General features: G+C 72.1%; 97 protein-coding genes (2 of these 97 only partly in view). 68 read left to right on the forward strand and 29 right to left on the reverse strand.

Translation table 11 applies throughout. The annotated features are described in order from the left end of the window. From BU204_RS02175 to BU204_RS02235, 13 genes are all read left to right on the forward strand, one after another. Positions 1–83: the 3' portion of a class I adenylate-forming enzyme family protein gene (locus tag BU204_RS02175; RefSeq protein ID WP_075123792.1), read on the forward strand. The gene continues 1525 nt to the left of window position 1, outside the view; 83 of the gene's 1608 nt are visible here — the last part of the coding sequence; its start codon lies off the left edge, out of view; it ends in the stop codon at positions 81–83. Then, positions 80–1330, forward strand: a complete 1251-nt coding sequence (locus tag BU204_RS02180; RefSeq protein WP_198942741.1) for a beta-ketoacyl-[acyl-carrier-protein] synthase family protein — start codon at positions 80–82, stop codon at positions 1328–1330. The genes BU204_RS02175 and BU204_RS02180 overlap by 4 nt, the downstream gene beginning before the upstream one ends. A gap of 5 nt (positions 1331–1335) precedes the next feature. Beyond that, the gene (gene hppD / locus BU204_RS02185; RefSeq protein WP_075123793.1) at positions 1336–2403 is read left to right on the forward strand and encodes a 4-hydroxyphenylpyruvate dioxygenase; all 1068 of its coding nucleotides are present in this window, start codon (positions 1336–1338) and stop codon (positions 2401–2403) included. A gap of 32 nt (positions 2404–2435) precedes the next feature. Next, positions 2436–3344 carry a phytanoyl-CoA dioxygenase family protein gene (locus tag BU204_RS02190; protein ID WP_075123794.1) on the forward strand — a complete coding sequence of 303 codons (909 nt, stop codon included), beginning with the start codon at positions 2436–2438 and terminating at the stop codon, positions 3342–3344. A 27-nt stretch (positions 3345–3371) separates the two neighbouring features. After that, the gene (locus BU204_RS02195) at positions 3372–4169 is read left to right on the forward strand and encodes a DUF3050 domain-containing protein (RefSeq protein ID WP_075123795.1); all 798 of its coding nucleotides are present in this window, start codon (positions 3372–3374) and stop codon (positions 4167–4169) included. An 8-nt stretch (positions 4170–4177) separates the two neighbouring features. Beyond that, positions 4178–5203 (forward strand): methyltransferase, encoded by a 1026-nt coding sequence (locus BU204_RS02200; protein ID WP_158073384.1) that lies wholly within the window; start codon positions 4178–4180, stop codon positions 5201–5203. Positions 5204–5237: 34 nt separating this feature from the next. Beyond that, complete coding sequence (locus BU204_RS02205; RefSeq protein ID WP_075123797.1) at positions 5238–6488, forward strand: cytochrome P450; 1251 nt, start codon at positions 5238–5240, stop codon at positions 6486–6488. Then, the gene (locus BU204_RS02210; protein WP_075123798.1) at positions 6485–7744 is read left to right on the forward strand and encodes a 3-oxoacyl-[acyl-carrier-protein] synthase III C-terminal domain-containing protein; all 1260 of its coding nucleotides are present in this window, start codon (positions 6485–6487) and stop codon (positions 7742–7744) included. Before BU204_RS02205 ends, BU204_RS02210 begins: the two co-directional genes overlap by 4 nt. Further along, positions 7741–8592: a 2-hydroxy-acid oxidase gene (locus tag BU204_RS02215; RefSeq protein ID WP_143229260.1), complete on the forward strand. Its 852-nt coding sequence runs from the start codon at positions 7741–7743 to the stop codon at positions 8590–8592. The genes BU204_RS02210 and BU204_RS02215 overlap by 4 nt, the downstream gene beginning before the upstream one ends. Before the next feature lie 211 nt (positions 8593–8803). Then, positions 8804–10057, forward strand: a complete 1254-nt coding sequence (locus tag BU204_RS02220; protein WP_075123800.1) for an MFS transporter — start codon at positions 8804–8806, stop codon at positions 10055–10057. Further along, the gene (locus BU204_RS02225) at positions 10047–11447 is read left to right on the forward strand and encodes a condensation domain-containing protein (RefSeq protein ID WP_083660931.1); all 1401 of its coding nucleotides are present in this window, start codon (positions 10047–10049) and stop codon (positions 11445–11447) included. The genes BU204_RS02220 and BU204_RS02225 overlap by 11 nt, the downstream gene beginning before the upstream one ends. After that, a complete protein-coding gene (locus tag BU204_RS02230; protein WP_075123801.1) occupies positions 11444–12427 on the forward strand; it encodes a thiamine pyrophosphate-dependent dehydrogenase E1 component subunit alpha in 984 nt (327 codons plus the stop codon). Before BU204_RS02225 ends, BU204_RS02230 begins: the two co-directional genes overlap by 4 nt. Next, entirely contained in the window at positions 12427–13401 is a 975-nt protein-coding gene (locus tag BU204_RS02235) for an alpha-ketoacid dehydrogenase subunit beta (RefSeq protein WP_075123802.1), read from the forward strand. Before BU204_RS02230 ends, BU204_RS02235 begins: the two co-directional genes overlap by 1 nt. Before the next feature lie 8 nt (positions 13402–13409). Here the strand turns inward: BU204_RS02235 and BU204_RS02240 are convergent, their stop codons facing one another. Next, positions 13410–14144: an SGNH/GDSL hydrolase family protein gene (locus BU204_RS02240; RefSeq protein WP_075123803.1), complete on the reverse strand. Its 735-nt coding sequence runs from the start codon at positions 14142–14144 to the stop codon at positions 13410–13412. A gap of 271 nt (positions 14145–14415) precedes the next feature. Here BU204_RS02240 and BU204_RS02245 point away from each other — a divergent pair, with 271 nt between their 5' ends. From BU204_RS02245 to BU204_RS02260, 4 genes are all read left to right on the forward strand, one after another. After that, a complete protein-coding gene (locus BU204_RS02245; RefSeq protein WP_075123804.1) occupies positions 14416–15729 on the forward strand; it encodes a GDSL-type esterase/lipase family protein in 1314 nt (437 codons plus the stop codon). Between the two features lie 103 nt (positions 15730–15832). After that, complete coding sequence (locus BU204_RS02250) at positions 15833–16768, forward strand: alpha/beta hydrolase (protein WP_233159034.1); 936 nt, start codon at positions 15833–15835, stop codon at positions 16766–16768. Beyond that, positions 16765–17862 carry an alpha-hydroxy acid oxidase gene (locus BU204_RS02255; RefSeq protein ID WP_075123934.1) on the forward strand — a complete coding sequence of 366 codons (1098 nt, stop codon included), beginning with the start codon at positions 16765–16767 and terminating at the stop codon, positions 17860–17862. Before BU204_RS02250 ends, BU204_RS02255 begins: the two co-directional genes overlap by 4 nt. Further along, positions 17859–19280 (forward strand): aminotransferase-like domain-containing protein, encoded by a 1422-nt coding sequence (locus BU204_RS02260; RefSeq protein ID WP_083660932.1) that lies wholly within the window; start codon positions 17859–17861, stop codon positions 19278–19280. The genes BU204_RS02255 and BU204_RS02260 overlap by 4 nt, the downstream gene beginning before the upstream one ends. 353 nt (positions 19281–19633) lie before the next feature. On the opposite strand, the gene BU204_RS02265 is transcribed toward BU204_RS02260, so the two are convergent. Beyond that, positions 19634–20578, reverse strand: a complete 945-nt coding sequence (locus tag BU204_RS02265; RefSeq protein WP_075123805.1) for a 3-oxoacyl-[acyl-carrier-protein] synthase III C-terminal domain-containing protein — start codon at positions 20576–20578, stop codon at positions 19634–19636. Between the two features lie 107 nt (positions 20579–20685). Between BU204_RS02265 and BU204_RS02270 the strand changes: the two genes are divergently transcribed. Further along, positions 20686–21060 carry a PaaI family thioesterase gene (locus BU204_RS02270; protein WP_075123936.1) on the forward strand — a complete coding sequence of 125 codons (375 nt, stop codon included), beginning with the start codon at positions 20686–20688 and terminating at the stop codon, positions 21058–21060. 10 nt (positions 21061–21070) lie between these two features. Here BU204_RS02270 and BU204_RS02275 read toward each other — a convergent pair whose 3' ends face one another. Next, positions 21071–22357 carry an MFS transporter gene (locus BU204_RS02275; RefSeq protein ID WP_075123806.1) on the reverse strand — a complete coding sequence of 429 codons (1287 nt, stop codon included), beginning with the start codon at positions 22355–22357 and terminating at the stop codon, positions 21071–21073. Further along, positions 22354–23928, reverse strand: coding sequence for an AMP-binding protein (locus BU204_RS02280; RefSeq protein WP_075123937.1), 1575 nt, complete (start codon positions 23926–23928; stop codon positions 22354–22356). The genes BU204_RS02275 and BU204_RS02280 overlap by 4 nt, the downstream gene beginning before the upstream one ends. A 206-nt stretch (positions 23929–24134) precedes the next feature. On the opposite strand from BU204_RS02280, the gene BU204_RS02285 reads away from it, so the two are divergent. Continuing rightward, positions 24135–25100 carry a hypothetical protein gene (locus tag BU204_RS02285; protein WP_143229261.1) on the forward strand — a complete coding sequence of 322 codons (966 nt, stop codon included), beginning with the start codon at positions 24135–24137 and terminating at the stop codon, positions 25098–25100. On the opposite strand, the gene BU204_RS02290 is transcribed toward BU204_RS02285, so the two are convergent. Further along, the gene (locus BU204_RS02290; RefSeq protein ID WP_075123808.1) at positions 25042–26067 is read right to left on the reverse strand and encodes a LacI family DNA-binding transcriptional regulator; all 1026 of its coding nucleotides are present in this window, start codon (positions 26065–26067) and stop codon (positions 25042–25044) included. The two genes, BU204_RS02285 and BU204_RS02290, sit on opposite strands and share 59 nt — an antisense overlap. A gap of 170 nt (positions 26068–26237) precedes the next feature. Here BU204_RS02290 and BU204_RS02295 point away from each other — a divergent pair, with 170 nt between their 5' ends. From BU204_RS02295 to BU204_RS02315, 5 genes are read left to right on the forward strand one after another with little or no spacing between them, the layout of a single operon-like run. After that, entirely contained in the window at positions 26238–27872 is a 1635-nt protein-coding gene (locus tag BU204_RS02295; RefSeq protein WP_075123809.1) for a glycoside hydrolase family 13 protein, read from the forward strand. A 13-nt stretch (positions 27873–27885) separates the two neighbouring features. Continuing rightward, the gene (locus BU204_RS02300) at positions 27886–29265 is read left to right on the forward strand and encodes an ABC transporter substrate-binding protein (RefSeq protein WP_075123810.1); all 1380 of its coding nucleotides are present in this window, start codon (positions 27886–27888) and stop codon (positions 29263–29265) included. 36 nt (positions 29266–29301) lie between these two features. Continuing rightward, positions 29302–30177, forward strand: a complete 876-nt coding sequence (locus BU204_RS02305) for a carbohydrate ABC transporter permease (RefSeq protein ID WP_075123811.1) — start codon at positions 29302–29304, stop codon at positions 30175–30177. Further along, positions 30174–31037, forward strand: a complete 864-nt coding sequence (locus BU204_RS02310; RefSeq protein ID WP_198942742.1) for a carbohydrate ABC transporter permease — start codon at positions 30174–30176, stop codon at positions 31035–31037. Before BU204_RS02305 ends, BU204_RS02310 begins: the two co-directional genes overlap by 4 nt. 30 nt (positions 31038–31067) lie before the next feature. Continuing rightward, complete coding sequence (locus BU204_RS02315; RefSeq protein WP_083660934.1) at positions 31068–33983, forward strand: CBM35 domain-containing protein; 2916 nt, start codon at positions 31068–31070, stop codon at positions 33981–33983. 11 nt (positions 33984–33994) lie between these two features. Here BU204_RS02315 and BU204_RS02320 read toward each other — a convergent pair whose 3' ends face one another. Beyond that, positions 33995–34462, reverse strand: a complete 468-nt coding sequence (locus tag BU204_RS02320) for a hypothetical protein (protein WP_075123813.1) — start codon at positions 34460–34462, stop codon at positions 33995–33997. A gap of 118 nt (positions 34463–34580) precedes the next feature. Between BU204_RS02320 and BU204_RS02325 the strand changes: the two genes are divergently transcribed. The 5 genes from BU204_RS02325 to BU204_RS02345 all read left to right on the forward strand — a co-directional run bounded on the left by BU204_RS02325 (position 34581) and on the right by BU204_RS02345 (position 40890). Continuing rightward, the gene (locus BU204_RS02325; protein ID WP_075123814.1) at positions 34581–36929 is read left to right on the forward strand and encodes a WD40/YVTN/BNR-like repeat-containing protein; all 2349 of its coding nucleotides are present in this window, start codon (positions 34581–34583) and stop codon (positions 36927–36929) included. Between the two features lie 70 nt (positions 36930–36999). Next, a complete protein-coding gene (locus BU204_RS02330) occupies positions 37000–37776 on the forward strand; it encodes a carbohydrate ABC transporter permease (protein ID WP_198942743.1) in 777 nt (258 codons plus the stop codon). Further along, positions 37773–39032, forward strand: a complete 1260-nt coding sequence (locus tag BU204_RS02335; protein ID WP_075123816.1) for an ABC transporter substrate-binding protein — start codon at positions 37773–37775, stop codon at positions 39030–39032. Before BU204_RS02330 ends, BU204_RS02335 begins: the two co-directional genes overlap by 4 nt. Further along, positions 39029–40030 carry an ABC transporter ATP-binding protein gene (locus tag BU204_RS02340; RefSeq protein ID WP_075123817.1) on the forward strand — a complete coding sequence of 334 codons (1002 nt, stop codon included), beginning with the start codon at positions 39029–39031 and terminating at the stop codon, positions 40028–40030. Before BU204_RS02335 ends, BU204_RS02340 begins: the two co-directional genes overlap by 4 nt. Continuing rightward, on the forward strand, positions 40027–40890 hold the full coding sequence (locus tag BU204_RS02345; protein WP_198942744.1) for a carbohydrate ABC transporter permease: 864 nt from the start codon (positions 40027–40029) through the stop codon (positions 40888–40890). Before BU204_RS02340 ends, BU204_RS02345 begins: the two co-directional genes overlap by 4 nt. Here the strand turns inward: BU204_RS02345 and BU204_RS02350 are convergent. Further along, on the reverse strand, positions 40875–42824 hold the full coding sequence (locus BU204_RS02350) for an NPCBM/NEW2 domain-containing protein (protein ID WP_075123818.1): 1950 nt from the start codon (positions 42822–42824) through the stop codon (positions 40875–40877). The two genes, BU204_RS02345 and BU204_RS02350, sit on opposite strands and share 16 nt — an antisense overlap. Before the next feature lie 111 nt (positions 42825–42935). Between BU204_RS02350 and BU204_RS02355 the strand changes: the two genes are divergently transcribed. Beyond that, on the forward strand, positions 42936–43412 hold the full coding sequence (locus BU204_RS02355; RefSeq protein ID WP_075123819.1) for an endonuclease/exonuclease/phosphatase family protein: 477 nt from the start codon (positions 42936–42938) through the stop codon (positions 43410–43412). A 49-nt stretch (positions 43413–43461) separates the two neighbouring features. Next, on the forward strand, positions 43462–44250 hold the full coding sequence (locus BU204_RS02360) for a class I SAM-dependent DNA methyltransferase (protein ID WP_233159036.1): 789 nt from the start codon (positions 43462–43464) through the stop codon (positions 44248–44250). A gap of 67 nt (positions 44251–44317) precedes the next feature. Here the strand turns inward: BU204_RS02360 and BU204_RS02365 are convergent, their stop codons facing one another. Genes BU204_RS02365 through BU204_RS02375 form a run of 3 tightly spaced genes read right to left on the reverse strand, consistent with a single transcriptional unit; the run spans position 44318 to position 47143 of the window. Then, positions 44318–44950, reverse strand: a complete 633-nt coding sequence (locus BU204_RS02365; RefSeq protein WP_075123820.1) for a LysE family translocator — start codon at positions 44948–44950, stop codon at positions 44318–44320. Between the two features lie 4 nt (positions 44951–44954). Further along, positions 44955–45764, reverse strand: coding sequence for a maleate cis-trans isomerase family protein (locus BU204_RS02370; protein WP_143229262.1), 810 nt, complete (start codon positions 45762–45764; stop codon positions 44955–44957). Beyond that, complete coding sequence (locus BU204_RS02375; RefSeq protein ID WP_075123822.1) at positions 45761–47143, reverse strand: TrpB-like pyridoxal phosphate-dependent enzyme; 1383 nt, start codon at positions 47141–47143, stop codon at positions 45761–45763. Before BU204_RS02375 ends, BU204_RS02370 begins: the two co-directional genes overlap by 4 nt. A gap of 555 nt (positions 47144–47698) precedes the next feature. On the opposite strand from BU204_RS02375, the gene BU204_RS02380 reads away from it, so the two are divergent. Genes BU204_RS02380 through BU204_RS02400 form a run of 5 tightly spaced genes read left to right on the forward strand, consistent with a single transcriptional unit; the run spans position 47699 to position 51640 of the window. After that, on the forward strand, positions 47699–49114 hold the full coding sequence (locus BU204_RS02380; RefSeq protein WP_233159102.1) for an AMP-binding protein: 1416 nt from the start codon (positions 47699–47701) through the stop codon (positions 49112–49114). A 7-nt stretch (positions 49115–49121) separates the two neighbouring features. Then, positions 49122–49400: an acyl carrier protein gene (locus BU204_RS02385; RefSeq protein WP_408607978.1), complete on the forward strand. Its 279-nt coding sequence runs from the start codon at positions 49122–49124 to the stop codon at positions 49398–49400. After that, positions 49397–49771 (forward strand): ectoine synthase, encoded by a 375-nt coding sequence (locus BU204_RS02390; protein WP_075123824.1) that lies wholly within the window; start codon positions 49397–49399, stop codon positions 49769–49771. Before BU204_RS02385 ends, BU204_RS02390 begins: the two co-directional genes overlap by 4 nt. Before the next feature lie 17 nt (positions 49772–49788). Next, positions 49789–50943, forward strand: a complete 1155-nt coding sequence (locus tag BU204_RS02395; RefSeq protein WP_075123825.1) for an acyl-CoA dehydrogenase family protein — start codon at positions 49789–49791, stop codon at positions 50941–50943. 1 nt (position 50944) lies between these two features. After that, complete coding sequence (locus tag BU204_RS02400) at positions 50945–51640, forward strand: transglutaminase-like domain-containing protein (protein WP_075123826.1); 696 nt, start codon at positions 50945–50947, stop codon at positions 51638–51640. A 41-nt stretch (positions 51641–51681) separates the two neighbouring features. Here BU204_RS02400 and BU204_RS02405 read toward each other — a convergent pair whose 3' ends face one another. The 3 genes from BU204_RS02405 to BU204_RS02415 form a co-directional block, all read right to left on the reverse strand. Then, positions 51682–54180 carry a caspase, EACC1-associated type gene (locus BU204_RS02405; protein ID WP_075123827.1) on the reverse strand — a complete coding sequence of 833 codons (2499 nt, stop codon included), beginning with the start codon at positions 54178–54180 and terminating at the stop codon, positions 51682–51684. A 3-nt stretch (positions 54181–54183) separates the two neighbouring features. Next, positions 54184–54564, reverse strand: coding sequence for an effector-associated constant component EACC1 (locus BU204_RS02410; RefSeq protein ID WP_075123828.1), 381 nt, complete (start codon positions 54562–54564; stop codon positions 54184–54186). Positions 54565–54627: 63 nt separating this feature from the next. Next, complete coding sequence (locus BU204_RS02415) at positions 54628–55368, reverse strand: carbonic anhydrase family protein (RefSeq protein WP_083660935.1); 741 nt, start codon at positions 55366–55368, stop codon at positions 54628–54630. Between the two features lie 252 nt (positions 55369–55620). Between BU204_RS02415 and BU204_RS02420 the strand changes: the two genes are divergently transcribed. Then, positions 55621–59334, forward strand: coding sequence for a S8 family serine peptidase (locus BU204_RS02420; RefSeq protein WP_143229263.1), 3714 nt, complete (start codon positions 55621–55623; stop codon positions 59332–59334). 50 nt (positions 59335–59384) lie between these two features. Here the strand turns inward: BU204_RS02420 and BU204_RS02425 are convergent, their stop codons facing one another. The 4 genes from BU204_RS02425 to BU204_RS02440 all read right to left on the reverse strand — a co-directional run bounded on the left by BU204_RS02425 (position 59385) and on the right by BU204_RS02440 (position 62173). Beyond that, the gene (locus BU204_RS02425; protein ID WP_083660936.1) at positions 59385–60329 is read right to left on the reverse strand and encodes a GDSL-type esterase/lipase family protein; all 945 of its coding nucleotides are present in this window, start codon (positions 60327–60329) and stop codon (positions 59385–59387) included. Positions 60330–60573: 244 nt separating this feature from the next. Beyond that, complete coding sequence (locus tag BU204_RS02430) at positions 60574–61266, reverse strand: MerR family transcriptional regulator (protein ID WP_075123942.1); 693 nt, start codon at positions 61264–61266, stop codon at positions 60574–60576. A 74-nt stretch (positions 61267–61340) separates the two neighbouring features. Next, the gene (locus BU204_RS02435; RefSeq protein WP_075123832.1) at positions 61341–61826 is read right to left on the reverse strand and encodes a hypothetical protein; all 486 of its coding nucleotides are present in this window, start codon (positions 61824–61826) and stop codon (positions 61341–61343) included. Then, positions 61823–62173 carry a peptidoglycan-binding domain-containing protein gene (locus BU204_RS02440; protein ID WP_075123833.1) on the reverse strand — a complete coding sequence of 117 codons (351 nt, stop codon included), beginning with the start codon at positions 62171–62173 and terminating at the stop codon, positions 61823–61825. Before BU204_RS02440 ends, BU204_RS02435 begins: the two co-directional genes overlap by 4 nt. 135 nt (positions 62174–62308) lie before the next feature. Here BU204_RS02440 and BU204_RS02445 point away from each other — a divergent pair, with 135 nt between their 5' ends. Next, on the forward strand, positions 62309–63331 hold the full coding sequence (locus BU204_RS02445) for an LLM class flavin-dependent oxidoreductase (protein WP_075123834.1): 1023 nt from the start codon (positions 62309–62311) through the stop codon (positions 63329–63331). Here the strand turns inward: BU204_RS02445 and BU204_RS02450 are convergent. Continuing rightward, positions 63297–64340 (reverse strand): SDR family NAD(P)-dependent oxidoreductase, encoded by a 1044-nt coding sequence (locus tag BU204_RS02450; protein WP_075123835.1) that lies wholly within the window; start codon positions 64338–64340, stop codon positions 63297–63299. The genes BU204_RS02445 and BU204_RS02450 overlap by 35 nt on opposite strands. A gap of 73 nt (positions 64341–64413) precedes the next feature. On the opposite strand from BU204_RS02450, the gene BU204_RS02455 reads away from it, so the two are divergent. Both BU204_RS02455 and BU204_RS02460 read left to right on the forward strand, forming a co-directional pair. Further along, positions 64414–65337 (forward strand): AraC family transcriptional regulator, encoded by a 924-nt coding sequence (locus BU204_RS02455; protein WP_075123836.1) that lies wholly within the window; start codon positions 64414–64416, stop codon positions 65335–65337. A gap of 55 nt (positions 65338–65392) precedes the next feature. Next, a complete protein-coding gene (locus BU204_RS02460) occupies positions 65393–69148 on the forward strand; it encodes a glycoside hydrolase family 2 TIM barrel-domain containing protein (RefSeq protein WP_075123837.1) in 3756 nt (1251 codons plus the stop codon). Positions 69149–69156: 8 nt separating this feature from the next. On the opposite strand, the gene BU204_RS02465 is transcribed toward BU204_RS02460, so the two are convergent. Further along, positions 69157–69558: a hypothetical protein gene (locus tag BU204_RS02465; protein ID WP_075123943.1), complete on the reverse strand. Its 402-nt coding sequence runs from the start codon at positions 69556–69558 to the stop codon at positions 69157–69159. Positions 69559–69764: 206 nt separating this feature from the next. On the opposite strand from BU204_RS02465, the gene BU204_RS02470 reads away from it, so the two are divergent. Continuing rightward, on the forward strand, positions 69765–70580 hold the full coding sequence (locus tag BU204_RS02470; RefSeq protein ID WP_075123838.1) for a MerR family transcriptional regulator: 816 nt from the start codon (positions 69765–69767) through the stop codon (positions 70578–70580). A gap of 19 nt (positions 70581–70599) precedes the next feature. Here BU204_RS02470 and BU204_RS02475 read toward each other — a convergent pair whose 3' ends face one another. After that, positions 70600–74286, reverse strand: coding sequence for a S8 family serine peptidase (locus BU204_RS02475; RefSeq protein WP_143229264.1), 3687 nt, complete (start codon positions 74284–74286; stop codon positions 70600–70602). An 89-nt stretch (positions 74287–74375) separates the two neighbouring features. Between BU204_RS02475 and BU204_RS02480 the strand changes: the two genes are divergently transcribed. The 10 genes from BU204_RS02480 (at position 74376) to BU204_RS02520 (ending at position 85943) form a co-directional block, all read left to right on the forward strand. Next, on the forward strand, positions 74376–75059 hold the full coding sequence (locus BU204_RS02480; RefSeq protein ID WP_075123840.1) for a response regulator transcription factor: 684 nt from the start codon (positions 74376–74378) through the stop codon (positions 75057–75059). Next, a complete protein-coding gene (locus BU204_RS02485; protein WP_075123841.1) occupies positions 75056–76492 on the forward strand; it encodes a sensor histidine kinase in 1437 nt (478 codons plus the stop codon). Before BU204_RS02480 ends, BU204_RS02485 begins: the two co-directional genes overlap by 4 nt. Before the next feature lie 129 nt (positions 76493–76621). Continuing rightward, entirely contained in the window at positions 76622–79438 is a 2817-nt protein-coding gene (locus BU204_RS02490; RefSeq protein WP_075123842.1) for a PQQ-dependent sugar dehydrogenase, read from the forward strand. 11 nt (positions 79439–79449) lie between these two features. Then, the gene (locus BU204_RS02495; protein ID WP_075123843.1) at positions 79450–81150 is read left to right on the forward strand and encodes a ThuA domain-containing protein; all 1701 of its coding nucleotides are present in this window, start codon (positions 79450–79452) and stop codon (positions 81148–81150) included. 325 nt (positions 81151–81475) lie between these two features. Then, the gene (locus BU204_RS02500; RefSeq protein WP_075123844.1) at positions 81476–82036 is read left to right on the forward strand and encodes a MauE/DoxX family redox-associated membrane protein; all 561 of its coding nucleotides are present in this window, start codon (positions 81476–81478) and stop codon (positions 82034–82036) included. A 7-nt stretch (positions 82037–82043) separates the two neighbouring features. Then, positions 82044–82574, forward strand: coding sequence for a TlpA family protein disulfide reductase (locus BU204_RS02505; RefSeq protein WP_075123845.1), 531 nt, complete (start codon positions 82044–82046; stop codon positions 82572–82574). Then, positions 82571–84388 carry an ABC transporter ATP-binding protein gene (locus tag BU204_RS02510; RefSeq protein ID WP_075123846.1) on the forward strand — a complete coding sequence of 606 codons (1818 nt, stop codon included), beginning with the start codon at positions 82571–82573 and terminating at the stop codon, positions 84386–84388. Before BU204_RS02505 ends, BU204_RS02510 begins: the two co-directional genes overlap by 4 nt. Continuing rightward, on the forward strand, positions 84388–84810 hold the full coding sequence (locus tag BU204_RS02515) for a S26 family signal peptidase (protein ID WP_075123847.1): 423 nt from the start codon (positions 84388–84390) through the stop codon (positions 84808–84810). Before BU204_RS02510 ends, BU204_RS02515 begins: the two co-directional genes overlap by 1 nt. A gap of 23 nt (positions 84811–84833) precedes the next feature. Beyond that, positions 84834–85046: a DUF4175 domain-containing protein gene (locus BU204_RS38820; protein ID WP_143229265.1), complete on the forward strand. Its 213-nt coding sequence runs from the start codon at positions 84834–84836 to the stop codon at positions 85044–85046. A 30-nt stretch (positions 85047–85076) separates the two neighbouring features. After that, positions 85077–85943 carry a spermidine synthase gene (locus BU204_RS02520; protein ID WP_075123848.1) on the forward strand — a complete coding sequence of 289 codons (867 nt, stop codon included), beginning with the start codon at positions 85077–85079 and terminating at the stop codon, positions 85941–85943. On the opposite strand, the gene BU204_RS02525 is transcribed toward BU204_RS02520, so the two are convergent. Next, positions 85902–86531, reverse strand: a complete 630-nt coding sequence (locus BU204_RS02525) for a TetR/AcrR family transcriptional regulator (RefSeq protein ID WP_075123849.1) — start codon at positions 86529–86531, stop codon at positions 85902–85904. The genes BU204_RS02520 and BU204_RS02525 overlap by 42 nt on opposite strands. A gap of 74 nt (positions 86532–86605) precedes the next feature. Here BU204_RS02525 and BU204_RS02530 point away from each other — a divergent pair, with 74 nt between their 5' ends. After that, a complete protein-coding gene (locus tag BU204_RS02530) occupies positions 86606–88930 on the forward strand; it encodes an MMPL family transporter (RefSeq protein WP_075123850.1) in 2325 nt (774 codons plus the stop codon). A 24-nt stretch (positions 88931–88954) separates the two neighbouring features. Further along, the gene (locus BU204_RS02535; protein ID WP_143229266.1) at positions 88955–89197 is read left to right on the forward strand and encodes a hypothetical protein; all 243 of its coding nucleotides are present in this window, start codon (positions 88955–88957) and stop codon (positions 89195–89197) included. Positions 89198–89260: 63 nt separating this feature from the next. Here the strand turns inward: BU204_RS02535 and BU204_RS02540 are convergent, their stop codons facing one another. Next, entirely contained in the window at positions 89261–89857 is a 597-nt protein-coding gene (locus tag BU204_RS02540) for an RNA polymerase sigma factor (RefSeq protein WP_075123852.1), read from the reverse strand. Between the two features lie 143 nt (positions 89858–90000). On the opposite strand from BU204_RS02540, the gene BU204_RS02545 reads away from it, so the two are divergent. The 4 genes from BU204_RS02545 (at position 90001) to BU204_RS02560 (ending at position 95902) form a co-directional block, all read left to right on the forward strand. Beyond that, the gene (locus tag BU204_RS02545) at positions 90001–92760 is read left to right on the forward strand and encodes an AfsR/SARP family transcriptional regulator (RefSeq protein ID WP_233159047.1); all 2760 of its coding nucleotides are present in this window, start codon (positions 90001–90003) and stop codon (positions 92758–92760) included. Next, positions 92757–93089, forward strand: coding sequence for a hypothetical protein (locus BU204_RS02550; protein WP_075123854.1), 333 nt, complete (start codon positions 92757–92759; stop codon positions 93087–93089). Before BU204_RS02545 ends, BU204_RS02550 begins: the two co-directional genes overlap by 4 nt. Further along, the gene (locus BU204_RS02555) at positions 93076–94893 is read left to right on the forward strand and encodes a RiPP maturation radical SAM C-methyltransferase (protein WP_075123855.1); all 1818 of its coding nucleotides are present in this window, start codon (positions 93076–93078) and stop codon (positions 94891–94893) included. Before BU204_RS02550 ends, BU204_RS02555 begins: the two co-directional genes overlap by 14 nt. A 112-nt stretch (positions 94894–95005) precedes the next feature. Next, positions 95006–95902 (forward strand): alpha/beta fold hydrolase, encoded by an 897-nt coding sequence (locus BU204_RS02560; protein ID WP_075123856.1) that lies wholly within the window; start codon positions 95006–95008, stop codon positions 95900–95902. Here the strand turns inward: BU204_RS02560 and BU204_RS02565 are convergent. From BU204_RS02565 to BU204_RS02585, 5 genes are all read right to left on the reverse strand, one after another. Beyond that, positions 95895–96545 carry a response regulator gene (locus tag BU204_RS02565; RefSeq protein WP_075123857.1) on the reverse strand — a complete coding sequence of 217 codons (651 nt, stop codon included), beginning with the start codon at positions 96543–96545 and terminating at the stop codon, positions 95895–95897. The two genes, BU204_RS02560 and BU204_RS02565, sit on opposite strands and share 8 nt — an antisense overlap. Next, complete coding sequence (locus tag BU204_RS02570) at positions 96542–97663, reverse strand: sensor histidine kinase (protein ID WP_075123858.1); 1122 nt, start codon at positions 97661–97663, stop codon at positions 96542–96544. The genes BU204_RS02565 and BU204_RS02570 overlap by 4 nt, the downstream gene beginning before the upstream one ends. Positions 97664–97723: 60 nt before the next feature. Continuing rightward, complete coding sequence (locus BU204_RS02575; protein ID WP_233159056.1) at positions 97724–98233, reverse strand: carboxymuconolactone decarboxylase family protein; 510 nt, start codon at positions 98231–98233, stop codon at positions 97724–97726. Positions 98234–98295: 62 nt separating this feature from the next. Then, the gene (locus BU204_RS02580; protein ID WP_083660939.1) at positions 98296–100734 is read right to left on the reverse strand and encodes a hypothetical protein; all 2439 of its coding nucleotides are present in this window, start codon (positions 100732–100734) and stop codon (positions 98296–98298) included. Positions 100735–100976: 242 nt separating this feature from the next. Further along, on the reverse strand, positions 100977–101786 hold the full coding sequence (locus BU204_RS02585) for a phosphodiesterase (RefSeq protein ID WP_075123859.1): 810 nt from the start codon (positions 101784–101786) through the stop codon (positions 100977–100979). A gap of 313 nt (positions 101787–102099) precedes the next feature. Here BU204_RS02585 and BU204_RS02590 point away from each other — a divergent pair, with 313 nt between their 5' ends. From BU204_RS02590 to BU204_RS02605, 4 genes are all read left to right on the forward strand, one after another. After that, a complete protein-coding gene (locus BU204_RS02590) occupies positions 102100–102843 on the forward strand; it encodes an HAD hydrolase-like protein (protein WP_075123860.1) in 744 nt (247 codons plus the stop codon). Positions 102844–102998: 155 nt separating this feature from the next. Further along, complete coding sequence (locus BU204_RS02595; RefSeq protein ID WP_075123861.1) at positions 102999–104573, forward strand: outer membrane protein assembly factor BamB family protein; 1575 nt, start codon at positions 102999–103001, stop codon at positions 104571–104573. Between the two features lie 147 nt (positions 104574–104720). After that, positions 104721–105908: a globin domain-containing protein gene (locus BU204_RS02600; RefSeq protein WP_075123946.1), complete on the forward strand. Its 1188-nt coding sequence runs from the start codon at positions 104721–104723 to the stop codon at positions 105906–105908. Positions 105909–105984: 76 nt separating this feature from the next. After that, complete coding sequence (locus BU204_RS02605; RefSeq protein WP_075123862.1) at positions 105985–106434, forward strand: hypothetical protein; 450 nt, start codon at positions 105985–105987, stop codon at positions 106432–106434. An 11-nt stretch (positions 106435–106445) separates the two neighbouring features. Here the strand turns inward: BU204_RS02605 and BU204_RS02610 are convergent, their stop codons facing one another. Beyond that, a complete protein-coding gene (locus tag BU204_RS02610; RefSeq protein WP_075123863.1) occupies positions 106446–106967 on the reverse strand; it encodes an OsmC family protein in 522 nt (173 codons plus the stop codon). 162 nt (positions 106968–107129) lie between these two features. On the opposite strand from BU204_RS02610, the gene BU204_RS02615 reads away from it, so the two are divergent. From BU204_RS02615 to BU204_RS02640, 6 genes are all read left to right on the forward strand, one after another. Then, complete coding sequence (locus BU204_RS02615) at positions 107130–107987, forward strand: DUF1684 domain-containing protein (protein WP_075123864.1); 858 nt, start codon at positions 107130–107132, stop codon at positions 107985–107987. A gap of 138 nt (positions 107988–108125) precedes the next feature. Then, a complete protein-coding gene (locus BU204_RS02620) occupies positions 108126–108986 on the forward strand; it encodes a TauD/TfdA dioxygenase family protein (protein WP_075123865.1) in 861 nt (286 codons plus the stop codon). Then, positions 108983–110896: an FAD/NAD(P)-binding protein gene (locus BU204_RS02625; protein WP_075123866.1), complete on the forward strand. Its 1914-nt coding sequence runs from the start codon at positions 108983–108985 to the stop codon at positions 110894–110896. The genes BU204_RS02620 and BU204_RS02625 overlap by 4 nt, the downstream gene beginning before the upstream one ends. Before the next feature lie 193 nt (positions 110897–111089). Continuing rightward, positions 111090–111635 carry an NADPH-dependent FMN reductase gene (gene ssuE / locus BU204_RS02630; RefSeq protein WP_075123867.1) on the forward strand — a complete coding sequence of 182 codons (546 nt, stop codon included), beginning with the start codon at positions 111090–111092 and terminating at the stop codon, positions 111633–111635. Further along, the gene (locus BU204_RS02635) at positions 111632–112780 is read left to right on the forward strand and encodes an LLM class flavin-dependent oxidoreductase (RefSeq protein WP_233159059.1); all 1149 of its coding nucleotides are present in this window, start codon (positions 111632–111634) and stop codon (positions 112778–112780) included. Before ssuE ends, BU204_RS02635 begins: the two co-directional genes overlap by 4 nt. Further along, a complete protein-coding gene (locus BU204_RS02640; protein WP_075123868.1) occupies positions 112777–114120 on the forward strand; it encodes an NtaA/DmoA family FMN-dependent monooxygenase in 1344 nt (447 codons plus the stop codon). The genes BU204_RS02635 and BU204_RS02640 overlap by 4 nt, the downstream gene beginning before the upstream one ends. Here the strand turns inward: BU204_RS02640 and BU204_RS02645 are convergent. Next, a complete protein-coding gene (locus BU204_RS02645) occupies positions 114110–114895 on the reverse strand; it encodes an IclR family transcriptional regulator (protein WP_075123869.1) in 786 nt (261 codons plus the stop codon). The two genes, BU204_RS02640 and BU204_RS02645, sit on opposite strands and share 11 nt — an antisense overlap. A 92-nt stretch (positions 114896–114987) precedes the next feature. Between BU204_RS02645 and BU204_RS02650 the strand changes: the two genes are divergently transcribed. Beyond that, positions 114988–115343, forward strand: the beginning of a protein-coding gene (locus BU204_RS02650; protein WP_075123870.1) for an ABC transporter ATP-binding protein. Its footprint extends 439 nt past the window's final position; 356 of the gene's 795 nt are visible here — the first part of the coding sequence; the start codon lies at positions 114988–114990; its stop codon lies beyond the right edge, outside the window.

Below are 115343 nucleotides of genomic sequence, written 5' to 3' on the forward strand. Positions count from 1 at the left end.
AGGAGGACATCCCGCTGACCGTGACCGGCAAGGTGCGCAAGTTCCTGTTGCGCGAGAAGCACCTGACGCGAGGGCCGGCGTGATCCCGGCGGCGATCACCGGTATCGGCCTGCTCACCCCGGTCGGCCGGGGAGCGGAGGAGGTCTTCCACGCGCTGTGCGTCGGGAAGTCCGGGCTGTCCGCGCCGCCGCCGGGCCATCCGGCCGCGGCCTCGGTCGACGTGGGCGGTTTCGTCCCCGAGATCGACCCGCGGACCGTGGTGTCCGGCCCGGCCGCCGCCGTCGTCGACAAGGTCGTCGTGCTGGCGCTGCTCACGGCCGCGGACGCGCTCGCCGACGCCGGCATACAGGTCGGCCGGGACGTCGACCCGCACCGGGTCGGGGTGGTCGTCGGCGGGGTCGGCGGAATGGCGACGCTGGAGAGCCAGGTCCTGGCCAGGGGCGAGCGGGGCCGGACCGCGGTGAGCCCGTACCTGCTCACCGGGATCCTGCCCAACATGCCCGCCGCCCGGATCGCGATCGCGCACGGGATCCGTGGCTACAGCTCGAGCATCGGCACCGCGTGTGCCTCGGGTGCGCAGGCCCTCGCCGACGGGCTGCGGCTGATCCGGGCCGGGGACGCGGACGTGGTGGTGTGCGGGGCGAGCGAGGCACCGCTGTTCCCGACCTTCGCCGACACGTTCGGCAACGCGCGGGCGCTCGCCCGGCGCTGGGCTGACCCGACCGCCGCGAGCCGGCCCTTCGACCGCAGGCGCAACGGGTTCGTGCTCGCCGAGGGCGCCGGGATGCTGGTCCTCGAGCGCGTCGCGCACGCCGACGCCCGCGGTGCCGCCGGCTACGCCGACCTGCGGGGGTGGGGCGCCACCACGGACGCGCACCACCCCACCACCCCCCGCCCGGACGGTGCCGGCGCGGCCGAGTGCATGCGCAGGGCACTCGCGAGCGCGGATCTCACGCCGGCGGACATCGGCTACGTCAACGCCCACGGCACCGCGACCAAGCTCGGGGACGTCGCGGAGGCAGCCGCGCTCGGGGCCGTGTTCGGCGGGGAAGGCCCGCCGGTCAGCTCCACCAAGGCGCTGACCGGCCACATGCTCGGAACCTCCGGGGTGGTGGAGGCGGCGGCGAGCGCCCTCGCCGTCGCCCGCGGCGTGCTGCCGCCCACCTTCAACCTCGAGGAGGTGGACCCGGCGTGCCCGGGCGCCCACCTCCGGAGCACTCCCGTGGAGACCGAGATCGACCACGCGCTGACGAACTCGTTCGGGTTCGGCGGCCAGAACGTGAGCCTGGTGCTGAGCGGAGCGAGCACCGACAAGAAGCGGAACGGTTGAGGCTGATGAACTTCTCAGGAATCGATCACATCGAGCTGTACGTCGGGGACGCGCGGCAGGCGGCCTACTACTACTGCACCGCGTTCGGGTTCCAGGTCCTGGCCCAGGGTGGTCCGGAGACCGGCCTGAAGGGACAGCGTTCGCTGCTGCTGAGCCAGGGCGACATCCGCATGGTCCTCACCTCGCCGCTGGTCGCCGACCACCCGGCCGCCGAGTACGTGCGCCGCCACGGCGACGGCGTCGCGGTGATCGCGGTGGAGGTCGACGACGCGGAGCGGGTGTATGAGGAGCTGGTGCACCGGGGCGCCGCGGCGGTCTCGGCACCGGCCAGATACGCCGACGATGACGTCGCGGTGACCACCGCGGAGGTGGCCGGCTTCGGCGACGTCACCCACCGCCTGGTGCAGCGCACCGGACCGCGGACGGAGTTCCTGCCCGGCGTCTTCCGGATGTCCGAGGTGGACGTCGTGGCGACAGGGCCCCTGCTGCGGATGATCGACCACTTCGCGGTGTGCGTGCCGGCCGGCGAGCTCGACGGGACCGTCCGGTACTACGAGGACGTGTTCGGGTTCGCGCAGATCTTCGAGGAGTACATCGAGGTCGGGGAGCAGGGCATGTCCTCCAAGGTGGTGCAGAGCCCGTCGAAGCTGATCACGTTGACGCTCATCGAGCCGGACACCGGCCGTCGGCGCGGGCAGATCGACGACTTCCTGCAGTGGCACGGCGGAGCCGGCGTCCAGCACATCGCCTTCACCAGCGAGGGCATCAGCGACACCGTGCACGCGCTCGCCGCCCGCGGTGTCCGGTTCGCCAGCACACCGCCGACCTACTACGACGCGCTCGCCGAGCGGGTGACCGACCTCGCGGTGCCGGTGGAGGAGCTGCGGGCCGCCGGCGTGCTGGTCGACCGGGACCACTGGGGCCAGCTGCTGCAGATCTTCACCGAGTCGATGCACGTCCGCAGGACGCTGTTCCTCGAGATCATCGAACGCCGGGGAGCGCTGACCTTCGGCAGCGGCAACATCCGCGCGCTCTACGAGGCCAAGAACCGAGAGCTGAGCGGTGTGGCGTGAGCACGAACACCGAGCCAAGCGGGAGGAACCAGGTGACCACGACCGAACGGTTCGCACTGTCCGAACAGGAGCTGGAGCTGCTGCCCTCGGACGAGGACGTGGCGTTCTACGCCGAGCATGGCTGGTACATGTCGAAGAAACTGTTCACCGACGCCGAGGTGGACGAGCTGGTGGCGGCGAGCGAGCGGTACTACGCGGGTGCGCGGTCGCGGCGGTTACCGGTGCGACCGCCGCGGCTCGCGTACTGGACGCCGGAGCGCGGCGACGTGCAGCGACACAACGACTACGTGCACTACGAGAGCGACCCGCTTGCCAAGCTACTGCTCAAACCGGTCATCGGTGCCGTGGCCGCCCGGCTGGCCGCGGCCGAGGAGATCCGCGTCTTCCAGTCGACCCTCATCTACAAGCCGCCGGTCTCCGGCGAGCCGTCCAACATCGTCCCCTGGCATTTCGACAAACACTACTGGGCGTCCTCGTCGTCGGAGAACATGCTGACCGCGTTCATCCCGTTCCACGACTGCGATGAGGACATGGGCACCATCACGATGGTGGACGGTAGTCACCGGTGGACCGAGATCGGGGCCGACGATAGCACCACCCGCCATTTCGCCGAACGCGACCGGTCGCAACTGGAACGTATGCTGGTCGAGAACGCGGCATACAACGGCGCCGACGTGCGTAAAATCCCGATGGTGATCGCCAAAGGACACATGAGCTTCCACCACTGCCGGACCTACCATGGTAGTGGTGCGAACACGAGTGCGCGTCCGCGCCGCGCCGTTTCCTTGCACCTTCAGGACGGCGCCAACGAATTTCGTGAGTTTCCGTTGGCTGACGGCACTTTCGCGTTCTACAATCATGACAGTGTCGTTCGAAAGACTTCGGACGGCCGTCCGGACTATTCGGATCCGGATTACTGTCCCGTTCTGTGGCGACGTTAAACCCACGAAACACTGAGGAGTACAGCTTTGTCCAGATACGACTGGGGACAGACGCATCCGGGAATCGACCGCCTCGAGAAGGCCGTCGCCGAGGCACGCGACCGTGTCGTGCAGCACCCGCTGTACGCCGGTCTGGACACCCACGAGGCCATCGTCGTATTCATGGAGCACCACGTCTTCGCGGTGTGGGACTTCATGTCGCTGCTGAAGTCGCTGCAACGCGAGCTGACCTGTGTGACCGTGCCGTGGATCCCGACCGGACCGACCGGTAGCCGCAGGCTCATCAACGACATCGTGATGGTCGAGGAGTCCGACGAGCTCGGAAGCGGCTTCATCAGCCACTTCGAGCTCTACGTCAACGGCATGCGCGAGGCGGGTGCCGACACCACCGCGATCGACCGGCTGATCGAGCTGCTGCGCGACGGCACCGGCGTTCAGGACGCGCTCGTGCGGGCCGGGGTGCCGGCTCCCTCGGTGGCGTTCGCCGGCACCACCTGGAACATCATCGAGAACCTGCCGGTGCACTGCCAGGCCGCGGCGTTCGCATTCGGGCGGGAGGACCTGATCCCGGACATGTTCACCCAGGTCGTCTCGATCAACGAGCGGAGCAGGAAGCTCGGCACGTTCATCGACTACCTCGAGCGGCACATCGAGGTTGACGGCGAGCAGCACACCCCGATGGCCATGCAGATGGTCACCGACCTGTGCGGCGACGACGAGCGGAAGTGGCAGGACTGCGCCGAGACGGTGAACACCGCCCTTGCCGCCAGGGCGACGCTCTGGGACAGCATCCTGACGGCCATCAAGAACCGTTCCACCGACTGAGAGCGACCGTGACGCAGACACCGGTGGGCGGGGAGTTCGCGCGGCGCAAGCTGCTCGGCATCCTGTCGGGTAGCTGGGTCGCCCAGTGCTGTTACGCCGTGGCGAAGCTCGGGGTGCCGGACCTGCTGGCCGAGGGACCGTGCTCGGTCGACGAGCTCGCCTCTCGGTGCGGGGCCGACCCCGGTGCGCTGGCGCGGCTGCTGCGTGGCATGGCCTCGATCGGCCTGTTCCGCAGGACGGCACCGGGAACCTACGCGCTGACCTCGGTCACCGAGTGCCTGCGCTCGGACGTGCCTGGCTCGCTCCGGCAGACCGCGATCCTGGACGGGGAGGAGGTGTTCCGGTCCTTCGCCGAGATCCTGCACACGGTGCGGACCGGAGCACCGGCCTTCGACATCGTCCACGGCGAGCCGTTCTACGACTACCTGGGCGACAACCGGGCGGCCGCGGCGACCTTCACGGAGGCGATGGACGCGAACCGGCTGCCGACCACCCTGGCGGACTGTGACTTCTCCGGGGTGGACACGCTGGTGGACGTCGGCGGCGGCAGCGGGGGCCTGCTGACCGCGGTGCTGACCGTCCATCCGGCGATGCGAGGTGTGCTCCTCGAGCTGCCGGAGGCGGTCCGCCAGGCAGCGAAGAGGACGGTCGAGGTGGGACTCGCCGACCGGGTCGAGCTCGTCGAGGGCAGCTTCTTCGACGCCGTGCCCGGCGGGGGAGACGCCTACGTGCTCGCGCGGGTGCTGCACAACTGGACGGACGAGGAGGCGCTGCTGATCCTGCGGCGGGTGCGGGCCGCGATGGCGCCGGGCACCAGGCTGGTCGTGTTCGAGCAGCTGATGGCCGACGAGCACGAGAACCCGGACGCGGCCTCCGGAATGGTCGACCTGCTGATGCTCGTGCTGCTCGAAGGGCACGACCGGACCGAGGAGCACTACCGCCGGTTGCTGGCCGAGTCCGGGTTCGTCCTCGACGCGGTGCACCACGGCGTCGGCGCCGCCGCGGACAGCGCACTCGTCGCGCGGGCGACCTGAGATCCGCCCCGACCCAGGGAAAGGAGGTGCGGCGATGACCGGACCGACAACGGCTGTCCACAGGGGAACGACCAGCTCGCTCGGTGCGCTGCTCTCCCGACAGGGGCGGCGGGACCCCAACCCGTTCTACGCGGAGCTGCACCGGCGGGGGCCGGTGTGCGCGCTGTCGGCGCAGGACCGGTTCGACCTGGTGGTACACGGCTACGACGCGGTGCACCAGGCACTGCGCGACCCGGCCCTGCACGTGATGACCGGTGAGTACCGCGATCGACAGGGCGGCACCCGGTGGCGCGGCCACAGCTCGTTGCGCGTGCTGGCCGGCTCAATGTTCCTCAGCGAGGGAGCCGACCACAGCCGGATGCGGCGGCGGTTCGCCCAGGCGTTCAGCGCGCGGCGGGTGGCGGCGCTCGAACCCGCGGTGAAGCGGATCGTGGCGCGCCGGCTCGACCGCCTCGCCGAGATCGGTGCGGGCGGCGCGCCGGTGGACCTGCTCGCGGAGTTCGCGCTGCCCGTTCCCAGCGACGTGGTCGGCGAGCTGCTCGGGGTGCCCGAGTCCGACCGGGACTGGTTCCCGCCGCGGGTCCGTGCCTTCGGCGCGATCCTCGACCTCGGCGCCGGGGTCTGGCGCTATCAGCAGGCGGCCGACGCCGCCGCCGACGAGCTCTCCGGGTACTTCGCCGAGCTGCTCGCCGCCCGCCGGGCGCAGCCGCGCGCGGATCTGGTGAGCGCGCTGGTCACCGCCGGGGACGGGGTGCCGGGTGAGGACGACGAGCTGATTGCGAACCTGGTGACCACCTACAACGGCGGCTTCGTCACCACGACCCACCTCATCGGCAACGGGACGCGGATCCTGCTGGACGACCCGGCCGAGAAGGCGCGGGTGCTGGCCGACCCGGCGCGGACGGAGGGGTTCCTGCGGGAGGTCCTGCGCTACGAGCCGCCGGTGCACTTCTCGACCAGGTGGGCGGCGTCGGCCACCGAGCTCGCCGGGACGGCCGTGCCGAGGGACAGCAGGGTGCTCGTGCTGCTCGGCGCCGCCAACCGCGACCCGCGCCGCTTCACCGACCCGGACACGTTCGACCCGGGGCGCGACGAGGGGCCACCGCTGGCCTTCGGCGCCGGCGTCCACTACTGCCTGGGTGCCGCGCTGAGCGCGATGGAGGGCAGGATCGCGCTGCCCATGCTGCTGCGGCGTTTCCCCGACCTCGCGCTCGCCGGGGAGCCCGGCGAGCGGACGACGCTGATGCTCCGCGGCTACGAGTCCCTCCCGGTGACCGTGTCATGACAACGACGCTGGCGGACGTCGCCGCGTTCCTCCCGGAGCGCAGGGTGCCGGTTGAGGAGCTGGGACCCGAGCTGGGGCTGCGCGGGACGCAGGTACGGGTGCTGCGCCGGTTCAACGGTCTGGGGGAGGTGCGCCGCCAGCGTCCGGGTGAGACGCTGGTCGACCTCCTCGAAGGAGCGGTACGCGCGCTTGCGTCGCTGCGCGGGCGCGAGCACCTGGTGCGGTACGTGATCCACGCGCGCGGCGTGCCGGTCGTCGTGCCCTACCCGGTGAACCCGGTGCACGAGCTGCTGGCGAGGCTCGGCCTCCGCTGCACGACCGCGTTCACGGTCACCCACCACGCCTGCGTGTCCGCCCTGGTGGCGATCGACGTCGCCGGGCGCCTGGTCGCGCGGCATCCCGACCCGGGTGCGCTCGCGCTGGTGGTGGCCGGCGAGCAGGTGTTCACCCAGGACCAGCGGCTCGCGCCGGACCACCGCGTGTTCGGCGAGGGGGCCGGTGCCTGCCTGGTCTCGGCCGACGGCCCAGGGGACGCACTGCTGTCCTTCGCGTCCGGTCAACGCGGCGACCTCGACCACTACGGCACCGACGGCGCCGCGGCGATGGAGGGGTTCGCGCGGGAGTACACCGAGCTGCTCGGTGAGGTGATCCTCGCCGCGGTCAAGCGGGCCGACCTCTCCCTGGACGACATCGCGCTCGTGCTGCCGCACAACGTGAACGTGGTGTCATGGCGACGGGTCTGCCGTCGGCTCGGCCTGCCGGTGGACCGGGTGCTGCTCGACAACGTGCCGCTGGTGGGCCACACGCCCTCGGCGGACACCTTCATCAACCACGCGTCCGCGGTCGCGCTCGGGCGGCTCGCCCCCGGCGACCGGTACCTCACCGCGGGCGCCGGCCTCGGCTCGGTCTTCTCCGCGATGGTCCTCGAGCACAAGGTCTCCGAACACACCGTCTCAGCGACACACGGGAGCGGGAACATGGCGGCAACCGACCTGCGCACCCGGGTCGTCAGCACCCTCGGTGTCCTGTTGGGACGGATGTTCGGCGACGACCTCCCCGCGGTGTGCGAGGAGACCAGGCTGTTCGACGAGCTCGGGCTCAGCAGCTCGAGGACCCTCGAGCTGCTGCTCGCCCTCGAGGACCAGCTCGATCTCCAGGTGGACGTCGAGGAGATCGACCGGCGCGACCTCGCCTCGGTCGGCTCGCTGGCGGACTTCGTCGTGGCCCACGTGGACGGCGGTGAGCCGTGTTCGTGACCGGTCGACCGGTGACGGGAACGGGCCTGGCGCTGCGGCGGGTGGCCCGCCGCAGCGAGGACACCGACTCGCCGCTCGCCGCCCACCCGGCGCTGCGGCCTTACCTCGCCGACCTCGCCGCCGCCCGCGGGCTGGCCCTGCGCGAGGAGGTGCTCGGCACCGGCCAGGCCTACGCCGAGCTCGCCGCGACCCTGGTCGAGGCGGTCACGTCACCGGAGGAGCCGGTCGACCTGCTGGTGCTGGCCTACGGCGTGCCCGACGTGCAGCCCGGACGCAACACCGCGCTGCGCCTAGCCGAGCACTGCCCGGGCCGCCCGCTCGCGTTCGCGGTCTGCGACCAGGGGCCTGCAGCGGCGTTCACCGCGCTGCGGGTGGCCGCCGAGTTCGCGGCGACCGGCGCATGCGCCCGGGCGGTGCTGGTGGTCGCCGAGCAGGCCGCGCTGCCCTACCCGCTCGCCACGCCGGCACCCATGCCCGACCGGCACGCGGCGGTGGCGCTGCTGTTGGAGACCGGCCCGGCGCCGGTGGACGTCCGGTCGCACCCGGCGCTGCCGCCCGAGGCGGTCGGTGCCGTGCTCGCGGCCGAGGTCGCCGAGCTGGTCGGCGAGCGCGACGGCGTCCGGCTCGTCCTGGGGCCGGGGGTGGACGTCGGGCCCGAGACGGGTGTCGGGCCCGACGTGCTCCGCGCGGCGGCGGGCCAGCCCTACACCGGGACGTGGGCGCGCCTCGCCGAGGGCGAGCCGGGCGCGTTCCTGGTGGTCGCCGACTACGACCCGGTGCTCGGCTACCTGTGCGTGGCCGGGTTCGAGAAAAGCCCGCGGCCGGTCGCCCACGCGGCGGTCGGCTGAGTGTCCAGGTCGGGCAGGCGGTCGGAGTGGAGGGAGGTGGTTGGGATGCGTATCGAGGACAAGCCGATGGTGGAGGACAAGCCAATGATCGAGGACAAGCCCTGATGACGTCGTCTTCCCGAGACGACGTCTGACGACGTCCGGTGTGCGGGGGCGCGCCCCCGCCGCGTCCCCGCACACCATCCGCCGAACCGCGAGAAAGGGTCCGCCGATGCGCCTTCCGGGTCTCGACGTGCCGAGGGAGAGCAGGCTCCTGGTCTTCGTCGGGCTCGTCGACGCCGTCGGAACCGGGTTGTACATCGCGGGCTTCGCGGTGTTCTTCACCCGCGGCGCCGGCCTCTCGGTGGCCGAGGTCGGGCTCGGGCTCACCGTCGGGAACGCCTGCGGGCTCGTCGCGCTCACGCCCATCGGCATGCTGGCCGACCGGATCGGGCCCCGCGCGGCGTCGATCCTGCTGCACCACTGGCGCGGCGTCGGCTTCGTCGCGTTCGCCTTCGTGCACGACTTCGTGGCGTTCCTGGTGGTCTCCTGCGTCGTCGGCATCCCGACCCGGGCCATCGACCCGGTCAGCCAGCTGTACGTGGACCGGCACATCGGCAAGGACCTGCGCATGCGGGTGATGTCGGTGATGCGGGTCGTCTACAACATCGGGTTCTCGGTCGGCGGTCTGCTCACCACGCTGATCCTGCTGGTCGACACCCGGCCCGCGTTCCTGGCGATCGTGCTCGGGAACGGGGCCACGTTCTTCCTCGCCGGAATCCTGCTCGCCAGAGTGCCGTTGCTGGCCGACGACCCGCCCGGCCGCAGGACGGCCCGGGGCTGGCCGCGGTCGCTGCGCCAGGGCAGGTTCCTCGCCGTCACCGGGCTCAACGCCGTGCTGGTGCTGAACACCACCGTGCTGACGCTGGGCATCCCGCTGTGGGTGGCCACCCGGACCGAGGCACCCACGGCCGTCGTCGCGCCGCTGATGGTGCTGAACACCGTGCTGGTCGTCCTGCTGCAGGTCCGGCTCGCCCGGGGCACCGACACGAGGGAGGGCGGGGTCCGCGCGCTGCGCCGCTCGGCGCTCGCGTTCGCCGCCGCCGCGGTCGTGCTGTCCCTGTCCGGGGCACTGGATCCCCTCGGGGCGGTGGTCGCCGTGGTCGCCGCGACGGTCCTGCTGACCGTGGGCGAGCTCTGGCACTTCGCCGGGAGACTGTCGGTGTCCTACGCGCTCGCGCCGCGCGACCGGCAGGGCGAGTACCTGTCGGTGTTCTGGCTCGGCTCCGCCGCGGCGCTCATGGCCGGCCCGGTGCTGGTCACGGTCGGGGTCGTCGACCGAGGCGCACCCGGCTGGCTCGCCCTGGCCGCCGTCTTCCTCGCGACCGGCCTCCTCGTCGGGCCTGCCGTCGCGGCGGCCGCGCGCCAGCTCGCGGCCGGACACCCGAGTAACGACACCGGTGAGGTGGTGGGCAGTGCGACGTGACGACGTGCCCCGGGGGACGGTGGTCGACCGGGTCCTGGTCCCGTTCGCCGGTGACGGCGAAGGCGTGGGCGAGCTCGCGTTCGGGCAGCTCGGCCTCTGGCAGTCGATGGCGAGGGGCGTCTCCCGGACGGTGGCCCACGTCGCCGAGCCCGAGCCGGGCACGACCGTCGCCGCCGTCGCCGACCTGCTCGGCTTCATGGTGGGCAGACACCAGTCGCTGCGCACCACGCTGCTGCTCCGGGACGACGGGCGCAGGCCACGGCAGCGGGTGGCCGCGAGCGGGGAGGTCCCGCTGCTCGTGGTGACCACGGAGGACGACGACCGGGCCGACGTCGCCGCGGCGCTCTCGGAGCACTGGCAGGTCGTCCCGTTCGACTACGAGACCGAGTGGCCGGTGCGGATGGCGGCGGTCGTCACGGCGGAGCGCGTCGTGACCCACGTCGTCACCGTCATCCTGCACACCTCGATCGACGCGTTCGGGCTGCGGGCACTGGTCGCCGACATCGGCGCGCGCGACCCGGCGACCGGCGCACCGGCCGGGCCGGTCACGGCCGTGCCGCCGCTCGCGCAGGCGGCCTGGGAGGCGAGCCCGGCGGGACGGCGGCAGAACCAGCGGTCGCTGCGGTACCTGGAACGGGTGCTGGCGACGGCGCCGGCTGAGCTGTTCGGACCGCCCCGCTACGGCGGCGAGCCGCGCCACGAGCTGCTCCGCTACCGCTCACCCGCGCTCGCGATGGCCGCCCACGCGGTCGCCGCCCGCGAGCGCGTCGACGACTCGCCGGCGTTGCTCGCCGCGTTCCTCGTCGCCGTGGCCAGGGTCACCGGCGTCAACCCACTGCTGACGATCATGTTGGTGTCCAACAGGTTCCGGCCGGGCTACGCGGACTCGGTGAGCGCGTTGATCAAGGTCACGCCGTTCGTGCTCGACGTCGCGGGCCTCACCCTGGGGGAGGCGGTCCGGCAGACCGCGGGCAAGGCGCTGAACGCGTACAAGAACGCCTACTACGACGCCTACGAGCAGGACGAGGTCGTCGCGCGGGTGGAGCGCGAGCGGGGCGTCGCGTTCGACCTGTCCTGCTACTACAACGACCGCCGGCAGCGGGACCGGGTGCACGCCGGTGTCGCGGCGCCCGCGGCGGAACGGATCCACGCCGCGCTCGCCGAGAGCGAGCTGTCCTGGTGCCAGGAGGTCGGCATCCCGAGGTCCAAGCTCCACCTGTGCCTGGACGATCCGCCCGGCGCCGTCGAGCTGGTGCTGTCCGCGGACCGGCGCTACTTCCGAAGGACCGACATGACAGCGCTCGCGCTGGCGATCGAGGAGGTGGCCGTGCAGGCCGCGACCCGACCTGACACGCCAACCGGCGCCGTCCCCGCGGCGGCGCTGCGATGACGGCGTCCGCTGTGGACAGCGCGGTCGGTCTGTACCGGACGGTGCGGCTGGTCCGGCGGTTCGAGGAGCGGGCGATCGAGCTGGTCCGGTCGGGCGACATCGTCGGCGGCATCCACCCCTACGTCGGGCAGGAGGCGGTCGCCGCCGGGGTGTGCGCCGCGCTCGGTGCCGGCGACCTCGTCACCGGCACCCACCGCGGACACGGGCACGTGCTCGCCAAGGGCGCCGACCCGGCCCGGATGATGGCCGAGCTGACCGGCCGGGAGAGCGGCCTGAACAAGGGGCGCGGCGGCTCCATGCACGCGGCCGACTTCGGGGTCGGGGTCCTCGGCGCCAACGCGATCGTCGGTGCCGCGGGGGCCATCGCGACCGGGGCGGCGTGGGCGCGGCGGCGGCTCGGCACCCCGGTCGTCGCGGCGACGTTCTTCGGTGACGGCGCGGTCAACGAGGGCATGCTCCTGGAGGCGTTCAACCTGGCCGCGCTCTGGCGGGTGCCGGTGTTGTTCGTGTGCGAGAACAACGGCTACGCCACGACGATGCGCGTGGACGACGCGGTCGCCGGCAGCATCACCGGGCGAGCCGAGGCGTTCGGCATCCCCGCGTCCACGGTGGACGGTCAGGACCCGGAGGCGGTGCTCGCCGCCGCCCGGGAGGCGGTGGACCGGGCCCGTGCCGGCGCCGGGCCGTCGTTCCTGGAGTGCCGGACCCGGCGGTTCGACGCCCACCACACCTTCGAGCACGTGGTGCGGCTGCGCTACCGCACCGACGAGGAGCTGGCGGGGATCCGTGCCCGCGACCCGGTGGACATCCAGGGCGCACGCCTGGACGCCGCCGTACGCGCCGAGGTGGACGAGGAGGTGGAGCGTGTGCTGGCGAACGCCGTCGAGTTCGCGCTCGCGAGCCCGTTGCCCGACCCGCTCACCGCGCTGGACCACCTGTACGCGAGCGGGCTCCGGCCCCGACCGGGGAGTGGTGTCTGATGCCCTGGCTGTCCTACCAGAAGGCGCTCAACCGGGCGCTCGCCGACGCGATGGCCGCCGACGAGACGGTGTTCGTGCTCGGCGAGGACGTCCGGGCCGCCGCGTCGACCGTGACCGCGGGCCTGGTCGGGCGGTTCGGGCCGGAACGGGTGCTCGACACCCCGCTGTCCGAGCAGGGCTTCACCAGCTTCGCCACCGGCGCCGCGCTCGTCGGCATGCGCCCCGTCATCGAGTTCCAGATCCCCGCGCTGCTGTTCCTGTCCTTCGAGCAGATCACCAACCACGCGCACAAGTTCTCGCTGATGACCGGCGGACAGTGCCGCGTTCCGGTGACCTACGTCGTGCCCGGGTCCGGGTCGCGCACCGGGTGGGCCGGGCAGCACTCCGACCACCCGTACAGCCTGTTCGCCCACGTCGGGGTCAAGACCGTCGTGCCGGCGACGCCGGCCGACGCCTACGGGCTGCTGCGCTCGGCGGTCCAGGACCCCGACCCGGTGGTGGTGTTCGCGCCCTCGGCCGCGCTCGCCCGCCGCGAGGACACCGACCTGGCCGCGCTCGCGCCGGTGCCGCTCGGCTCGGGACGGGTGCACCGCCGCGGTACCGACGTCACGGTGGTCGCCGTCGGACACCACGTGCAGGACGCGGTCGCGGTGGCCGACGACCTCGCCGAGACCGTGTCGGTGGAGGTGTTCGACCCCAGGACGCTCTACCCGTTCGACTGGGACGGGCTCACCGAGTCGGTCGGCCGGACCGGGCGGCTGGTGGTCATCGACGACTCGAACCGGACGTGTGGAATCGCCGGCGAGGTGATCGCGACGATGGCGGAACGGGTGCGGCTGGCCGCCCCGCCGGCACGGGTCACCCGCCCCGACGGCGCGGTGCTGCCGTTCTCGCCGGAGCTGGACCGGGCGACCCAGCCGAGCAGGGCCCAGCTCGCGGCGGCGGTCTCCCTCGTGGTCAAGGAGCGGCCATGAGGCCCGGCTCACCGACGGCCGGTGCGTGCCCCCCGGACCGCGGCGAGGTGGGCCCCCAGCACCCGCACGGTCTCCGCGAGCGCTATCGCGTCTCCGCGTGCGTTGACGTGCCTCCCGTCACCGCTGAACAGGCCGGGATCGGTGGCGGCGGGGTGCGCGGTGAGGTTCACGTGCAGCGTGCCGAGCTCCGCCGCGACGGCCGCAGTGTGCTCGGACAGCGTCTCCATCCGCCTGCGCAGCCCCGGGCGAAGCCAGTCGGCGATCGCGGGGGAGGGGGAGTAGGAGACGTTGTAGAGCCCCACCGTGATCACGTCCGCTCCCGCCGCCCGCAGCGCGGTGACCATCGTCCGCAGCTGGGCGTCGACCGACGCCGGACGGTAGGTCGCGGGGAACGCGTCGTTGGCACCGCACACGACGAGCGCGAGGTCCGGCCGGAACTCCAGCGCGGGACCGAGCTGGCGGGCCGCGACCTCCCGGGCCCGCAGGCCCCGGTGGCCGAGGTTGAGGTACACGAGATCCGGCGCGGCGGCGGCCAGCTCGTGCGCGACGCGGTCGGCGAGCTGTGCGCTGCCGTAGCCGGGAACCGGCTCGGAGAGTCCTTCTGCGACGCTGTCGCCGAGGACGGCGAACCGCCGCCAGGGGTGTCCGGCGAGCAGCCGCGCACTCTCCCCGGAACGCAGGCAGTAGGGATCCGCCGACTCGCGCGACGGCTCGCGACAGGAAAGGTGGCGGTCGTTATCCATGCCCACTCCGCTCGTTCATTCGGCGAAATCACCCGCAGCGGCCAAGAGTCGATTCGGGACGCGAGGGTACCGGTCGCCTTCGAGCGGTACTAGTGACCCGTTCGCGTTGTGTGCCAACGAAGAGGAAGGTCGCAAGAATAGTGCGGATGGATCGGGACGACTGCTCTGGTCGTACGAACACACTGGACCCGTTCGCGAACATGATTGACCACGAATAGAAGTGCCGGCTACGTTCCGGACCCACTCAAGGATTTGCTGGAGGTTCCACCGAATGAACATCCCGAGAAAATGGCGGTCGCGGTCGCTGATCGCCACGGGGCTGCTTGCGGCTGTCACGTCGACCGTGCTCGTCGCCGGCGCGGGTGCGGCGTCCGAGGGGCGACACGGCGTGTCCCGGGACTGGACCGGCAGCTGGGCGGCGGCCGTCACCCGGGGCAACCTGAGCGGCTCGTCGTTCGTGGGCCTGAACAACCAGAGCGTGCGGATGATCGTGCACGGCTCGGTGGGCGGCTCGAAGGTCCGGGTGCGGCTCACCAACCTCTACGGCGAGAAGGCCGTCACCGTCGGCCGGGCCACCGTCGCGAAGCCGAACACCGCGACCCCCGAGCTGTCCGACGTGGACCCCTCGACGCTGCGGGAGCTGACCTTCGGCGGCTCGGCCTCGTTCGTCATGCCCAAGGGCGCGGAGCTGCTCAGCGACCCGGTCGACCTCCGGGTGGGCAACGACGAGGACCTCGTGGTGAGCGTCTTCCTCCCCACTCCGACCGGTCTGACGACGTTCCACTCGACGACCCGGCAGAACAACTACATCGGCCCCGGTGACCTCGTGAGCGACCCGGGTGGGGCCGGCTACACCACCCAGCGCACGTGCTGCTGGTTCTTCCTGGCCGGTGTGGACGTTCTCCGCGACAACGGCGCGGGCTCGGTCATCGTGTTCGGCGACTCGCTCGCCGACGGCCACGGCACCACGTTCAACGGCAACATGCGCTGGCCGGACCAGCTGTTCGACCGGTTGCAGCGCAAGGTGCACCGCAGGGACCTGCCCGGCGTGCTGAACATCAGCCGGGGTGGCGCACGGCTGAACCACGACGGGCTCGAGCCGGGCGACGGCGGCTTCCCCGGGTTCCCCGAGCTCGGCGACAACGCGTTCTCCCGGCTCGACGAGGACGTCTTCTCCGAGACCGCGGCGCATGCGGTGGTTCTGGACCTCGGCATCAACGACATCTGGATGAACAACGACTCCGCCGACGCGGTCATCGCCTCGATCCGCCAGCTCAACCAGCAGATCAGGCAGCGCGGGTACACCGTGCTCGTCGGCACCCTCGGGCCGTTCGAGGGCCTCAACGGCGGCACGGCTCTGGTGTGGACGCCGGAGAAGGAGGCGACACGCCAGGCGGTGAACGAGTACCTGCGGACGCACCGCCACGAGTTCGACGCGGTCGTGGACTTCGACAAGGTCCTCAGCGACCCGGCGAACCCGAGCAAGCTGAAGCCGGAGTACGACTCGGGCGACCACATCCATCCGAACGACCTGGGTGCCAAGGCGATGGCGGAGGCCGTCCCGCTGCACCTGGTCGTGCGCTGACCGGTGGCGGGCCCGGTGGCCCCGTACCACCGGGCCCGCCACCACCCGGGTGGCGGGTCTCCCGCCACCCGGGCCCGGCGTCCTTCCGACGACCACGGAGGCCATGGTGCCGCTTGACCCACAGGTCGCCGCGATGCGTGCGGAGCGCATGGCCCGCGGCGCGACACCCCTGTACGAGATGACGCTCGCGCAGGCGCGTGCCGCGGACCTGGCGGACATCCGTGCGGCCGGCGGGGACCCCGAGCCGGTGTTCGAGGTGACCGACGCGACGTTCCCGGGCCCAGCCGGCGAGCTGCCGGTCCGCCTCTACCGCCCGTCCGCCGACCGTCCACTGCCGACGCTGGTGTACTTCTTCGGCGGGGGCTGGACCCTGGGCGGCATCGACACCTCCGACGGGGTCTGCCGGGCGCTCGCGAACGCCGCCGGCTGCCTGGTCGTGACCCCGGGCTACCGGCTGGCGCCGGAGCACCCGTTCCCGGCCGCGACCGACGACTGCCTCACCGCGCTGGGATGGGTGGCGGAGAACGCGGACGCCCTCGGAGCCGACCCCGCCAGAGTCGCCGTCGGCGGCGACAGCGCGGGCGGCAACCTGGCGGCTGTGGTGGCGCTGCAGGCCCGGGACCGCGGCCTGCCGCTCGCCGCGCAGCTGCTGGTGTACCCGAACACCTGCTACCGCGCGGACACCGAGTCGCTGCGCGACAACGACGACAGGTGGATGTTCAACCACCACTCGGTCGACTGGTACTGGCGCAACTACCTCCCCGACCCCGAGGCGGGCCGGGACCCGCGGGTGTCGCCGCTGCTCGCCCCCGACCTGTCCGGGCTGCCGCCCGCGCTGGTGATCACCGCGGAGTACGACCCGCTGCGCGACGAGGGCGAGCGCTACGCCGAGCGGATGCGCGCCGCGGGGGTGGCCGTGGAGCTGACCCGCTACGACGGAATGGCGCACGGGTTCTTCACCATGTCCGGGTCGCTCGCCGACGCGCGCCGGGCCCTCGACCAGGCGGCGAGGTACCTGCGGGAGACCCTGTGGCGATGACCCGTGAGCAGGCGCCGAGCCTCGCCGACGTCGCCCGGCTCGCGCAGGCGCGGCTGCCCCGGGACCTGTGGGACTACGTCGCGGGTGGCAGCGGTGCGGAGACGACCCTCGCGGCCAACCGGGCCGCGCTCGAGGAGGTGTCGATGCTGCCCCGGGTGCTGACCGGAACCCGCGCACCCGACCCCGCGACCCGCCTGCTCGGCTCGGCGGCCGCGGCCCCGTTCGCCGTGGCACCGATGGCCTACCAGCGCCTGCTGCACCCCGACGGCGAGCTCGCCACCGCCGAGGCCGCGGCGGCCGCCGGCGTGCCGTTCGTGGTGAGCACGCTCAGCAGCGTGCCGGTCGAACAGATCGCGAGGACCGGCGCCACCACCTGGTTCCAGCTCTACTGGCTGCGCCCACCCGGTCTCGTCGAGTCCCTCGTGGCGCGGGCCGAGGACGCGGGCTGCGAGGCGTTGGTGGTGACCGTCGACGTGCCGGTCATGGGACGGCGGCTGCGCGACGTGCGCAACTCGTTCGCGTTGCCCGACGACGTGGTAGCGGCACACCTGGCCGACGGCGCGGCGAGCCGCGCCCACGAGCCGGTCCCCGGGGAGTCGGCGATCGCCGCGCACACCGCCGCCACCTTCGCCCCCGGCCTGGGCTGGGCCGACATCGCACGGCTGCGCGCCTCGACCTCGCTTCCGCTGGTGCTGAAGGGGATCCTCGACCCCCGGGACGCACTGCTTGCCGAGGAGTCCGGTGTGGACGCGGTCGTCGTGTCCAACCACGGCGGCCGCCAGTTCGACGGCGCGGCCCCGAGCATCGCCGCCCTGCCCGCGGTGGCCGACGCACTGGCCGGGCGAGTCGCGGTGTACCTGGACAGCGGGATCAGAACCGGCACCGACATCCTCCGCGCGCTGGCCTGCGGGGCCGAGGGCGTCCTCGTCGGCAGGCCGGTGCTCCACGGGCTCGCGGTCGACGGCGCGCGAGGTGTCGGACATGTGCTGTCCCTGCTGGCCGAGGAGCTCCGCGACGCGATGACGTTGGCCGGCTGCGCCGACGTCGCCGCCGTGCGAGCCCTGTCCACCGTTCGAACTGTGAGGACCCGATGAGCGTCGCCGACCTGCCAGGAGCGCTGCCCGAGGACCGGCCGGCCGTCGTCCTGGCACCCGTCACCGAACTGCCGCCGCCGCGGCCACCCGTGTGGACGGACCTCCGCGCCGAGGACCTGCACCCCTCGCTGGAGGATCCGGCGCTGACGTCGATGAACCTCCTCAACGAGGTCGCGAACCACTACCCGGACGCGGTGTCGTTCGCCGCGGGCCGCCCCTACGAGGAGTTCTGGCGGCTCGACGACGTCCCCCGCCACCTCGCGCGGTTCAGCGAGCACCTCCGGACCGACCTCGGGTACGGCGAGGAACGGGTGCGCAGGACGTTGTTCCAGTACGGACGCACCAAGGGGATCGTGCACGACCTGGTGGCCGCCAACCTGGAGCTGGACGAGGGGATCTCCGTCGACCCGGAGTCGGTCGTGGTCACCGTCGGCTGCCAGGAGGCGATGGTCCTGGTGCTGCGTGCGCTGCGGTCGGGACCGCGGGACGTGCTCCTGGCCGTGTCCCCCACCTACGTCGGCCTCACCGGGGCGGCGCGGCTGGTCGACATGCCGGTGCTGCCGGTGGCGAGCGGCGAGGCCGGCGTCGACCTCGACGACCTGCTCGCCCGGATCCAGGGCGCGCGTTCGGCCGGCCTGCGGCCGCGCGCCTGCTACGTCATGCCCGACTTCGCGAACCCGTCGGGTGTCAGCATGTCGGAGAAGACGCGGCGGGCGCTGCTGTTGCTGGCGCGCGAGGAGGACTTCCTGCTGCTGGAGGACAACCCGTACGGCCTGTTCCACGGCGGCGAGCGGGTGCCGACCTGCAAGGCACTCGACGAGCACCGGCGCGTGGTCTACCTGGGCTCGTTCGCGAAGACGGTGCTGCCGGGCGCCCGGGTCGGCTACGTCGTGGCCGACCAGACCGTCACCGCCGGGGACGGCACGGTCCGGCTGCTGGCCGACGAGCTGTCGAAGATCAAGAGCATGCTGACCGTGAACACCTCGGCACTGGCCCAGGCGGTCGTGGGTGGCGCGCTGCTCGAGCACGGGTGCAGCCTGCTGCGTGCCACCCAACCGGCGCGGGCGGTCTACACGGCCAACCGCGCCCGGCTGGTCGAAGGGCTCGCCGCCCGCTTCGGCACCGGGTCCCCGGTCGGCTGGAACGTGCCGGGTGGGGGGTTCTTCGTCGTCGTCACGGTTCCCTTCCCGGTCGACGACGCGCTGCTGACCCGCTCCGCCCGCGACTACGGCGTCCTGTGGACGCCCATGCACCACTTCTACGACACGGCCGGGCAGGGCAGGGACGGCCCGCGGTCGCTACGCCTGTCCTGTAGCGCGCTGACCCCCGAGCAGGTGGACACCGGCCTTGACCGGCTGGCCCGCCTCATCACCGACGAGCTGGCGAGAACACCTCGCCGTGCCGACCGTTTCCCGTGAATTGTCGTCCCCGCGGAATTACCGCCCACCGAGGGTGACGGTTTCTCAGCAAAAACAGGCAGTGGGCCCGCGCCGTGCTTTCGCCCGGCGCGAGCCCACTGTTTATCGACTAGCTGCTGACGCCGGCGCCGGCCTCGAGCTCGCCGCCGCCAAAAGCACGCTCCGCCTCGGCGCCGCCGAAGGCGATTTCCGCCTCGCCGCCACCGAAAGCGACTTCACTTCCACCCATGGTCAGTTCCTCCTTGCAAGAGGGGACAATACGAACAGAGTATCTATAATGGAGCCTGCCACCACAAGCTGCATTCGCCCATATTTGATGCGCCGAATGCCGACTGAGGACTGGTGCTAAGAGTTCAGTGTTCGAGAACCATTGCCGAGAAGATCGCGCCGTATCCCGCCGATACGACGAGATAGCGGTCACCCGCGCTCAGCAACCCATTCTTGATGGCGGTGCGGTAGTTCAGGAACGTGTCCGCCGCGAACGTGTGGCCGATCAGGGGCACGTTGTCCAGCAGCACCACCGTCGGCGGCAGGCCGAGCTCCCGGCACACCTTCCGCCAGGAGCGCGTGTTGACGTTGTGCGGAAGGACCAGCCGCAGCTCGTCGACGCGCAGCCCGGCCCGTTCCGCGGCGGCGCGGATGACCTGGCCCATCAGCGGGGTGTACTCCCTCGCGAAGCGCTCCGCGTGGTCGGCGCGGTCGGCGCGGTCGGCCGCCCAGTGGTCCAGATCGCCGCACTGCAGGGTGACGTAGCTCAGCACGCGGTCGCGCGGTCCGTCCGCGGACACCAGGCAGGCGGCCGAGGCCTCGCCGAAGATCCGGGCCTCCGGCCGCAGCGACTCGTCCAGCGTGAAGACCTGCTCGCCCGCGACGATCAGCGCGAGGGCGTCCGGGTCCCCGTCCGCGGTCAGCAGCCGCCCGGCGACGTCGATGGCGAGCAGGCCGGCCGCGCACCCGTGGTGGCCGACAGCGAACGCGGTCGCCGCACGCAGGCCGAGCAGGTCGCACAGCTCCGGCAACGGGTTCACCGGATGGGGCAGGGACACCGGAACCGTGCGCGCGTAGAGCAGGTAGCGGACCCGGTCGGCGCGACCAGGCAGCGCGGAGAGGCCGTGTGCTGCCTGGGCGAGGAGGTCGAGGAGCGTCTCGCCCGGCTTCTGGCGCCGGACCTCGGAGTAGCCGTAGGAGCGCCGCAGGGTGTCCAGGGTGGAGGGTGGGAGGCGCCAGTCGGCCAGGAGCTCCTCGAGGGGAACCCGGCGGTCGGGCAGGTATCCGGCGATCTCGCGGAGCGCGGTCATGACGTTCGCGTTCGGCGGCGTGCCGTGGACGGTCGGCGTACTACTGTCGGCGGGTGACGAGTGAGCGCAGAGGTCATTTCTGGGACGCTGTGGACGGTCGTGCGCCGATGCCAACGGCGACGAGAACATTGGGGTGGTCGCTGATCCGGGCCTACCCCGAGCGGGGCGAGATCGAGGTCTCGTTCGAGGCCACCGACGACTTCCTCAACCCGGCGGGCTCGGTACACGGCGGCTTCCTCACCGCCATGCTGGACGACACAATGGGACCCGCTCTGGCCGCCACGCTGGACCCCGGCCTGCTCGCGGTGACCCTCGAGCTCAAGACGAGCTTCCTGCGGCCGGCCAGGCCGGGGCGACTGGTGGGTCACGGGCGCGTCCTGCGCAGCGGTGGCACCATCGCGTTCCTCGCCGGCGAGCTGCTCGACGACACCGGGCAGGTGGTGGCGGTCGGGTCGGCGACCGCACGGATCGTGCGCGGCTGAGCCGCCGCGCTCAGCGTTCGCCGTCATTCCCGTCATTCCCGTCGTTCCCGGTGTCGGCCAGGGTGGGGGCGCCCTTGCGGTAGCGCAGCAAGGGAATCATGGTGATCAGCAGGCACAGGGATCCGGACAGGAGGATCGTCGGCGTGAGTCCCAGGCCGGCGACCGTGAGCCCGGCGAGGGTGCCGCCGACCGCGAGGCTGCTGCCGGTGACCGCGCTCACCATGCCGAACACCCGGTTCTGCAGCTCGACCGGCACGCGGGCGTAGAGCATGGCGCCGAGGATCGGCCGGATCGCCGCCTGGGTGACGCCACAGAGCACCGAGACGACGAGCACGACGGCCAGGCTGTCGGTCAGGCCGAGCGTCAGCTGCCGGGGCGCGACGCACAACACCAGGCTGACCGTGAAGGTCAGGTACTGCGGGAGCTTCGGGCCGACAATGGTGAAGGCGATGTTCCCGACGATCGCACCGCAGGCGAACGCCCCGAGGATGAGGCCGACCGCGGGCACGGCGCCGAACCGCTCCTGGACCCACAGCGGCACGAACACCGCGTAGTTGGCGACGGTGAACAGGTTGACCACCGCGGTCATGGCGAGCATCCCGACCAGCAGCCGGTCCTGCCGGAGGTGGGCGGCGCCGCGCCGCAGGGCGGCGAGGTAGCGTTCGCCGGCCGCGGCCCGGCGGTCCGGCATGGTCCCGGCCGGGGGATGGACGAGCAGCCCGACGAGCACCGCGGACAGGGTGAAGCTCGCGGCGTCGAACCAGATCGCGCCCTGCGGTCCCAGCAGGAGGATCAGCAGACCGCCCAGCGGGGCGGCGGTCACCATCGCGAGGTTGCCGGTCCCGTCGTAGATGGCCGTGGTCCGGATGATCTGCATGCCCGCGGCGTCGCTGACCGGTCGGAGCAGGACGTGCTGGGCACGGCCGGCGACACCGGAGAGCGCGCCCTTGACCGCGACCAGCGCGGCGAGCGGGAGGAACCCGATTTCCGGCGTGGCCGCGACCGCCGCCATCGCCAGGGCCGAGGTGAGCTCGGCGACGATCATCGTGCGCCGGATGCCGAACCGGTCGGTCAGCGGGGTGGCGAACACCCCGGCCAGGAGCGCCGGGAACACCGTCGCCGCGGAGATCAGGCCCATCTTGGCCGCGCTGCCGGTACTGGTGAGCACCAGCCACGGCACGGCAACCGTCGTCACCACGCTGCCGAGCATCGAGACGACGTGTGCTCCGAGCAGCGCGGCGAGCCCGACCCGACCGGCGGTACGGCTCGGGCCGGACGCCTCGCTGACCGTGCTCAATCCGCCGCGCTTTCCACCAACGCGTGCTCGGCCGCGTACCTTTCGCGCAGCCGCCGGGTGTTGGTCTTGCCGCTGCCGGTCCTGGGCAGGTCGTCCACGAAGTCGAACGAGCGCGGGGTCCACACCCAGGTGAGCTTCTCGGTGACCAGCTCGGCGAGCTCCTGCTCGCTCACCGTGGCGCCCTCGGTGAGCACGACGTAGGCATGGGCGGCCTCGCCGAGCTTCGGGTGCGGTACGCCGATCACCGCGGCCGCCCGGACCTGTGGGTGGGTGCTCAGCGCGTCCTCGATCGCCCGGGGGAAGATGTGGTGGCTGCCGTAGGTCGTGATGATCATGTCGCTGGCCCGGCCGGTCAGGTAGATGTAGCCGTCGTCGTCGACGTGGCCGAGGTCGCCGGTGCGTACCCAGCCGTCGACGAGCGTCTCCGCGGTCTGCTCCGGCCGTCCGATGTAGCCGGCGAAGTTCAGCTTGCTGGCCACCCACAGCTCGCCGGTCTGGCCGGGGGGCAGCACCGTGCCGTCCTCCCCGCGGATCTCCAGCCGAACGTCGCCGTAGGCCGGCCCGCAGGAGCTGATCCGGTCCGGCCGGCTCGGGTCGTCGCCGACCCCGGGGAACGCCGAGATGAACGGGGACTCGGACAGGCCGTAGGTGATGCGCAGGACCGGGCCGAGGCGTTCTCGGGCCTGGCGCAGCCGGACCGGGTTGGTCGCCGCGGTGCCGACGCTCAGCACGACCATGGCGGACAGGTCGCGCTTGTCGATGTCGGGATGGTCCAGCAGCTCGTAGAGCATCAGCGGGGTGATGAACGTCGAGTTGACCTGCTCCCGCTCCACCAGCGCCAGGAACTCTGCGGCGCGGAAGAACCGCGAGACCAGCAGCGTGCCGCCGGTGAACAGGTACAGGAAGGCCGAGGTCTGACCGGCCACGAACCACATCGGCGTCACGGTGAGGTGGCGGTAGCGCGGCTCGCCGGCGGCGACGACGTGCTCGGCGAGCGTGAGGACCTGTTCGTACAGGTTCGCCGTGTGCAGCAGCGGTTTGGGTGTTCCGGTGGTACCGCTGGTCTGGAAGACCGACTCCGGTTCGCCGGTCGCCGTACGCGGGTCGAACGGGGCGGCGCCGACGGGACGTGCGGTGAGGACGTCCGGTCCGGCGCCCCCGGGTCCGACGCAGAAGACCGGGACTCCCCACCGGTCCACGATGTCCCGGCCGCGTTGCTCGTGCACCGCGACCTCGTAGAGCACAGCGTCGGGCCGGACCTGGTCGAGGTAGGCGTTCATCTCGGTGGCGGAGCCCGCGTTGGACACCCACGCCGTCCGGCACCCGAGCAGGTGCAGGGCGAGCTGGATCATCGGCGCGTGCGGCGGATAGCCGAGCAGTACCGCCACTGTGGAGCCCGGCCGCAGTCCCATGTCGACAAGGTTTGCCGCGATGTCGAGCACGGCCGCGCGCACCTCGGCATAGGTGAACCGGCTCTCGCCGTTCACCAGGGCCTCCCGGTCCGCGTACCCGGCGAAGAGTTCCAGTGCCCGCAGCACGTAGTCCGGTCGGGAGGCGGGCAGGGGGTCCATGACGTACTCCAGGTGCACCTCGGTGACGAGCCGGCGAATGCTAACTCCGCGGAGGCGTCGTTTTTCCCAGCGCTGACAGGGTTTTCCGGCAATCGGCTGAACGGGTCAGCGACCTGCTCCCGGGTGGCGGAACACGTTCGCACCGCCGCTGCCGGTGTGCCGCCGGCGGGTACCGTTCGCCACCAGAACCTGGGAGGGTCAGCGGAATGCGCGGAATGTTCGTCGCCGGCCCGCCCAGCACGGGCGACGGAGGACGGCTCCGGGTACACAGCGCGGCGGCCCGGACGTTCGACGAGCCGACCGGCCAGGCGCTCAACCCGACACTGCCCGGCTACCTCGCCGACCTGACCGCTCCGTACGGGGTCGCGGTGCGCGCGGACCTCCTCGAGCTGGGTGTCGGGCACTCCTACGGCGAGATGTGCCTGCCGCTGCTCGCCGAGCTGGTGTCCGAGGAGCGGCCGGCCGACCTGCTCGTGCTGGCCACCGACATCCCCGACGCCCGGTTCGGTCGTGCCACCGCGACGGTGCTCAGCTCCCACTGCGCCGGTGCCCCGCTGGGGTTCACGGTGTGCGACCAGGGGGTGCTGGCCGCGTTCACGGCGCTGCACGTCATCGGCGGCTTCGCCAGCACCGGCGGCGCCCGGCGGGCCGTGCTGCTGGTCGCCGAGCAGCCGATCGTGTACCACGAGCTGCCTGTGCCCACGCAGGTTCCAGGCCGGGCCGTGGCGGTGGGCGTGGTGCTCGAGACCGCGGGGCCAGGGGGAGGGGTGTCGGTCCGCCGGCACCCGAAGCCGGCCCAGGACGGCGTGGCGGAGGTACTGGCCGCGGAGGTGGCCCGGCTCTCCGCCGACGGCCCGCCGCCGACCGTGGTGCTCGGCAGCCGGCTGGCCGAGCTGGTGGGGGACCGGGGCCTCGCCGGGGACATCCGGGCGTACCGGGGAGACCAGCCGTTGACCGGTCTCTGGCTCGAGCTGGTCCGCGGGCTGTCCGGCTGGCGGGAGGCGGGAGGGCGGGTGCTGCTCGCGGACTACGACCCGACACCGGGGTACCTGTTCTCGGCCGCCATCCGGTTCGACGGGCCGCCGGAGGAGCCCTCGTTCTCCTCCGCCGGGCTCACCCGGCCGGGACGCGAGCCGTCGACTCGCGTTCGACCAGGCGGACGTCGAGGGTGACCGCGGCCGAGGGGCGCTTCCCGTGCCGCACGGCGGCGAGGAGCAGGTCCACGGCGTTGGCCGCCTTGCCCGCCAGGTCCTGGGCCACCGTGGTGAGCTTGGGCGTCACGTAGGCGCTGAGGTCCAGGTCGTCGAAGCCCACGACGGACACCGCCGCCGGCACCGGGACGCCGGCCCGGGCGAGGCCTTCCATGACACCGATCGCGAGGATGTCGGCGGTGGCGAAGACGGCCGTCGCGTGGGGGTGGGACCCGGGCAACCGGGCGCCCAGTGCCACCCCGTCCTCGTGGGTCGTGTTGGCGGTCTCGACCAGGCTCTCGTCCCACTCGATGGCGGCGTCCGCGAGGGCCGCGCGGAAGCCGCGGAATCGTTCGTGGACCACACCGACGTCGGTGAAGGCCGGGCCGGCGAAGAGGATCGCGCGGTGGCCCAGGGCGATGAGGTGCGTCGTCGCCAGCCGGGCGCCGGTGAAGTCGTCGGAACGCACCCCGGTCGTCAGGGGGTTGCCCGAGTAGCTGTCGATGGCTAGGACCGGCACCCGTCCGAGCGCGCCCCGGCTCAGCCGGTCGATCTCCTCGTCGAGGAAACCGAGCAGGATCGCCCCGTCCAGGCTCCAGGACCGCAGTGCCTCGGGCACCTCGGCGGGATCGGCGATACCACGCAGCAGCAGGTGGTAGCCGCGCTTGCGCAGCTCGCGTTCGATCTGCCCGAGGATCGCGGTGTTGTGCGGGCTGAGCGTGAGGCTGTCCTCGTCGGCGGCCGGGACGAGCAGCCCGACGAGGCGGGAGGTGCGGGCGGCGAGGCTGCGGGCGGAGGCACTGGGGACGTAGCCCAGCTCCGCGACGATGCGCTGCACGCGGTCCACGGTTTCCGCGGACACCCGGGCGTGGTTGCCGTTCACCACGTTGGAGACGGTCATCATGCTCACGCCGGCGGCGTTGGCGATGTCCTTCAGCGTCACCCGCATCCGTGCTCCCCCCGTTGCTCGCCCTGCCCAGCGTAGAAGCCGCGCACGCATTGACACCCGCGCGGCAGGCGGTCTAACCTCCGCGATAGTAAGTGTAGCGCTAAACCTGTATTGACCAGCGCCGACTCGGCGCCGGGTCTTCCACATGCGCGGGTGAGGAGAGCGGAAAGGTGACGACGGGCGAGGGCCGGACGGCCGGACAGTGGTGGCGCGACGCGTTGATCTACCAGGTTTACCCGCGCAGCTTCGCCGACGCGAACGGCGACGGCGTCGGCGACCTCGCCGGCGTGGCCGCCCGCCTTCCCTACCTCCGGGACCTCGGCGTGGACGCGATCTGGTACACGCCGTGGTACGTCTCGCCGCAGGCCGACGGCGGCTACGACGTGGCCGACTACCGGGCGATCGACCCGGCCCTGGGAACCCTGGAGCAGGCCGAGGCTCTGCTCGCGCAGGCCGCCGACGTGGGAATCCGCACGATCGTCGACGTCGTGCCGAACCACGTCTCCGACGAGCACCCGTGGTTCCGGGCGGCGGTGGCGGCCGGCCCCGGCTCGCCCGAGCGGGAACGGTTCTGGTTCCGTGACGGCCGCGGTCCCGGCGGGGAGCTGCCGCCGACCCGGTGGACGTCCAGCTTCTCCGGCGGAACCTGGACCCGCGTCCCCGACGGCCAGTGGTACCTGCACCTGTTCGCACCACAGCAGCCCGACCTGAACTGGAACCACCCCGACGTCCGCCGCGAGCACGAGGACGTGCTGCGGTTCTGGTTCGACCGCGGGGTGGCGGGCATCCGCGTCGACTCCGCCACGATGCCGGTCAAGGACCCGGCGCTCCCGGAGGTGCCGGAGTCCTACGCCGCGGGCGAGCACCCGTTCCTCGACCGGGACGAGCTGCACGACATCTACCGCGGCTGGCGCGCGGTCGCGGACTCCTACGCCGAGCCCAGGGTGCTGGTGGGGGAGATCTGGCTCGACGACCGGCACCGATTCGCCCGGTACCTGCGACCCGACGAGATGCACTCGGCGTTCAACTTCGACTTCATGATGCGCCCATGGGAGGCCAAGCAGCTCCGGGAGTCCATTCAGTCCACACTGGACGCCCACGCGCCGGTCGGCGCCCCGCCGACCTGGGTGCTGTCCAACCACGACGTCACGCGTCCGGTCACCCGCTACGGGCGCGCGGACAGCTCGTTCGGCTTCGCCGCGAAACGCTTCGGCACCCCCACCGACCTCGTTCACGGAACGCGCCGGGCCAGGGCGGCGGCACTGCTCACCGCGGCGCTGCCCGGGGCGCTCTACCTGTACCAGGGTGACGAGCTGGGACTCCCGGAGGTCGAGGACCTCCCGCTCGAGGCACTGCGGGACCCGATGCACTTCCGTTCGGAGGGCCTGGATCCCGGGCGGGACGGCTGCCGGGTGCCCATCCCGTGGACCCGCTCCGGCCGGTCGTTCGGGTTCGGGCCGGAGGACGGGGACGCGCCGACCTGGCTTCCCCAGCCCGCCGGCTGGGGCGCGCACTCCGTGCAGGCGCAGGACGGGGATCCCGGCTCCATGCTCACCCTCTACCGCAGCGCGCTGGCGCTGCGCCGGTCCGACCCGGCGTTGCGCGGGGAGTCGTTCACCTGGCTGGACGTCGGCGATGGCGCGGGAGCGGAGGTGCTCGCCTTCGCGCGCGGCGACCTGCTGTGCGTGGTGAACCTCGGCGCCGATCCCGTTCCCCTGCCCACTCACCGCCAGGTGCTGTTGACCAGCGCCGAGCTGGACCGTGACCGCTTACCCACCGACGCCGCCGCCTGGCTGCGCGCCTGAACCTGGAGTGACGATGAAGTCTCCCCACCGCACCGCCCGCCTGGCCCTCGTGCTCTGCCTGTCGCTCACCCTCGCCGCGTGCGGGTCCGACGGCGCCGGAGGTTCCGACGCCGTCGGCGAGGACGGCAGGGTCGTGGTCACGGTCGCCATCGACGCCGGCCTCGAGCAGGGCGCCGTCGACGCCTTCAACGAACGGGTCGAGCAGTTCGAGGCCAGTCACTCCGATGTGGACATCCAGCCGCAGGAGTACACCTGGAGCGCGGCCACCTTCACCTCCCAGCTGGCCGGCGGAACCATCCCCGACGTGTTCACCGTGCCGTTCACCGACGGCCGCGGCCTGATCGAACGCGAGCAGATCGCCGACATCGCCGACCAGGTGGACCGGCTCCCGTACGCGGACTCGTTCAACCCCACCGTCGCCACCGCCGGCCAGGCGCCCGACGGTCGCCAGTGGGCGGTGCCGATCGCCGCCTACGGCCAGGGACTGCACTACAACCGGACTCTGTTCACCCAGGCCGGGCTCGACCCGGACCGGCCGCCCACCACCTGGCCGCAGGTGCGCGCCGCGGCACGGCAGATCGCCGAGCGCACCGGGCAGACCGGCTACGCGCAGATGACCTCCGACAACACCGGCGGCTGGATCCTGACCACACTGGACTACGCGTTCGGGGGCCGTACGGAGTCGATCCGGGGGGAGAAGGCAACGGCCACCCTGGACACGCCCGAGATGACCGAGGCGCTCGAGCTGGTGGCGGCCATGCGGTGGGAGGACGAGAGCATGGGCGCCAACTTCCTCTACGACTGGGCGACCATCAACCAGGACTTCGCGGCCGGCCGGATCGGCATGTACGTCTCCGGTGGCGGCAACTACGGCAACCTCGTCACGCAGAACGCGATGCGGCCGGCCGACTACGGGGTGGCGGTCCTGCCGCTGGTCGACGACCCCGAGGCCGGGGTGCTCGGCGGCGGCACGCTGGCCGTGGTGAGCCCGAAGACCGGTGAGCGCACCCGCGAGGCGGCGGTGCGGTGGATCGACTTCTACTACATGGCCAAGCTCACCGACAAGGACGCCGCCGTCCTCGACGCGCGGACCCTGGCCGAGACGGGCCAGCCGGTGGGCGCTCCCCAGCTGCCGGTGCTGGACCGGGCGACCTTCGACGCGGCGCGGGGCTGGGTGAAGGAGTACGTGAACGTCCCGGTGGACCAGCTCAGGCCCTACACCGACGCGATGTTCGACCAGCCGCTGGTCACCGAGCCGACCCGGTCGACCCAGGAGGTGTACGGCATTCTCGACACCGTCGTGCAGACCGTGCTCACCGACCGGGACGCCGACATTCCCGCGTTGCTGGCCGACGCCCAGTCGCAGGCCCAGGCCCTGCTCGACCGGGGCTGAGACGTGACCCGGCGCCGGCGGAGCCCGCGAACCTGGGTGCGGCACGGAGGGCTCGCGCCCCTGGTGTTCCTGTTGCCGATGGTGCTGGTCTTCGGGTTGTTCTCCTGGGGGCCGATCGTCCAGTCCGTGGTGATGAGCGTCCAGCGGACCAACATGGTGACCGGGGCGGAGTTCGTCGGGTTGGACAACTTCGCCCAGGTGCTCGCCGACCCTCTGCTGTGGACGGCCGTGCGGAACACGCTCTGGTTCGCGGTGCTCGCGCTGGTGTTCGGCTACCCCATCCCGCTGGTGGTCGCCGTGCTGATCAACGAGGTGCGCAGGCGCAGGGGCCTGTTCAGCGCCTTGGCCTACCTGCCGGTGGTGGTCCCACCGGTGGTGGCGGTGCTGCTGTGGAAGTTCTTCTTCGACGCCGGGCCGAACGGGGTCTTCAACACGCTCCTCGGCGCGGTCGGGATCGGCCCGCTGCGGTGGCTGCAGGACGCCGACACCGCCATGCCCTCGCTGGTGCTCGAGGCCACCTGGGCGGCGGCCGGCAGCACGGTGATCATCTACCTGGCCGCGCTGGCCGCGGTGCCCCCGGAGCTCTACGAGGCCGCCGAGATCGACGGCGCGTCGATCCGGCGCAAGGTCTGGCACGTCACCCTGCCCAACCTGCGCGGGGTCCTGCTGGTCACGTTCATCCTGCAGATCATCGGCACCGCGCAGGTGTTCCTCGAGCCGTTCCTGTTCACCGGGGGTGGACCGGCCAACGCCACGACGACCGTCCTGCTGCTGATCTACGACTACGCCTTCGCCGACAGCCTGGGCGGGGACTACGGCGCGGCGACCGCGCTCAGCCTGATGCTGGCCGCCGTGCTCGCCGTGTTCTCCGCGCTCTACTTCCGCCTCACCCGCTCGTGGAGCACCTCGTGAGCGGGCGTGGGCTGCTCTCCCCGGCGGAGTGGGCGTCGAAGCCGCTGCGGCGCGGGGTCCGCGTGGTCCACGGGTTGCTGCTCGCGCTGTTGCTGGTCGTCGGGCTCGGACCGATGCTGTGGTTGGCCAAGGCCGCCGTCACGCCGACCCGGGACACCCTCCGGCAGCCGCTCGCGATCTTCCCGAACGGCATCGACCTCGCCAACCTGGCCACCGCGTGGACCAGGGTGGACATCGACCGCCACTTCCTCAACACGGTCCTGCTTGCGCTCGGCTGCTGGCTCGTGCAGCTCCTCGTGGCGACCACGGCTGGCTACGCGCTGGCCGTGCTCCGGCCGCGCTACGGCAGGCTGGTCACCGGCGTCGTGCTGGCGACGTTGTTCGTGCCGTCGATCGTGCTGCTGGTGCCGCTCTACCTCACCGTCGTCCGCACCTCGATGATCAACACGTTCTGGGCCGTGTGGCTTCCGGCGGGCGCCAACGCGTTCGCCATCGTGCTCGTCCAGCGGTTCTTCGCGAACCTGCCGCGCGAGGTCTTCGAGGCCGCGCGGGTGGACGGCGCCGGGCCGTACCGGCTGTTCTGGTCGGTCGTGCTGCCGATGTCGCGGCCGATCATCGGCGTCGTCTCGGTGCTCGCCGTCGTGGCCAGCTGGAAGGACTTCCTCTGGCCGCTGCTCGTGCTGCCCGACCCGGCGGCGCAGCCGCTCTCGGTGCGCCTGCCCGCCCTCCAGCGCTACGTCGAGCTCGACGTGTTCCTCGCCGCGCTGGCCATCTCCACCGTGATCCCGGTCGTGATCTTCCTGGTCTTCCAGCGGCTGTTCCTGCGCGGCGGCGCGTTGGAGGGCGCCGTGAAGGGCTGACCCACCCGTCCCTGCCACGAGGAGCCAACAATGATGTCGCAGCACCTGTCCCGAGTGGGGGCGGCCGCGCTCGCCGCCCTCCTCGTCACCGCCACGGCGGTGACCACCGCGCCGGTCACGGCCGCGGCCGCTGCGGTGACCGTCGAGGCGGAGAGGGCCGCCCTGGCCGGCGGCGCCCGCATCGAGACCGAGCACGCCGGGTACACCGGACCGGGCTATGTCGGTGGCTTCGTCGATGCCAACCGCGGCACGGCGACGGCCACCTTCGCCGTCACCGGGGCCACCGCGGGCGGCAACGACCTCGTCGTCCGGTACGCCAACGGCACCGGTGGCACCCGGACGATGTCGCTGGTCGTCAACGGGACCACCCGCCAGATCAGCCTGCCCGCGACGGCGAGCTGGGCGACCTGGGGAACCGTGCGGTACTCGGCAGCGCTCGCCGGCGGCTCGAACACGGTCGCCCTGCGCTACGGGCGGGCGGACAACGGCAACGTGAACCTCGACAGCCTGACCGTCTCGCCGGCCCAGACACCCGCCGAGGGCACCTGCGAGGCGGAGGGCGCGGCGTTGTCCGGCGGCGCGCTGGCTGAGTCCGAGCACGCCGGGTACACCGGCTCGGGTTATGTCGGCGGTTTCACCGACGCCAACCGGGGCACCGCCACGGCCACGTTCACCGTGCCGGCCACGAGCACCGGGACCGCGACGGCGGTGATCCGGTACGCCAACGGCACCGGCGGCACCCGGACCATGTCGCTGGTGGTCGACGGCACCGCCCGCCAGATCACCCTGCCCGCCACCGCGAGCTGGTCGACCTGGGGCACGGTGGCGGAGCCGGTGTCGCTGCGCGCCGGGAACAACACGGTCGCGGTGGGCTACGGCACCGCCGACAGCGGCAACGTCAACCTCGACCAGCTCCGGATCGACGCCCCGCCCGCGCCGGAGGAGCCGGTGGGCGACGGCGAGCTCGAGACGGCCTTCCTCTCCGGCGGTGCCGCGGTCGGCACCGACGTCCCCGGCTTCACCGGGCGGGGTTTCGTCACCGGGCTGACCACCACGGGTGCCCGGGTCATCCGCACGGTGAACCTGGCCGCGGCCGGCACCGCCACCGTGGCGCTGCGGTTCCGCAACCCCACCGGCGCGGCCCGCACCCTCTCGGTCTACGCCAACGGCCTGCGCCAGGCGCGGCTCACGCTGCCGGCGGGGGAGTGGCAGACCCTGAACCACACGCTCCCGCTGCGGGCGAACCTGAACCTGGTCGGGTACCAGGTGGACCAGGGCGACACCGGCGGCGTCCAGCTCGACAACGTCGTCGTCGCCGGCAGCACGCCGCTGGACGCGCGCGGCGCGACCCTGCCGTACACCACCTACGAGGCGGAGGCGGGCAGGACCACCGGACGGGTGCTCCCCGCGGACCGCACGTACACCACCCGGCAGGCGGAGGCCTCCGGCCGGCGCGCGGTCGAGCTCACCGGCACCGGGCAGTACGTCGAGGTCACGCTGACCGAGCCGGCCAACGCGATCACCGTGCGGACCAGCATCCCGGACAACGCGCAGGGCACCGGCACCAGCGCCCCGCTTGCCGTGCACGCCGGCGGCGCGAAGGTCACCGACCTCGCGCTGACGTCCCGGTACAGCTGGATGTACGGCCCCTACCCGTTCACCGGCGCGCCCGGCGGCGAGCGCCCGCACCGCTTCTTCGACGACTCCCGGGTCCTGCTGCCCCGCACCTACCCGTCCGGCACCGTCCTCCGGCTGACCAAGGAGACCGCCGCCGTGGACACGATCACGGTGGACCTGGTGGACGCCGAGGTCGCCGACCCGGCCCTGAGCGCGCCGGCGGGCTACGTGAACGTCACGGCGCACGGGGCGCGCCCCGACGACGGCGGCGACGACACCGCGGCCATCCGGGCGGCGATCGCCGCGGCCCAGTCCGGCGCCACCCGGGGCGTGTGGATCCCGGTCGGCCGGTTCGCCATCAGCGGCCTGCTCCACGTCGCCGGCGTCGACGTCCGCGGGGCGGGGATCTGGCACACCGTCCTGCAGGGCACCAACCGCCGCGGCGGCTTCATGGCGACCGGCGGCAACGTCCAGGTCGCCGACCTCACCCTGGACGGCGACGTCACCACCCGCGACCCGGACAACGCCCCCAACTCCGACGCGGCGATCGAGGGCGACTTCGGCAGCGGTTCGCTGGTCCACCACGTCGCCACCAACCACGCGAAGGTCGGCCTCTGGGTGAACGGGAGCACCAGCGGCCTGTACGCGGCCGGGCTGCGGGTGCGCAACACGATGGCCGACGGGGTCAACATCAACGGCAACGCCACCGGCGTCCGGGTCGAACAGAGCACGCTGCGCAACACCGGCGACGACGCCCTGGCGATGTGGTCCTGGGCCGGGGCCGGGGGAACCGTGCGGGACAGCGTGTTCGCGTTCAACACCGTGGCGCTGCCGATCCTGGCGAACGGCGCGGCGATCTACGGCGGCGCCGGCAACCGGGTCGAGGACACCCTGGTCTCGGACACGGTGTTCCAGGGTTCGGGCGTCACCGTGTCCAACTGGCACCAGGCGACCCCGTTCAGCGGGACCACGGTCGTCGCACGCACCACGCTCACCCGGACCGGATCCCACAGCCTCGACTGGAACAGCGACCTCGGCGCGGTCTGGCTGTACGCCCCGGAGACCGCGCTGACCGGCGCGGTGGTCCTGCGAGACCTGCGGGTGGCGGACAGCTCGTACCAGGGCCTGCTGGCGAGCTGGCAGCAGCCGATCACCAACCTGACCGTCGAGCGCGTGACCTTCGCCGGCACGGGGACCGCCGGCATGGAGTTCAACGTCCCGGGCAGCGGAACGTTCAGCCAGGTCACGGTAACCGGCAACGCCGGACCGGCACTGGTGAACAACTCCGGCTTCACGATCGTGCGCGGCCCCGGCAACGTCGGCTGGTGACGCGGCCGGTCTCAGCGGTTCTGGGACGGCGGGCCACCCGCGGAGGTGGGCAGGGTGTCCGGCTCGACCAGGACGAGCTCGACGTCCCACTGGCCCTCGCACTCGGCGCGGCGCACGAGTGCCTGGCCGGCGGCGTAGTTCCCGGCGGTGAAGAAGACCTCCGCCTCGAAGCCCTCGTTGTCCATTCCGGCCGGTCGGTAGCCCGCGGCGGTCACCGCGTCCTGGATCAGCACCGTGAGCTCGTCGATGGGCTCGGCCGAGACCGCCCGCACGGTGAGGTGACCACGCGTGCTCACGACCTCGGTGACGGTGCCGACCCGGTCGAGGGAGAGCCCGTCGGGCAGGAGCGCGGTCTGCTCCGGGGGAGCGGGGCCGGGTCGCGGACAGCTCGCGGCCTCCTCCCCCGACCCACCCGAGCACCCCGCGACCACCAGCAGTGACGCGGCGGCGACAGACAGTGCTAGCTCACGTCCCGGCACGGCGCCACTCTAGACACCGAGTGGGAAAAACAGGGAAAACGAACAACCGTTCGGAGGACGACGAAACGGACTTCTCGGGGCTACCGTGCGGACGAATCCCCGAGCCTGGAGGCGACGAGTGGCCCCGCGCAGAACCCGACCTGTCCCGATCGTGGCCGCGGCGCTCGCGGTCCTCCTGGGTGCGGGCGCCGCCTCCGTCACCGAGCCGACGCGGGACGCCCCGGCGCCCGCGGCGCAGGCCACCGCCAACCCGGTCGGCGCCGAGGAGTGGATGTACCTCCAGCGCGCCAACCCGGACGGCTCCATTCCGGAGGCCGCGGTCACCGAGGCCGTCGCGCAGTCCGACCGGATGGGTGCGACGGCCATGCGCTCGCCCGGCACCGACCAGGTCTGGTCCGAGCTGGGCCCGAGCAACATCGGCGGCCGCATCCGCGACGTCGCGGCCGACCCGACCACCAGGAACGTCGTCTACATCGCCACCGGCACCGGCGGGCTCTGGCGCAGCGACGACGCGGGCGCGACGTTCGTCCCCGCCTGGGACGACCAGCTGCCGCAGTCGATGGGCGCGGTCGCCGTCGACTCCCGCGGCGTGGTCTGGGCGGGCACCGGCGAGCCCGACCACGGCGGCGGCTCCTCCTACTACGGCCGGGGTGTCTACCGGTCCACCGACCGCGGTCGCACGTGGACCAACGTGGGGCTGCGCAGCGGCGACACCATCGGCCAGATCGTCATCGACCCGCGCGACGACCGGCGCGTGTTTGTCGCGGTGATGGGCGCGCTGCACGACACCCAGCCCACCCGCGGTCTGTTCATGACCGAGAACGGCGGGCGGACCTGGACCCGCGTCATCGTCCCGGCCAGTGCCTCGACCGGCGCGATCGACGTGAGCATCAACAAGTCCAACCCGGACATCATGCTCGCCACCACCTGGGACAAGATCCGGGACGAGAAGTCGCGCATCTACGGCAAGAACTCGTTCGTCTACCGCTCCACCGACGGCGGTCGCAGCTGGACCAACATCCACGCCGCGCCGCTCCCGCAGAGCGTCGACATCGAGGGCCAGCCGGTCACCGCCACCTACGTCGGCCGGATGGGCGTCGACTTCAGCGACAGCGACCCCAACCGCGCCTACCTCATCTCCAGTACCGCCGGCGGCAACTTCAACGGCTTCTTCACCAGTGCCGACGCCGGCGCCACCTGGACCCCGGTCGGCCCGACCAGCGGCGGCACCCTGCAGACCATCAGCGGCGGGTTCGCCTGGTGGTTCGGCCGGGTGTACGTGGACCCGGTGGACCCGGCGCACGTGTTCGTCGCGGGCGTGAGCCTCGCCGAGAGCCGCGACGGCGGCCTCACCTGGGTCACCTCGCAGACCCCGCACGCCGACCAGCACGGCCTCGAGTGGGACCCGTTCGTGCCGAACAAGGTGTACCTCGGCAACGACGGCGGCTTCTACTGGTCCACCGAGAACGGCGCCGCGCAGGGCCTGTGGGCCAAGACCCCGCACCTCGCGGTGACACAGTTCTACGCGATGGACGTCTCGGTCCAGGACGGTTCCCGGGTCAACGCGGGCTCGCAGGACAACGGCTCGCTGAAGTCCTGGGGGACCGACAACACCGTCACCGGCGACTGGTTCAACTTCGTCGGCGGCGACGGGATGATGAACCGGATCGACCCGACCAACGACCGCAAGTACTACGGCTGCTCGCAGAACGGCGGCTGCCGCGGCTTCGTCGACGGCGTCGGGTTCAGCATGGCGATCCCGGGCCTGCGCAGGAACTGGGTGGCGCCGCTCGAGTTCGGCGCCGACCCGCGGATCATGTTCGGCGGCAGCGAGGTCGTGAACCGGATCGACATCGACCCCGGCCAGCGCGTGTGGCAGCCGATCAGCCCGGACCTCACCGAGGGCACCGAGCCCCGCGCGCCCGGTTTCGGCACCGTCACGGCGATCGGCACCACACCGGCCGATCCGAACCTGGTCTACGCCGGCACCGACAGCGGCCTGATGTGGGTCAGCCGCAACGCCATGGCCGCGCCCGGCGAGGTGACCTGGGAGAAGCTGCAGAGCCCGGTGTTCCCCGGTCGCTGGGTCACCCGCATCACCGTCGACCACGAGAACGCCAAGGTGGCCTGGGCGAGCTTCTCCGGCTGGCGCTCCGGCGACCCCTACCCGCACCTGGTCATGACCAGGGACGGCGGCCGCACCTGGTCGGACATCACCGGCTGGCGGATCCCACAGGCGCCGGTCAACGACGTCATCCGCCATCCCACGAAGAAGAACTGGCTGTTCATCGCGACCGACGTCGGCGTCTTCCGCACCACCAACCTCGGCAAGACGTGGAGCAAGGTCGGCGCGAACCTGCCGCTGGTGCCGGTCAACGACATCGACCTGCCGGCCGGCAGCGACACGCTCTACGCCGCCACCTACGGGCGCAGCATCTGGACCACCTCGCTCGCCGACGCGCAGTGAGGCCGGTCCAGCCCTGAACCGCCCGCCCATCCGACCACCCCGACGGACCGCCACCTGGTGGACCGTCGGGGTGATCGCACTGTCCGTCGTCTTCCTCGCCCCGCTCGCGGTCATGGTGCTTGGCTCGCTGCAGCGCCCACTGCAACCCCCACCCAACGGCCTGGACCTGTGGCCCGACCCCGCCGAGTGGGCCAACTACCCGGCGGTGGCGCGGTTCATGCCACTCGGCGGACTGCTGCTGAACTCGCTGCTGCTGGTCGTCCTCGCCGTCCCGGTCACCGTCGCGGTCACCTCGATGGCGGGCCTCGCGATCGTCACCGCGCGCGGGACGGCACGCCGCCTGCTGGTCGGCGTGTCGGTACTCACGCTGCTCGTCCCCGCCGCCACGCTGTGGGTGCCGAGGGTCGTGCTGCTGCGCGGCGTCGGCCTGGCCGACACACCGTTCACCGTCGCCCTGCTCGCGCTCGCCGGCACGACCCCGTTCTACGTCCTGCTGTTCGCGCTGGCCTACTCGCGCATCCCCCGGTCGCTGCTCGAGGCCGCCACGCTGGAGGGCATGAGCCCGTTCGCGGTGTGGCGCCGCGTCGCGCTGCCGCTGGCCAGGCCGGCGGCGGTGGCCGTGGCGGCGCTGGCCGGGCTGTACTACTGGTCCACGTTCATGGACCCGCTGACCCTCGTGTCGTCGCCGGGAAACTGGCCGGCGGCACTGGGGCTGCGGACCCTCAGTGAGATGGAGGTCGCGCTGTACCCGATCTACCTCGCGGCCGCGGTGCTGGTGACCGCACCCGCGCTGCTCGCGTTCGGCGTCGCCCAACGGTCCTTCTTCTCGTCGGTGGAGCGCCGATGAGGGCCATCCCGCTCGTGCTCCCGGCGCTCCTCGTGCTGAGCGCCTGTTCCGGCGGCGCGGGCGCCGACGGCGACGACGGTGGCGGCGGGGAGAGCACCGCGCCGATCACCGTGCAGGTCGGGGCCGACCCGGAGGAGGCGGCGGTCTACCGCAGCCTCGTCTCGGCCTACCGCGAGGCCGGCGGCGGTGAGGTCGAGCTGGTCACGGTAGCCCGCGACGACCACCTCACCCGGCTCTCCACCGCGTTCACCTCCGGCGACGCGCCCGACGTCTTCCTCGTCAACTACCGCCAGTACGCGCCGTTCGTGCAACGCGGCGCCGTGGAGCCGATCGGTCCACTGCTCGAGGACGCCGGCGTCGACACCGCGAACTACTACGAGGAGCCGCTGCGCGCGTTCACCTACGACGGCGCGCTGCAGTGCATGCCGCAGAACATCTCCTCGCTCGTCGTCTACTGGAACCGGGACCTGTTCGCCCGGGCCCGGGTGCCCGCACCCACGGCGGACTGGAGCTGGGCGGAGTTCGTGGCCACCGCGCAGGCCCTGACCGGCGACGGCGTCAAGGGCGTCGGCATCGACCCGTCGATCGTCCGCATGGCGCCGTTCGTCTGGAGCAACGGCGGCACGATCGTCGACGACGAGACCGAGCCGACCCGCACGACCCTGCACGAGCCGGACGCCCGCGCCGCACTACAGGCCGTTGTGGACCTCGTCGGCACCGGTGCGACGCCCGACAGGGAACAGCTCGCCGCGCAGGGGCTGCCCGAGCAGTTCATGACGGGGAAGGTGGCGATGTTCCTGAGCTCGCGCGTGGAGGTACCTGCCCTGCGCGAGCAGCGCGGTCTGGACTTCGACGTCGCCGCGTTGCCGGTCATGGGCGAGCCGGCGTCGGTCCTGCACTCCGACGCCTACTGCCTGGCCAGCGGTTCGGACAACGCCGCCGCCGCGGCGAGGTTCGTCGCCTACGCCGTCGGAACGCAGGGGCAGACCCTCACCGCGCTCGCCGGGCGCACCGTGCCGTCCCTGCGTTCCGTCGCGACCTCGCCGGCGTTCCTCAGCCCCTCCCGCGCGCCGGCGTCCTCGCAGGTGTTCCTCGACGCCATCCCGCACCTGCGGCACACGCCGGTCACGCCGGCCTGGCCCGAGGTCGAGGACGTGATCGGCGCGCAGCTGGAGCGGGCGTTCACCGAAGGCGTGCCGCTGGACGAGGTGCTCGCGGAGATCCGGGCGCAGGCGGATCCGTTGCTGGCCCGATGAGCCTGGTCGTCGAGGGCGCCCGGAAGGAGTTCGTGGCCCGCCGGGGCGCGCGGGTCCTGGCCCTGGACGGGGTCGACCTCGAGGCGAAGCCGGGCGAGCTGCTCGTGGTCGTCGGCCCGTCCGGGTCGGGGAAGTCGACGCTGCTGCGGGCGGTCGCCGGGCTGGAGTCGCTGGACGCCGGGCGGGTCCTGATCGACGACCGCGACGTCACCGGCGTGCCCGCCGGGCGCCGCGACGTGGCCCTGGTCTTCCAGGAGGCCGCGTTGTTCCCGCACCTGCGGGTGGCGGCGAACATCGGGATCGGGGAACGGGCGCGCGGGACCCGGCGGCGCGAGGTCGAGACGCGCGTCCGGGAGGTGGCCCGCGCGCTGGACCTCGAGCCGCTGTTGGGGCGGATGCCGGACGAGCTGAGCGGTGGCGAGCGGCAGCGGGTCGCGCTCGCCCGCGCGATGGTCCGGTCGCCGCGGGTGTGCCTGCTGGACGAGCCGCTCGCCTCGGTCGACACCGAGCTGCGGCTGCGGATGCGGGCCGAGATCCGCGCGGTGCAGCGGTCGTTCGGCGTGCCGATGGTGCACGTCACCCACGACCAGGCCGAGGCGATGGCGCTGGGCGACCGGGTCGCGGTCATGGCCGCGGGCCGGGTGCTGCAGTGCGACACCCCGGCCGAGGTCTACGCCCGGCCGGCGACGGCGGCGGTCGCCCGGAGCTTCGGTCCGCTGCCGATGAACCTGCTGCCCGCCGCCGACGGGGTGATCCTCGGCGTGCGGCCGGAGCGGCTGCGGGTGTGCCGGGAGGGGCGGGGCCGGCCCGGCTCGGTGGTCGCCGTCGAACCGTCGGGGGAGGAGTGCCTGGTTCGGGTGCTCCCCGACGGCGCCGAGCAGGACCTGCTCGCCCGGGTGCCGTGGGCCGACGCCCCGCACCCCGGGGAGCGCGTCGTGCTCGCCTGGCGACCCGAGGACGAGCACCGCTTCGACGCCGCGACCGGGGCGCGCCGGTGAGGAGGCTGCCGCTCGCGGCGCCCTACCTGCTGGGGTCGGCGCTGTTGGTCCTCGCCCCGCTCGGGCTGGCCGCGGCGCTGGCCTTCACCGACTACTTCGGCTTCCGCGCGCCGGAGCCCACCGGCACCGACAACCTCGCGCGCCTGGCCGGCGACCAAGTGTTCTGGGCCGCCGTCGGCACCAGCGCGCTGGTCGCCGCCGTCGCTGTGCCGCTGCGGCTGTTCCTCGCGGTCGGCGCCGCCCTGCTGCTGGCCCGGCGCCGCGGTGCGCGGACCGCGCTCGGCCGGGTCGCGGCGTACCTGCCGTCGGTCGTCCCGGACGCGGCCTGGGCGCTGCTGTGGCTGTGGATCCTCAACCCGCTCTACGGTCCGCTGCCGGCGCTGCTGGGCGTGCTGGGCCTTCCCGACCCGGGTTTCCTGACCACCCCATGGGGAGCACGGCTCGGCCTGGTGCTGGTCATGGCGTTCCAGGTGGGGGAGGCGTTCGTGGTCGCCCTCGCCGCCCGGCTGGCCATCCCGTCCCGCCTGCACGAGGCGGTCGCGGTCGAGGGCGGCTCGCCCTGGTTCGCGATGACCCGGGTCACGCTGCCGCTGATGGCCCCGGTCGTGCTGGTCCTCGCGGTGCGGGACGTGGTCGTGGTGGTCCAGAACGCGTTCGTCCCCGCCCTGCTGGTGACCGACGGCGGCCCGGTGGACGCGACCCTCACCGCGCCGCTGGTGATCTACCGGCGCGCCTTCGAGTACGGCGAGCTCGGCTACGCGAGCACGCTGTCGGTCGCCCTGCTCGTGCTCACCGGGATCGCGGCCGCGTTCCCGCTCTGGCTCGCCGCCCGCCTCGCTGGCCGTCAACGGGTCGCCTGACAGGTCAGCTTCGGGTCCACCCACTCCGAGTGGTCGTAGTTGTTGTTGTCCGGCCCGACGCCGGCGACCAGCACCAGCTCGGTCACGCCGGTGACGTCCACGTCGACCGGCACCGCCGGCTGCCCGCCGGTGACGAGGCCGGTCTCGGCCAGCGTCCGGCCGTCGCCGACCACGGTGAACGTGACCGAGCCGCGGTTCCCGGTCTCGTCGTCGATTCCGGCGGCCGCGGTGAACCGCGTGCAGTGCTCGCCGAGGTAGTAGGTCAGCTCCGACGCGGCGTGCGGGGCGAGCCCCTTGGCGTAGGTGACGCCGGCGATCGTCAGCGGGTTGCCGTCGACGCTCTCGTCGACACCGAGCGACCCCCAGCCGACCTCGGCGCTCACCGGCTCCAGGTCGGACAACCACGGCGTGCCGACCGGGCTCGTGGCGGTCGTCACCGCGCCGTGGCCCGACACCCGGCCGGTGCGGTGGCGGATGTCGGCGGTCAGCGCGTGTGTGCCGTTCGCGACGGTCGCGGGCGCGGTGACGGTGAAGTCGAGCGTCGCCGTCCGACCGGGCCGGACAACCCGGACCCGCGTCCCGTCCTCGGCGCGCACGTCCCAGCCAGGGGGCGCGGCGAGCGCGACCCGGACGTCGCGCACCGGCCGCGTCCCGTCGTTGGTGACCAGCACGCTGGCCGTGAACGACTCGCCCTGTTCGACATAGCCGGGGGCGACCGCGTCGGGTGCCACCGCGGGAGCACCGTGCCCACCCGGCCTGACCACGAACATGCGTGCACCGTGGGCCGGCACCGACGCGCGGACGTGCGACCGGGTGACGGTCGTGGTGTCGGTCCACAGGTCGCGCATCGTGTAAGCCCGGGCCCCCGGCAGCCCGAGGTCGGCGGCTGTCGTCGCCACCCGCGCGCCGGTGGTGCCGCGGTTGAACAGCACCACCGCGGCGCCGCCCCCGGACGTCGGCTTCGCCCAGACCTCCAGGTCTCCGTCGTCGGCGATCTTGTGGCCCTGGATGCCGGCCCAGTCCTGGTTCACCGCGATGACGTCGCGGTCGGTGAGCAGTGCCCGGGTTGTCGGGTCCATCGAGCGCAGGTCGTTGCCGGCGATCAGCGGGGCGTTGAGGATGCTCCACAGGCTCATGTGCGCCCGGTACTCCTCTGTGGTCATACCGCCGTTGCCGATCTCCAGCATGTCCGGGTCGTTCCACCCGTTCGGACCGGAGTAGGCCTCGAGGCCGACCTGCTGGTCGAGGATGGACACCACACTGCCCCACCGGTCGCTGATGTCGCCGGTGGTGCGCCAGTAGTGGCCGCCGATCTCGGCCGCCCACTCCCAGGGCCGGTTCGCGCCCCACTCGCAGATCGAGTAGACGATGTCCCGCCCGGTCGCGGCGAGCGCGTCGGCCATCGCGGTGTACCGCTCCAGCGCCGGTCGGCCCTCGTTGTAGCAGTTGTCGTACTTGAGCAGGTCGACGCCCCACGCCGCGAAGCTGGCGGCGTCGGTGGTCTCGTGGTCCAGGCTCGCCGGCAGGCGTTGGCAGGTCATCGTGCCCGCCGAGGAGTAGATGCCGAGCTTGAGGCCCCTGGCGTGCACGTAGTCGGCGAGCGCCTTGATCCCACTGGGGAAGCGCACCGGGTCGGCCTGAAGGCGGCCCTGCGCGTCGCGTTCCGGCGCCATCCAGCAGTCGTCGATGTTGACGTAGGTGTAGCCCGCGGCCCTCATGCCGGAGGAGACCATCGCGTCCGCGGTCCCGCGGATCAGCTCCTCGTCGATGTCGCAGCCGAACTTGTTCCAGCTGTTCCAGCCCATCGGCGGGGTCGTCGCCAGGGGCGGCTTGTCCGCCGCGGCCGCCGGGGCAGCGGTGCCCGGGGTGCCGACGACCGGCAGCGAGGCGGCGGCCAGCACGGCGAGCAGGGCGACACGCAGAGGTCGTCTCATCGTGACTCCATGGGGACGGTCGTGTTCGGAGCGTAAACCCCGGCGCGGGAAAGGAAAAGGCTTTCCCTTATGGGCGGCTGACCGTTAGTGGCTCACGAACGGGGGTGCGGCGTGCCTTCGGCCAGCCACCTCGCGTTCACCGTGGTGCTGTCCTGGCGCAACACGCCGCTCCCGATGGCGCGGCCGGGGGAGGAGCGGCGCGGCCTGCTCGAGGCGGTCCTGGACGTGCAGGGCCTGCGGGTGCGCGTGATGACCACCCACTTCCAGCACGACAACGCCGCGTCCCGGCTCGTGCAGCCCGAGACCGTCGCCGCCGCGGTCGAGGCGTCGCGCGAACCGGTCGTGCTGACCGGGGACCTGAACGCCAGGGCGGACGCCCCGGAGATCGCCGCGCTGACCGGCACGATGACCGACAGCCACGCCAGGGCGGGCCACGGCGACGGCGCGACACATCCGGCGGAGGCACCGAACGCCCGGATCGACTACGTGCTCTCGACGAAGGCGTTGCCGGTGTGGTCCCGGGTCCTGACCTCCGACGCCTCCGACCACCTGCCGGTCCTCGCCCGGTTGGTGGTGGTGCGGAGGTAGCGGAAAAGCGCGTGAGCGGACCGCGGTCCCGGGCGTAGGGTCGCGAGCCGTGGCTGACGAGGTGAACGCGGGCGGACACGGCGACGATCCGGCCGACGGTTGGTTTCCGGAGAGCGTCGCGGCGGGCTACGACGCCCCGGGCGGTTCGAACGCGCCCGACGTCGTGGCGCCCGCGGTGGAGGTTCTGGCGGAGCTGGCCGACGGACCGGTGCTCGAGCTCGCCGTGGGCACCGGACGGATTGCCGCGCCGTTGGCCGCACGTGGTGTGCCGGTGAGCGGCATCGAGCTGAGCCGCGCCATGGCCGCGCGAATCGCGGACAAGCCCGGCGGCGCCGACGTCGCCGTCACGATCGGCGACATGACCACGACCCGGGTACCCGGCGAGTTCTCCCTGGTCTACCTGGTGTTCAACACGATCGGCAACGTCACCACACAGGACGGTCAGGTCGAGGTCTTCCGCAACGCGGCCGAGCACCTGCGCCCGGGAGGCCTGTTCCTCGTCGAGGTGGGTCTGCCGGACCTGCGTCGCCTGCCGCCCGGGCAGGACGTCGTCCCGTTCGCGCTGGCGCCCCGCCCCGACGGCGGCGGCTACCTCGGGTTCGACCAGTACGACGTGACGACCCAGGAGCTCACCTCGACCCACGTCACCGTGTCCGCGGACGGGACGGGGAGCTTGCGCCGCATGCCCTTCCGGTACGTCTGGCCCTCGGAGCTGGACCTGATGGCGCGCATCGCCGGGATGCGGCCGAAGTACCGCTGGGCGGACTGGGACCGTTCCCCGCTCACCGCCGAATGCACCCGGCACGTGTCGGTCTGGGAGAAGGTCGCGGCTCCCTGAGTCGCGGCGGACCGGGGCGGGTCCTCGGTGGGCGGTGAACGCGCTCACCGCCCACCGGGGCACCGGGTCAGGCCTGGCTGATCGTGGCCGCCACCGCGCCCAGTGCGATGTAGACCAGGCCGCTGGACAGGTCCAACCTGCGGCGAGCGGTCGCGGTCCGGCGCAGGCGTCCGGACAGGGCGCTCGCCAGCAGCGCGTAGGTGCCGTCGCTGAGGATGCCCAGCACGATGAACCCGATGCCGAAGAACAGCAGCTGCCAGCCGACCGAGCCCCGGGCCGGGTCGACGAACTGCGGCAGGAACGCCACGAAGAACACGAGCGTCTTCGGGTTCAGGATGTTCACGAGCACGCCCTGGGTGAAGATCCGCCAGTTCGACATCCGCGGCGGCTCGGCCACCGAACCGTCGTCGGTCCTGGTCAGCCAGAGCTTCTGCACGCCGAGCCAGACCAGGTAGGCCACGCCCAGCCACTTCACGATCTGGAACGCCGTCGTGGACGCCAGCAGCAGCGCCGACAGGCCCAGCGACGTCAGTACCACGTAGAAGATGGAACCGACGTGGATCCCGAGCACGGACACCAAACCGGCGGTCCGGCCCTGTGCCACCGTCCTGGTCACGATGTAGACCACCGCGGGACCGGGCACCACGAGCAGCGCCAGGGTCGCCGTGACGAACATCAGCAGTGTCGAGATCGTTGGCATGTTGCTAACCCGCCCTCCTTGCGAGTGGTGTGGTGAACAGCCGGCCGACTCCCAGGGCCGTGTCGCGGATCCCAGCCATGCGCAGGCACTGCCACAGGCACGCCTGGTTCGAGGTCACCACCGGCACCCCCAGGTCCCGTTCCAGCGGTTCGATCGCTTCCAGCGTCCGGAAGCCGCTTCCGGGAATCAGTATGCCGTCGGCCTCCGCCGGGAACGAGTCCCGTGCCTGCCGGTACACCTCTTCGGGTCGCACCTCCCACTGGCCTCCCAGGTCGTAGATCTCGAACGTCTCCCGGTCGCGCCACCCCGGACCGAGGTCGAACCGCTTCTGGCCGGCGAACGGGAAGCCGGTGGCGGTGAAGTACCTCTCCGCCGCGGCGTAGCTCGTCCGCGTGAACCACGGCGGGCTCACCAGGTGCGGTCGCGCGATGCCGACCGCTCGCATCGCGTCGAGCATCGCCAGCGGTGCCGTCGTCACCGGCGTGCCGCCCGCCCGCTTGCTCGCCTGCTCGCAGAACAGCTCGTCGAACCCCGGTCCGGCGAGGAAGCTGCTCGAGCCGAAGCACAGGCAGATCACGTCCAGGCGCAACTGGCCGAGCTGCTCGAGGCCGCGGGCGATGTCCGGCGACTCCGCGAGCGCGGCCGCGTGGTCGCCCTCGAAGTCCGAGCCCGGTCTGCGGGGGCTGTCGAACCGGGCCGCGTGAACGGTGACCCCGGGCGGTGCCATCGCCCAGATCTCGGCCTCCGGCACCGCGTCCTTGTGGATGACGAGGATGCCGATCCTCGCCCGCCAGCCCCAGCCCTCGGCAGTCACCGTGCCGCCCCCGCGAGCTCCCACACCTGCTCGGGAATGCTCGACCTGGCGGCGATGACGGTCTCCTCGTCGAGCTCCATGTCGTCGAGCTCACCGGCGAAGAACCGCTCGTAGGCGGTCAGGTCGAAGTGCCCGTGCCCAGACAGTCCGAAAAGGATGGTCTGGGGCCGGCCCTCCGCCTTGCAGCGCAACGCCTCGTCGATCGCGACGCGGATCGCGTGCGAGGACTCCGGTGCCGGCAGGATGCCCTCGGCCCTGGCGAACCGGACGGCGGCGTCGAAGCAACGCCGCTGGGTGACCGCCCTGGCCTCCATCAGCCCTTCCTCCACGGCCCGGCTGACCAGCTGGCCCATGCCGTGCGCGCGCAGCCCGCCGGCGTGGACGGTCGGCGGGACGAAGCCGTGTCCGAGGGTGTGCATGCGGAACAGGGGGGTCAGGCCGGCGCTGTCGGCGTAGTCGTAGGCGATCGTGCCCCTGGTGAGCGTCGGGCACGCGGCCGGTTCGGCGGCGATCACCCGCACACGCTCGCCGCCGTGCAGCTGCGCGCCGAGGAACGGGAACGACAGACCGGCGAGGTTGCTGCCGCCGCCCGCGCAGCCGACGACGATGTCGGGGTAGTCGCCGGCGAGGTCGAACTGGCGGATGGCCTCCTGGCCGATGACCGTCTGGTGGGCCAGGACGTGGTTGGACGCGCTGCCGAGGACGTAGCCGAGCGAGTCGTCGGCCCCGGCCGCCTCGAGCGCCTCGGAGGTGGCGATCCCGAGACTGCCCGGGCAGTCCGGGTCGACGGCGAGGACGGCGCGCCCGGCCGCGGTCTCCGTACTGGGGCTGGGCACGCACACCGCACCGAACGCCTCCATCAGCGAGCGGCGGTACGGCTTCTGGGTGAAGCTGACCTTCACCATGTAGACCTTGGCGGACAGACCGAACATCGCGGCGCTCTGGGCGAGCGCGCTGCCCCACTGGCCGGCTCCGGTCTCGGTGACCAGGCCGCGCTTGCCGGCCTGCTTGTTGTAGAACACCTGGGCCACAGCGGTGTTCGGCTTGTGGCTGCCGGTGGGCGCCACGCCCTCGTACTTGTAGTAGATGCGGGCAGGCGTGTCGAGCTCCGCCTCCAGCCTGCGCGCGCGGAACAGCGGCGAGGGGCGCCACTGCGCGTAGATCTGGCGGACCGGCTCGGGGATCTCCCACTCGCGTTCGGTGCTGAGCTCCTGGTCGATGAGCGGCTCCGGCATCGTCCGCGCCATCTCGTCCCGCGTCACCGGCCGGCCGGTGTCCGGGTTCAGCGGCGGGTGCAGCGGCGGAAGGTCGGCGGCGAGGTTGTACCAGGTGGTAGGGATGTCGCGCTCGTCGAGCAGGAACTTGATGCGGTCGACCATCGATACCTCCAGAGTTCACGTTCGAAGACGGCGTGGCTGGGCGCGCCGATATCCCGAGAGGCGGAGGGGTGGCCGGTCGGGCCCGCGCGCCTGGCGTCGCAGTGGTCGTTCGACCTGCCGCAGGAGAAGTTAGACAGCGCTGGCAACACGAGCAAGAGTCCGGCCGGGTGATTGTCGGCTTTCCGGTCACCCCGGATTTTCCCAGGTCGGTTCTCGAAGTATTTCACGGAACGTAGGTGAGGCGCCGAAATTCGGGTGAAGAGGTATAGACCACGGGACCCTCTCCGGTGCGCGGAGCGTGATAGTCGCGACTACCGAGCGGGGTTGAGACTCTGTGTGGTCGGCGCGTGTTTGTGTCCGGTTGACTTCGTTTTGCTCCGAACGGCGTATTGTCCGGCGTGTCAGAGCGGTGCTAAAACCATCTCCGGATCCCGCGAGCCGTGACATTCCGGTGCCGGGTCCGCTCCCGGAGTCACCTCTTTCCCGGTAGTCAGCCGCTCATTGGTGAGGAAGAGATTGATTGCCGTGTATTCCTCGAACCCATTGGTGCTCGCCGTGGTCGAGCACGCACGCAGCCTACCGTCCGAGCCGGCCCTGTCCTGGCGGGGAAAAACCGTCAGCTTCGCCGAACTCGCCGAAATGACGAGAACCGCGGCGTCGGTGGTGGCGGGCCTTCCGCCCGGACCCGTCGGCATCGTCGGGGAGAAGGCGCCGGAGACGGTCGCCCTCGTCCTCGGCTGCCTGGCCGCCGGCCGCCGCTTCCTCATCCCCGCGCCGACCCTGCCGGTACCGACGCTGTCGAGCCTGTACCGCCGAGCGGGGTGTGTCGCAATTGTGTCCACATCGGACATGGGGGACGGCGCGAACGGTCTGGCTACCGATGTCGTCGACGTCCGCGCCTCGGCGGGCGAGCCGCCCGAGGTCGAGGCCGACGACGTCTCGTTCATGCTGACCACGTCGGGCTCGACCGGAACCCCCAAGATCGTGCCGCTGACCGTGGCAGCGGTCGAGCGCTTCGCGCGATGGGCAGGCGCGGAGTTCGACCTCGGTCCCGGACGGCGGGTGCTGAACTACGCGCCGCTCAACTTCGACCTGTGCCTGCTGGAGGTGTGGGCGACGCTGCGTTGCGGTGGCTGCGTGGTGCTGGCCGACCCCGAGCAGGCGACCAACGGCGCCGCGCTGGCCGAACTGGTCGCGGGTCAGCGCGTGCACGTCGTCCAGGCCGTGCCGATGTTCTACGAGCTGCTCCTGCCGGCCGTGCGCGCGCCACTCGACTCGGTCGACCGGGTCCTGGTGACCGGCGACGTGTTCCGCCCCGCGCTGCTCCCGAGGCTCCGCGAGGTCTTCCCGAACGCCCGGCTCACGAACGTCTACGGCTGCACGGAGACCAACGACAGCTTCACCCAGGACCTCCGGGCTGACATGGACGTGATCCCCATGGGAGCGCCGATTCCCGGCGTGCGCGCGCTGCTGGTGGCCGAGGACGGCAGCGTGCTGCACGGTTCCGGTGTCGGTGAGCTGCTCGTCAGCACGCCGTTCCAGACGCCCGGCTACCTGGACTCCCCGGACCGCTACGTGCCGCACCCCGAAGGGGCCGACGAGCTGCGCTACTTCCGGTCCGGCGACCTGGTGCGCCGCACCGACACCGGCGCGCTGGTCCTCGAAGGACGGACGGACTCGCGGGTGAAGATCCGCGGCCAGCAGGTGAACACCCAACAGGTCGAGCAGGTCCTGCTCGACCACCCCGCCGTGCTTGAGGCGGCCGCGCTGGTGGCACCCGACCCGGTCGCCGGCAAGCGGCTGCACGTCGTCGTCCGGACCGACGGGACGGCGAACAGCCTGGTGCTGCGCAGGCACTGCGTGGACCGACTGCCCCGGGCGGCAGTCCCCTCGACGCTGCGGGTCGCCACCGACCCGTTGCCCCGCACCGCCACCGGAAAGGTGGACCGCAAACACCTGACCGCAACCTGAGGAGCTGGTGATCCAGATGGACAACACCGAGATCATCACTCGGTACCTGGTGGAGGAGTTCCTCCCGGACGTCGACGTGACCGAGCTGCCCCCGGACTACGACCTGTTCGCCGGCGGCGTCGTCGACAGCCTCGCGCTGCTCAAGATCATCGACTGGCTGGGCGAACGGTTTCACCTGAACCTCGAGGACATCGAGATCGCGCCGGACAACTTCCGGACCGTGCACGCCATCGACTCGTTCATCGGCGCCGCCGGCGCCCACCTGGTTGGGAAGGGGATGTCATGATCGTTCGCACGTTGTCCGACGCCAAGGTCGTCGACTGGGGCAACGGCCTCAGCAGGCGTTTCCTGCTCGCCGAGGACGGCATGGGCTACACCGTGACCGACACCATCGTCTCGGCCGGGACCAAGTCCCGGTTGCAGTACAGCAACCACCTCGAGGCCTGTTACTGCATCGAGGGCGAGGGCGAGGTCGTCGACCTCGACGGCAACAGCCACAAGCTGACCCCGGGCACGCTGTACGCGCTTGACCAGCACGACGCGCACTTCCTGGTCGCCGCCGAGGACACGGACCTGCGGCTGGTGTGCGTCTTCAGCCCCGCGCTGCACGGCGACGAACGGCACTCGCTGGACGAGGCGCGGTTCTCCCACTACTGACCGACAGGGTGACAACCATGCTCGAGTGGACAGAGGAGCAGCAGGAGCTGCGTGCCGGGCTCAGGCGGTGGTGCGACGCGCTCAACGACGGCCGGGCCGAACGGGAGCGCGCGAGCGTGTTCGACCACACCGCGTGGAAGCTGGTCGGTGAGTCGGGAGTGCTCGGTCTGCCGTTCGGCACGGAGTGGGGCGGGCTCGGACAGGGCCTGTTGACGACGATGTACGTGCTCGAGGAGCTCGGGCACAGCTGCCGTGACGGCGGGTTGAGCTTCTCGGTCACGACACACATGGTCAGCACCGGGGTTCCGGTGCAGCGCTTCGGATCGGCGTACCTGAAGGACCGCTACCTGCCCGGGATCTGCGAGGGGTCGACGATCGGTGCCCACGCGATCAGCGAGCCGGACAGCGGTTCCGACGCGCTGAACATGCGCACCACCGCCACCAGGCGCGGCGAGGGTTGGGTCCTGTCCGGCAGCAAGACCTTCGTCAGCAACGGGCCGGTGGCCGACCTGGTGGTCGTCTACGCCAGGACCGACCCGGACGCTGGCCCGCTGGGCGTGACCGCGTTCCTCGTCGAGCGCGACACCCCAGGTCTGTCCGTCGGCAGGCCGATCGAGAAGATGGGTTTGCGGACCTCGCCCTTCGCGGAGGTCTTCCTCGACGACTGCGTCGTCCCGGCGGCGAACGTGATCGGCAGGCCCGGCGGCGGTTTCCTGGTGCTGGACCACGTGATGAAGTGGGAGATCCTGTGCTCGTTCATCGTCAATGTGGGCCAGATGCGCCACCGCCTCGAGCGGTGCGTCGACTACGCGCGGAGCCGGACCCAGTTCGGCCAGCCGATCGGCTCGTTCCAGTCGGTGGCCAACCGGATCGTCGACATGCGAACGGCGACCGAGACGGCCAGCCGCTGGCTCTACGACACCGCCACCAGGATGGAACGCGGTGAGAACGTGACAGTGGACATCGCGACGAGCAAGCTGGTCGCCAGCCAGGCCAATGTGGACACCGCGCTGTCGGCGGTCCAGGTGTTCGGCGGCAACGGCTACACGGCCGAGTACGGCCTGGAGGCGGAACTGCGGGACGCCGTCGCCGGTGTCATCTACTCCGGAACATCCGACATCCAACGCAACAGAATCGCCCGCATGATGGGTCTGGACAAGAGGAAGGGATGACGTGGACGAGTCCACCATCGCCCCGACGGAGTTCCTCGACCACGAGTCACCACAGGTCCGCGAGCTCGTGGCGAGCACCATCGGGGACGAGAAGAACCTCACCAGCCGCGCGGTCGCGCTGTTCTACGCCGTGCGCGACGGGCTGCGCTACGAGGTCTACGGCAGCGACCTGTCCCGAGAGGGCATGCGCGCCAGCGCGATCATCGACCGCGGCTACGGTTTCTGCATTCACAAGTCGTTGGTCTACGCCGCCGCCGTCCGCGCGGCCGGCATCCCGAGCCGTCTGGTGTTCGGGGACGTCCGCAACCACCTGGCGTCCCCGCGCCTGCGCGAGCTGGTCGGCGGCGACCTGTTCCGGTTCCACTGCCTGACCGAGGTCCAGCTCGACGGCCGCTGGATCAGGGCCACACCGGTGTTCAACAGGATGCTGTGCCGCCTGTACCGGATCGCCCCGCTCGACTTCGACGGCCGGACCGACAGCGTCTACCACCCGTACGACGAGCAGGGTCGTCGGCACATGGAGTTCGTCCGCTGGCACGGCGAGTTCGCCGACTTCCCCTACGACCTCGTCGTGAACGGCATCCGGGACGCGCACCCCCGGCTGTTCGCGAGCAGCCGGCACACCACCGGCGGCTCCCTCGAGGAGGAGTCGGCGGACCAGCGTCGCCTGCTGGAGCGCTCGTCGGCAGTGGTCTGAGGGTCGGGCCGGGACGGTGGAGGGCTCGCAGCCGTCCCGGCTCACCTGTCTGCGGCATGGACCAACCAGTCGATGGTATGGCTGACCGAGTTCGTGGACGGGTCGATGACCGAGATGGTTCGGTTGTCGCTGGCGACGTAGACGTGCTCGCCGGAACTGTCGACGGCGACGGCCGTGGGGTGCGGTCCTACCCGGATCGGCGGGCCGGCCACCGAGCTGGTGGCCACGTCGACCACGGACACCGTGTCGGACTCGGCGCTGGGCACGTACATGCGTGAGTTGTCCGGCAGCAGCGCGAGGTCCGCCGGCGCCTCGACAGTGATCGACTCGCTGGTCATCGCGCCCGGTTCGACCAGGGACAGGCGGTCCTTCTCGGCGCAGCCGAGCCAGAACGAGCCGGTGGGGCTGGCGAGCACCGTCTCGCCGCACATGGTGGCGTCCTCGACGTGGCCGTTGTCGATGCCGACCCAGGCGATCCAGGAGCCCGCCGCGATGTAGACGCGCTGGTCGGTCGGGTCCACGGCGACATCGCGTGGTTCCTCGGGTAGGCGTACGGTGCCCGGCCGCACGGTCCCGGTGAAGGTGTCGACAGCCTGGAGGGTGTTTGGCTCCCGGGTGATCACGTAGGCGGTGCGGCCGTCCCGCCGGAACGCGACCCCGACCGGGATGCCGTCCAGCGGGATCGTCTGCTCGTTCATCCCGTGCGTCCGGAACACCGACAGGCTGCGCCGCGTGCGGAACCCCGTGACGAAGACCCGCTCGCCGAGGGGATGGGCGGCGAGGCCCGCGCCCATCCCGGGCGCGAGCTCGGCCCCGAGCTCGCGCTGGTCGACCGTCTCCCGGGTGACCGTGTCGACGACGGTCAAGGTCGGCGGGTTGGTGGAGGTGAGGTAGAGGCGCTCGCCGTCCGGGCTGACCGTCATCGCGCTCACCAGCGGCGCCGGCTGCTCGCTGCCGCCGCTCGACCCCTCGTTCCGGTTCAGCAGGAGCACGAGGGACACCACCAGGGCCCCCACCACGGTGGCGGCGAGAGCGGGGACCAGCACCAGCCGCACCCGGCGGGAACGGAACCACGGCTCGCTGGTGTTCCCGGCGGCGGTGTCGACAGTGGGATCGGGCTCGGTCGCCGCGGTGCCGGGTCCGGCCGCGATGGCGGGAGTGGGGGCGGTGTCGGGCGCGGTGCTGGGGTCGGTCGTGTTGTCGGGGGTGGGGGCGGTGTCGGTCGCGGGGCTGGTGTCCGCCGCGGTGCCGGGTCCGGCCGGGACGGCGGGGGTGGCCGCGGTGTCTTCCGCGGGGCTGGTGTCGGTCGCGGGGCTGGTGTCCGCCGCGGTGCCGGGTCCGGCCGGGACGGCGGGGGTGGCCGCGGTGTCTTCCGCGGGGCTGGTGTCGGTCGCGGGGCTGGTGTCCGCCGCGGTGCCGGGTCCGGCCGGGACGGCGGGGGTGGCCGCGGTGTCTTCCGCGGGGCTGGTGTCGGTCGCGGGGCTGGTGTCCGCCGCGGTGCCGGGCTCGGCCGGGATGGCGGGGGTGGCCGCGGCGTCTGGCGCGGGACCGGTGTGCGTCGCGGGTGGTTCAGGCACCGGGACGGCCGGGGGAGGGGAGGTCAGCGCTCGGTAGCGGGCGGTCGCGGCGGAGGACACCTGTTTGCTGTCGTCCTCGGCGAGGGTCGCGATCGCCTCGCGGACGCGGGTCCGGACCGACTCGTTCCCGATGCGGAGCAGGTGGTCCAGGCCCTCCAGGGCAGCCAGGCGGTCCGCGGCGATGGGGCTGCGCAGGGCGTTGCTCAGGTACGCGGGCAGGGTCCAGTTGACGTTGCGGGCGATGACCGTCCGGCCCTCGACGTTGTCCTGGCGCTTGGGCCGCTGGCGGGGCATCTCCTCGACGACGCGTTCGTGGACGTAGCCGTACAGCTCGTCCAGCGTGATGTCGCCGTCGCCGTCCAGGTCGGCGCTGCCGTCGCGCAGTCCGGCCACCAGGTGGCGGGTGAACACCGACTGCGCCGCCTCGCCGTGCGGAGTGTTGCCCTCGAACGAGTACTGGGTCGAGTCGGAGGCGGTCAGGACCGTCCGGCCGCGGCCCTGGAACCGTTCCAGCGCGTGGACCTCGGGGTCGGCCTTGGGCAGCCGACCGGCCGGGAACGCACCGCTGTAGCAGCAGTCCAGGATCAGCACCTGCCGCCGCGAGGCGCACCCGCTCATCGCCTGGTCGATCTGCTCGGCCGGGAGCGCGGTGAACAGCAGGCTGTCCCGGCGCGTGTTTGTCATCGCCAGGTAGAGCCGACCGCCGTCGTCCTTGAGACCGTGGCCGGTGAAGTACAGCAGCACGAGGTCGTCGCGGCGACAGTCCCGGTAGAGCTCGCCGATGGCCTCGCCGACGCGGTGGTGTGGCTCGTTCACCAGCGTGTCGACCTCGAAGCCCGCGATGTCCGGGTCCGCGAGCACCTCGGCCAGCGCCTCGGCGTCGTGCGGCGGCGAGGTCAGGCGCCGCAGCCCGGGGTCGAGATACTCGTAGGTCGCGATCAGCAGCGCGAGACGCCGGCCCATGCACTACCCGTCGCTCGTGTGCCTGCGGACGTAAGCCTCGACCAGGGCACGCTGCTGCGCGTCGGTCGCCCGGTCGATCTCGATCGTGTCCCCGTCGATCGTCAGGGAGATCCGGTGCTGTCCGGTTCGCCTGCCGAGCCAGTCCCGCAGTGCCTCGACCAGCACCGTGAACACCCCGCCGGACGCACCCAGCGCCAGGACGGCCGCGCCGAGCGTCACCGGGTCGGCGGCCTTCGCCCCCTCGGGCGCGGTGCCCGCCGGCGCGGGGCGCACCTCGGCCAGGTCGAGCTCGACCAGCTCGGCCCTGAGGGACCGGGAGAGCCGGTCGGCGTCCTCGGGATCGGTCTCCGGGTCCGGCTCCAGGACCACCAGCACCTCGGCCATGTGCGCACCGCCTTGGGTCACCGACAGGTGGTGGGCCGCGAGCGGCCCACCACCATGGTGGGGTCAGTGCTGTGGGACCTCGGTGAGCAGCCGGCCGTTGAGGGGCTGGGTGGCGCGGGAGTTGCCGTGGTCGAACAGGGTCTGGAAGCGGGCGATGGTGGCCCGGGTGACCGTCCGGTCGGCCATCAGGAACCACTGGACGCCCTCGGTGAACGGGGCGGTGGTCAGCGAGCCCTGGTAGCGGATCGTGCTGTGGTTGGCCGGGAGGAGGCTGGCCAGGTCGATCGACGGCACGGCAACCGGGTCACCGCACTCCGGCGACAGGCGGGCGAGCACGGTGTCCACAGTGGAGCGTGGACCCGGGCGGAGCGGGACGCCGACCACGAGGAGCCGGCCCTCGGCGCTGCGGTGCACCAGGTGCATCTCCAGGGGGAGCGAGTGACCGCCGAAGCGGTGCTCGGACGGGGTGTGGAAGTGGAACTGCTCCAGCTCGTAGCGCACGCCGGCGACGGTGACGTGCGCGGTGCCCGCCGGGACGCGCGCCTCCTCGGTCTCCTCGTGGTGCCTGGTCCGACAGCCGTTCGGGCTGTCCTGGTCCTTGCGGACGTAGGCCAGCTCGACAGCCGTACGCCCGTAGGACACGCGTAACGGCGGCTGGGTCCGGTCGACGTCGACGGCGGACCTGACGACGTCGACCGGGCTCTGCCGCGGTACCTGGGACTGTGCTGTCGTGCCTGTTCCCCCGACCGCGGCCAGCGCCACGGGCACGGTCAGCAGCACGGCGGAAAGACGCTTGCTCCTCACGGACTACTCCCAACCCCGAGATGGACTCTGCCGCCCGGCGAGGAGGGTCCTCGTCGGGCGCACACAATCCAAGCCGAAGAAATCCGTGCAATGGCCCGGATCTGGGCGCGGCGAGCAGCGCGAAGACCCCAGAAGGAAACGAACCGGACTATTCGCCGTATGAGACGCCTCACGACGAATTGGCACGAGAGGTAAACGCCCGGGCGGCCTGCGGCGTAGTAACGAGAGGAACTCCGACTGTGAGGAGACGTGGTGGGTCGACTGAGATGGTGGCGTCGTCGGGCGGTTGGCGTGGTGGCGGTCGCGCTGGCCGCGGGCACGACGGCGGTGCCCGGGCCGGGGGCGGTGGCCGAACCCGCCCCCGCCGGCGACCGGGGTGAGCCGGTCAGGGTCACGCTGGTCAGCGGGGACCGGGTGGAGCTGTGGGGGACCGACCCGTCAGCCCCGGTGCGGATCGAGCCGGCATGGCGCACCCGCCCGGTGCCGTTTCAGGACTACTGGCACAACGGCAACCGGTACGTCGTTCCCGCCGACGCGGCGCGGCTGGTGGGCAACGGCACGCTGGACCGTGAGCTGTTCAACGTCACCGGGCTGGTCCGGCAGCGCTACGACGACGCGCACACCCCGTCGGTGCCGTTGCTGGTCGAGTACACCGACGCGCGGGCCCGCTCGCGGGCCGCGGTGCCGACGGGTGCCTCGGTGCGCCGGGCGCTGCCCGAGCTCAACCTGACCGCCCTGGACCAGAAGAAGGCCAGCGCCTCGGTCTTCTTCGGCGAGCTGGCCGGGGACAGGCCCAACGCCCGGAGCGCGGCCGGGGTGCGCAGGGTGTGGCTGAACAAGCGGGTCCGGGCCACGCTGGACCAGAGCGTGCCGCAGGTCGGCGCGCCGACGGCCTGGCAGCGCGGGCTGACCGGGGCCGGGGTGCGGGTCGCCGTGCTCGACACCGGGATCGACACCGACCACCCGGACCTGACCGACACGACCGCGGTCAGCCAGGACTTCACCGGCACCGGCGGGGTCGAGGACGGCCACGGGCACGGAACGCACGTCGCGTCGATCATCACGGGGACCGGCGCCGCCTCGGACGGGCGGTACCGCGGGGTGGCGCCGGACGTCACGCTCGCGGTCGGCAAGGTGCTCGACGACGACGGCTGGGGCACCGAGGACGGCGTGCTCGCCGGGATGCGGTGGGCCGCCGCGGAGTCCGGCGCGAAGGTCGTGAACATGAGCCTGGGCAGCGTCCCCACCGACGGCCAGGATCCGATGTCGGTCGCGGTGAACACGTTCAGCCGCCAGTACGGGACGCTGTTCGTGATCGCCGCCGGCAACGACGGGGCGGATCAGACGGTGAACTCCCCGGCGGCCGCGGACGACGCGCTCACGGTCGGCAGCGTGTCCACGAGCGACGAGCCGAGCTGGTTCTCCAGCCGCGGCCCGCGGGTCGGGGACGGCGGGGCCAAGCCGGAGATCAGCGCCCCGGGCGGGGCCATCGTCGCGGCCCGGCCGGCCGGTGTGCCGCCGCTGGGCGAGCCGGTCGGCGAGGACTACCAGCGCCTCGACGGCACCTCGATGGCCACCCCGCACGTGGCCGGCGCCGCGGCGATCCTGGCCCAGCAACACCCGGACTGGCGCGGGCCCGCACTGAAGTCGGCCCTGGTCAGCAGCGCCCAGGAGATACCGGACGCCGGCGTGTACCAGGTTGGCACCGGCCGGCTGGACCTCGTGCGGGCGACCGCGACGCCGGTCGTGGCCACCGCCGCGGTGTCGGCCTACCTGCCCTGGCCGAACGCGGGGTCACAGGAGCGCCGGACGGCCACCTGGACCAACACCAGCGACGCGCCGATCACGCTGTGGCTGCGTGCCGACCTCGTCGACGGAAGGGGCCAACCCGCGCCGACGGGCCTGGTCACCCTGGCCCAGGACCGCGTCACCGTGCCGGCCGGCGGCAGCGCGCCGGTCGAACTGGTCGTCACCGGACAGGAGGGCCGGACCGGGACCTACTCCGGGGTGCTTGTGGCGACCGACGCCGGCGGCGCGGTCCGCACCCGCACCGCGGTCTCGGTGTACCAGCAGGAGCAGCGGTTCGAGCTCACGCCGAAGCTGCTCGACCGCACCGGTGCCGAACCCGAGCCCTACGGCGCGTCGTTCGTGATTATCAACGACCTGGAGTCCGGCGAGAGCTACCTGGGCGAGGGGGGTCAGGCGATCAGCCTGCCCCGCGGCCGGTACGCCCTGCATGCCGCGATCAGCACCGAGGAGCCGGGCCGCCCGGCGTCGCACGCGATGATCAGCCATCCCGAGCTGAACCTCGACCGGGACCTGACCCAGGTGCTCGACGCCCGCATCGGTCAGCCGGTCACCGCCGAGCCGGACAACCCGGACGCCCGCGGCGGGACTCACGCTGTCACCGCCATGTCCCGGACCGAGAGCTGCGACTGTCGTGCCACGTTCACGCTGGAGAGCGACGCGCAGTTCGAGCCGCTCTACGCGGCGACCGTGCCGGGGACGTCCTCGGACGCCTACGCGCTCGCCCACGCCCGCCGAGCCACCGAGCCGGACCTGGAGCTGGTGGCCGACGACGGGCAGCCGTTCGACGTCAACCTCCAGGTGCTCTTCGGCACCCCGCCGACCGAGCGGACGAGGCTCACCGCGGTGTTCGGCGGCGAGGGCACTCCGGAGGACCTCGCCGCGATCGACGCCACCGGGAAGCTCGTGGTGATCGAGCTCGAGTGGCCTGGCGACAAGAACGAGTTCATCCGCCGGGGCGTCAACATCGCCAAGGCGGGCGGCAAGCTGGCCATGATCCGGATCCTCGACCCCGACTCCGAGCCGCCACCGCCGAACGACGATCCGATCGAGGGCGAACCGGTACCGGCCTTCTACAACTACGACGCCACCGCGGACCGGCTGGTCGAGCTGGTCAAGCGGGGCGAGACCACGGTCGACTACGTCAGCCGGGCGACCACCGACCTGCGCTACGAGCTGGTCCACGGGGTCGAGCGGCAGCTCACCGCGCCGCTCACCTACCGGCCGCGGACCAGCGACCTCGCCACCCTGCGCGCGACCTACCACGACAACGCGCCGAACACGCCCGGCTTCACCGCGTTCGCCACGATGTTCGGAACCTACGTCGGCACCGGGACAGTCGCGCGGACGGCGTCGCAGCAGGAACGGGTGGAGTACTTCACCCCCGGCGAGTGGGACCTGGCCTGGACCACCGGCCCGAGCCTCCTCGCCGACACCGCGACGCTCGCCGCCCACCGGCCGCCCACCCGAATCGCGTGGAACAAGGCGGTGACCGGGCCGTCGCTGCGCGGTACGACGATCAACTACATCCACGAGGACCCGCACCCGTGGGGGTGGCGGGACGACGGGCGGATGAGCGTCGCGCTGCCGATGTACGGCGACGCCGCCGGACGGCCCCGGATGGTGAGCAGGTTCCACGACCCCACCGGTTCGGTCACCGTGTACCGGGACGGAACGGAGCTGGGCACGGCTCCGGTGACGCGGTTCGTCGACGTCGCGGTGCCGGGCCAGGACTCGTCCTACCGGGTCGTCGCCGACGCCCGGCAGGACAACCCCGCCTGGCCGCTGTCCACTGTGGTCCAGGCGGAGTGGACCTTCCGCTCCTCGGCGGAGGGCGACGGCAGGGCGCTGCCGATGCTGACCGCCCGGTTCGACCCGGCTGTGGACCTGCGCAACCGGGCGCCCGGCGGCCGGCTGTTCTCCTTCCCGGCCCATGTGGAGCGGCAGGACGGTGCCGCCCGGGTCACCTCGCTGTCGGTGGACGTGTCCTACGACGACGGGGCGACCTGGCAGCCGGCGCAGGTCCGGCGGGACCAGGGCCACTGGCGGGTGACCGTGCGGCACCCTCGGACCGGCTACGTCTCGCTGCGGACGCGGGTCGAGGACGTGGACGGGAACGGGCTGACGCAGACGATCGTCCGTGCGTACCAGCTCGGCTGAGCGGTTCCCGGTTCGGCGGCGTCTCGTTCCGGGGTGCCGCCGGACCGGGCTCAGCCGGGAACGGCCGCCAGGACGGCGGAGGCGATGACCCGGTGACCGGCGGGCGTGGGATGGACGTCGGCGCGATCGCAGAAGTAGGTGAGCTCGCAGATCCTGGCCACGGGCTCCGGAACCGGGCCGTAGGTCGGGTCCCGGGTGGTCTCGGTCAACGGTTGGTAGCCGCCGGTCGCGGCGGTGACGTCGACGAACCCCGCGCGGACCTTGTCGTACTCGGCCCGCAGGGCGGTGTTGAGGACATCGCGGAACAGCGGCACCGACAGGCGCGCGAGGTCCTGACCGTCCGGGAACACCGGCGACACCCAGGCACCGAGGAACACGTCGGGGTAGGTGAGACCCACGATCGGCGCGTCGCCGGCGGCCTCGCGCAGAACGGGCAGGACCTCGGCGAGGTTGGCCTGGATCTCGGTCACCGCCTCGGCGGCGCACGTCGCGGCCTGGGAGGTGGTGGTGGCCCGCGCGCACGGAGTCAGGTCGTTCCCCCCGATGACGACGGTCACCAGGCTTACCCGTCCCTGATTCTCACGCAGCGTCCGCACGGCGGCGTCGAGCTGGGTGCGGCCGGTCGGGTCGGGTGCGTCGAGCGCGCGGTTGCCGGGCGCGCAGCCCGACCCCTCGCGCAGCCCCGCCGACGTGGCCCCGCTGCAGGCGACGTTGACCAGTCGCAGGTTCGACCGTGCGGCGACCAGGTAGGCGAACCCGTCCGGGCTGGGGCCGGCGGGCACCCCGTCCGCCGCCGGGCGGTAGCCGGTCGCGTAGGAGTCGCCCACCGACACGTACACCCCGCCGGCTACCGGCACGCCGCTCGTGCTGGTGCTGGAGGTGGTGGCGCTGGGGGGAGCCGTGCTCGGAGGAGCCGTGGACGTGGCGTCCGGTCCTCCTCCGGTACACGCCGCGAGGAGCGCGAGCAGCCCTGCGAGCAACACGGGTCTGGTCACGGCGCCGCGGCACCGCGGGGGAAGGGGTGCTCCATGGCACGAGTGTCACACAGGCCAACCGAGACCGCGCCGGCAAGCGACGTGTTCTGAAAAGATTTCCAAATCGCGAGGGCGCTGTCATACCACAATTTGTTCACGTAATACCGGCCGTCGTCGGACTCGGCATTCGTCATTCGTCTTTTCGGGGGAGGCGTTTTTTGCGCGTCGCGGTTGTCGGCGGCGGAGGTGTCGGGAGGTCGACCGGCTACCCCTGGAGCTGGGTGAGGTAGGCGTCGAGCTGGGCCGCGCCGGCCAGCAGGGTGCGGCTGCGCGTGGTGAGCCGGTCCTGCCAGGAGGCGAGGAAGGTGCTCAACGCGTCCGCCCCGCCCGCCTCGCGCAGCGAGCGGACGAACCGCGCGACCTTGCTCAAGGGGTAGCCGCCTCGGCGCAGTTGACGGGCGATCTCGGCGTCCCACACGGGGTCGGGTCCGTACTGGCGGTAGCCCGTGACTCGGTCGCGCTCGGGGTGCAGGATGCCTTCGGTCTCCCACGTGCGCAGCGTCGCCGGGTGCACGTCGAGCCGGTGGGCGAGCTCGCCCACGGTCAGCGGGCGACCGCGTACCGGCGCGGGGGTGGCGGTGGACAGGCTGGCGAGTGCCGTCGCGACCTCGGTTCGCGTGTCGCGTTCGGCCAGCAGCGCGACGTGTGCGGCGTCGATGAGCCGGTAGGCCGCCTCGAGGTCGCCGCTGTTGGTCGCGCGCATGATCTCCGTCGCCTGCTGGTGCCCGTGGCCGCCGCGCAGCGCGAGGAAGGCACGGAGGGCCTGCGCGTGCAGGGAGGTGTAGCGCCGGTAGCCGGTCTCGCCGCGTTCGGCCTGCGGGAGGATGCCGGCCTCCTCGTAGTTGCGGACCGCCTGTGCGGACATCCCGTGCTCCCTGGCGAGGTCGATCGGGCGCAGCGGGATACCTCCGGTTGTGCGGCTGGAGCCGGTACGTCTCGGCCGCCCAACGATAGCGCTGGCGACCCGGCAGGTCAGCGAGCGAACAGCGTCTCCAGCTCGATCCCGACCCCGAGGCCGGTGGTGAACCCCGCCGTCCAGGCGCCGGCGCTGTTGTACCGGCCGCTGAACCCCACCTCGCCGAACAGGTACAGGTTCGAGCGCCGGACCGGGTACTTCACCCCGCCCTGGAGGAAGTCCACGACCCAGGCGTGCTCGGTCGAGTCGTGGCCGAACTGGTGGGCGACGCCCTGCTCGAGGCTGAGCTCCAGCTGCGAGCCCAGCGCCCGCCAGCTCCGTTGGACCAGCGTCCAGCCGAACTTCGCCTGCCAGGTGAAGTCGGTGGAGTAGGTGAACGAGAAGGCCGGGTCGCTCGGGTTGACCAGCCCGAACAGCGGCCGGCTCAGCAGGTGGACGTCGTTCTGGGTGTAGGCGAAGGTCATCGTCGCCTCGAAGCCCTCGCTGGTGTCGCCCTCGGCCGCCGCCTCGGCGGAGACCGCGCCGTACTGGGGGGAGGTCATGAGGTTCTCCCGGCGTTGGCAGGCAGGTCGTCGAGCTGTTCGATCGTGTACTGCTCGTCCGGTGCCGCGACCTCCACCTGGAGGGAGACCGCGATGTCGTTCGGCGGCCGGTGCGACTGCTCACCGCCCGCCGGTTCGCCGGTGAGCGCCGCCCACGTGCCCGGGTCACAGCTGCCGGTGGCCGCCAGCCCGTGCCGCTGCTGGACCGCGGCGACCGCCTGCTCGGTCGCCGCGCAGTACTCCCCGGCCTGGAAGCCGCTACCCACCTGGTGGTACTCCAGCAGCTGCTGCAGGTAGGTGACCCATTCCCCGGTGTCGCCCGCGCCGAGCGCCGGTTGCTCCGCCATTGCTCTGTTGTCGCAGGCGGGACGGCCGGGCGCAGGGGCCTCCGGGGCACACGATCGGGCACGGGGAGCTGCCTCGCGGTACGCGCCGGTGCGGTAGTTGAGGAATCAATCAGCGTGCTGTGGCGTTCACGGGGCATGAAGAAGATCGGATTCCTGTCGTTCGGGCACTGGTCGGACGGCCCGCACTCGGGGACGAGGACGGCGTCGGACGCCCTGCTGCAGGCGGTGGACCTGGCCGTGGCCGCGGAGGAGCTGGGTGCTGACGGCGCCTACTTCCGGGTGCACCACTTCGCCAGGCAGCTCGCGTCACCGTTCCCCCTGCTGGCGGCGATCGGCGCGAAGACCGAGCGCATCGAGCTCGGGACCGGGGTCATCGACATGCGGTACGAGAACCCGATGTACATGGCCGAGGACGCCGGTGCGGCGGACCTCCTCGCCGGCGGCAGACTGCAGCTGGGCATCTCCCGCGGGTCACCGGAGCAGGTGATCGACGGGTGGCGGTACTTCGGATTCCAGCCCGCGGAGGGGCAGACGGACGCCGACATGGCCCGCACCCACGCCGAGGTGCTGCTGCGGGTGCTGGAGGGCAGGGGGTTCGCCCAGCCCAACCCGCGTCCGATGTTCGCCAACCCGCCCGGGTTGCTGCGGCTCGAGCCGCACTCCCCGGGACTGCGGGAGCGGATCTGGTGGGGTGCGGGTTCCAACGGCACGGCCGTGTGGGCGGCCGAGCACGGGATGAACCTGATGAGCTCGACGCTGAAGAACGACGAGGGCGGGGCGCCCTTCCACGTGCAGCAGGCCGAGCAGATCCGCGCCTTCCGCAAGGCGTGGGCCGAGGCCGGATGGGAGCGCGAGCCACGCGTGTCGGTCTCGCGCAGCATCTTCGCGCTGACCTCCGACCTCGACCACGCCTACTTCGGCGGCGAGGGGGAGAGCTCGGACCAGGTCGGCTACCTCGATGCCAGCACGCGCGCGATCTTCGGCCGCACCTACGCCGCGGAGCCCGACGTGCTGGTGGAGCAGCTGGCCGAGGACGAGGCGATCGCCGAGGCGGACACGCTGCTGCTGACCGTGCCCAACCAGCTGGGCGTCGACTACAACGCGCACGTGCTCGAGAGCATCCTCACCCACGTCGCTCCGGCACTCGGCTGGCGCTGAGCAGCCGCTCGCTGAGCTCCCACAGCCGTCGGGCCGAGCTCGGGTCGACGGCGTGGGGCACGACTTCGGACGGGACGTCCTCGCTGGTGCCGAAGGCGACGGGCCTCGGGGTGTCCAGCGGCGAGATGTCGTTGTCCTTGAGGTAGACGCCGCCGATGTCGGCGAGCAGCGGGCTGGTGGCGGCGAACACGCTCGTGCTGGCCCCCTGCTGCGGCGTCTTCATCTCGCGTGCGGGGTCGCGGACCGGTCGCCCGGACTCGTCGAGCAGGCCCATCGCCCGCAGCTCCTCGTCGCTGAGCCAGGCGGTCCGCTCCTCGCCCTCGGCCAGCCACGGACCCAGGTTCGTGCCGAGGACGATCCCGGGGTGCACCGCATAGCCGCGGATGCCCTCGGCGGCCCAGCGACGGTCCAGCTCGACCGCGAACAGGACGTTGGCCGTCTTGGACTGACCGTAGGCCAGCATGCCCAGGTCGTCGTAGCCCGTGGTGAAGTGCGGGTCGTCCCAGCGGATGTCGGAGAGGCGGTGGCCGCCGGAGGTCACGTTGACCACCCGCGCGCCGTGGGCGGCACGTAGGGCCGGCAGCAGGGCCAGCGTCAGCTGGAAGTGGCCGAGGTGGTTGGTCGCGAACTGCACCTCGTAGCCGCGGTCGTCCCGGACCAGCGGGCCGGCCATGATGCCGGCGTTGTTGACCAGGACATGCAGCGGGCGGCCGGAGTCGAGGTACCGCGCGGCGAAGGCGTCGATCGAGGCCGGGTCGAGCAGGTCGAGGCGGTCGGTTCGGACGCGGTCGAGCCCGGCCAGCCGTGCCGCCGCGCGGTCGGGGTTGCGCGCGGCCACGGTGACCGACGCGCCGGCCCCCGCCAGGGCGCGGGTGGTCTCCAGGCCGATGCCGTTGTGGCCGCCGGTGACGACCACGTGCGTGCCGGAGAGGTCGAGGCCGCGGACGACGTCCTCGGCGGTCGCCGCCGCGGTGAAGCCGGTTCCGATGGGATGCTGTCTGTGGTTCATGGCTCCAGCCTGCGCCGACCGGCCCGTACTCTGAATAGTTGTCAGTCCGCATTTCTTGCGCGATAGTACGACCGTGGACCAGCTGTCCGAGGTGTTCGACCTCGTCGAGGTGCGCGGGCTCGTGACCGGCGGGTTCGCGGTGGGGGGTCCCTGGGTGTCCTACGGCGCCATTCGGGATCCGATGAAGCTCATCGCGGTCGTGCGTGGCCGGCTCCGGCTCGCCACCGACGGCATCGACGGTCCGATCCTGCTCGAGCCTGGCGACGTCGCGATCCTGAACAACCGGGCATGGCTGGAGCTGCGCGGCGGCACCGGCGACGGACCGCCCCGCGAGATCGTCCCGGAGGAGAACGACCTGGCCACCCGGATCGAGGGGACCGCCGCCGGGACCGACGACGTGGTCATCGGGGGCCGGGTCGACCTCAACCCGACCGGTCAGGCCCTGCTGCTCCAGGCGCTTCCGCCGGTGGGACACGTCCGGGCCTCGGCGGCCACGGCAACGAACCTGCGCGCCAGCCTCGACCGGCTGTTCGAGGAAGTGGCCGGCAACCGCATCGGCTCGGAGTTCGCGGTCCGGCAGTACGGCCAGCTCCTGCTGCTCGAGGTGCTGCGGGCCTACCTCGACCAGACCGAGCTCCCCCCGGGATGGCTGCGGCTGCTGATCGACGAACGACTGCGGCCGGCACTGGGCCTGATGCACGCCGAACCGGGGCGGCCCTGGGGTCTGGCGGAGCTCGCGCGAGCCGCGGCGATGTCGCGGACCTCCTTCGCCGACCGCTTCCGCGCCGTGGCGGGCATGCCCCCGCTGGCCTACCTCAACCGCTGGCGCATGCTGCTGGCCCAGCGCGCCCTCCGCGACCGCGACGTCCGCGTCGGGTCCCTCGCGGCGGAGCTGGGCTACTCCTCGGAGAGCGCGTTCAGCACGGCGTTCAAACGCGAGGTAGGGGAGTCCCCGCTGCGCTATCGCTACCGGATGCGTGACCACGCGACTACCTGACGTGTCGGGTCAGCGCTAGCATCGGACACCTGCCGGCGGAGTCGGGGAGGTCGCGATGCGCGGTCTGGTCGTTGTCGTTGCGGTGGCACTCCTCGGCGGGGCGGTGGCGACGGCCCCGGCCGCCGCAGCCCCGGCGGCCGGCGTGCCGGGCGGCGACGTCTACGCCTACCTGGAGAATCCGGGGATGGTCGCGGAGGGGCAGCGCCCGCACCACGCGTTCCTGCGGCCCCACGAGGACATCCGCTCGGCGGCGCGCGGGGACGAGCGGAGCCGCTACGCCAGGTCCCTGGACGGGGAGTGGCGCATCGCGATGGCCGACCTGCCGGAGAAGGTCCCGACCGGTTTCCACGCCGCCGGCTACGACACCTCGGGCTGGCGGCGGGTGCGGGTGCCGCACACCTGGCAGACCGACGGGCTCGACCACCCGATCTTCCGGAACATCGCCACCGAAATCCAGCCCGACGACCCGCCACGCGTGCCGAGGGACGTCAACCCGACCGCCGCCTACGCCCGGAACTTCGACGTGCCCGCCGACTGGGCCCGACGCGCGACGTTCCTCCGTTTCGAGGGTGTGACCTCGGGCTACTTCGTCTGGGTCAACGGCCGGTACCTGGGCTACGACCAGGGCGGCTACACGCCGGCCGAGTTCGACATCTCCTCGGCGCTGCGACCGGGCCGCAACCGGCTCGCCGTCCAGGTGCACCGGTGGACCGCCGGCGCCTACCTCGAGGACGTCGACCAGTGGCGCTACGCGGGCATCTTCCGGTCGGTGCACCTCTACTCGACCCCGAGGACCTACCTCGAGGACGTCACACTGCGCACCGACCTCGACCCCACCTACACCGACGCGACGCTCACCGCCGCCGTCGAACTCGGGCACGCACCCGGTGGCGCGACCGGCGAGCACCGGGTGACCGCGAGCCTGCGGGACCCGCGGGGCCGGGAGGTCGGCAGGACGAGCACCCGGGTCGATGTCGAGGGGCCGGCGACGGCGCGGCTCGCCATGCCGGTCCGCGACCCTGCCAAGTGGACGGACGAGACGCCGAACGTCTACACCGTGGTGTTCACCCTCGCCGGCCCGAACGGGCGGGTGAGCCACGTGACGAGCGAGACGGTCGGCTTCCGCGAGATCGAGATCCGCGACCGGGTGCTGCTGGTGAACGGGAAGCGAGTGCTGTTCAAGGGGGTCAACCGGGCGGAGACCGACCCCGAGCACGGCCGACACGTGCCGAGGGCGGCGCAGGAGCGCGACGTCGCGCTGATGGAACAGCTGAACGTGAACGCCGTGCGGACCTCGCACTACCCGTCCGACCCGTACTTCTACGAGCTCGCCGACCGGCACGGGCTGTGGGTCGACGACGAGGTGGACATCGAGACCCACAACCACGAGAACTGCGCCGACTGGTGCCAGGCCAACCAGCCCGAGTGGCGCGCGGCGTTCCTCGACCGGCTCGTGGGCATGGTGGAACGGGACAAGAACCACCCCAGCGTGTTCATGTGGGACACCGGCAACGAGGCCGGCCTCGGCGCCCACCACTTCGCGATGGCGGACTGGCTCGACGCCAACGACCCCACGCGGCCGATCTACCACCAGTCCAACAACCCGGACGGGGACGCGCCGTTCGCGGACGTGTGGGGACCGCGTTACCCGTCGCCGGAGAGGTTCGCCCAGCAGGCGGTGAGCACGACCAAGCCGGTGATCCTGGGCGAGTACGCCCACGCCATGGGCAACAGCCTCGGCAACTTCCGCGAGTTCTGGGACATCGTCCGGGCCAACCCGCAGACCCAGGGCGGGTTCATCTGGGACTGGGCGGAGCAGAGCATCAGCCAGCCGGTGCGGATCGTGCCGGACAGCTCGGGCAACGACATCCTCGCGCACCTCTCGGGCGCTCCGTCGCTTGTGGAGGGACACCGCGGGAAGGGCCTGTACCTGTCCGGTCTGGACGACTTCGTCGAGGTGTACCGCGACCGGCGGCTCGATCTCACCGGGACGGCCGTGACGCTCGACGCCTGGGTGAAGCCGGGGGAGTGGAGCGGCGACTTCCGCATCGTCGGCAAGGGCGACCACCAGTACGCGTTGAAGATGAAGAACGAGAACACGCTGGAGTTCTTCATCCACAGCGGGACCTGGCGTCCGGTGCAGGCCAGGGTGCCCGCGGACTTCTACGGCAACTGGCACCGGGTGAGCGGGACCTACGACGGAACGGTGCTGCGGCTCTACATCGACGGGCGCGAGGTGGCGAGCACGCCGTTCAGCGGCCGGATCGACACCTCCTCGGCGGAGGTGAACATCGGTCGCGACTTCGAGACCTCCTGGAACGACCCGTATGACGTGGGTCGGATGGCGCACGGCGTCGTGGACGACGTCCGCATCTACGACCGGGCGCTGACCCAGGCCGAGCTGTCCAACAGCACGCCGGCCGGGGATGCTTTGCTGGCACTGGACTTCGACCGGATCGAGAAGCGCGGCCGCCATTTGTCCTACGGCTCCAGCCTGTCCGGGTTGGACGGGCTGGTGGGTGCGGACCGCTACCTGCAGCCGGAGACCGCCCAGCTGGCGTGGGCGCAGCAGCCCTTGCGGTTCTCCTACGCAGACGGGACGCTCACCGTCGCGAACGAACGCCAGTGGGTCGGCACGGAGGACCTCCGGTTGCGCTGGCGGGTGAGCGAGGGGGCGAGAGTGGTGGCGCGCGGCGAGCGTCCGCTGCGCATCGGCCCAGCCGCGACGGGAACGGTGCGGCTCCGGGTGCCCGGCAACCCGCGCGACCGCGAGCGGTTCCTGACCGTCGAGGCGGTGACCGCCTTCGGGGGCCCGATGCTGCCGCGTGGCCACGTACTCGCGCACGACCAGTTCCTCCTCGGCGGGACGCGGGTGCCCGGTCTCGACCCGGCGCCGCAGGCGGGCAGCGTGACGACCGCGGAGACCGATGCGTCGGTGGTCGTCACGGCCGGTCCCGGGCGGTACACAGTGGACAAGCGGTCCGGCACGATGTCCTCGATCGTCGTGCGGGGCAGGGAGCTGCTGGCCGGTGGGCCCGAGCTGGACGTGTGGCGCGCGCCCATCAGCAACGAGACGTTCGCCTGGGGACGCGCCGAAGGCGAGGACTGGCGACGGGTCGGCCTCGACCGGTTGGCGACCACGGTCACCGGGGTCACCGTCTCACCCGTGCCGTCGGGGGTCCGGGTGGTCGTCGTCTCGCGGGTGGGGGCGACGGACGTGGCCGACGCCTGGTTCGACCAGACGATGACGTACACGATCGACCGCGGCGGGACGATCCGGCTGGACCACCAGGTGACCCCGCAGGGGAGGGTGCGCTCGCTGACCTACCTGCCGAGGGTCGGCGTGTCGCTGGCGGTGCCGGAGTCCTACGACCGCTTCGCCTGGTACGGCAGGAAGGTGGAGAGCTACGTCGACCGGCGGGAGGGCTCACCGATCGGCGTCCACCGGTCCACGGTCGCCGACCAGTACGTCCCGTACCACCGCCCGCAGGACCACGGCAACCACACCGACGCGCGCTGGGCCCTGCTCACCGACGGCCGCACCGGCGGCCTGCTGGTCGCCGGCGCCAAGGACGTCAGCGTGACCCGCTTCGACGACCTCGACCGGGCGGCGTACCCCTTCCAGCTGCGACCGAACGACGGCTGGCACACCCTGCACGCCTCGCACGCGGTCACCGGCGTCGGGGACACCCCGAACCCGGTGCGGGAGCACTACCAGGTCCAGCAGAACGTGACCCACGAGTACACGCTGACCCTGCGCCCCCTGACCGCGAGCGAGGCCAGAGCCGGCCTACCGACCGGCGCGGGCTGAGTGGATTCTCACCAGCCTCCCTGGACCATTGTCTGGAACAACCATTCGCCGTCCCGCTTCACCAGGAGGTCCCCGTACCGCACGGTCTGGGAGAAGTCCCCGACGGTGATCGTGGCGTCGGTGACCACGAACACGAGGCCGGCGTGGAGGAACACCGGGGTGCGAACCGACTCCATCTGGACGTCGCCGCCGCCGAGCTGCTCGGCCATCGCGGTGAGGAACCGACTCCGGTCCCACGACTCGGCCGACCCGTCGGTCACGGCGTTGACCGGAAACATCGCCATGTCCGCCATCGCCTCGACATCCTTGGCCACCGCCAGGGCGTCCCACTTCTCGAACCACGCGAGGACGCCTGCCACGTCCTCGTCACTCGCCACGAACCCGGCCCCGCGTGTCTGCTCAGCACTCATGGCGACCACTCTACCGTACGGTGTACGGAGTTATTGTCGGCGCTCCGCTTGACCCTGACGCAGGGTCAACCCGCCATCCTGCTGTCCGGAGCGCCGCACAGGACCGGGAGTGCCGCGCCTGAAGGAGGGACATGACGATGGACGCGGCGTACGTCGGCGCGGTGCTCGGCTACCGCCGGAAGATCGCCTGAGGCAGGCTGGGAGCCATGCTCACCATCGGCCAGCTGGCGACCCATGCCGGGGTGACCGTGCGGGCGGTACGCCACTACCACCAGATCGGGCTGCTCCCGGAGCCCGAACGGGACAGCTCCGGCTACCGGACCTACGACGCGGCCGCGGTCGTGCGGCTGATCCGCATTCACACCCTGGCGGCCGCGGGGGTGCCACTGTCGCGGGTGCAGGAGCTCCTCGACGCCGACCAGGACGAGTTCGCCAACGCCATCACCGAGATCGACAAGGAGCTCCGCGCCAGGATCGGACAGCTGCGGGAGACCCGGCGACGGCTCGCCAGGCTCGCCGCCGGCGACCAGCTGGCGCTGCCGGCGAGCGTCCTGGGCTACCTCGATCGCCTGCGTGGGCTCGGCATCGAGGAGTGGTACGTCGAGATGGAGCGGGACGCCTGGATCATGGTCGCCGCCCAGGTGCCGCACCTGATCGACTCCGTGATCTCCGCGAAGCACGAGCAGCTGGACGACCCCGACATGGTGAAGCTCTACACCCTCGTCAACGGCGCACGCGACTGCCCGCCCGACGACCCGCGGGTCGTCGAGTTCGCCGACATCGTGGAGCGCCTGCGGTTCCGTTCCGTGGAGTCCGGAGTGCGGGGGTTCGACGAGTTCGACGACCAGTTCGTCACCTTCCTGGACTCGGTCGTGGCCGAGTCCGCACCGGGCGCGAGGCGGGTCCTGGCGATCCTGGAGGAACGGGGCTGGAAGGGCTGGACCCGCATCGAGCGCGTGCCCGCCGACAGACCCGGGGCCCGGGCCGAGGACGCGTCCGAGGTCGGGGACGGACGCCCGTGAGCGTCCGTCCCCGACCCGCTCAGCTACCGATCTGGTACGCCCGCACGACCGTCTGCCGCACCGTGTTGCCGTTGGTGTCGGTCGCCGTGGCACGCAGGGAGGCGTAGCCGGTCGCCGGGTGGCGCACGGTCACCGTCCAGTGGCCGTCGCGGGAGCGGGTCGCGGCCCGCTGCCATGTCTGCCCGTCGTCATAGGACACCTCGACGTTGAGGTCCCGGACCGTGGGTTCGCCGTCGGCGCGTTCGACGTGGGCGGGGAAGGTGAACGCCTTGCCGCCCGGTGCTCGGTTGCGGAGGTCCACCGCCGGGTCGAAACGCGCGGTCAGCAGTGGCAACGGCTTCGCGTCGGCGGCCGAGGAGGAGCGGAACGTCCACTCCGCCGACACCTTCGTCGACAGTGGCCAGTGTTCGGCCGCGATCGTGTTCTCCGTGACCAGGCGGTAGGCGCCGTCCTCGCCGGGTACCGGGATCCGTGCCAACCCCGGGTTCTGCACGGTCGCCACCAGCTCGCCGTCGCGGTACAGGCTGATCGACCCGCTCACCTCCGCGAAGACGAAGTCGCTCAGCAGGCGCGGTCTTCCGGCCCCGTCGCCGTGCATCGCCAACGCCAGGTCGAACACGTCGTCCTTGCGCCAGACCCACGGGCGAGGTCCCTCGTTGGGGTAGGGCTGGCCGATGCCGCGAAGTGACGGCCCGACCACAGCCTTGTTCCACACGATCCGGTTCCGCCGGCCGGCGGCGAACGTCACGGTGTCGGTCAGGTAGCCGCGCCTGGCCGCGGACCAGTCCAGCGTCCAGGTCCCGGGGGTGAAGTACTCCACCCGCTCCTGCCCGGTAACCACGAGCTTGGGATAGTTGCTGCCGACGGGACGGCCGAAGAACTCCCAGCCCGCGAGGTAGGAGGCAAAGCGGTCGGGGGCGCTCTCGTGGTAGGCCGTGCGCACCGCCGCGAGGTCGCGGGTCCTGGGTCGGAACACCTGCTCGGCGGTGACCTGCCGCTCGACCCCGTAGCCCAGCTCGTAGCGGAGGTCGGTGACGGGGCGGTTGACGTAGGACGCCGTCGCGCCGTCGGTCCTGGCGTAGGCGACGAACCGGGCCGTTGTCCCCCCGACGTAGCCTTCCAGGGTCGGCAGCGCGAAATTGACACCCGCGCGGCTGCGGACCTGGGCGGAGGTCTCGGCGAGAGGGCTCAGCAGGACGAGCCGGCCGCCGGCCGCCTTGACGTTGGCGATGCGCTTGCCCAGCTCGTCAAAGGAGGTACCGAGCGGCATCTCGAGGACCACCAGCCGACCCTCGGCGTCGATCTCGCCAAGCTCTTCGGGCGTACCGCCGCCGCCGTAGGCGACCGGGAGTGTCAGGTTCTCGGCGTCGTCCGAAGGCTGTATCCAGCCCACGCGGACCGCGAACCGCTGCCCGTCGTCCGCCGTGAGCTCCAGAGCCGGCTCGGTGGCGGTCCTCTGCTGTGCCATGGCGAAGTTGGCCGAGCTGGTGCCGGGCACCGTCGCCGCGTACGTCTCGTGGAAGCGCGGGTCCACCTCGAGATAGCTGGAACTCGTGCAGTCACACGAGGAAATCTTGGCGAGAGCCGAGATTTTCAGGCTACCGCCGTTCGCCGCGGGATTGTCGGGCTCCACCGAGAACCGCTTGCCGGCACGTGCGTCGAACGTCTGGGTGAGGTCCCGGTCCAGGTGCAGCTCGGGATGGCTGATCATGCTGTACGACGGCTCCTGCCCCGGTCGCGCCGTCTCGATCACGGTTCTCAGCGCGTAGCGGCCCGTCGGCAGTCGAAGCGGCCCAGCCCCTATGCCGATCCCGTCGCCGGTGTCCAGGTTGAGCAGCGATACCGAGAAGGCGTCCGAGACGGCCGGTTTTCCGTTCCGGTCGATCGCGTCGACGGTGAGGGTGTACATCGGCCCCTCCTGGCGCACCGACAGCGCGGTGCGGGTCGTGACCGAACCGCCGGAGGCGGTGAGCACCCCGCCGTAGGTGCCCGGCTTGTCCCCGGCGGTGGCGGTCAGCTCGACCGACGCTTCGCCGCTCGCGGGCACGGTGACCCGTGAGGCCGACAGCGCGAGCAACCCGTCGGGTGCGTCGGGGACATCGGCACGCAGGTCGAGCGTGACCGGCTCGGTGCCGGCGTTGCGCCAGGTGACCGTCTGCTTCTTCTGCGCGCCCTGGTTGGGCCAGGGCAGGTAGGTCGAGACGGCACCGGTCGCGACGACCGGCGCCGTGGTGGCGCGGGTGAGGTCCACCCGGCCGGTCCCCACCGCGAACGGACCGGCGCCGTCGATCGCGGCGGCGCTGCTCACCAGCGCGTCCTTCAGCCGGTCGGGCGCCCAGTCGGGGTGGCGCTGGGCCAGGATCGCCGCCGCGCCCGCCACGTGCGGCGAGGCCATCGACGTGCCGGACATGCCCTGGTAGGCGTCGCCGACGGGCTGGCCGTGGTCCGGGACACCGTCGGGTCGCGCGGCCACGATGCCCTCTCCCGGCGCCGCGATCTCCGGCTTGACCGCGCCGTCGCCGCCGCGGGGACCCCTGCTGGTGAAATGGCTCGGGACGTCCTGCTTGGACACGCTGCCGACGCTCAACGCGGCGTCGGCGGCCGCGGGCGCGGCAACCGAACCGTCGCGGGCCATGTTGCCGGTGGCGACGACGAACAGCGTGCCGTGCTCCCGGGTCAGGGTGTTCAGCGCCTGGGAGACCGGGTCCGTGCCGTCGCTGCCGGGGATACCGCCGAGGCTCATGTTGACGACCTTCGCGTCCGCCTCGGCGGCCGCCCAGGTCATACCGGCGAGGATGGCATCGAAGCCGCCGGAGCCGTCGTCGCCGAGCACCTTGCCGATGGCGAGCCTCGCGTCCGGCGCGACGCCCTTGTACCTGCCCTCCGACGCCGCACCCGAACCGGCGATCGTCGAGGCGACGTGGGTGCCGTGCCCGTCACCGTCCTCCACGGATCCCTTGCCGGAGAAGTCCTTGCTCGCCTCGACCTTGCCCGCCAGGTCGGGGTGGTCGGTGTCGATGCCGGTGTCCAGCACCGCGACCCGCACGTCCCGGCCGGTCAGCCCGGCCGCCCACGCGGTCGGCGCGCCGATCTGCCGCACGCTCTGGTCGAGGCTGGCCCGCATCCGGCCGTTCAGCCAGACCTTTCGCACAGCCGGCCGCCGCGCCTGCCGGTCGGCGGTGAGCGTGTTCCAGAACCGCGTCGCGTCGGTCTTGCGCTCGTCGAGGGCGGTCATGGCGAGGTTCGGCAGCGAGCGGCGGAGCGTGGTGCCCTCGGGCGCCGCGGCGCGGGAGGCGGCCGCGCCGTCGGTGTGCTGCACGAGCAGCGGCAGGGTCTTCGTGTCGGCGTCGCCGTAGCCCTGCCGGAGCAGGCCGGTGATGTTGAACAGCTCCTCGTCGAGCAGGCCCGAGCTCACCAGGCGGCCCGCGTCCGCGGGGAGGAGGTAGGTGTCGCCGTCGCGGGTGAACTCCTGGAAGGGGATGGGTTTCCCGCGCAGGGCCGGTTCGACCCGAACGCTGGTCCGGCCGCCGACGGTGCGCGCGGCGACCCGGTCACCGGTGACCAGCGTGACCCAGCTCTCCGATGCCGACACCGGCCCCTCGTCGGGTGCGGCCTGCGACGCGGTGCCACCGGGCGGGCCGAACAGGGCGAACGCGAGCGCCGCCGCGAGCACGGCGGAGCCCACTGGCCATTTCAGTCGTCTCATGACCCCGACCCTGGCCGCGAAATGTTCGATTGTCGTGACCGTTCCGTGCGCGTTCGTCGACAAGATCGCCACAACGCTAAGGTGCGCTCATGGCGCTGGTTCTCCTGGTCGAGGATGACGACGCGCTGGCCGAGGCGCTGGCACTCGGGCTCGGCGGGCTCGGCCACCGGATTCAGGTCGCCGGCACCGGCGAGGACGCGCTTACGGCGGTGTTCGGCCCCGGTCCGGCCGTGGACGTGGTGCTGCTGGACGTGATGCTGCCCGATCTGGACGGCTTCGAGGTCTGCCGCCGCATCCGGGCCAAAAGCATGGTGCCGGTGCTGATGCTGACCGCCCGCGGCGACGCCGTGGACGTGGTCGTCGGGCTGGAGGGCGGTGCCGACGACTACGTGGTCAAGCCGAGCGAGCCGCGGATCCTCGACGCGCGAATGAAGGCCGTGCTGCGCAGGGTGGCCGCGCCGGCCGCCGAACCCGCGCTGCGCTTCGGGACGCTCGCCGTCGACCCCGCCGCGATGCTGGTGACCAGGGACGGCGCGGAGGTGCGCCTCACCGCCACCGAGCTGCGCCTGCTCATCGAGTTCGCCCGGCACCCCAACCAGGTGCTCAGCCGCCAGGCGCTGCTCAAGCGGGTGTGGGAGTACGGCTACGTCGGTGACTCCCGCATCGTCGACGCCACGGTGGCCCGGCTGCGAGCCAAGGTCGAGGACGACCCGGCCAACCCGGCGCTGCTGCGGACCGTGCGCGGGCTCGGCTACCGCCTGACGCCCCCGTGAGGTCCTACCTGGGCCTGCGTGCCCGGATCACGCTGGTCATCGTGCTCATCACCACCGCGACGGCGACAGCGGTGGCGGTCGCCGCCTACCGGCTGCAGGCCGAATCGATCGAGGGCCGGTTCACCGCTGCGGCCACCGTGGGTTTCGCCTCCGACCTTGACCAGGCGCGCCTGCGGCAGAGCGGCGACCCGCTGCCGTCCACGGTCGCCTACATGCGGGGCAGGCGCGGCATCGACTGGGCGCTGTTCGACTTCGGGCAGGGTGTCGCGGCTCCGGTGCGCGGCGTCTACCCGATGAGCGGCGCCACCGCGACCAGCGACCTGGACTCGTCGTACGGCAGGCCGCTGAACCGGGTCCGGGAGCTTCCGGCGAGCCTGGTCGACGAGGCACGCCGCGGCGGCATGCCGCGGGCCGTGCTCCCCGCGGAGCCGGCGTCGGTGCTGGCGTTCGCCGCCTACCTGGGCAGCGACATCGTGCTGGTCGAGTTCTACGACCTGGACGGGATCAGGCGTGAGCTGGAGACGCTGCGGCGCGATCTCGTGCTGATCGCGGTGGTGGTGGCGGCCGTGGGGCTGGTGGCGGCGCTGCTCGCCGCGCAGGCGATCCAGCACCCCGTGCGCCGCGTCGCCGCCGCGGCCCGCCGGCTGGGACAGGGTGAGCTGGGCGTCCGGCTCCCGGTCCGGGGACGCGACGAGCTCGCCGACCTCACCCGCTCGTTCAACACGATGGCCGGGCGGCTGGGCGAGTCCATCGAGGAGCTGACCGCGAAGGACCGCCAGCAGCGCCAGTTCATCGCCAACGTCACCCACGACCTGCGCACCCCGGTGGCGGCGATGATCGCGGTGGTGGACAGCCTCGACGAGGCCGACGCCGAGACCCGTTCCCGGTCGGCGCGGCTGCTCGGCACCCAGTCACGCAGGCTGGCCAAGCTAGTCGAGGACCTGCTGGAGATCTCGCGGTTCGACGCCGGTGCCGCCGACCTCCGTCCGGAACCGGTCGACCTGCACGCGCTGCTCGAGGACGCGATCGCCGTGACCGGGGTGCGGGCCGAGCTGCGCTCAACGGGCGAGTCCACCGTGACCGCCGATCCTCGTCGTCTGCACACGATCGCCTGCAACCTGCTCGCCAACGCCATGCACCACGGCGCCGAGCCGATCACCGTCACCATCGACGGCACCGAGGGGGAGCGGGTGGTCCTCCGGGTCGCCGACTCCGGCCCGGGTGTCCCGCCCGACCTGGCCCCGATCCTCTTCGACCGCTTCGTCCGCGGCGACCGTTCCCGAGCGGCCACCGAAGGCAACGGCCTGGGCCTGGCCATAGCCCGCGAGAACGCGCTCGCCCACGGCGCCAGCCTGGAGGTTCACCACGCCGACGGGGCCGTGTTCACGCTGATCATGCCCCGGGAGCGGCGGTCCGGCGACGCGGCTCGATAGCCACCGCTATCGATGAAAATATGCAAACTTTCGCTGGAAACATGCACTCTTTCGATGAAAGTAGACATATGATCTGGCTCACGTCCGCATCCTTAACCCTGCGATCTCGACCAAAGGAACGGGACCACCATGGCAAGAATCCCCAGGTGGCGCGCTGCTGCCTGCGCCGGTCTGCTCGTCACCGGCGTCATGACCGTCCTCACCACGACCAGCGCCGGGGCCCACCCGGTGAACGCCGCCGACTACCACCAGGTGGAGCTCGCCAGGGGCGTCGGCGAGATGGGCGAGCCGATGTCGCTCGCCGTGCTGCCGGACCGGTCGGTCCTGCACACCGCCCGCAACGGCACGCTGCGCCGCACCGACGCCTCCGGCACCACCTCGGTGATCGGGACGCTGGCCGTGTACTCACACGACGAGGAGGGCCTGCAAGGCGTCGGCGTCGACCCCGGCTTCGCCACCAACCGCTTCATCTACCTCTACTACGCGCCGCCGCTGTCCACCCCGGGCGGCGACGCACCCGCGGGCGGCACCGACTTCTCGGCCTGGAACGGCGTGAACCGGTTGTCCCGCTTCACCCTCAACGCCGACTACACGCTCAACACGGCCAGTCAGGTCACCGTGCTGGACGTGCCGGCGAGCCGGGGCATGTGCTGCCACGTCGGCGGGGACATCGACTTCGACGCCGCGGGCAACCTCTACCTGTCCACCGGCGACGACACCAACCCGTTCGAGTCCAGCGGTTACACGCCGATCGACGAGCGGGCCGACCGCAACCCGGCCTACGACGCCCAGCGCAGCTCGGCCAACACCAACGACCTGCGCGGCAAGGTGCTGCGGATCAAGGTGAACGCGAACGGCTCGTACTCGATCCCGGCGGGCAACCTGTTCCCGCCGGGCACCGCGCAGACCCGGCCGGAGATCTACGCGATGGGCTTCCGCAACCCGTTCCGGATGAGCGTGGACAAGGCGACCGGGGTCGTCTACCTCGGGGACTACGGACCGGACGCCGGGGCGGCCAGCGCGAGCCGCGGTCCCGGCGGACAGGTGGAGTTCAACCGCATCGCCTCCGCGGGCAACTACGGGTGGCCCTACTGCACGGGCGCGAACACGACGAACGAGACCTACGTCGAGTACACGTTCCCGAACGGGCCCTCGGGCGCGCGCTACAACTGCGCGGCGCCGGTCAACAACTCCCCGAGGAACACCGGCCTGACGAACCTCCCGCCCGCGCGGGCGGCGTGGATCCCCTACGACGGCTGCTCGGTCGCCGCGTTCGGCTGTGGCTCGGAGTCGCCGATGGGCGGCCCGGTCTACCGCTACGACGCGAACCTGAACTCCTCGGTCAAGTTCCCCGCCGTCTTGGACGGACACGTCTTCCTCGGCGAGTACGGCCGCCGGTGGCTGCGCACGGCGCACGTCAACAGCGACGGCACCGCCGGGCAGATCGACCCGTTCCCGTGGACCGGCACCCAGGTCATGGACATGGCGTTCGGGCCGGACGGTGCGCTGTACGTGCTGGACTACGGCACGGGCAGCTTCGGCGGCGACGCCAACTCCGCCCTCTACCGCATCGAGTACAGCCCGGCCGGAAACCAGGCGCCCACGGCGAAGGCCTCCGCCAACCGGACCTCCGGCGCCGCGCCGCTGACCGTGAACTTCAGCTCGGCCGGCTCGTCGGACCCGGAGGGCGGTGCGCTCAGCTACTTGTGGAACTTCGGCGACGGGACCACGTCGACCGCCGCCAACCCGACCAAGACCTACTCGACCAACGGCCAGCGCACGGTGACGCTCACCGTCACCGACCCGGCCGGTCGGACCGGCAACGCCAGCATCGTCGTGACGGTCGGCAACACCGCCCCGAGCGTCACGCTGAGCACCCCGATCGACGGGACGACGTTCAACTTCGGCGACACGATCCCGTACACGATCACGGTGTCCGACCCGGAGGACGGCACGATCGACTGCGCGAGGGTCAAGCTGACCTACGTACTCGGCCACGACAGCCACGGCCACGCCATCACGTCCAAGACCGGCTGCTCGGGCACCCTGACCATCCCGGTCGACGGCGAGCACGACACCGCGGCGAACCTGTACGGGGTGTTCGACGCCGAGTACACCGACGGCGGCGCCAACGGCCAGCCCGCGCTGACCACCCACGCCCAGAACAGGCTGCAGCCGGCCCACCGGCAGGCGGAGCACTACAGCAGCCAGTCGGGCACAACGTTGATCACCAAGACCGGCGCGGAGGGCGGCCGGACCGTCGGCGACATCAACAACGGTGACTGGATCGCGTTCCAGCCCTACGCGCTCGGCGGTGTCACGCGGGTCTCCGCGCGGGTGTCCTCCGGCGGGGTGGGCGGCACGCTGAGCGTCCGGGCCGGCTCGGCGACCGGCACCGTGCTCGGGTCGGTGGCGGTGCCCAACACCGGCGGCTGGGAGACCTTCGTCGACGTGGCGGCAAACCTCACCAGCGTGCCAGCCGGCACCACGACGCTGTACCTCACCTTCTCCGGTGGTGCCGGAGCCCTGTTCGACCTCGACGCGTTCACCTTCTCGAGGACGGCGGCCGGCGGGCAGGGGCCGATCCGGGGCAGCGGGAAGTGTGTCGACGTGGCCGGTGCCGGCACCGCGGACGGCACCAAGGTCCAGCTGTACACCTGCAACGGAACCGCCGCGCAGTCGTGGACGGTCACCGGCTCCTCCCTGCGCGCGCTCGGCAAGTGCCTGGACGTCGCCGGCGGCGGCACCGGGGACGGAACGGTGGTGCAGCTGTGGACCTGCAACGACTCCGGCGCGCAGAGCTGGGCGGCGAACGCCGACGGCACCCTGCGCAACCCGCAGTCGGGCAGGTGCCTCACGCCGTCCGGCGGCGGCACGGCCGACGGCACCCAACTGGTGATCTCCACCTGCACGACCGCCGCGACCCAGCGCTTCACCCTCCCGTGAGAGGACACGAGATGAGACACACGGTTCGATCGATCCTCGCGGTCGCGGCGGCCACCGCGACGATCATGGCCTGCACCGGCGGCTCGGCCGCCAGCGCCGCCGACGCCCCGTACGACGTGCTGGTCTTCTCCAAGACCGCCGGCTTTCGCCACGACGCGATCCCGGTGGGCATCCAGACCATCCGCGAGCTGGGTGCCGTCAACAACTTCACCGTGACCGCCACCGAGGACGCCAACGCGTTCACCACCGACAACCTCGCCCAGTACGAGACCGTGGTCTTCCTCAACACGACCGGCGACGTGCTCAACGCCGTCCAGCAGACCGCGTTCGAGTCCTACATCCGGTCGGGCAAGGGCTATGTCGGCGTGCACGCCGCCGCGGACACCGAGTACGACTGGCCGTTCTACGGCGAGCTGGTCGGCGCGTACTTCTCGTCGCACCCCGCCATCCAGCAGGTGACCGAACGCGTGGAGAACCGCGCCCACGCCGCGACAGCGCACCTCGGTCAGAGCTGGGTCCGGACCGACGAGCTGTACAACTACCGGACCAACCCCCGCGGCAGCGCGCGGGTGCTGGCCACGCTGGACGAGTCGACGTACTCCGGCGGCACCATGGGTGCCGACCACCCGCACACCTGGTGCAAGACCTACCAGGGCGGACGGTCGTTCTACACCGGCAACGGCCACACCCAGGCGAGCTACGGCGAACCCGCGTTCCGTTCGATGCTGCTCGGCGGGCTTCGGTACACCGCCGGCCGGAGCAAGGCCGACTGCCGCCCGGAGACCGGGTACACCGCTCTCTATGACGGGTCCACCTCCGGGTGGTCGCAGGCCGGCCCCGGCAGCTTCACCAACTCCGAGGCGACGCTCACGTCGGTCGGCGGCATGGGGCTGTTCTGGTACAGCGCCAAGGAGTTCCAGTCGTACTCGCTGAAGCTGGACTGGCGCATGGCCGGTGACGACAACTCCGGGGTGTTCATCGGGTTCCCGCCCAGCGGCGACCCGAACTCCGCGGTGGACAACGGGTACGAGGTGCAGATCGACGCGACCGACGCGGCGGACCGCACGACCGGCTCGGTGTACGGCTTCAAGTCCGCCGACCTCGCCGCCCGGGACGCCGCACTGAACCCGCCGGGGGAGTGGAACACCTTCGAGCTGCTCGTCGAGGGCGAACGCCTGCAGGTGTTCCTGAACGGGGTGAAGATCAACGACTTCACCAACACCGTCCCGGCCCGGTCCCTCGCCGGCCACATCGGGATCCAGAACCACGGCACCGGCGACGACGTGTCGTTCCGGTCCATCCGGATCAAGGAGCTCGGCGGGTCGAACCCGAACCCGGGCGTCGGTCCGATCCGTGGCGGCGGCAAGTGCGTCGACGTCTCCGGGTCCGGCACGGCGGACGGCACGAAGATCCAGCTGTACACCTGCAACGGAACCGGCGCGCAGAACTGGACGGTGTCCGGCTCGACGCTGCGTGCGCTCGGCAAGTGCATGGACGTCGCGGGCGGTGCCACAGCGGACAACACCCGCGTACAACTGTGGACCTGCAACGGAAGCGGAGCGCAGAACTGGTCGGCCCAGGCCGACGGAACACTGCGCAACCCGCAGTCGGGCAAGTGCCTGACACCGCTCGGCGGCGCGACCGCCGACGGCACCCAGCTGGTCATCGCGCCGTGCACCGCCGCGGCCAACCAGAAGTGGACGATGCCCTGAGGTGGGGCGGGTGCCGTGGGTTGCCCGCCCGCGGCACCCGCCGCCCATGCCCGTAATCAGCCGTTGACAGTCCGTTTGCATTGGCGCACGATGAGCGTTGGCTGTTCACCCGGCGTTGGGAGTTCATGTGCGCAAGTCACTGAAGACGCTCGAGAAGCTCGGTGATCGACTCCTCACCCGGCTGGTGCCGAAGGTGGAGGCATCCGCGGCGATGCCGGGTTGCACCGGTATCTACTGCGGCTGCATCGCGGGTTACGACTCGTACCGCGTGACGAACAGCTCTCCGTGTGGGAAGTGCGCATCGTCCATCTGCTGACCTGAGGCGATGAGTTATCTGGGACTGGCATGCGCCGTCGCGCTCGTCGGCGTGTTCGCGGTGTCGGCGAGGGACAAGGTCGGCAGAGAGCGGTTCCGGGTGTTCGCCGCCTCGGCCGGTCCTCTGGACGTCCTGCCCCGGCAATGGCGCGTCCGAACCGCGCGTGCGGTGGCGGTGGCCGAGCTGGTCATCGTCGCCGCGCTCGCCGGAGGACTCGTGCTGGCGCTCGCTGGTGCTGGGGGACTGGTGCTGGCCCTGGGATTCCTGGCGGCGGCGGCACTCCTCACGTCATTCACCGTCGCGATAGGACTGATGGTACGGCGCGGCGAACGCGTGCCGTGCCACTGCTTCGGGGCGAGCGAGGTTCCCCTCGGTGTCGCCCACGTCGTGCGCAACCTCCTGCTCCTCGCGCTGGCGGTGGTCGGCCCGTTCACGCCGGCCGGCGGCTACGCCCCGGTGGGCGTCGCGCTCGCCGTCGTCGCGGGCGCGGTGTTCGCGACGCTGGTCATCCGCTTCGACGACCTGGTCATGTTGTTCGGCTCGCCGTCCCCGGCGACACGCACCCGATAGGACTCGTATGGGATTCCTCGTCGCCGCACTGGTTCTGGTCGGCGCGCTGGTCGTCGTCGACCTCGTGCTCACCCTCGGCGTGGTGCGGCGGCTGCGCGAGCACTCGGCGCTGATCAGCCAGGCTCTGGAGAGCGGTGACCGGGTCGCGGACTTCATGCTGCCCACCGGGACGCGCCTGCCGGAGCTGCGGGCCACCACGGTGGACGGCGCGCCCGTCCCCGAGCAGGGGCCGCTGCTGGTCGGCTTCTTCTCTCCGACCTGCCGCGCCTGCGTGGAGCGCCTGCCCGGGTTCGTCGACTACGCGCGGGCGTTCGACGGGCGGGTGCTCGGCGTGGCTGTCGGCGCGCACGAGGACGTCGAGGACATCGTCGCCCGGCTGCGGCCGGTCGCCGAGGTCGCGGTGGAACCGGCCGAGGGTCCACTCGCGACAGCGTTGCGGGTCAGGGGGATGCCCGCCATGGCCGTGGTCGACGCGGACGGGGTGATCGTCGGGAGCGGGTACGAGCTGGTCGCGCTGCCCAAGCTCAGTACCGTATGACCTCCTCCGTTGTCGACGCGCTGGCGCTCGCCTGGCGCGCCGCGCCCGGAGTGTTGTGGGGGTACGTGGCCACCAGCGTGCTCAGCGGGTTCGTCCCGGTGGCCGTGGCCTGGTTGACCAAACTCGTGCTCGACCGGGTCGCCGCCGGCGCGGACGGCGGCCTGATCGCGCTCGCGGTCGCGCTCGCCGCCGCGGGCGTCCTGCTCGCCCTGGTCGCCCAGCTCGCGAAGTACCTGCAGCAGGAGCTCGGCCGGCGGGTCGGCCTGCTCACCCGCGAGCGGCTGTACACCGCCACCGGCCGGCTCGCCGGCCTTTCCCGGCTGGAGGACCCCGCCTTCCAGGACCGGTTGCGGATGGCCCAGGAGCACAGCCGCAACGGGCCGGGTGCGGCGGTCGACGGCGTGCTCGGGGTCGCCCAGTCGGCGATCACCCTGGTGGGCTTCACGGCGGCCCTCGCCACGGTGAGCCCGCTGATGGTGCTCGTCGCGGTGGCCGCCGGTGGTCCGGCGCTGGTGATGGAGCTGCGGCTGAGCAGGCGACGCGCCGAGGTCCTGAAGGGCATCACCCCGGCCGAGCGGAGGGAGTTCTTCTACGCGAACCTGCTCACCAGTCTGGAGGCGGCCAAGGAGGCCCGGTTGTTCGGCCTCGGGCCGCTGTTCCGCGGGCGGATGCTCGCCGAGCTCGGGTCCGCCAACACGTCGCTGCGCGCACTGGACCGTCGCGACCTCGTGACCCAGGGCGCGCTCGGGCTGCTCAGCGCGCTGGTCGCGGGCGGCGGCCTGGTGTGGGCGGTGCTCGCCGCCGGGGCCGGGACGCTGACCGTCGGCGACGTGGCGGTGTTCGTCGCCGCCGTCGCCGGCGTACAGGCCGCGCTCGGCGTCCTGGTGGACCGCGTCGCCACGACGCACAACGCCCTGCTGATGTTCGAGCACTACCGCGCGGTGACCGGCGCGGAACCGGACCTGCCCGCGCCGGCCCGGCCGGTCGAGGTGCGCCAGCTGGGGCGGGGCATCGAGCTGCGCGACGTCTGGTTCCGCTACGGCGACGAGCATCCCTGGGTGCTCCGGGGCGTCGACCTCACCATCCCCTTCGGACAGTCGGTCGCGCTGGTCGGCCACAACGGTGCGGGCAAGAGCACCCTGGTCAAGCTGCTGTGCCGGTTCTACGACCCCACCCGCGGAGCCGTGCTGTGGGACGGAGTGGACCTGCGCGAGCTGCCCGTCGCCGACCTGCGGTGTCGGATCAGCGCGGTGTTCCAGGACTTCATGTGCTACGAGCTGAGCGCGCGGGAGAACATCGAGCTGGGCGGAGTCGACGGCGGGAACGCGCTCGGCGGGGCCGGAGCCGACGAGGTGGTGCGGGCCGCGCGGCGGGCCGGTGTCCACGACCTGGTCGAGGGCCTGCCCCGCGGCTACCGCACCCTGCTGTCGCGGATCTTCTTCGACGAGGAGGACAAGGCGAACCCGGAGACCGGCGTACTCCTGTCCGGAGGGCAGTGGCAGCGGATCGCGCTGGCACGTGCGTTCCTGCGGGACCGGCGGGACCTGCTCATCCTCGACGAGCCGGCGTCCGGACTGGACGCCGAGGCCGAGCACGCCATCCACCGCGAGCTCACCGCGCACCGCGCCGGGCGGACCAGCGTCCTGATCTCCCACCGGCTGGGCTCGGTCCGCGACGCCGACCGGATCGCGGTCCTCGTCGACGGCCGAGTGGCCGAGCTCGGCACCCACAATGAGCTGATGAGCGCCGAGGGGACCTACGCTCGCCTCTTCCGCCTGCAGGCCAGCGGCTACGAGACGCGGGTGGAGGTGTGATGGTCCGGGTCGCGCTCGGCGCGGTCGCCGCGGCGGGCCTGACCTGGGCGGTGCGGCGGTGCGTCGTGGTGACGGTGCGGGGGCACAGCATGGCTCCCACCTACGGCGACGGGGACCGCGTACTCGCCCTGCGGACGGCGCCACACCGGCTCGTAGCGGGGGACGTCGTCGTGTCGTGGCTGCCCGGCCTGGCCGTCGACCGGGCCCGCGAGCCGCGCGACCGGCCGTGGGTGATCAAGCGCGTGGCCGCCGTCCCCGGCGACCCGCTCCCCGGCGCACCCGGCGAGCGGGTCCCAAGGGGACGGCTGTACCTGGTGGGGGACAACCCCGACGGCGGCCTGGACTCCGAGGACTTCGGCCTGGCCCACACCGACCACGTCCTCGGCCGGGTCGTGCGCCGGCTTCCCCCGGCACCGGGTTGAGGGCCTGCCTGTATCGTCGGGCGATGAGCTGGGCGACGTGGATAATCTTGGCCATATACCTGGTGCTGCTCGCTTTCTCGGTCGCGCGGCGGCATCCGCCGTTCGTCCTCGGCGTGCTCATCGTGGGAACACTGGCGTGCGCGGCCCGGATGTTCGTCGTCGAGTGGGCCTGGCTGAGCATCCTCACCGTCGCGTTGTTGCTGGTGGGCACCATCGCGTTCCGCTGGGCCTGGTAAGGGCGAGCACGTCGTCGAATCGCCTGTGCCATGACGCGCCCACCCCTCGACGGTCCGGACGAGACCGTGACGCGGGAGGTCGACTCCGGTGTCGCGGAGCTGCTGCCGGACCCGGAGGTACCGCAGGCCTGGACACTGTGTCTCAACGGAACACCGCAGTCCTACGTAGACCTCGAGGACCCGACCCGGCTCGAGTTCGAGTACGTGCGACGTCTCGCCCACGTGGCCGACGTCGCCGCGCCCCCCGGTGAACCGCTCCGCGTCATGCACCTGGGTGGCGGCGCGCTCACCCTGCCCCGTTACATCGCCGCCACCAGGCCGGACTCCGACCAACAGGTCGCCGAGATCGACACGGCGCTGATCGACCTGGTACGTGCCCGGCTGCCGGTGGACCCCGCGTGGCGGCTGCTGATCCAGCCCGGCGACGCGCGTGCCGTGCTCGCCGCGGCGCCCGAGGGCGCGTTCGACCTCGTCGTCACCGACGTGTTCACCGGCGCCAGAACGCCGGCACCGCTGACCTCGGTGGAGTACGTGTCGCTCGCGGCCCGCGCGCTGGGTCCCTCCGGTGTCTACACGGCCAACATCGCCGACGGAGCGCCGCTCGCGTTCGCCAGGGCGCAGGTGGCGACGGCGCGGGCGGTGTTCCCGAACCTGTGCGTCCTCGCCGAGCCGGCGGTGCTGCGGGGACGCCGGTTCGGCAACCTCGTTCTGGTCGCGTCCCGGGTGGAGCTGCCGCTGGCCGAGCTCGCCCGCCGGACGGCCGGTGACCCCTTTCCCGGACGGGTCGAGCACGGCGAGGCGCTCACCCGCTTCGCTGGCGACACCCCGCCCACAACGGACCAGACCGCGACCCGTTCACCGTTGCCCCCCAGGGGATCCTTCGGCATCCGGTCCTGAGCGGCGGGGTTGGTCCGGTGGTGGCAGCAGGAGGTCGACGAGGCGGTGGGTGAACTCGGTGTCGAGCTCACCGTCGCGCAGCCCACGGAGGACGATCGCGCCGATGAGGGCGTCGCCGAGCTCGACGACGGGGGTGGCGGGGGGTAGCTGGCCGTCGGCGACGGCGGCGGCGAACCGTTCGCCGAGCATCTCGAACATGCCGAGCCGGTGGTTGAGCCGGGTGGCGACGTCGGTGTTCTCGGCGGCGGCGACCACCAGCGAGGGCAGCAGGCGCGCGTTGCCGGGGGCGCTGAGGACGCCGACGATGTTGTCCAGCCAGCGGGTCACGTCGGCGCGGAGGTCGCCGGAGTCCTCGGGGACGAACAGCTCGGCCAGCAGGAGGCGTTCGGCGAGGCAGTCGGCGACCAGGGCGCTGCGGGAGGGCCACCACCGGTAGATGGTCTGCTTGCCGACTCTCGCGTCGGCCGCGACGCCCTCCATCGTGAGGTGGTCGTAGCCGTGCGCCATGACGCGCTCGGCAGCGGCCCTGAGGATCGCGAGGCGTGCCTCCTCGCTGCGTTTGGGGCCGCGCCGCCCCTGCCCCGGCATGAACCGAACCCTAGCGCGCCGAAATACGAGACACAACGTATCGTGTCAGCGTCCAAACAAGACGGGGAGTGCGCGTGGCGGAGTGGCTGTATCGGATCGGCAAGGCGGCCGCCCGGCACGGGTGGCGGGTCGTCGCCATCTGGGTCGGGGTGTTCGCGGTCGCGGGCGGCGGCTTCGGGCTCGGGTTCGGCACCCTGGCGAACAACTTCGACATCCCCGGCACCGCATCCTCGGCGGTGATCGCCGAGCTCGAGCGGGAGCTGCCCGACTACAGCGGCGCCTCGGGTCTGGTGGTGATCCACACCGACGACGGCGGTGCGTTCACCGAGGAGCAGAAGCAGGCCTACGCGGACCTCGTCGCCCGGGCCAGGAACGAGCTTCCCGAGGTCGCGAACGTGGTGGACCCGTTCGCGGCCGAGGCGGAGCGTGCGCAGCGCGCCGCCCAGGTCGAGGGTGGCAAGGCGCGGCTCGAGCAGCAGGCGGCGCGGCTCGGTGGGGCGACCAACCCGCAGCTCGAGGCGCAGCAGGCGCAGTTGGACGTCGCGGACGAGCTGCTCGACCTCGCCGGCGGTATCGGCCTCGTCTCCGACGACGGCTCGGTCGCGGTGGTCAACGTCGCGTTCACGGTGCCGCGCCTGAAACTCTCCGAGGAGACCAAGCAGGCCGTCGTCGACTTCTTCGACGGGAACGCGGTCGACGGCGTCTCGGTCGACTACTCCACCGACATCGCCCAGGGCGTGCCCGAGGTCTTCGGCGTCGGCGAGGCCGTCGGTCTCGTGATCGCCTGCATCGTGCTGCTCGTCATGCTCAGCACGGTGATCGCCGCCGCGCTGCCGATCGTGACGGCGGTCGTCGGCGTCGGCATTGGCGTGCTGGCCTCGCTCGCGTTCTCGAGCGTGGTCCAGATGGCCTCGATCACCCCCGTGCTCGGGGTCATGCTGGGGCTCGCCGTCGGCATCGACTACTCGCTGTTTATCGTCAACCGCCACCGCAAGCAGCTCGCCCACGACATGGACCTCGACGAGTCCGTGGCGCTCGCCAACGGCACGGCGGGCAACGCCGTGCTGTTCGCCGGGTCGACGGTGATCGTCGCTCTGCTGGCACTCAACATCACCGGCGTGGGTTTCCTCGGCGTCATGGGGACGGTCGGTGCGGTGTGCGTCGCCGTCGCCGTGCTCATCGCGGTGACGCTGACCCCGGCGATCCTCGGGCTCATCGGCCAGCGGGTGCTCGGCGACCGCGCCAGGACCCGGCTTGCCGCCAAGCCGGTCAGCGGCACCGCGGCCACCCCCATGAGCACGCTCCGCGCCGTGGTGACGATCCTCGTCAGCGTCGCGGCGCTGCTGGTGGTGGCGCTGCCGGCGCTGTCGCTGCGCCTCGGGCTGCCGGGCGGGGCGTCCGAGCCGGTGGACTCGACGACCTACCGGGCCTACGAGCTGACGGCGGACGCGTTCGGCGAGGGCACCAACGCCACCCTGCTCGTGACCGCCGACCTACCCGCCGGGCTGGACGAGGGCCGGACGACGCTGGCGCAGCTGGAGATCGCACGGGCCATCTCCGAGGTGGGCGAGGTCGACGCCGTCGCACCGATCGCCGTCTCGGAGGACGGGCGGCTCACCGCCTTCCAGGTGAAGCCGGCCGAGGGCCCGAACGCGACATCGACCGAGCAGCTCGTGCGGGACCTGCGTGCCCCGGACGTGCTGGACGGCACCTCGTTGGCGGGTACCGAGCTCGGCGTGGCCGGGCAGGCGGCGATCAACATCGACATCTCGGAGAACCTGGCCGACGTGCTGCCGGTCTACCTCGCGGTCGTCGTCGGTCTGTCGCTGCTGATCATGATCGTGGTGTTCCGCTCGATCCTCGTGCCGCTCGTCGCAACCGGCGGCTTCGTCCTGTCGCTGCTGGCGACCTACGGCGCCACCGTCGCGGTGTTCCAGTGGGGCTGGCTCGGCTCGGTGTTCGGGGTCTCCACGCCGGGGCCGATCCTGAGCTTCCTGCCGGTGCTCCTCGTCGGCATCCTCTTCGGACTCGCCATGGACTACCAGCTGTTTCTGGCGACCGGAATGCGCGAGGCCTTCGTCCACGGCTCACCCGCCCGGCTCGCCGTCGCCCAGGGGTTCCGCGCCGGTCGGTCGGTCGTCATCGCGGCGGCGCTGATCATGGTGTCGGTGTTCGGCGGGTTCGTGTTCTCCGACTCGAACATCATCCGGTCGGTCGGCTTCGGCCTGGCCGTCGGCGTGCTGCTCGACGCGTTCGTGGTCAGGCTCCTCCTGATGCCCGCGCTCATGCACCTGCTCGGCGCCTCGGCGTGGTGGCTGCCGCGCTGGCTGGACCGGGCGCTGCCGAACGTCGACGTGGAGGGAGCGGCGTTGGAGCGTCGTCACCCCGTCCCGCACTGAGACATGCGCCGCTATGGTCGAACGATGAGTCTCTGGGGATGGATTCTTCTGGTCGGGTACGTGGGAATGCTTGTCGCCGCGATCCTTCGCCGGTATTCACCGCTGGTCTACGGTGCGCTCGGCATCGGACTGGTGTTGGCCGTGGTCACGGCGTTCCTGCCGTGGACGTGGCTTCAGTTCCTCACCGTCGGGCTGCTGATCGCCGGGATCGGCATGTTCAACGGGGAGTCGTCGTCACGGAAGCGGGCCCGTTCGGCGTCCGAGTGACCGCCCGACGGGGGGCGGGGGACACCGCCCCGTCGGGCGGCGTCGCGCGGTTCCGGCCGCCCGTCAGCTCGCGGCGCGAACTGGGTGGCTGACGTGGGAACCCGCCCCGTACCGCTCCTGCCAGAGCGCGGCGATGGCCGGGAGTCGGCGCAGTCGCGCGAGGCAGCGCTGCCGCATCGGCCCGATCGCGCCCACCGGAACCCCCATGCGGGAGCTGATCGTCGCGTAGGGCGTCGGCGGGTCGGAGAACAGCAGTGCCAGCAGCTGCTTGTCGCGGTCGGACAACCCGGCAACGGCCTCGCGAACCGCCGCACCGCGTTCCGCGCCCAGCAGGGAGGTCTCCGCGCCGGGCACGACCTGGTCGACGTCCTCCTTCAGCACCTGCCGTTGTCGCTGCCGCCGCAGCAGGCCGCATTCCCGTTCCGCGGTGGTGATCAGCCATTTCGGTAACGCCCGCGGTTCGCGGATCGTCGGCAGGTTCGTGACGAGCCGCAGCCACACGTTCCCCGCCACGTCCTCGGCATCGGAACCGGTCACGCCGGCGCGATAGCACACCCGGAACACCAGCGGGGAGTAGCGCGCGACGAGCTCCCGCCAGGCCGGCTCGGCGCCGGCGACCGCGCGCTCCAGCAAGACATCGACAGTCGAGTCGCTCCGCATTTCCGACCTCCTCGTGATACGCACGGTTCGCACGATCTCGCCCCGTCCTGCGCGTGAACCTTGCGGCAACCTTGCGGACCGAGGAGCATCGAAAGGTCCGTCTGGGTGCGGCGTCGACCGGGGGCCGATGCATGGAGTTCCGGTTGTTCGGGGAAGTCCAGCTACGGGTGGGCGACCAGGTGCTCGACGTCGGCGCGCCCCGGCAGCAGGCCGTTCTCGCCGCGCTCGCCGTGGACGCGAACCGCCCGGTGGCCATCGAGACCCTCGTCGACCGCGTGTGGCACGAGCACCCGCCGGCGGCCGCACGCAACGTCCTCTACTCGCACCTCAGCCGCATCCGACACCTGCTCAGGCAGGCGGAGGAGGCCACCGGGCGCGTGGCTCGGCTGCACCGCCGGCCGGCCGGCTACGTCCTGGAGGTCGATCCCCGCGCGGTCGACCTGCACCGGTTCGCCAGCCTGGTCCACCACGGCGGCGACCAGCAGCGGCCAACCGAGGAGCGGGCCGAGTCGCTGACCGAGGCGCTGCGGCTGTGGCGGGGGCCGCCCCTGGCCGGGATCGAGGGCGAGTGGGCCGCGCGGCTGCGCGGCAGCTGGCATCGCCGACGACTCGACGCCGCGGTGCGGTGGGGCTCGCTCCAGCTGGACCTCGGCCGGGTCGAGGAGGTGCTGTCCGTGCTGCCCGAACTCGTCGCGGACTACCCCCTCGCCGAGCCGCTCGAGGTGTTGTTCCTGCGCGCCCTGCACGCGGCCGGCCGCGACGCCGAGGCGCTCGAGCACTACGCCGTCGTTGCACGGCGGCTCGCCGACGAACTCGGTACCGACCCGGGCCCGGAGTTGCGGGCCCTGCACTCGGCGCTCCTGCGGGGCGAGCTGCCCGCACCCGACCGGCGTGGCCCCCTCGCCGTGCCCGCGCAGCTGCCGCCCGACGTCTTCGGGTTCGCTGGTCGGGACGAGGAGCTCCGGCTGGTCGACGACGCGGTCCGCGCGGGCGCGCACATCGTCGCGGTGTCGGGCACGGCGGGGGTGGGCAAGACCTCGCTGGTCCTGCACTGGGCGCACCGGGTGCGGGCGGACTACCCCGACGGACAGCTGTACGCGAATCTCCGCGGCTTCGACCCCGGCGGCGTGCCGGTGTCACCGGCCGAGGTGGTGCGCGGGTTCCTCGACGCGTTGGGGGTACCGGCGCAGCGGGTCCCCACCACAGTCGAGGCACAGGTGGGGCTCTACCGCAGCCTGGTCGCGGACCGACGCCTGCTCGTGGTGCTGGACAACGCCCGCGACGCCGAGCAGGTGCACCAGCTGCTGCCCGGCGTGCCGACCTGCGTGGTGCTGGTGACCAGCCGCGACGCGCTCGCCGGGCTCGTCGCGACCGGCGCCCGACCGGTGACCGTCGACCTCCTCACCGGTGCTGGGGCGCGGCAGCTGCTCGTGGGGCGCCTCGGCAGCGCCAGGGTGGCCGCCGAACCCAGCGGGGCGGAGGAGATCGTCCGCCTCTGTGCCCGGCTGCCGCTCGCGCTGGCGGTCGTCGCCGCCCGTGCGGCGTCCCACCCGACGTTCGGGCTGGGCGCGCTCGCCGAGCAGCTCCGCGACGCGCGGGGCAGCCTCGACGAGTTCGCCGGCGACGCCGCCACCGATCCGCGAGCGGCGTTCTCCTGGTCCTACCGGCACCTCAGCCCCGCCGCCGCGCGGCTGTTCCGCCTCGTCGGCCTGCATCCGGGGCCGCACATCGGCACGCACGCGGCAGCGAGTCTCGCGGGCCTCCCAACGGCACGGGTGCGCCCGCTGCTGGCCGAGCTGGCCCGGGCGCGGCTGCTCGCCCAGCCCAGCCCCGGCCGGTACACCTGCCACGACCTGCTGCGTGACTACGCCTCCGAGCAGGCCGCCGCGCTCGACCCGGAGACCGACCGGCGGGCGGCGGTGCGGCGGCTGCTGGCCCACTACGTGCACACCGCGAACGAGGCGGACCGACGGCTCGACCCCCGCGCCGAGGAGCCGCCGCCACTGCCCGAGCTCCCGCCCGGCGTCACACCCGAGCGGATGACCGACCTCCCCCGCGCCCTCGCCTGGTTCGAGGCCGAGCACAGCACGCTGCTCGCCGTCCTCCACCAGGACCCCGAGCTCGACGCCGAGGTCTGGCACCTGGGCTGGGCACTGCGCCGCTACCTCGCCCGTCGCGGTCACTGGCACGACGAGCTCGACGTGCTGACCGTCGCGCTCGCGGCCGCGGAGCGGTTGGGTGACCTCGGCAAGCAGGCGTTCGCCCACTGCTACCTCGGCTGCACCCAGGTCTGGCTGGACAAGTACGAGGACGCCCACTGCCGGCTGAAGACCGCGCTCACGCTGTACCGGCAGGCCGGTGACGAGGTCGGGCAGGCGAGCGTCCACTACAACCTGGCATGGGCGCTGGAACGCCAGGAGGAGAACGAGGAGGCGCTCGAGCACGCCGAACAGGCGCTGGCGTTGTACCGTTCCGCCGGCTACCTGCCCGGACAGGCCAAGCTCCTCAACGCCGTCGGCTGGTTCCACGCCCTGCTCGGCGAGCAGCGGAGCGCCATCGAGCACTGCGAGCGCGCGCTCGCGCTGCAGGTCGAGCTGGACGACCAGGCCACAGTCGGGCAGACCTGGCACAGCCTCGGCTACGCCTACGACCACCTCGGCGACCACACCAGGGCGATCGCCTGCTACGAGGCGGGAGCCGACCTCTACCGTGAGTCGGGCTACCTGTTCAGCGAGGCGCTCCTGCTGACCTCCCTCGGCGACTCCCACCTCACCGTTGGCGACCGGGACGCCGCCCGCACGGCCCTGCGCCGCGCCCGCGACATCCTCGACCAGCTCGGCCTTCCCGACGCCGACGACATCCGGGCACGGCTCACAACCCTGGAGGAGAAAGGCGAACCATGACCGACATCGAAGCGCAGCAGGTGGACGAGCTGCTGACCACGATCAGGAACCTGGAGCTGCCGCCCCGGCAGCGCGAGCTGCTGGACGCGATCGTGAAGGTCGCCGGCGACATCCAGGACACCGACGACCCCGCGTACAGCTCCGAGTTCCGCGACTCGTTCCGCAAGGAGCAGGCCGAGCTCGTGCTGGAGTACGTGCGGATCGCGGAGGGCGCCGCGGTGAGCAGCACCCTGCCCGGCGCGGCGCCGGCACGCATCGTCAGGCGGCCCTCGCCCCCGCCGGGCATCGTCCGGTCGGGTCCGGGCCAGGGCGACGATGACGACTCCTGACCGCACCACACCGAGGACGGTCATCGTCTCGATGCCGTTCATGGACCTGGACCGCCCGTCGATCCAGCTGGGGCTGCTGAAGGCGATCGGGGAGTCACACGGCTTCCCGGTCGACACCCTGCACGCCAACCTGGACTTCGCGGCCAGGATCGGCGTGGACCGCTACCGGGCGCTCGCCGACCACCACTGCCGGCTGGTCGGCGAGTGGCTGTTCTCCGTCGAGGCGTTCGGCGACGCCGCTCCGGATCCGGAGGCGGGGCTGCTGTCGCGGTTCGCCACCGAGCTGCGGCGCCTCGACGGGCTGCGGGAGACGCGGGACCGTGACGTGCCCGCCTACCTCGACGCGCTGCTCGAGGAGTACCCGTGGCACGAGGTGGGCGTGGTCGGCTTCAGCGCGACGTTCCAGCAGAACGCGGCCTCGTTCGCGTTGGCACGCCGGCTCAAGGAGCGGTTCCCGGACATCGTGACGGTGTTCGGCGGCGCGAACTTCGACGGCGAGATGGGGCCGGAGCTGGTGCGCTCGGTGGAGTGCGTCGACTACGCGGTCGTGGGGGAGGGCGACACCGCCTTCCCCGCGCTGCTGTCGGCACTCGCGTCGGGCGCCGAACCCAGCGGTATCCCCGGCGTCGCGAGCCGTGGCGGCGCGACGCCACCCGCGCCGCCGAGCGTGGAGCTCGACGACCTGCCGATGCCGGAGTACGGGGAGTACTACACCCGCGCCGGCCGCCTCGGGCTCCGCTGCGACAGCGGCTGGCTGCCGTTCGAGTCCGCGCGCGGCTGCTGGTGGGGCGCGAAGCACCACTGCGCGTTCTGCGGGCTGAACGGCACGGCGATGCGGTTCCGGGCCAAGTCCCCGGCGCGGGTGCGGGCGGAGCTCGCCCACCAGGCCAGGCGGTACGGCCGGTTCCGCTTCGCGGCGGTGGACAACATCCTCGATCCTCGCTACCTCACCGAGCTGTTCCCGGCTGTCACCGAGGACCGCGCGGACTACCAGTTCTTCTACGAGGTGAAGGCGAACCTGACGCGGGCGCAGCTGCGGGTGCTGGCCGGGGCGGGTGTCACCCACCTGCAGCCCGGGATCGAGTCGCTGAGCACGGACGTCCTGCGCCTGATGGACAAGGGCGTGCGTGCGGCGCAGAACGTGAGCCTGCTGAAGTGGGCGCGGTACTACGGGATCGGGGTGTCGTGGAACATCCTGTGGGGCTTTCCCGGCGAGACCGAGGAGGACTACGCGCGGCAGGCGGCCGCCGTGCCGCACCTGGTGCACCTGCAGCCACCCGCGACCGCGGCCCGCGTGTGGTTGGAGCGGTTCAGCCCGATGTTCACCCGCCCGGAGCGGTACCGCACCCGGCGCCGGGAGCCGGAACCGAGCTACCGCTACGTCTACCCGGCGGACGTGGACCTGGAGCGGATCGCGTACGTCTTCGACTACGAGTTCGAGGACGCGCTGCCCGCCGCGACCTACGCGCCGCTGAGCAAGGCGGTGGCCGAGTGGTCGCGGGCGTGGGAGAGCGACCTGCCGCCGGCGCTGGTGTACCGGTCCTCGCCCGGCTACCTGGAGATCTACGACGTCCGCCACCCCGGCGACGCGGGGGTCCACACGTTCCGGGACACCCTGGCCGCCATCTACCTGGCCTGCGACGAGCGCCCGACGACCGCGACCGCCGTCCGGCGCCGACTGGCCCTCGATGTCCCGGTGTCGGCGATCGAGGACGCCTTCCGGCAGTTCGCCGAGCGCGGCCTGATGTTCCTCGACGGGAACCTCGCGCTGTCGCTGGCGATCCCCGCCACCCCCGGCCGGTAGGGCGCTGTCCCCCGCGCGAGCTACCCGGGAGTGTCCACCACGCGGTGACGACGTCGGCGACACCGGACCGTAGTTTCCCCCGCGAACCCAGCGAGGGAGGACATCGAACCCCATGACCCGTACCAGCACCGTCTCCGCGGCGGTCGCCCTGTGTGCCACGGTGGCGCTCGCCGGCTGCGACGAGGCACCGGAGGCGGCCGAGCCGCCACCGCCCACGGACACGGTGACCACGGCCAGGCAGGAGCAGGCCTTCAGCGGAACCGAGAAGATCCAGGTCGACGGGCTGGCGGTGAACGTCTCCTGCTCGGGCGAGCCCACCGGCGGCCGGCCGGTCATCGTCCTGCTGCACGGCGCCGGCGACGGTGTGGACAAGCTCGCCGATCTACAGAGGACCCTGAGCGAGGAGGACATGGTCTGCTCCTACGACCGCCTGGGCGCCGGCGCGAGCGACAAGCCCGCAGGCCCACAGATCCTCGAGGACACCGGCGAGGTCCTCACCGCCGTGATCGACCGCGTCGCCGGTGACGCGCCGGTCGTCCTCGCCGGGCACTCGCTCGGCGGGCTGATCGCCGCGCGCTACGCACCCGACCACCAGGACCGGGTCGCCGGGCTGGTCCTCCTGGACGCGACCTCGCCGACGCAGGCAGCCGACCTCGAGGCCCAGATCCCGGCGGACGCCACCGGTCCGGCGGCCGACGTGCGGGCGCAGACCCTCGCGATGCTCGCCGGCCAGAACCCCGAGCTGCTTACCGTTCCCGACGGCGAGGTTCGCGCCGCAGGGGACATCCCGGTCGAGGTGGTCCAGCACGGCAAGCCCTACCTCGCGGCCCTCCCGGAGTACGGTCCCGGTCTGGAGCAGGCCTGGGCCGAGGGGCAGCGCGCGTGGCTCACCGTCTCCAGCGCCAGCAACCTCACCACCGCGGCCGGCAGCGAGCACTACGTCTACCTCGACGAGCCCGAGCTCGTCGTCCGCGCGATCCACCGGGTCGCCGACGAGGCGGTCAGCTGACCAGGCCGTGCCGGTAGGCGTAGACGACGGCCTGGACACGGTCGCGGAGCCCGAGCTTGCTGAGGATGCGCGACACGAACGTCTTCACGGTCTCGGGGCTGAGCACCAGCTCCGCCGCGATCTCGCTGTTGGACAGGCCGTCCGCGACGAGGTGCAGGACCTCCAGCTCGCGCGGCGTCAGCGGGGTGCCGGGGGCGCCGGGCGCGGCGGGGCGGATGCGGGTGGCGAACCTGCCGACCAGCTCACGGGTCACGTCGGGGTCCAGCAGCGCCGCGCCCGAGGCGACGGTCCGGATCCCGTGCAGCAGCCGGTCCGGCGGCGCGTCCTTGAGCAGGAACCCGCTCGCCCCCGCCCGCAGCGCCTCGTACACGTACTCGTCCAGGTTGAAGGTGGTGACCACGAGCACCTTCACCGGGCGGGGCACCCCGGGGCCGGCGAGCAGGCGCGTGGCCGCGATGCCGTCGAGCACCGGCATGCGGACGTCCATCACCACGACGTCCGGGTCGAGCCGGCGCGCGAGGTCGACCGCGGCCTGGCCGTCGCCGCAGTCGCCGGCCACCGCGAGATCATCCTGGGCGTCGATGATCGTGACGAGCCCGGTGCGCACGAGGAACTGGTCGTCGCAGACGAGCACCCGGATCACGACGGGCTCTCCGTGGGAATGCGGGCGTGCACGGAGAAGCCGCCACCGGGCTCCTGGCCGGCGCTGAAGTCGCCGCCCAGCATGTCGACCCGTTCGCGGAGCCCGGCGAGGCCCCGACCGCTCCCGCCGGGCGGGTCGCCCCCGGGCTCGGGGCGGTCGGTGCTCACCGTCACGGTGGTCTCCCGCTCACCGTGGTGCACCTGGACCCGGGTGCGGCTGCCGCGGGCGTACTTGAGGGCGTTGGTGAGCGCCTCCTGCACGACCCGGTACGCCACCGGTCCGGCACTGCCGCGGCCGTCCTCGGTGAACTCGACGGCCTGGCCGGCACGGCGGGTCTGCTCCACGAGCGTGCGCAGCGCACTGCCCGCCGGCGTGCCGTGGTCCGGGTTGAGCACGTCGAGCAGGTGCCGCAGCTCGGTGAGGGCCCGCCGTCCGGTTTCGGTGACGGCGACGAGGGACCCGTCGAGCCGCTCCGGTGCCGCGGTCAGGCACCGGGCGGCCTCGGCCTGCACGACCATCGCCGTCACGTGGTGGGTCACGACGTCGTGCAGGTCGCGCGCGATGCGCGTGCGCTCGGCGTGCCGGCTGTCCTCGGCGATCCGGCGGCGCCGCTCGGCCTCGGCGATCCGGGTGGCGCGCAGCCACGAACCCAGAGCCCACACCAGGACCAGCGCGAGGTAGAACGTCACGAACTCGGCCAGCGGCTCGCCCGCGCCGAGCGCCGGGAACAGCGCGGCCACCGCGACGTAGGCGAGGGAGAACCCGAGCGCGGTGAGCCCGCGGCGGCGCTCGAGCCCCGCGCCCAAGGCGAGCAACGCGACCGGGAGGGCGGTGCCGGCGAAGGTGTGGTACCCGCGCAGCTGGTCGACCGCGAACCCCAGCGACACCAGGGCGAAGCACGTGACGGGCCACCGCCGGCACCCGGCGAGCGGAACGCACTGCAGGGCGACGGCGACGACGCCCAGCCCGTCCAACGGCCGGTCCGGCATGCCGCCCCACCGCGTGCCCTGCCCGGCGAGCGCCGGCACGAGCGACCCGGCGACGAGCACCAACCCGATCAGGGGGTACCAGAGCGCGTACCGGCGCCAGAGCTCCCGAACCCGCCGAAAGCCGATCACCGGCCAGAGCCTAGTCAGCCGGTGGCGGGCCGCGCTGGCTCGCCTGGGGCTCGGTGAGGGTCAGCCGCTGTAGTTCTCGCCCAGCGGCCTGCCCGGGATCGGCTTCGCGACCAGGGCGACCGGGACGAAGAAGCAGACCTGGCCGATCACGACAGTGAGGGTCCAGAGCGCCTTCTCGTCGTAGTGCCCGGCCGCCTTCGCGTACAGCGGGTCGGGTACCCGCTCGCCGTGCGGGTTCGGCGTGAGCACCGCCTCGACCAGCTCGAGCGCCACCCGTTCGGCGTCGGTGAAGTACGGTGCGTCCCGCCAGGACGCCACCGCGGTGATGCGCTCCTCGCTCTCCCCGGCGCTGCGGAGCAGACCGGTCTGGCGGACGGTGTGGTAGGTGCTTCCCACGAGCTGCCCGGCACGCAGCTGCACCAGATGGATCGTGGACTCCGGGATCGAGCCGTTGCGGGTCGCGTTCATCATGCCGGTGGCGATCTGCTCCAGGTCCGGGAGGAACCGGTTGGGGTCGGGCAGGCGGGACCGGGTTGTCTCGTCGGTGGGCATGGACATGGACATGGACATGGCGCGGGCTCCTTCTCGTCGACGGTGTGTCACCTCCTCCGACGACGGAGCCCGGAGAAACGTCAGCTGATCGAGTACGAGTACAGGTCTCCCGAGGTCAGCTCGAACCGCAGCCGGAACGGCCCGCCGGTGGTCGGGATGGTGGTCCTCGACCCCCACCTGACCGCCGTACCGAGGGTGTCGCCGGTGACCGGGGCCGCGTCTGCCGCCGAGTAGCCCTGAACCGGGTTGCCGGCCGCGTCCAGCAGGGCCACTCTCAGCTCGCCGGAGGTGCCGAGGTTGGCGTTCACCGTCACCGTCGTCCCTGTCGGTGCGAGGGTCCGGGTCGTGACGCTGCCGCCGCCCGCCGCCGTGCGGAACGCCTCGAACCGGTCCCGCTTCCACGTCAGCAGGCCGATCCTGCTGTTCCCGGTGGCCTTCGCGCACAGGCTCGGGACGTCCTCGGCCCCGCAGGAGTGCTCACCGGCGAAGGAGCCGTAGTAGTACCGCACCTCGTCGCCCACGGTCAGCAGGGACGAGCCACCCACCTGGAAACCCCAGTTCCACGCCGACTGCGCGGGCTCGGCGACGATCGGGTCGCGGGCCGGCCGGCTCCAGCTCAGCAGGTCCTGCGATGCGGCCAGTTCCAGGTGCGCCCGGCCGATGTCCTCGCCGGGGTTGCCGAGCCGGTTGGGCAGCTCGTGGACGTCGAACATCCAGGGCACGCCGATGAACTGCTCGCCGTACCGCATGCCGGCCATGCCGTAGATCTCCGAGGACGCGCCCGGGCGGGACGGGTACCGCGCGAGGACCTTCTCGTGGTCGAACGTGTCCGACGCCAGCGCGAACCGTGGGCTGCTCCAGCGGACGAAGTCGGTGCTGAACGACGTGTAGACGGTGCGCGCCCCGTACGGCGACGCGGTCGGGTACTGCTTGCTGAGCGCCACGAACCGTCCGCCGTTGGTGGGATCCCAGCTCACGTTCACCACGTCGAACCCGGGCAGGACGGTGTTGCCGCCGTTCAGGTCGGTCCACGTGACACCGTCGCGGGACGCCATCGCCGAGTAACGCCCGTTCTTCGGGTAGAGCGTGTAGTAGCGGAAGCTCGCGGAGTCGGCGGGGTCGTAGTCCGGGTTCTCGGCGATCCCGCCCGGTCCGTTGGGGGAGACGGGCCCGGTGCCATGCTTCGTCCACTTGACACCGTCGGTACTGGTGGCGAGACCGGTGCCGGCCGCGGTGTTGTACCACATGCGGTAGCTGCCGCCCGGGTCCCGGAGCACGGCGCCGCCGAACCTCGGGTTGGCATCCCACGAGCCGCCGGTCAGCACGACACCCGTCGCCCCGCCGGCGAGTGCCGGGTCGCCCTTCGGGGTGCCCTTGACGAGCTGCCTGGTCATCCCGGTGTACGACTCCACCCGCTGGTCACCGACGAACAACACGCTGCCGGTGCCGAGCGGCTCGGCGTACCTGCCGTCCTGGCTGGACCGCAGGGTGACGTCGTCCCAGATGGTGGTGCCGGTGGCGGCGTACTCGCTGTAGAGCCGCAGGGTCACCGAGGTGGCGTCCGACGGGGCGACCTTCGTCACCGTCAGCTTCCGCCAGCCCGACCCGCCAGTAACGTCCACATGCGACTTATAAGAATCCGATGTGGACTCGTCGGTCCTACGGTACTCGAGCCACAGCTGCCCGGTGAGTCCGCTTGCGATCTGGTACCACGCCGTGGCGGTGAGCGTCTCGCCCGCGGAGACCGGGACGGCCTTGCTCAACGCGGTCTGGCCGCTGCCGGTGTTGGTGTCCACCATGCGCAGCGCCCGGTTTCCGGTGTGCACGGGGGAGGAGACGAGCTGCGCGCTTCCGCCGCCGGAGACCGCCCACGGCGAGGGCAGCGGTGAGTCGTGCAGGTCCTCGAAGCCGCTGTTGGGCACCTTGCGTACCGGTGGTGGTGCGGAGTCGAGGGTGACGTCGTCCCATACCGTGGTTCCGACCGCCGTCTGCTTGGTATAGACCAGGACCGTCGCGGTGATGGCGTCGTCCGGCGCGGCGGCGCCCACCGACAGGACCTGCCAACCAGTGGCGCCCGTGACGTCGGTGGCTACCACGGCCTCGTCGATGCGCGATCCGTCCGGGCGCCAGTACTCCAGGTACAGCGAGCCCGCGGTCTGGTCGACGCGCTGGGCGAAGGCGCGCGCCGTGAGCGTCTCGCCGGGCACCACCGCGACCGGTGCGCTCCGCACGGACACGCCGTCGCCGCTCGCGGTGTCGGTGACCCGCAGGGCTCGGGAGCCGCCGTGTACCGGGCTGGTGGTGGCGGTCGCCGTGCCGCCGTCCCCGGTGACGCTCCACTGGCTCACCGTGGAGGCCGAACTCTCGAAGCCCGCGTTCGCCACGAGCCGGGCGCCGGTCCAGTCGGCCATCAGCTCGACGGGTTGCCAGGACACCGACCCGTCCAGTGTTCCAACGACGAGACCCCCGGCCAGGATGGTTGTCAGTACCAGCGGCAGCCGACGAGGTTGTGTGGACATCCCACTCCTTCACGCCAGAACCGTTGCGCGACTCCGCGAGCATAGGGTCGCCGACGTCGGGAACGGGAGAAAGTCACCGATTACCGGACTAACAGGTGGGCCTTCGCCGTTGGTGCCACCCGGGCGGCACGTGGTCATGTGGGCTGGTCAGCGGGAGAGCCCTGGCCGGCCGGAGCCGTCGAGTGTCCGGTCGCGGCGGAGCCGAAAGTCCGGCACATGGAACGCCCACGGCCCCACGCGCATCACCGAGGGCTGGTCGGCCTGCCGAACCTGCCCAGCGGGGGTCCCGACCGGACCGGCACGACATGGGTGAGCGCGGGCCGGTGCCCGAAGTCGTGCAGCAGGAAGCCCGGCGGCTCCTCGACGTAGGCGCCGCACCGCGTCGGGTCGAGCCCGAGGAAGGACTGGCGATAGGTGCTGGGCGCGCTGGTGACGACGCTCCCGGCGAACATGGTCGTCAGCGGTCGGTGCAGGTGTCCGATGAGGATCCGGCTCAGCGGCCGATGGCGAGCCAGGACCGCCTCGAGCTCGGTCGCGTCGGCCAGCATGGAGTTGTCCATCCCGGCAATGCCGCTCCGCACCGGGTGGTGATGCATGGCCAGCACGACCGACGCTTCCGATGCCGTTCCCAGCTCGTCGTCGATCCACTCCAGCTGAGTCCGTCCGAGACGGCCGAAACTCCGTCCGGCGACACTCGAATCGCAGAAGAGGATGCGTAAGCCGTCGTAGTCGACTCGATAATAGAGGCGGTGCGGCTCTGCCTCCGCGGCCCGGACGTACTCGGTACGAGCGAAAGCCCGCGCCATGTGCTCGGCGTTGTCGTGGTTGCCCGGAACGATATGGACGGGCAGGTCGACGCCGTGTAGAACTGTGGCCGCGAGACGGTACTCGTCCGGGTCGCCGTGGTCGGCGAGATCGCCGGTAATCACGATGCACGCGGGCTGGGGGTCCAGCGCCTGAACGCGAATGAGCGCGTCGTGGAAGAGCTTCGCGGGAGCGCCGGCAAGTGGGCCAGTCGTGATATGCATGTCGGACAGGTGTCCGATGAGCATTGTGGCCTCCGATCCGCTGGACCGTCATGATCGGGCTACCACGGTTATGCTACGTGACGAAAAGCGCGGCAACCAGAGGTCGGAATCCGGCGTGGTGGGCCTCTCCTGTGGTATGCTGACCGATCCCGGGGGCCGTCAATCCATGGGAAACAAATTCATGGAAGCGGTGCTTTTTGGAGGAGATCGGCGAGTCGTACACGAGACAGGATGAGCGCGTCGCGCGCGAGATAAACTCCCCGAATCTCGGGACTCTGGAAGCGAAGCTCGTCGAACTGGGCAACGGGCCGTAGATCTCCGCGTCCGGAGGTGTCGGGTGAGGACAGGCGGTCGCGAGCGGTATCTGCTCCTGTGGGCCATAGACGGCACGTTGATCGAGGCCAATGGCTTCCGGCACACGATGTACTCTCGGGTCTTCGACGAGTTGTTGGGCATTCCGTTCCGGAAAGTGGTTTCGGCACCCGGGTTCAGCACGATCGAGAAGATTCGTCGAACCCTGTCGTTCCACGGCGTGACGCCGACCGACAGGTTGGTCGGACTGGTCTCCGACCGGCTCGTCAGCGGGTACGTCGCGGCCCGGGACGAACTCGCCGACGACGGTCAGCTGTTGCCGGGGGCGGTCGCCGCGTTGCGGCGCTTCGCCGCGGACGAGCGCTTCGTCCAGACGGTGCTCACGTGCACGCTCAAGGGCATAGCCTGCGCCAAGATCGAGGCGTTCGGACTGTCGCCGCTGTTCGAGACATCCGTCGGCGCCTACGGTGACGACGCGTTCCGGCGGGTCGAACTGCCGGACGTGGCGCGCCGACGTTGCGAGCTGACCGGGAGGCACGTTCCCCGCAGCGGCACGGTCGTCATCGGCGACACCGACGAGGACATGCGCACGGCGAAGGCCGCCGGTGCCCATGCCGTGGCCGTCGCGACCGGTAGGTGTTCGCCGTCGGCGCTGTGGTGCGCGGGCGCCGACATCGTCGTACCGGACCTGACCGACATCGCACCGGTGTGGGACTACCTCGAGGCCGTCGGACGCCGCTCGACCCGGTCGAGGCCGGTCGCGCTCTGACCACCACGCCGGGCCGGCTCCGCACATCAACCGATCGGATGAGCCGCAAATCCACCGGCGGCGGGGTCGACGTGCGTCGTGGCCGTCTGGCAGGTTGTGCGGGGTCTGGCTTGTCCGTTTTTTCGCCATGGGGGTGACATGCCTTGTCGAGGCACGTGAGAAAACTAATCGCGCTCGGCACCGCGGTCGTGCTGGCCGCCGCGCTGACCGGCAGTGTTTCCGCGACCGAAGGGGGAACCAGGGGCGGTGACTGGGCCACCTGGCAGAAGGACCCGCTCGGCTCCCGGTTCGCCGCGGCCGAACACCACATCCGTCCGCACAACGTGGCGAACCTCAAGCTGAAGTGGGCGTTCGCGTACCCGAAGACCGAGGCGACCGGGGTGCGCAGTGCGCCGGCCGTCGTCGGCGACACAATCTACTTCGGGGGCTCCGACGGCAGGTTCTACGCCAGGGACGCGAAGACCGGCGCCGCGCGGTGGGAGTTCGACCTCCGCTCGGTGGACCCGGCGGGCCGTGCGGTCGTGTGGGACGGCCCCGCCGTCGAGTACGGCAAGGTGTACTTCGGCGACGCGCGCGGCTACTTCTACGCGCTCAACGCCCGCACGGGCACCCTGGCGTGGGTCACCCGCGTCGACTCGCACCCGTTCGCCACCGTCACCAGCTCGCCGATCGTCCACAAGGGACGTGTCTACGTCGGCGTGTCCAGCAACGAGAACGAGGGCGGCCGGGACTACCCGTGCTGCACGTTCCGCGGCCACGTCGACGCGCTCGACGCCCGGACCGGCGAGCTGGACTGGCGCTACCACACCGTTCCGGAGCCCCAGCAGGTCGGCACGTGGCCGAGCGGCGCGGCGCGGTACGAGCCGTCGGGCGCCGGGGTGTGGAGCTCACCGGTGATCGACCCGCGCAGCAACACCCTGTACGTCGGGACCGGTCAGAACTACACCGGCAGCGGCGGCGACTTCGACACGTTGCTGGCGCTCGACACCCGCACCGGCGGCGTGCGGTGGAAGAACCAGGTGACCGAGGCCGACACCTGGCGGACCCTGTGCAACGACCCCGACCCGGAAGGCTACTGCCCGGGCCTGGCGGACGGCACCGCGCTCGACTACGACATCGGCGCGACCCCCAACATCGTGCGCACCGGCGGCCGCACGCTCGTCGGCGTGGGCCAGAAGATGGGCGTCTACCACATGTTCGACGCGCGGACCGGTGAGGTGCTGTGGCGTCGGCAGCTCGGCGTGCCGCTCCCGTCCGGCGGCATCTCGGGCATCCAGTGGGGCTCGAGCTACGACGGCAGGCTGCTCTACATCCCCACGTACTACGCCGACCCCGGCACGCTGTTCGCGGTGAACCCGGTGAACGGAGACGTGGTGTGGCAGACCCCGGCGCCGGCGGACGGCTGCACCACCGGGGGCGCCGCCCAGGTCCCGCACCCCCTGTGCGCACCGGCCCACGGGGCGCCCGCGAGCAGCAGCCCCGGTCTCGCCTGGGTCGGCGGGGTGGACGGCAAGCTGCGGGCCTACGACACCAGGAACGGCCGGATCCTGTGGAGCTACGACACCGTGCGGGTCTTCAACGGTGTCAACGGCATCGAGGGCATGGGCAGCGCGATCACCGGCACCGGCGGCGGCACGGTCGTCGCGAACGGCATGGTGTACGTGCAGTCCGGGTACTGGCCGGAGTACTCGACGGAGAAGGGGCACGTTCTGCTGGCGTTCGGGCTCTGACCGACCGGCCCGTCCCGCGGGACCAAGGTCCCGATCCGGTACCGCCTTTGATCACTGTTCGGCGCGGGCTCCCGTGCCCCAGGGTGAGAGGTGACCGGATCGGGACCGCGCCGGGCGGACCCGCTCACCGGCCGCGAGGAGACCACTGTGCTGTCCGCCGCCTCAGCCGAGGTCGTGCGTGCGACGCTGCCCGTCGTACGCGACCACGCCACCGAGATCACCGGTGTGTTCTACCCGTCGATGTTCGCCGCCCACCCCGAGCTGCTCGAGGTGTTCAACCAGGGGAACCAGGCCAACGGGCAGCAGCGGGTCGCGCTGGCCTCGGCCGTCGTGGCGTTCGCCGGGCACCTGCTCGAGCCCGACGCCACGCCGTTCGACGCGATCGCCGAACGCATCGTGCACAAGCACGTGTCGCTGGGCATCCGCGCCGAGCAGTACCCGATCGTCGGCCGGCACCTGCTCGCGGCCGTGGGCACGGTACTCGGCGACGCCGTGACGGCGGAGATCGCCGCCGCCTGGGACGAGGTCTACTGGCTGTTGGCCTGCCGGCTCATCGCCGCCGAGGCACGCCTCTACCAGCGCGGCCAGGTGGACCCGGTGACGGTGTGGCGGCGGTGGCGGGTCGCCAAGCGGCAGGACGAGGCCGTCGACGCGGTGTCGTTCACGCTGGTTCCCGACGACGGCGGCCCGGTGCCGGACTTCGCGCCCGGTCAGTACGTCTCCGTCGCCGTCGACCTGCCGGGCGGCGGCCGCCAGCCCCGGCAGTACTCGCTGTCGCAGGGGCCCGGCCGGGGATCGCTGCGTATCTGCGTGCGGCGGGTGCGCGGCACCGGCGGCGCTCCCGACGGTGCCGTCTCCACCCACCTGCACGAGAACCTGCGCGCCGACGACACCGTCCTGGTCGGCCCGCCCGCCGGCGAGAACACCCTCGTGCCAGGGGACGAGCCGGTCCTGCTGGTCAGCGGCGGTATCGGCATCACCCCGACGGCATCGATGCTCGACCACCTCGCCCGCACCCAACCGACCCGGCGGGTGGTCGTCGCACACGCGGAACGCTCACCCGAGCGGCACGCGCTGCGCGCCGAGATCGACCACCTCGCCTCCGACCTGGTCGACGCGGAGGTGCTCACCTGGTACGAGACCGGCGACGGCGGCCGGCCCGGCCTGCTCGAGGTCGAGGCCCTCCCGCTGCCGCCGGGCGTGTCGGTTCACCTCTGCGGCCCGCTGCCGTTCATGCGGGCGGTACGGTCCGGCCTGCTGCGGCGGGGAGTGCCCGCGGACCGCGTCCGCTACGAGGTCTTCGGCCCCGGGATGCTGGACACCGCCGCGGGCTGACCCTGCCCCGGCCGAAAGTACGAAGTCGGTGCTCGCGTGGCGCTGTCGCCCCGGGCCCGGTCCTACGCTGCGGTTCATGGTCACCTCGACACGGCGGAGCAGCCCGCCGCTCACGATCATCGCGTCCTTCCTCGGTTTTCTCGCCTCGACGGTGTCGGTCGTCGCCGGTGGGATCGTCCTCGCGACGTCCGGACCCGAGCTCGCCGAGGAGCTGCGGAAGAAGGACCCGTCGATGAGCGGGAGCGAGGTCGACGCCGGTGTCGCGTTCGCACAGGGCGTCGGCATCGCCGTCGCCGCGGTGGTGGCGCTGGGCTACCTGTGGCTGGCCTTCCGGCTCAAGGCCGGCCGCAACTGGGCGCGCGTGGTCCTGACCCTGCTGACGGTGGTGCAGGTCGCCTACCTCGTCGCCGAGGGCGGCGGCACGACGCTGGGCTACGTGTCCTGCGGGCTCGCCGTTCTCGCCGTCGTACTGAGCTTCCTGCCACCATCGAACGTCTACATTGCCACCGCCCGGCGCGGTGGCTGACCCGCGGGCGGTCAGACCAGGTCGACCGTGAGCGGTACGGCCTTCGTGAGGGTGTGGCCGACCGGCGAGGACGCGACGACCCTGGCGTGCAGGGACTCCAGGTCGGCGCGGGGCGCGGGGGAGGTGATCCGGACCTTCGCGGTGATCGAGTCGAAGCCCGCGTGGCCTTCGGCGAGGCCCAGGAAGACCCTCAGGTCGATGTCGCCCTTGAGGTCCACGGTCAGCTCGTCGAGCTGGATCCCGGCGACCGAGGCGTTCGCGGCATATCCCACGGCGAGGCAGTTGCCCAGTGCCGACAGGAGTTGTTCGACGGGGTTGGGCGCGGTGTCGGCGCCGCCAAGGCCCGACGGCTCGTCCGAGGGGACGGGGTCGAAGCCGCGGACGCGGGCGCTGGACTGGAAGCCGCCGGTCCAGGTGACGTGCGCGGCCCAGGTCGTGTCCGCCTTCGCGGGGTCCTCCTGGATCGCGGCGACGAGGGCGCCCACCGCGCTCAGGTCGACGTTGTTCAGCGTGCTGCCGGTTTCCACGGTCATCGCGTGCTCCTTGTCCTGGCTGGGCCCTCAGCGTCGTTGCGATGGCGGGCCGCTGGCAACGGGATCCACATCGTGGAACCGCTCCCACCATGCGAGCGTCGTTGCCCCGCGGGCGCCGGGGGCTCCATGCTCGCGGCCGGGGCGAGACCTGTGGGAGGGACGATGGACACCGACACCAGGCGGTACGGAAGCTCCGCGCGGTTCGTGCACCGGTGGCAGCAGTGGAAGGTGGCGAGGGAGCGGGAGCTCGCCCAGCCCCACGGGTGGCTGGCGCTGGTGTCGCTGGACTGGCTGTCCGGTACGCCCCAGGAGTATCCCGGGGTGCCGGGCAGGTGGTGGCAGGACCGCGACGCCGCCTACGTCGACCCGAACGGCGCCTTCCTGACCGTCGACGGCGAGCCGCTTGCCGGGGTGCACCGGTTCGAGCTGGAGAACAGCGGAGCCGGGGCCCGGGTGTCGACCGGTGAGGTCGAGATCGAGGTCGCGCGTCGGTCGGGCTACCTCGTCCGCGTGCACGACCCGAACGCGCCCGCCCTGGCGGCCTTCACCGGCGTGCCGACCTACGACCCGGACCCGGCGTGGGTGCTCCCCGCGCGGTTCGAGCCGTTCGAGCGGCCGCGCGCGGTCACCGTGGGCGCGGTGGTCGAAGGGCTCAGCCACGTCTACACCGCCCCCGGCTTCGTGCGCTTCGACCACGACGGGGCGCCCCACGTGCTCACGGCGTTCAACGGACCGGCCGGCCGCGGGCTGAGCATCCTGTTCACGGACGCGACCAGCGGCGTGACGACCTACGCCGCGAGCAGGGCGGTGGAGGCCGACCTGCCGGCCGACGGCGTGGTGCTGCTCGACTTCAACCGCGCGCGCAACCTGCCCTGCGCGTTCACCGACTTCGCCACCTGCCCGCTCCCGCCGACGGGCAACCACCTGCCCTTCGCCGTGACCGCGGGGGAGTTGGTGCCCTACGAACGCCGACGCGCCCTGCCGCGACCTCGCCGGGAGCGGGGTACCGGGCCGAGGTAGCCGCCGTCGATCCTAGGTCACAGACCTCCGCCCCTTCCGCATCGTGGGAAGGGACTCCACTTTGTGGACGAAGGCGCCGCCAGCCGCTGGACTTGCCCTACGGAGTCCTGGCGACGGTTTCGGCGAGGGAGGAGACCCATGACCACGACAGCGATCGCGTTCGAACCGCTGACGATCGCCATCGGTGCGCGGGTGCCGGGCATCGACCTGGCGTCGGACCTGACACCGGAGGTGGTGGCGGCCATCCGGGCCGCGCTGCTGGACCACAAGGTGCTGGTGTTCCCGGACCAGCGGCTGACCCCCGACGCGCACCGGGCGTTCGCGGCGACGCTCGGTGAGCTGACCCCGGCGCATCCGGTGGTGCCCGGGCTGGATGCCGCCCACCCCGAGATCTACGTGCTCGACAGCGGCGACGGCGGCAAGGCACCCGTCTGGCACACCGACGTCACGTTCACCAGCACGCCGCCGCTCGGCTCCGTGCTGCGTGCGGTGCACCTGCCGCCCGCCGGTGGCGACACCTGCTGGACCGACCTGGAAGCCGCGTACCTGACGCTGTCCCCACCGCTGCGCCGCCTCGCCGACCAGCTCGAGGCGGTCCACGACGGGCGAAGGGACTTCGAGGAGTACCTGAACGTCCGCCTGTCCGGCGAGGGGAACGTCTGGGAGGGGGAGACGATCCGCTCCCTCGAGCCGGTCGTGCACCCCGTCGTCCGGGTGCACCCGGAGACCGGCCGGCGCAGCCTGTTCGTCAACCCCGGCTTCACCACCGGCATCCAGGACGTGTCCGAGACCGAGAGCCGGACGCTGCTGGATATCTTCTTCGCCGCCATCGGCCGCCCCGAGCACAGCGTGCGCCATCGCTGGAGCCCTGGCGACGTCGTGGTGTGGGACAACCGCAGCACCGCGCACCTGGCCGTCGACGACTACGGCGACCAGCACCGGGTCATGCACCGGATCACCATCCGAGGGGACCGGCCGGTGGGGCCCGGCTCGAGGTGACCGGTTCGACACGTGCCATCGCGGTCGTCGGCGCCGGCCCGCGCGGCGTCGGTCTCCTGGAGCGGATCGCGGCGAACGTGCCGGAGCTGTACGACGGCCGGCTGGTCGTCCACCTGGTCGACCCGTTCCCGCCCGGACCCGGTCGGGTCTGGCGGTTCGCGCAGTCGCCGTTGCTGCGGATGAACTCCATGCCGGAGGACGTCACGATGTTCACCGACGACACCGTCCGCTGTGCCGGGCCGATCCGCCCGGGTCCGACGCTGGCGGAATGGGTGGCGGCGGTGCGCGAGGGCGAGCTGGCGGCCGAGGTGGATCCGGCGCTGCTGGACGAGCTGCGGTCGATGACCGCGACGACGTTTCCCACCCGGCGGCTGCACAGCGCCTATCTGGACTGGTTCTTCACCCGGGTGCTCGACACCCTGTCGGACGGTGTCGAGGTGCGGGTGCACGCCGCCGCCGCGGTCGACATCACCGGCCCGGAGGACGGTCCCCAGTCCGTGTGGCTGTCCGGCCGGGCCGAGCCGGTGCTCGCCGACGTCGTCGTGCTGACGGTCGGTCACCTCGGCGCGGGTCCGACGCCCGAGGAGGCGGGGCTGGGGGAGCACGCCGCAGCGCACGGGTTGCGTTACCTGCCGCCCGCGTACACCGCCGACCTCGACCTGTCCGCCCTGGCACCGGCGGAACCGGTGCTGCTGCGGGGTTTCGGCCTCGCGTTCGTCGACCTCGCCGTACTGCTGACCGAGGGACGCGGCGGTCGTTTCACCGCGGGGCCGGACGGGGCGCTCACCTACCACCCGTCCGGGGCGGAGCCCGTGCTGCACGTCGGCTCCCGTCGCGGGGTGCCGTACCACGCCAAGCCCGCATACCCGCTGCAGGGGGACCCGGTGCCGCTGCCGCGGTTCTTCGGGCCGCCGGAGGTCTCCGCGCTGCTCGCCCGGCCGGGACGGCTGGACCTGCGCGCCGACGTGTGGCCGCTGATGGCCAAGGAGATCGGCTGGGGCTACTACCACGAGCTGTTCACCGCCCACCCGCACCGGACCCGGATGGGTCTTACCGAGTTCGCCGAGCGGTACGCCGGCCTGGACTGGGGTGTGGACGAGCTGGCCTCTCTCGTCGAACGGGCGGTGCCGGCCACAGAGGACCGGCTCGACCTGTCCGCGCTGGACCGCCCGCTGCGCGGACTGCGGTTCACCGACCGGGCCGCGCTCACCACCCACGTGTGCCGGTACGTGGAGGCGGACCTCGCACGCCGGGAGAACCCCGCCTTCAGCGCGGACCTCGGCGCGTTCCTGACGCTGCTGTCGGTGTTCGGCCAGCTCGCCCAGCTGGTCGGCGCGGGGAAGCTGACCCCGCAGTCCCAAGTGGACGATGTGGACGGCTGGTGGTTCGGCTTCTTCAGCTTCTACGCCAGCGGCCCGCCCGGTCACCGGCTGCGCGAGCTGCTCGCGCTGGTCCGGGCTGGGGTGGTGCGTCCGGTGGGCCCGGACATGTGGGTGCGCGCCGAGCACGGGCGGTTCACGGCCGGCAGCCCGAGTGTGCCCGGCGTGGTCGAGGCCACCACGCTCGTCGAGGCCCGGCTGCCGACGCCGAGCGTGCGCCGGAGCACCGACCCCCTGGTCAGGGTGCTGCACGAACGCGGCGAGCTGCTCGAGGAGGTGTTGCGGGACAGGGACGGTACGGGTGAACGCACCACCGGGCGCATCACCACGACGGCGGCCGGCGGCCTGGTGGACGCCTCGGGGCGGGCGCATCCGCGGCGCTTCGCGCTCGGTCCGCACACCAGCTCCCGCTCGCCGGGTGCGTTCACGAGGCCGAGGACCAACGCGGTCGGTTTCCGTCAGAACGACGCGGTGGCGAGGGACATTCTCGCCCTCCTCGGCGCCGCCGTGGAAGCGCATTCCACACTGTGAGCAGTCGTTGTCGTGCTGGTTCCCGTGTGGGTGGATGGGGCGGGAGACCAGGAAGGGTGGGTGCCATGGCTCGGGTGCGGCGCGGCGTACGCCTGCTCTACTCCCTGGCGCGCTTCGAGGCTGACGCCTGGGCGGCACTGCGGTTCACCACGTCCTGACCCGTTCGAGGAAGACGGTCCGATCGGAGGTTCGTGTGTCGTTCATCGTCGCGCTGGCGGGCAGCCCGTCCGCGGGTTCGCGGACAGTCGCCCTGGTCGAGTTGCTCGCCGAGTGGCTGGCCGCCGACGGGCACGAGGTGCGGGTGGTGCCGGTCCGCGCGTTGCCGGCCGAGGCCTTGCTCGGCGCCGACAGCGGCGACCCCGCGGTCGCCGACGCCGTCGGCGCGGTGGTCGCCGCGGACGGTGTGATCGTCGGTTCCCCGGTCTACAAGGCGGCCTACTCGGGCGTGCTGAAGACGTTCCTCGACTTGTTGCCGGTCAACGTGCTCGCCGGCAAGACGGCGCTGCCGCTGCTCACCGGCGCTGCCCCGGCGCACGCGCTGGCCGTGGACTACGCGTTGGCGCCGGTGCTGGCCGCGCTGGGCGCCCGCCACGTGGTGCCCGGCCTGTTCCTCGTGGACAAGCAGATCGAGCGCACCCCGGACGGGGCGGTGCTCGCGCCGGAGGTCCGCGCGAGGGTGGAGGACACGCTCGCGGGATTCGCCGCGGCCCTGCCCGTCACGAGCGAGGTGCGGCGGTGACGCCAGCACTGCCGCACCTCGCCGTGGCGCTCGACGGCGCCGGCTGGCACCCCGCGGCCTGGCGCGAACCCGACGCCCGCCCCGCCGAGCTGTTCACCGCCGGGTACTGGACGGACCTGGTCCGCGAGGCCGAGCGCGGCGCCCTGGATCTCGTCACGATCGAGGACTCGTTCGGTGTGGGGTCCACACAGGACGCCCGGGTGGACCGGGTGTACGGGCGGCTCGACGCCACGCTGGTCGCGGCGGCGGTGGCGCCGCGGACCAGCGCGATCGGCCTGGTCCCCACCGTGGTCGCCACGCACACCGAGCCGTTCCACGTCTCGAAGGCCGTCGCCAGCCTCGACTACGCCAGCGTCGGCCGGGCCGGCTACCGGGTGCGGATCTCCACCAGCCCCGCCGAGTTCGCCCACGTCGGCCGGCGCGAGGCCGGCGAGGTGGGGGAGCTGCTGGCGGAGGCGGCCGACCACGTCGAGGTGGTGCGCCGGTTGTGGGACAGCTGGGAGGACGACGCCGAGATCCGCGACGCCGCCACCGGACGGTTCGTCGACCGGAGCAAGCTGCACTACATCGACTTCACCGGACAGTGGTTCAGCGTCAAGGGCCCCTCGATCACGCCTCGCCCGCCCCAGGGCCAGCCACCGGTCGTGGTGCTCGCCCACGCCGCGCCGGTCTACCGACTCGCCGCCCGCGCGGCCGACGTCGTGCTGGTGACCCCGCGCGATCCCGCCCATGCCACGGAGCTCCTGGCCGAGGTCCGCGCCGAGGAGCTTGCCGTTGGCCGGCCCACGCCGTTGCACGTCTTCGGTGAGCTGGTCGTGTTCCTCGACGAGACCACGGCCGGGGCCACCGGCCGGCTCGCGCGGCTCGACGAGCGCGACGGCGGCGAGCTCAGGTCGGACGCGGCGGTGTTCGCCGGAACGGTGGACGACCTGGCGGACCTGCTGCTCGATCTGTGCGCTGCCGGGCTGACCGGGATCCGGCTACGGCCCGGGGCACTGCCCCACGACCTCGTCGCGGTCACCCGAGGGCTCGTGCCGCGGCTCCAGGCCAGGGGATCGTTCCGCCGCCACTACACCGAGGGCACCCTGCGTGCCCGGCTCGGTCTCGCCCGGCCCGCCAACCGCTACGCCGAGGTGACCCGATGAGCAGGCCCCGCAAGGAGATCCACCTCGCGGCGCACTTCCCGGGCGTGAACAACACGACGGTGTGGAGCGACCCGGCGGCCGGCAGCCACATCGAGTTCGACTCCTTCCGGCACTTCGCGCGGACCGCGGAGCGAGCCAGGTTCGACTTCCTGTTCCTGGCCGAGGGGCTACGGCTGCGGGAGCAGGGGGGCGAGATCTACGACCTGGACGTGATGGGGCGTCCCGACACGTTCACCGTCCTCGCCGCCCTGTCGGCGGTGACCGACCGGCTCGGGCTCGCGGGCACGATCAACTCGACGTTCAACGAGCCGTTCGAGGTCGCGCGGCAGTTCGCCACCCTGGACCACCTGTCCGGCGGTCGGGCGGCGTGGAACGTCGTCACCTCGTGGGACGCGTTCACCGGCGAGAACTTCCGGCGCGGCGGGTTCCTCGCGGAGGCCGACCGGTACCGGCGCGCGGAGCGGTTCCTGCGCGCGGCCTGGACGCTGTTCGACTCGTGGCGCGGCGACGAGATCCTCGCGGACAAGGCGTCCGGACGGTTCCTCACCGCGCCGGGCCCGGGCGCCTTCACCCACCGGGACGACCACTTCGACATCGCGGGACACTTCCCGGTGCCGCGCAGCCCCCAGGGGCGCCCGGTGATCTTCCAGGCCGGTGACTCGAACGAGGGCCGCGAGTTCGCCGCCGCCACCGCCGACGCCATCTTCTCCCGGCACGGCACGCTCGAGGCGGGAAAGGCGTTCTACGCGGACGTCAAGGGCCGCCTCGCCCGCTACGGCCGCACTCCGGAGTCGCTGAAGGTGTTGCCAGCGGCCACGTTCGTGCTGGGCGACACCGACGAGGACGCGCGCGAGCGGGCCGCGGTCGTGCGCCGCCAGCAGGTCAGCGGGCAGACCGCGATCAAGCTCCTGGAGCAGGTGTGGAACCGGGACCTGTCCGGCTACGACCCGGACGGCCCGCTGCCCGAGGAGGACCCGCGGGTCGGCACCGACCACATCGCCAGGGGCCGCGCCAGTGTCCGCATGACCCGGGACCCGCTCGCGGTCGCCAGGCAGTGGCGGGAGCTGGCGGCGGAGAAGAACCTGTCGATCCGCGAGCTGATGATCGAGGTCGGCGCACGGCAGACGTTCGTCGGCTCGCCGAGGACGGTGGCGGACGCCATCGACGAACTGGTGCAGGCCGACGCGAGCGACGGGTTCATCCTCGTCCCGCACCTCACCCCGGGCGGCCTGGACGTCTTCGCCGACACGGTCGTGCCGCTGCTCCAGGAGCGCGGCGCCTTCCGCACCGAGTACTCGGGCACGACGCTGCGCGAGCACCTCGGCCTGCCTACCTCGTGAGCGGTGCGGTGAGCAGCGGGGCGATGCGGCGGGTGGTCCCCTCGAGCAGCTCCGCCAACTCCGGCAGCCGGTCGTCGGTGATGCGCACCGTGGGGCCCTGGATCGCGACCGCGGCGACCAGGCCGCCGTCGGACCGGATCACCGGGGCGGCGATGGCCCGGACACCGGGGTTGCGCTCCTCGTCGTTGAGGGCCCAGCCGCGTTCGCGGACCAGCTCGAGCTCGGCGCGGAGCTGGTCGCGGTCGGTGATCGTGCGGTGGGTGGCCGCCACCAGCTCGCCCAGCCGCGCTATCTCGCCGTCGATGTCGCCGCCGTGGGCCAGCAGGCACTTGCCCATGGCCGACACGTGCATCGGAACCCTGCTCCCCGGCGCCTGGGAGAACCGCAGCGGCTGCTGGGACACCACGTCGAGCACCACCCGTACCTCGTGACGCGCGCGGATGCCGAGGTTGATCGACTCGCCGGTCACCTCGGCGAGCTCCTCCAGCAGGGGCAGTGCCTGCTGGTAGCCGAGCCGCTGCTCGGCCTTCCTGCCGAGGACGACGAGTGCGGGACCGAGCAGGTAGCGCTCGGTGCGCGGGTCCTGGTGGAGCAGACCGGCCTCGACGAGCGTGCGGGCGAGGCGGTGGGCGGTGCTCACGGTGAGGCCCGTGCGCTGGGCGAGCTCGGTGATCCCCACGCCGTAGTTGTCGGTCTCGACGCAACGCAGGACCGAGAGGGCGCGCTCGACGGCCTGTGCGCCGGATCGTGGCTGGCTGGACGGCTCTCCGCTCACGCCGGCATCGTCGCACACCAGCGGCCGGGCAAGACCTCCCACATGATGGAAGTCTTTGCCGTACTGTCGATCTACTTTGTACCGTCCGCGGCATGCACCAGCTCGCCCTGCCGGTTCTGCTGGCCGCCGTGGGGCGTACCTTCGCCACGCCGGACGGCTCGCGCGAGGTTCTCCGAGACGTGAACCTGGACGTTCACGCGGGCGAGGTGATCGCGCTCGTCGGCCCGTCCGGGTGCGGCAAGTCGACGCTGCTGCGCCAGGTGAGCGCCCTGGACACGCCGACGACGGGGACCGTCGCCGTCGGCGGCACCCCGGTCACCCCCGGGGACCGGCGTACCGCGGTCGCCTTCCAGGAGCCGCGGCTGCTGCCCTGGCGCACGCTGGCCGCCAACGTCGCCCTCGGACTACCGCTGCGCACCCCGAGGGCGCAGGGCGCGGCCCGCGTCGC

The organism is Actinophytocola xanthii, from assembly GCF_001921205.1.
Taxonomy (GTDB): Bacteria; Actinomycetota; Actinomycetes; order Mycobacteriales; family Pseudonocardiaceae; genus Actinophytocola; species Actinophytocola xanthii.

Excerpts from the sequence above, each read along its gene's own strand:
- hppD (WP_075123793.1), top strand. The coding sequence starts at position 1,336 with ATGAACTTCTCAGGAATCGATCACATCGAGCTGTACGTCGGGGACGCG.
- BU204_RS02205 (WP_075123797.1), top strand. The coding sequence starts at position 5,238 with ATGACCGGACCGACAACGGCTGTCCACAGGGGAACGACCAGCTCGCTC.
- BU204_RS02210 (WP_075123798.1), top strand. The coding sequence starts at position 6,485 with ATGACAACGACGCTGGCGGACGTCGCCGCGTTCCTCCCGGAGCGCAGG.
- BU204_RS02220 (WP_075123800.1), top strand. The coding sequence starts at position 8,804 with ATGCGCCTTCCGGGTCTCGACGTGCCGAGGGAGAGCAGGCTCCTGGTC.
- BU204_RS02230 (WP_075123801.1), top strand. The coding sequence starts at position 11,444 with ATGACGGCGTCCGCTGTGGACAGCGCGGTCGGTCTGTACCGGACGGTG.
- BU204_RS02235 (WP_075123802.1), top strand. The coding sequence starts at position 12,427 with ATGCCCTGGCTGTCCTACCAGAAGGCGCTCAACCGGGCGCTCGCCGAC.
- BU204_RS02240 (WP_075123803.1), bottom strand. The coding sequence starts at position 14,144 with ATGGATAACGACCGCCACCTTTCCTGTCGCGAGCCGTCGCGCGAGTCG.
- BU204_RS02245 (WP_075123804.1), top strand. The coding sequence starts at position 14,416 with ATGAACATCCCGAGAAAATGGCGGTCGCGGTCGCTGATCGCCACGGGG.
- BU204_RS02250 (WP_233159034.1), top strand. The coding sequence starts at position 15,833 with ATGGTGCCGCTTGACCCACAGGTCGCCGCGATGCGTGCGGAGCGCATG.
- BU204_RS02255 (WP_075123934.1), top strand. The coding sequence starts at position 16,765 with ATGACCCGTGAGCAGGCGCCGAGCCTCGCCGACGTCGCCCGGCTCGCG.
- BU204_RS02260 (WP_083660932.1), top strand. The coding sequence starts at position 17,859 with ATGAGCGTCGCCGACCTGCCAGGAGCGCTGCCCGAGGACCGGCCGGCC.
- BU204_RS02265 (WP_075123805.1), bottom strand. The coding sequence starts at position 20,578 with ATGACCGCGCTCCGCGAGATCGCCGGATACCTGCCCGACCGCCGGGTT.
- BU204_RS02270 (WP_075123936.1), top strand. The coding sequence starts at position 20,686 with ATGCCAACGGCGACGAGAACATTGGGGTGGTCGCTGATCCGGGCCTAC.
- BU204_RS02280 (WP_075123937.1), bottom strand. The coding sequence starts at position 23,928 with ATGGACCCCCTGCCCGCCTCCCGACCGGACTACGTGCTGCGGGCACTG.
- BU204_RS02285 (WP_143229261.1), top strand. The coding sequence starts at position 24,135 with ATGCGCGGAATGTTCGTCGCCGGCCCGCCCAGCACGGGCGACGGAGGA.
- BU204_RS02290 (WP_075123808.1), bottom strand. The coding sequence starts at position 26,067 with ATGCGGGTGACGCTGAAGGACATCGCCAACGCCGCCGGCGTGAGCATG.
- BU204_RS02300 (WP_075123810.1), top strand. The coding sequence starts at position 27,886 with ATGAAGTCTCCCCACCGCACCGCCCGCCTGGCCCTCGTGCTCTGCCTG.
- BU204_RS02315 (WP_083660934.1), top strand. The coding sequence starts at position 31,068 with ATGATGTCGCAGCACCTGTCCCGAGTGGGGGCGGCCGCGCTCGCCGCC.
- BU204_RS02335 (WP_075123816.1), top strand. The coding sequence starts at position 37,773 with ATGAGGGCCATCCCGCTCGTGCTCCCGGCGCTCCTCGTGCTGAGCGCC.
- BU204_RS02340 (WP_075123817.1), top strand. The coding sequence starts at position 39,029 with ATGAGCCTGGTCGTCGAGGGCGCCCGGAAGGAGTTCGTGGCCCGCCGG.
- BU204_RS02350 (WP_075123818.1), bottom strand. The coding sequence starts at position 42,824 with ATGAGACGACCTCTGCGTGTCGCCCTGCTCGCCGTGCTGGCCGCCGCC.
- BU204_RS02365 (WP_075123820.1), bottom strand. The coding sequence starts at position 44,950 with ATGCCAACGATCTCGACACTGCTGATGTTCGTCACGGCGACCCTGGCG.
- BU204_RS02375 (WP_075123822.1), bottom strand. The coding sequence starts at position 47,143 with ATGGTCGACCGCATCAAGTTCCTGCTCGACGAGCGCGACATCCCTACC.
- BU204_RS02390 (WP_075123824.1), top strand. The coding sequence starts at position 49,397 with ATGATCGTTCGCACGTTGTCCGACGCCAAGGTCGTCGACTGGGGCAAC.
- BU204_RS02395 (WP_075123825.1), top strand. The coding sequence starts at position 49,789 with ATGCTCGAGTGGACAGAGGAGCAGCAGGAGCTGCGTGCCGGGCTCAGG.
- BU204_RS02405 (WP_075123827.1), bottom strand. The coding sequence starts at position 54,180 with ATGGGCCGGCGTCTCGCGCTGCTGATCGCGACCTACGAGTATCTCGAC.
- BU204_RS02410 (WP_075123828.1), bottom strand. The coding sequence starts at position 54,564 with ATGGCCGAGGTGCTGGTGGTCCTGGAGCCGGACCCGGAGACCGATCCC.
- BU204_RS02435 (WP_075123832.1), bottom strand. The coding sequence starts at position 61,826 with ATGACCTCCCCCCAGTACGGCGCGGTCTCCGCCGAGGCGGCGGCCGAG.
- BU204_RS02440 (WP_075123833.1), bottom strand. The coding sequence starts at position 62,173 with ATGGCGGAGCAACCGGCGCTCGGCGCGGGCGACACCGGGGAATGGGTC.
- BU204_RS02445 (WP_075123834.1), top strand. The coding sequence starts at position 62,309 with ATGAAGAAGATCGGATTCCTGTCGTTCGGGCACTGGTCGGACGGCCCG.
- BU204_RS02450 (WP_075123835.1), bottom strand. The coding sequence starts at position 64,340 with ATGAACCACAGACAGCATCCCATCGGAACCGGCTTCACCGCGGCGGCG.
- BU204_RS02460 (WP_075123837.1), top strand. The coding sequence starts at position 65,393 with ATGCGCGGTCTGGTCGTTGTCGTTGCGGTGGCACTCCTCGGCGGGGCG.
- BU204_RS02465 (WP_075123943.1), bottom strand. The coding sequence starts at position 69,558 with ATGAGTGCTGAGCAGACACGCGGGGCCGGGTTCGTGGCGAGTGACGAG.
- BU204_RS02470 (WP_075123838.1), top strand. The coding sequence starts at position 69,765 with ATGCTCACCATCGGCCAGCTGGCGACCCATGCCGGGGTGACCGTGCGG.
- BU204_RS02475 (WP_143229264.1), bottom strand. The coding sequence starts at position 74,286 with ATGAGACGACTGAAATGGCCAGTGGGCTCCGCCGTGCTCGCGGCGGCG.
- BU204_RS02480 (WP_075123840.1), top strand. The coding sequence starts at position 74,376 with ATGGCGCTGGTTCTCCTGGTCGAGGATGACGACGCGCTGGCCGAGGCG.
- BU204_RS02490 (WP_075123842.1), top strand. The coding sequence starts at position 76,622 with ATGGCAAGAATCCCCAGGTGGCGCGCTGCTGCCTGCGCCGGTCTGCTC.
- BU204_RS02495 (WP_075123843.1), top strand. The coding sequence starts at position 79,450 with ATGAGACACACGGTTCGATCGATCCTCGCGGTCGCGGCGGCCACCGCG.
- BU204_RS02500 (WP_075123844.1), top strand. The coding sequence starts at position 81,476 with ATGAGTTATCTGGGACTGGCATGCGCCGTCGCGCTCGTCGGCGTGTTC.
- BU204_RS02505 (WP_075123845.1), top strand. The coding sequence starts at position 82,044 with ATGGGATTCCTCGTCGCCGCACTGGTTCTGGTCGGCGCGCTGGTCGTC.
- BU204_RS02510 (WP_075123846.1), top strand. The coding sequence starts at position 82,571 with ATGACCTCCTCCGTTGTCGACGCGCTGGCGCTCGCCTGGCGCGCCGCG.
- BU204_RS02515 (WP_075123847.1), top strand. The coding sequence starts at position 84,388 with ATGGTCCGGGTCGCGCTCGGCGCGGTCGCCGCGGCGGGCCTGACCTGG.
- BU204_RS38820 (WP_143229265.1), top strand. The coding sequence starts at position 84,834 with ATGAGCTGGGCGACGTGGATAATCTTGGCCATATACCTGGTGCTGCTC.
- BU204_RS02520 (WP_075123848.1), top strand. The coding sequence starts at position 85,077 with ATGACGCGCCCACCCCTCGACGGTCCGGACGAGACCGTGACGCGGGAG.
- BU204_RS02525 (WP_075123849.1), bottom strand. The coding sequence starts at position 86,531 with ATGCCGGGGCAGGGGCGGCGCGGCCCCAAACGCAGCGAGGAGGCACGC.
- BU204_RS02535 (WP_143229266.1), top strand. The coding sequence starts at position 88,955 with ATGAGTCTCTGGGGATGGATTCTTCTGGTCGGGTACGTGGGAATGCTT.
- BU204_RS02540 (WP_075123852.1), bottom strand. The coding sequence starts at position 89,857 with ATGCGGAGCGACTCGACTGTCGATGTCTTGCTGGAGCGCGCGGTCGCC.
- BU204_RS02550 (WP_075123854.1), top strand. The coding sequence starts at position 92,757 with ATGACCGACATCGAAGCGCAGCAGGTGGACGAGCTGCTGACCACGATC.
- BU204_RS02555 (WP_075123855.1), top strand. The coding sequence starts at position 93,076 with ATGACGACTCCTGACCGCACCACACCGAGGACGGTCATCGTCTCGATG.
- BU204_RS02560 (WP_075123856.1), top strand. The coding sequence starts at position 95,006 with ATGACCCGTACCAGCACCGTCTCCGCGGCGGTCGCCCTGTGTGCCACG.
- BU204_RS02575 (WP_233159056.1), bottom strand. The coding sequence starts at position 98,233 with ATGTCCATGTCCATGTCCATGCCCACCGACGAGACAACCCGGTCCCGC.
- BU204_RS02580 (WP_083660939.1), bottom strand. The coding sequence starts at position 100,734 with ATGTCCACACAACCTCGTCGGCTGCCGCTGGTACTGACAACCATCCTG.
- BU204_RS02585 (WP_075123859.1), bottom strand. The coding sequence starts at position 101,786 with ATGCTCATCGGACACCTGTCCGACATGCATATCACGACTGGCCCACTT.
- BU204_RS02605 (WP_075123862.1), top strand. The coding sequence starts at position 105,985 with ATGGTCACCTCGACACGGCGGAGCAGCCCGCCGCTCACGATCATCGCG.
- BU204_RS02610 (WP_075123863.1), bottom strand. The coding sequence starts at position 106,967 with ATGACCGTGGAAACCGGCAGCACGCTGAACAACGTCGACCTGAGCGCG.
- BU204_RS02615 (WP_075123864.1), top strand. The coding sequence starts at position 107,130 with ATGGACACCGACACCAGGCGGTACGGAAGCTCCGCGCGGTTCGTGCAC.
- BU204_RS02620 (WP_075123865.1), top strand. The coding sequence starts at position 108,126 with ATGACCACGACAGCGATCGCGTTCGAACCGCTGACGATCGCCATCGGT.
- BU204_RS02640 (WP_075123868.1), top strand. The coding sequence starts at position 112,777 with ATGAGCAGGCCCCGCAAGGAGATCCACCTCGCGGCGCACTTCCCGGGC.